Origin of the sequence: Flavobacterium olei (genome assembly GCF_039749035.1) — a bacterium.
Classification (GTDB): Bacteria; Bacteroidota; Bacteroidia; order Flavobacteriales; family Flavobacteriaceae; genus Flavobacterium; species Flavobacterium olei.
The window spans coordinates 346,028-461,370 of the sequence record NZ_JBDKWC010000004.1; the positions used below are offsets into that span (position 1 = coordinate 346,028).

Genomic DNA, 115,343 nt, shown 5'->3' on the forward strand with positions numbered 1-115,343 from the left:
TTTTGCTGAGGTTTGAAAATCTTCTAAACCATATTGTTCGATATAATCTGCAAAAAATATAAACGCTAAATTGCTGTCTGTAAAATTATTTTTTCTGAGGTTTTTAATGATTTTGTCAATTAAAGAAACGGCTTCAGGAAAATTTTGCGGCATAAACTGATGAAAAACAACGGTTGTATGTTTCATTCTTTCCTTCCATTCTTTTTGCTCAAAATCTCCGTTGTAAATGGCTTCAATAAATTTTTGTTTATCGAAGGTCGGATGGACTTCCTCGACTGCAAGACCAAATTTTTCGTAGAAAGCAACGGAGTAAATATCTTTAATTAATCCCATGTTTTGGTTTGTATAAAACTCAAAGATATTTAATGTTCTTCTATTTATGCCAATGCGATAGTAAGTTTATGAAGATCTGTACTCCAATTATGACACGACGGTTCTGGTGTGCCGTTTGCGTGAGGGATAGGAGTGAAAAGCCCGCAGCCTGACGAAGGAAGAGCGAGGACTTGGAGTGGATAGCCCTGCCCGTAGGGACACGCCCATATTATTTTAAAGTAATTTGCCGGAATATCTGGATGGTTAAAAATCAAATTTTAAATGTTCGATCTGTTTTTTCATGTTGTTTAAACTTTTAATTCCATAAAATATGTTCTAATTTAGCATTTCATAAAATATAGAAAATATGATTAGCGACGCACAATTTGAAGCCGAATTACAACTAATGATTACCAATGCGATTCGCGAAGATGTAGGCCCGGGCGATTACAGTTCGCTGGCTTGTATTCCGGATTCAGCTTACGGACAAGCTAAATTATTGGTAAAAGATCAGGGAATTATTGCCGGTGTGGAGCTCGCTAAGATGATTTTTGAGCATGTAGATCCTCAATTAAAAGTAAAAACCTATATAGAAGACGGTACTCATGTAGAATACGGTGAGGTTGTTTTTGAGGTTTCGGGAAGTTCACAGTCTATTTTGAAAGCCGAAAGAGTGGTTTTAAATACGATGCAGCGAATGTCTGCCATTGCTACAAAAACCAATCAGTATGTGCAATTGTTAGAAGGTACGGGCGCTAAAATATTAGATACAAGAAAAACGACTCCCAATTTTAGAGCTGCTGAAAAATGGGCGGTAAAAATTGGAGGAGGCCAGAACCACCGTTTTGCGCTTTATGATATGGTGATGTTAAAAGACAATCATATAGATTTTGCAGGAGGAATTACGCTAGCAATCAAAAAAACCAAAGAATTTTTGAAAGAAAATAATCTGGATTTAAAAATAATTGTAGAAGCCAGAGATTTAGACGAAATTCGTGAAATCCTTTTAAGCGACGGCGTTCATAGAATTCTGATCGATAACTTTAATTATGAAGATACCAAAACTGCTGTGCAATTAATTGGAACTAAATGCCAGACAGAATCTTCGGGAAATATAAATGAAAAAACAATCCGCGAATATGCTTTGTGCGGTGTAAATTATATTTCGTCCGGAGCGTTAACGCATTCGGTCTATAATATGGATTTGAGTCTGAAAGCTTTTTAAATTGCAAACTATCAATTTGATTGAAATCTAAAAAGTCTAACGATCTAAAAAGTCTAAAAATCTAAAAAAAATATGTCTAAAGAGATAGAAGACCGGATTGAGAAAATTCCTGTGATTCGTTCTGCAGCCCGATTTTTAAAAAGAATAAAACTGCCGTGGCTGGAGGGTTTTTCGCTGTATGATTTAATGGAAATGTATACTTTGGGTATTCTTGAAGGTGCATTCTCGTATCATGCCAGCGCGGTTTCTTTTAGTTTTTTTATGGCATTATTTCCTTTTACTTTATTTATTTTAAACCTGATTCCGTTTATGCCGATAGACAATTTTCAGGAAGATTTTTTGCAATTCGTGCAGCAGGGTGTTCCGCCAAATACCTACGATGCAATTAGTAAGATTATCAGCGATATCTTAAATAATAGTCATTCCGGGTTATTATCGTCGGGATTTTTACTTTCTATTTTTTTAATGGCCAACGGAATTAACGGTATTCTAAGCGGTTTTGAATCTTCTAAACATGTATTTGACAAGCGCGGTTTTTTTAGTCAGTATCTGGTTGCGCTGGCTATTTCGCTGGTTATGACAATTATACTGTTTGTAACAGTTGCGACGATTGTTGTTTTTGAGGTTTTTATTCAGAAGACAATTATTCAGGATGTGTTGAGCGACAGAATTCCGCTGATTATTTTGGGCCGATATTTGTTTGTTATTTTAATGATCCTGATAACATCTTCGATATTATTACGTTATGGAACAAAACAGTACAATAAAGTACCTTTTATAAGTATCGGTTCTGTTTTTACGACCATCTTAATTGTTATATCTTCGTTCTTTTTTGGGATTTGGGTTATAAAATTTTCAAAATATAACGAACTTTATGGTTCTATTGGAACATTATTAATTCTAATGTTTTATATTTGGATAAACTGTATGATTCTGCTTTTAGGGTTCGAACTGAATGCTTCTATCAGAAAATTAAAACAAAAAAAAAATAAATAGTATGAAAAACTGGATGCTAACTATCGGCGTTTTCTTTATTGCACTAACCATGCAAAGTCAAAGTGTTATTGGAAAATGGAAGACAATTGATGACGAAACAGGAGAGGCAAAATCTATTGTGGAGATTTACGAAAAATCAGGAAAAGTATATGGTAAAGTAATAGAGATATTGCGCGCAGATCATAAAAAAGATCTTTGTGTAAAATGCGAAGGTGCCGAAAAAAATAAACCTATTTTAGGAATGGTTATTATAACTAATCTTAAAAAAGACGGTTCAGAATATAATGGAGGAACAATTCTCGATCCTACAAGCGGTAAAAAATACAAATGTTATATTACTTTAGAATCTGCAGATAAATTAAAACTTAGAGGTTATGTGGGCGTTTCAATTATGGGAAGAACACAATACTGGTCAAGAGTAAAATAGGTTTAAATGCGAAAAACAGTTTTCTTATTTTTATTGTTCTTTATGGCTTTACACAGCTTTGGACAATCTAAAAATTTGCCATTACAAATAAGTCATCTTACGGGTGACTTTTATATTTACAGGACTTTTAACGATTATAAAGGTGCAAAAATTTCTGCCAATGCCATGTATCTTGTCACAGAGAAAGGTGTTGTGTTGTTTGATGCTCCATGGGATAAAAGTCAGTTTCAGCCATTATTGGACAGCATAAAAATAAAGCACAACAAAAATGTTATTATGGTTTTTGCGACACATTCGCACGATGATCGCGCCGGTGGATTAGATTTCTACAGAAAAAAAGGAATTAAAACCTATTCCTGTAAACTGACAGATGAGATTCTAAAAAAGAAAAACGAAAAAAGAGCCGAATTTATCCTCCCAAACGACACAATCTTTAATGTCGGGAAATATAAATTTGAAGCGTATTATCCGGGTAAAGGTCATGCGCCTGATAATATTGTGGTTTGGTTTGAGAAAGAAAAGATTCTTTACGGAGGCTGTTTTGTAAAAAGTACCGAGGCAAAAGACCTGGGTTATTTAGGAGATTCTGATGTTAAGGAATGGGCGCAATCAATTAAAAAAGTACAGGCGAAATTTAAGAATCCGCAGTATATTATTCCCGGACACGATGGCTGGACAAATATAAAATCTCTGGATCATACTATGAAAATGGTTTATGATTATAATCTTTCCAGTACAACCTCTCAAAAATCCGGTCAGAAGTAATAATTTTACTGGCTTATAAAAACATTGCATGTATTTCATTGAAGTTATTTTACCACTTTCTTTAGCCAAGACATTTACTTATAAAATTTCTGAAGCTGAATACGATTTCATTAAAAAAGGAATGCGTGTCGCCGTACCTTTTGGTAAAAGCAAAATATATACTGCGCTTGTGCTGGATGTGCATGAAAATGCTCCCACATTGTATGAGGCAAAAGAAATTCATCAGATATTAGATGAACAGCCAATTGCCACCGAAATCCAGATTAAACACTGGCTTTGGGTTGCCAATTATTATATGTGTGCTATTGGAGATGTTTATCGCGGTGCATTTCCAAGCGGATTGTTATTGGAAAGCGAAACTATAATTTCGCATAAAGCAGATGTTATTGTAAACGACAGCGAACTTTCTGATGATGAATTTTTAATTTATGAAGCTTTACATCATCAAAGCTCTTTGAAGGTTCAGGAAATTGCTTCCATATTGAATAAAAAAAATATTCTTCCAATTCTGCAAAAATTAATCGCGAAAGATATTATTTTTCTGGATGAGGAAATAAAAGAAACCTATAAACCCAAATTAGTTCGATATGTAAAATTACATTCGAAATATGAGTCTGATAATGGTTTGGCAGAACTGCTGAATGTCTTAAAAAATGCCAATAAACAAAAGGAAATTGTTTTAATGTATTTTCAGCTTAGTGCTTCTGAGAAAAAACCAATTACAGTAAAAAAGCTGACAGAAGTAGCAAATGCTAGTGCAACAGCGGTTAAATCTTTGGTTGAAAAAGAAATTTTTGAAGAGTACTTCCTGCAGCAGGATCGTGTTTCTTATGAAGGAGAAAAAACAGAAAAAGAACTTCAGTTAAGTGAAGCGCAGCAAAAAGCTTTTTTAGCGATTAAAGATAGTTTTACAGAAAAAGAAGTTTCACTCCTTCATGGCGTCACTTCGAGTGGAAAAACAGAAATATACATCAAGTTAATTGAAGAATATCTACAAACAGGGAAACAGGTTTTGTATCTGCTTCCGGAAATAGCGCTGACTACACAATTGGTTTCTCGTCTGCGTCTTCATTTTGGAGATAGAGTGGCTGTATTTCACTCCAAATACAGTAACAATGAAAGAGTTGAGGTTTGGAGACAAACACTCGAAAATTCTGAAAAAGCCCAAATTGTAATAGGAGCAAGGTCGGCTTTGTTTTTACCATTTAATGATTTAGGATTGTTAATTGTAGACGAAGAACATGAGCAGACTTTTAAGCAAACCGATCCTGCGCCACGTTATCATGCAAGGGATGCCGCGATTGTCTTGGCCAATTTTCATAATGCGAAGGTTTTGCTGGGCTCTGCCACCCCAAGTATTGAAACGTATTTTAATACCCAAAACAATAAATACGGATTAGTAACTCTTGCAGAGCGTTATAAAAATGTTCGTTTACCGGAAGTGGTTTTGGTTGATCTGAAAGACAAGCATTTCAGAAAAAAAATGACAGGACACTTTAGTGATGTTTTGATTGATGAAATTGCCGAAGCATTATCGCTTGGAGAACAAATTATACTTTTTCAAAACAGAAGAGGCTATTCTCCTATAATAGAATGTCTTACTTGTGGACATGTACCACATTGCCAACAGTGCGATGTGAGTCTGACTTATCACAAGAACAAAAATCAGCTTCGGTGTCATTACTGTGGCTATTCCATTGCCAAACCGACCAATTGCCATAGCTGTTCGAGTATCGACCTGACTACAAAAGGTTTTGGTACAGAACAGATAGAGCAGGAGTTGGTCTCGCTTTTTCCAAAGGCAAAAACAGGAAGAATGGATCAGGACACTACGCGTGGTAAATTTGGTTTTGAAAAAATAATTGACACTTTTAAAAATCGTGAAATCGATATTTTGGTCGGAACACAGATGCTGGCCAAAGGGTTGGACTTTGATAATGTAAGTCTGGTTGGAATTATGAATGCCGATAATATGCTGCATCATCCTGATTTTAGAGCTTTTGAGCGCAGTTTTCAAATGATGACCCAGGTAGCAGGAAGAGCCGGGAGAGCAGAGAAACAGGGTAAAGTCGTTATTCAGACTTATAATCCAAGTCACAATACCATTCAGCAGGTTACAGACCATAATTATATAGGTATGTATAAGGAACAATTGTATGATAGACAGATTTATAAATATCCGCCTTACTTCAGAATCATAAAGCTGACTTTAAAACATAAGGATTTTGATAAATTGAAAGAAGGATCTATGTGGCTGTATCAGGTTCTGAGTCAAAATCTCGGAATGCCTGTTTTGGGACCTGAAGAACCGGCAATTAGCAGAATAAGAAATGAATATATAAGGACTATCGTGATTAAGATTCCGCAAAATCTGCATTTGGGTAATACAAAAAAAACTATTCAGAAAATGCTAAATAGTTTTGAAGCTGTTGCTCAGTACAGAGCTATAAAAGTTGTCGTTAATGTAGATTTTTATTGAAAATTAAGAAGAAGTTGAAAGAGCTTTTACGAGATCTTCTTTCTTGTTTCTGCTCAAAGGGATTTTAGTAATTCCGATTTCGGCAAATTTACTGTTAAAACGCTCGACCTTATCTATATTTATAATGTATGATTTGTGGACACGAATAAATTTATCTTTAGATAAATCATTTTCAAAAGATTTCATTGTAGAAAGAACCAGATTACTGTCATCTTCGGTTACTACCCGTACATAATCTCCAAAAGCCTCAATCCATTTAATTTTAGAAGTAAAAATTTTAAGTTTTTTAAGATTACTTTTGATGAATATATGTTCGCCTTCTTCTTCTTTGACATCCTTTTTTAACAAATGCATATCAATCGCTCTTTTTACGGAAGCATTAAAACGGTCTACGGCAATTGGTTTCTGCAGATAATCAGTAGCATCGTAATCAAATGCTTTTAAAGCGTATTCAGCTTTAGAAGTAATAAAAATAATCTGAGGTTTGGATTTAAGTCCGTCCAGAAAATCAAAACCATTAATAACCGGCATTTCGATGTCCAGAAAGATAAGATCTATATTATTTAATGAAATACAGCTTTTTGCCTCAATTGCATTCGAAAAGTCGCCAATTAAATGCAAGCCTGGGTGATTATTTACCAGTTTGGCAATAATTGTCCTTTGTATAGAACTATCATCAACAACAACACAGTTTAGTTTCATAACTTTCAAATTTAGAATAAATTCAGGATAGCAGTAGTAAATGTATTATTTTTTATAGAAATAAACTAAAATGAACCAATAATTTTTGCATTATGACGAATAAGAGGAAAAAAATGTTGCAGATATAAATTTAATCATTACTTTTGCACCCAATTTTAACAAATAAATTTTATTATTTATGAATCATTATGAAACTGTTTTCATTTTAAATCCCGTTTTGTCTGAAGTTCAGGTGAAGGAAACAGTAACGAAATTTGAAGAATTTCTTACTAGTAGAGGAGCTGAAATGGTATCGAAAGAGGATTGGGGTCTTAAAAAAATGGCTTACGAAATCCAAAACAAAAAAAGTGGTTTTTATCACTTATTCGAATTCAAAGTACCTGGAGAAGTTCTAATTGCTTTTGAAACTGAATTTAGACGTGACGAAAGAGTTATGCGTTTCTTAACTGTAAGTTTAGATAAACATGCTATTTCATGGGCGGAGAGAAGAAGAGCTAAATTAAAATCTACTAAAGCGTAATTATTATGTCTACAATTGAGCAATCTGCAAAAGGAAAAAAAGACGGAGATATCAGATATTTAACGCCTTTAAACATTGAAACTAACAAAACTAAAAAGTATTGCCGTTTCAAAAAATCAGGAATCAAATACATCGATTATAAAGATGCTGATTTCTTATTGAAATTCGTAAATGAGCAAGGAAAAATTCTTCCTCGTCGTTTAACAGGAACTTCATTAAAATACCAAAGAAAAGTTTCTGTAGCTGTAAAAAGAGCTCGTCACTTAGCTTTAATGCCATACGTGGCCGATTTATTAAAATAATTAAAAACTCTAGTCGCTGGTTTCTATTGAATGTAGAACCTAACTTCTAAAATATATAAGGACAACAACATGGAACTTATTTTAAAACAAGACGTACAAAACCTGGGATTTAAAGATGATGTAGTATCTGTAAAACCTGGTTACGGTCGTAACTTTTTGATTCCTCAGGGATTTGCTTCTTTAGCAACTCCTTCTGCTAAAAAAGTTTTAGCTGAAAACTTAAAACAAAGAGCTCACAAAGAAGCTAAAGTTGTTGCTGATGCAAAAGCAACTGCTGAAACTTTAAAAGCTCTTGAGATTAAAATTACTGCTAAAGCTGGTGGAGAGAAACTTTTTGGTTCTGTTACTAATATCGATATTGCTGAAGCATTAGAGAAATCAGGTAACGCTATCGATAGAAAATTCATCACAAGCGGAATCGTAAAACGTACAGGAAAATACAACGCAAGCATCCGTTTACATAGAGATGTTATTGTTGACTTACCATACGAAATTGTTGCTGAAAAGTAATAGTTTAAATTACAATATTAAAATCCCGATGTAAATCGGGATTTTTTTTTATAATAAATAGTTTAGATTTTAGGTTATTTGTCATAACAGATTTATAACTTAAAATGTAAATAGTAAAGCTTAAAATAAATGAAATACGCAAGATTAACAAAGGAACAGTTTGATGAATTACATGCTGAATTTGCAAATTTTTTGGCAACACAAACCATTGACAGAAAAGAATGGGAAGAACTTAAAATTAACAAACCAGAAGTGGCAGAGCAGGAGCTTGATGTTTTTTCAGATCTAATTTGGGAAGGGGTTTTAAGCAGAGCAGAATATTTAGAACACTTTTCTAAAAATCATATTTTTTTATTTCACTGTCTCGACACAGAAGTGAAGTCAATCGTATTAAAATCTTTATCTCCTGAAACTGATTTTTTAACTAAAGAAGGGCTTCAATGGTTAAGTGATAATATGTTTACGGACAATATTGAGATGAAAATTGGCAAAAAAGTATTTACTGAGGAAAGAAATTCTTCCCTCTTCGAACTGATCAAACAAGGTGCTTTTTTAAGCGATGGTCAATTATTTAATCAAATTAATCAAATTATAGAGTCATAATTCGAATTTTTGAAAGATTAAAGGGCAAACAATTAAATGTTAATTGTTTGCCCTTTTTTAGTTTATTTTAACTTTTGTTTAAATATATTCAAAAATAATCTACGTATATCTACTTGTTTTGCTAAAATTAATTTAAATAAATGGCTTTCGGTCATATAGTTTTTATTTTAGACTGTATTTGGTCTGAATAACGGATAGTTTTGTCGATACTACTAAAAATAATATAAGTTTTTACTTACTTATTCTCTATTTAACATATTTTAATCATTATTTTGTTTAAGAAATTATTTAGTTTATAAATTTGTTAAAACTACCGTTTTTTCTGATGTTTTAGCGCCTTAGAAATCTTATATTGATTTTTTAAGATTAAATTATAAGAATTTTATGTTTGTTTTGTGTTTTAGTTTTTTTTAATTTTATAATACAAAGGTTAAACAAAGTTTTGCTTTTAAAAAATTTTAAATTTCTAATAACATAATAGTCTGTGTATGGAATTGACAATTACTTTCTTAATCCAGTTTACTTTAACTTTTTCTATTATTTTAGTTATAGTTTCAATTCTGTCCAACTTTATTCTTCCTTCTAAACAAAAATCTGATCGTTTTAAACTATATAAATTCAACTGTCTTCATTCTAAATGGATGTTTTTTAATTTTCCTTTTCTAAAGATGAATTACGAGAAGTATCTTTTTTATGATGATATAATTTAAATCACGAGAAAGTTTTTTCTCCTTGTTTTAAAAAAGATTAATCAACTTTTTTAGAATATTAAATCGAGTAATTAAAAATAGAATCCCCATTCTACTCCAACTAAAATTTTCTAATATGAAAATTGGATCTACTGCAAATCACTCCTTTCTGGAAAATGATTTAATTCATTTTTCATCGCAAAAAGAACAACTTTTTTTATCTGATTAAGATAGAATTGTTCTCTGGTACATGCAGATGTACCAAACTCAACATATATTTTTTTTGTAAAAGCTAGTTTAAGAGCTTAGTTATAAGTTTTTAAATTTTGCTTTAAGTATTTGATTTTTAATTGATTATTTAATTGCGTAAGTACTTGTACTTATTGCGAGAGTTGTTTTATTGTCCATTTTCTAATCTTCCAAATTATGAAAAAAAAATTTACTTTTTGTAGTCTCCAATTTCAAAAGAGATTATTAGGGCTTTTATTTTTATTCTTACTAGGTAGTAATGCATTTTCGCAGACGATTTGCAGACCAGTGTCTCAAACCAACAGCCAAGGTGGATTACTATGTGTGGGACTAAATGTAGATAGCCCTGCTAACGCTTACGACAGCGCTGGCTTAACAACCTTTGCAACTTTAACCAATTCGGTTGGAGTAGGATGTTTTGTTGAAGAAACGTTGACTCTGAATCAGACAGCGAGAGCTGGAGATCAGATTGCGATTTATTTTGGTACCGGAAACGGTTTGCTGGACGTTGGATTATTATCAAACGCCTCTTTACAGGCAAAACTTTCAGGTGATAATGTGGGTTCGAGTGTGGCTTTAAATAGTCCACTTTTGAATTTAAATCTGCTCAATGGGAATACGGTCGCAGTTGCAAAATTTAATGTGACGGGTGACACCAACCAAATTCAGATTCAGGTAGGAGGTCTTCTAAGCCTGCTGGTAAGTTTGCGTATTTATGATGTTCGATTAGAATTTGCACAGCCTACTGTAACAGGCGGTTTGACTCAAACTGTTTGTGCAGGATCTGCAACTACTTTAACTGCAGCTCCGGCTACTGGTACTACACTTGCCTGGTATAGTTCAGCCTCTTCTACTACCGCATTGGCCACAGGAAATACTTTCACAACTCCGGTGTTAACTAACAATACGACTTATTATATCGGAATTTCCAGAGCAGCCGGCTGCGAAGGGAATGTTCGTGTTCCTGTTGTTTTAAACGTTTTAAATCCGGTTGCACCGGCAGTTAGCAATGTGGGAACTTCTGTATGTTCTACAGGCGCGCCTCAGCAAACTACTTTATCTGTTATAAATGCTGTACCGGGAACAACTTACAATTGGTATTCTGATCCTGCAGGTGGTACACTATTGGCATCTGGAAATACATATGCGCCAACTGTTCCCACAGGAAGTACAACTTTCCATGTTGGAGCTGTAATAGGAGCTTGTTCAAGTCCTACACGTACTCCGGTAACCGTGAATTCTACTCCGGTTCCGGCAACGCCAACTGTTTTGACACAAAGTGTAACGATCCAGTCTGGTCAAAACGCAACTTTGAATGCAACAACTTCAGAGACCGGAGCGCAGCTTAATTGGTTCGATGTGGCAACAGGCGGAACACCAGTAGCGACCAATACTCAATCGTTTACGACGTCTATACTTACGGCAACAAAAACATATTATGTTGAAGCAGAAAGTGCAAATGGCAATTGTGTAAGTGCAGCGCGAGTACCGGTAACTGTTACTGTTATACCGGCAGCTTTAGGCGGCTGTCTTGAAGCCAGCAGTCAGCAGACTTTGCAAAATGGAATATGTTTATTGTGTAGCTCTACAAATGCGAATAATTCGGTAGATGGAAATCCTGCTACTGCTGCAAGACTTACCGTGCCGGTTGGTTTGATTAATGGATATGTTCAGCAGACTTTACAATTTACGAATCCTGGAAAAGCGGGTGACAGAGTAGATGTTGAGTTAGAATTACCAGGAGGTTTGGCAGATGTCGCATTATTAGGTGCTGTTAGTCTGGCAACTTATAATGGGGCAACTTATAATAACGACAGAATTCAGATTAATAATCCGTTAATCACTTTGCAATTATTATCAGGAAATCGTTTTAGAGCTAGTGTTGTTGCTGGTGCTAATTTTGATCGTGTTGAAATTCGATTAGGAGGTTTGGCATCGGTTTTAACTAGTTTAGATATTTACCAGGCAACTTATAAATACAAGGCTCCTGCTATTTCAGGAAACGCAAGTATTTGTAGCGGACAAACAACAACTTTAACTGCTGCTCTTGCAGTAGGAGAAACTATAAATTGGTATAGTACAGCGACAGGCGGAGCATCTTTGGCTAATACCGCAGCGTTTACAACTCCAACTTTAACTGCCGATACTGCTTATTATACCGAAATAACCAGAAATGGTTGCGTTAATGGAGAGAGAGCTGCGGTTCAGGTTTCTATTGTTAATCCAGTTGCTCCAGCTTTAAGTGCTACTCCGGTTAATTTATGCGCAGGAGGTACTTCTACAATTACAGTTCAAACTCCTGTTGCAGGAACAACTTATAATTGGTACGATGCTGCAACTGCAGGTAATTTAGTATTTACAGGAACTTCATTTACAACTGCGCCTTTATCTTCTACTACAACATATTATGTTGAGGCTGTAATTGGGGATTGTGCATCAACCAGAAATTCTATAACATTAAATATCACTCCGACACCAGCTGCACCAGTTGCATTGTCTTCGACAGTGATTATTCAGTCAGGACAAAATGTAACATTGCAGGTAAGTCCGGTTGCAGGTATCAATCATGATTGGTTTGATGTACCAACCGGCGGAACAGCAATTGCTGTAGCTACAGATAATTTTACGCCAACACCAGCTTTAACTGCTAATAAAACCTATTACGTTCGGGCAAGAAATACTGCGGGAGATTGTTTAAGCAGTACTAGAACGGCTATAAATGTGGTGGTGATAAATACTGTAAGTACTTGTTTGCAACCAAGTTCGCAATCTGTTGCTCAGTCAACTCTTGTTGCTTGTGTTTTATGCGGTAATAATAATCCTCAATTTGCAGTTGATGGAGATATAAATACGGCCTCAAGACTTACACTTGGTGTCTCATTAGCCGGAGGTTATATTCAGCAAACATTAATTTTCGGTACTCCGGGACAGGCAGGTGATATTATTGATGTTGAATTGAATTTACCAGGAGGAATTGCTGATGTTAATTTATTAGGTTCCGTGAGTTTAGCAACATTAAATGGTACAGTGGAAAATGGAGACAGAACATTAATTAATGGAGGTTTAATAAATCTTCAATTATTATCAGGTACCAGATTTAAAGCCAGTATAAAAGCTGCAGCCACTTTTGACAGAGTTGAAGTGAGACTCTCAGGAGGCTTGCTTACCGCTTTAACAAATTTAGATATATACGGTGCATCTTATAGATTTCCAGACGCTGTGATTACAGGCAATGCTGCCCCAATTTGTACGGGACGGAATGCTTTACTTTCAGCTTCATCAACAGGTTCTGAAACATTTGCATGGTACGCTACTCCAACAGGAGGCGCAGCACTTCCAACTACTCTGGTAAATGGTGTACAGACATTAGATACAGGAAATTTAACATCTACAACAACTTATTATTTAGAAGCTTCAAGAGGAGCTTGTGTTAATGTGGCCCGTCAATTGGTTACTGTAAATGTAAATCCGTTTGCTCTGGCATCTAATATTGTCGCTACAAGTCCTTTAGAAGCATCTTGTGCAGGAGTTGAGGTAATTTCACCCAGCTCTGCTTTGCCAGGCGCCCAATTCAGATATTATACAGATCAAAATAGGAGTACTGAAATTGTAAACGGAACCACAATAGGTTCAGTTTCTTTTGCTAAGAATGCTGCAACCGGAGCTCTTACAGTATCTGGTTTAAATGCTGGAAATTCTCCTTATACTTATTTTGTATCCGTTTCCAGTCCGACAACTTGTGAAAATGCTAACGGAACACTGCTTCCAATTAGTATAACTTTCCCAACAACTACGACTTTGACGGTAAATCCTTCTCCGGCACCAGGCTGTGGTAGTTTCAATTTAAGAAATGCAATTACTAATTTTGACACGACAGGAAGTACAACTTATACTTTTTATGATGCTTCAAACAATGTAATTACTGCAGATGCTGCAGCAAATTTAACAACGGGAGGAGTCTATTATATCGAAGCTCACGGAACAACTGAAACTTGTCCATCTGCGAGACAATCTGTAACAGTAACTATAAATGCCTTACCAAGTTTAGTCATTACAAATCCTTCAGAGTCAGTTGCTGTTGGTACAAATGTTACTTTAACTGCAACTTCAACAGGAACAATAACCTGGTTTGGTCCGCAAGGAAATGCATTGGCCGGACCGCCGTTTACTACGGGGCCATTAAGCACGCCTGGTGTTTACACCTATACTGCTGTTGCAAATAACGGAACTTGTACTTCAACTGCAACCAAAGTGATAAATGTAATTGATTTAAGCAGCTGCCAGACATTAAATGAGAGAGTCTATGCTACTGCACAATCATCTGGGTTTATCCTTACTGGAGGTGTCAGTAACAATGGAAATGCTGTTGATGCAAATCCACAGACTTATTCGACTATAACTACAGGTTTAGGACTTTTAGGAGTTGGAACAACCTGGCAAAATCTGACTTGGCCGGCTCCTATTGCAAAAGGTACTCCTGTTACCGTTAAATTAGGTTCTAAATACAGTTTATTGGCTGTAGGACATAATTTGTCAGTAATTGGAACTATTGGTGGAACTGATATAGGAACCATGCAGCCTGTTTCCGGGTCATTATTAAATTTAATTTCCGGAGACAATACATATGAATTTACTTTTGTCCCTTCAGATGCTTCTGGTCCGCAAAATTATGACGGAATTAGAATTCAGTCAGCTTCAGTAGTTAGTGTTGCTCAAAACACAAAAGTATTCGATGCTCATTATAACAGATCGGTTACAAGTGTAGCTTGTACGCCTGGCGATATACAGGATGTTTTTTATGGAGCAACAGATTTAGGACTTCCTGTTGGTGCAGCAACTGCTTTGGTTGGAGTTAGTGACGCTTTCAATGTTGCAGATAGTGATGTCAGTACATTTGCCACAATGTACAGCGGCGCAGGTGTTTTGGCTGCGTCTGATTTAACTGTTCAGTTTAAAACACCATCTGTGATTAGTGATAGTTTACGAATTATAATCTCAAAACCGGGAGCGCTTTTAGATGTTAATCTTCTTACCGGTTTGACTATTCAAAGATATCTTGGAAATGTTGCCGTAGGAGCACCAATTCAAAATACAAGCAACTTATTAAGCTTAAGATTATTACCAGGAAATTCTCTCGCAGTAGTATTAGTGTCTTCCCCAACAGAAATTTACGATAGAGTTAGAATTCGTTTTGGTGGGGTTGCAGGAGTACTTGAATTCTTAAGAGTTCACACTGTAGAAAGAACAGCAAATACAACGATAGTAGGAGCCGACCCTACAAATAAAATAGCGATTTGTCCGGGTGAAACTCTGACACTTCAGATTCCGGAGCAGGCGTGCTCTACTTATATCTGGTATGATGCCGAAACAGGAGGAAATGTGGTAGCAAGTGGTCTGACATTTACATTGCCAGCAAGCCTTACTGCGGGAATTTATAAATATTATGTACAACCGGTACGTTACGGTTGCGAAACATTTGCAAGAGGAGAGGTTACTGTAGAGGTAAAAGCTACTGCTCCTGTAAATGCTATAACAAATATTACATTAAATGGTGGTACTACAACTTCAGTTTGTTCACAGTCAGGAACAGTAACTCTAGCCACAAGCTTAAGTGGAACACCTGCCTTAACTAATCCGATTTACACATGGTATACTTTTGCTGGTACTACACTTCAGGCGGTTCCGGGAGCAACAACAGCAGAATTAACAATTAACGGATTAACTCCGGGAACCTACACGTATTATGTTGGAGTGAGCTCAGATGAGTTTTGTGAAACTGCAGCAGCAGACAGAAGACAAATTACGTTTACTATTCTGCCTCCTTCAACGGTAAATGATATTTTGGTTGATGATGTAAAAGTTTGTCATAGTGTACCAGCTTCGCTAACCCCAACTGCACCAACATTGACTACGCCAGTGTTCACCTGGTATTTAGATGCCAATAAGACGCAGGTAATTTCAAATGGTTTAATCCGTAATGGAGTAACGTATACAATTGATGCTAATGGAGTATTAACAGCAGTTGGATTAACTAAAGCCATAAGTCCAATTACCTATTATGTAGCGGTGTCAAGTACCACTACTTGCGAAAATCTTGCAGGTACGTTACAAGAGGCTGTAATTATGGTTAGTGATCCAAATACATCGACAACTACAGATGATACTCAGGATTTCTGTTTATCTACAGTTGCGACAGTAGCCAATATTCAGGTAAATGAAAGTAATATAATATGGTATGATGCAGCAACTGGTGGAAATCTAATTGCTTCAACAACTCCATTAACCAGCAGTATATACTATGCTGCATCTACAGATGCTATAACAGGATGCGAAAGTTCAGTAAGACTGGCGGTGACTGTTACAGTAACTGACCCAGGAACCCCAACATTGGTAACAGCAGGAACGCAAAACTTCTGTACAGTAAATGTACCGACTTTTGCAAGTGTTCAGTTTACTCAATCTAATATCGTTTGGTATACAACAGCAACAGGCGGAACTATTATTCCATCTACAACATCTTTAACAAGCGGAACTTATTTTGCAGCGATTTCAGATCCGGCAACAGGTTGCGAAAGTGCTTCAAGATTAAGTGTTGATGTAATTATCAGCGATCCGGGAACACCGACATTGGCAACAGCTGGAACACAAAACTTCTGTACAGTAAATGCACCCACTTTTGCAAGTATTCAGATCAATCAGCCAAATATAGTTTGGTATACGGCTTTAACTGGCGGAACTTTGATTCCTTCAACGACAGCTTTAACTACAGGACAATATTTCGCAGCGATTTCAGATCCAACAACGAGTTGTGAAAGCGCTTTAAGATTAGCAGTTGATGTAATTGTAAACGATCCGGGTACACCGACACTGGTGACAGCAGGAACACAAAACTTCTGTACAGTAAATGCACCAACCTTTGCGAGCGTTCAGTTTAATCAGACCAATATTGTTTGGTATGATGCGCCAACAGCAGGAAACGTAATTGCTCCGACTACAGCCTTAACAAGCGGAACCTATTATGCAGCTTTAACAGATGCTGGAACAGGTTGTGAAAGTGCTTCAAGATTAGCAGTTACTGTAATTGTAACTGATCCTGGAACACCGACATTGGTGACAGCAGGAACACAAAACTTCTGTACAGTAAATGCACCGACTTTTGCGAGCGTTCAGTTTACTCAATCTAATATCGTTTGGTACACAGCAGCAACAGGCGGAACTGTTATTCCATCAACAACAGCTTTAACAAGCGGAACTTATTTTGCAGCGATTTCAGATCCGGCAACAGGTTGCGAAAGTGCGTCAAGATTAAGTGTTGATGTAATTGTCAGCGATCCGGGAACACCGACATTAGTAACAGCGGGAACACAAAACTTCTGTACAGTAAATGCACCCACTTTTGCAAGTATTCAGATCAATCAGCCAAATATAGTTTGGTATACGGCTTTAACTGGAGGAACTTTAATTCCTGCTACGACAGCTTTAACTACAGGACAATATTTCGCAGCGATTTCAGATCCAACAACAAATTGTGAAAGCGCTTTAAGATTAGCAGTTGATGTAATTGTAAACGATCCGGGTTCACCAACATTAGTAACTGCAGGAACACAAAACTTCTGTACAGTAAATGCACCAACCTTTGCGAGCGTTCAGTTTAATCAGACCAATATTGTTTGGTATGATGCGCCAACAGCAGGAAACGTAATTGCTCCGGCTACAGCTTTAACAAGCGGAACCTATTATGCAGCTTTAACAGATGCTGGAACAGGTTGTGAAAGTGCTTCAAGATTAGCAGTTACTGTTATTGTAAATGACCCTGGAACACCAACATTAGTGACAGCGGGTACACAAAACTTCTGTACAGTAAATGCACCGACCTTTGCAAGTGTTCAGTTTACTCAATCTAATATCGTGTGGTATACAGCAGCAACAGGCGGAACTGTTATTCCATCTACAACAGCTTTAACAAGTGGAACTTATTTTGCAGCGATTTCAGATCCGACAACAGGTTGTGAAAGTGCTGTAAGATTAAGTGTCAATGTAAGTGTAAGCAATCCTGCTACACCAACAACTACAGCTGCTTCTCAAACTTTCTGTACTGGTACAAATCCAACGGTAGCCAATATCCAGGTGAATGAACCTAATGTAGTATGGTACACAGCAGCAACTGGCGGAACTGCATTAGCTTCTATGGCAGTACTAACAACAGGAACTTATTTTGGTGCCATAAAAGATCCGGCAACAGGATGCGAAAGCAGCGTGAGACTGCAGGTAGCAATTACAGTTGGTAACACAGTAAATCCGACAACAAATAATGCTTCTCAAACTTTCTGTTCAACAAATTCGCCAACAGTGGCAAATATTCAGGTTAATCAAACCAATGTAACATGGTTTGCAACAGCGACAGGAGGAACAGCTATTCCAACAGGAACAGCACTTACTTCAGGCGTATATTATGGTAATATTCTTGATCCTGTATCGGGTTGTGAAAGCGCATTCCGTTTAGCAGTTTCAGTTACAGTCGTTGCACCTGCGGCGACTCCGACAACTGCTAATACAACACAAAATTACTGTACATTGAATAATCCAACGATTGCCAATATTAAGGTAAACGAAGCCAATGTTGTGTGGTATAATACAGCGACAGGAGGAACTGCACTTCCTTCAACAACAGCCCTTGTAACACGAACTTATTACGGAGCAATTGCCAGTGCAGTTGGTTGTGAAAATCCGGTAAGACTAGCCGTTACAGTAAATGTAAATACGCCAGGTGTGGTAACAACGCCAAGAACATCACAAACGTTCTGTTTAAGTGCATTGCCAACATTAGCTAATATTTTAGTAAATGAGACCAATGTTGTTTTCTACACTACGCCAACTGGCGGAACAGCGTTAGCAGCAAATACACCATTAACTGCTACTACTTATTACGCAGCTGCTTTAAACAACACAACGAATGGTTGTGATAATGGTCCAAGATTAGGAATTACAATTTCATTTGAAGATGATGCTGCAGTTCAAATAGCAACTACAGATGATACTCCATGTGTTTTCAAAGGAGTAACGTATTCGATCGCAAACGGAAAATCCAATTATGTGTGGACGATCACTGGTGGAACAATTATCTCTGGAGGTTCAACAGCTGATGGGTCTGTAACAGTTTCCTGGTCAGATGTAGGTCCCGGAACAGTAACTGTTTCTTATTTAAATAATTGTAATGAGAGAACAGTTAAAACATTAAATGTTAGTGTAGCAAGCTGTTCAGACTTAACAATTACACATACTGTAGATAATCCGACACCAAATTTTGGTGATCAGGTAACATTTACTATCACGGTAAATAATGTGGGTGAAGGCGATTTCATAAATACAATTGTCAGCGATTTACTTCCTAGCGGATTAGAATTAATTAGTTCATCTGCATCTTTAGGAATATACGATCCTGCCACACAACTTTGGACAATACCTGTCTTAAATGCAGGTCAGAGTGTAACACTGACTATTGTTGCAGAAGTACTTTCAAGCGGTAATTATACAACTGTAGCTTCTGTAGAAATTTCAACACCTTTAGATGTTGATACAACAAACAATTCAGCATCAGTTACTTTAGAACCAATTTGTTTGACTGTCTACAATGAGTTTACGCCAAATAATGATGGTAAAAATGATTTGTTCCGAATTGATTGCATCGAATCTTATCCGAACAATGAGCTGAAAGTATTTAACAGATACGGTGCCTTAGTTTACAATAAAGCAAATTATGAAAATGATTGGAACGGAACAGCTAATGTTTCCGGAGTAGTTAATAGAGGAGATATGTTGCCAACAGGTACTTATTTTTATGTGATAACCATTGGAGATGGAACGGTTAAAAAAGGCTGGTTATCTATAATGAGATAAACCACTCTATTAATCATCTAATTAATTAAACTAAATAAGTATCGTTATGAAACTATATATAAAATCATTAGAAACGTATTTCATTGCAATATGTTCTTTTATCACAGTGTGTGCCACAGCACAACAGGAACCACAATATACCCAGTATATGTACAATACTATGTCGGTAAATCCAGCGTATGCCGGATCTGCCGGTACAGTAGAAGCAGCTCTTTTATACCGTTCTCAATGGATTGGAATAGACGGAGCACCCGAGACACAGTCTTTCTCTCTTCAGTCGCCACTTAGAAATGAAAATTTAGGATTAGGTCTAAGTATTGTAAACGACAAAATTGGCCCTTCAAACGAGCTATATGTTGATGGAAACTTCGCGTATTCGGTGCCGTTGGGGTATGAAAAAAGGCTGGCTTTTGGTTTAAAAGCCGGTATGAGAATGTTAAACGTCGACTGGTCTAAAGGGAGATATTATGATAATGATGATGTTTTGCTGAATCAGAATATCAACAATCAAATGAAATTAGCGGTCGGAGCCGGAATTTACTACTATACTGATAGATGGTATGTAGGACTTTCTGTTCCAAGTTTTATTCAGAATAATTACTATGACGACGTTCAGGAATCTATAGATTACGATCGTATGCATTATTATTTAATGGGAGGTTATGTTTTTGATTTGAATCCAAATTTAAAATTCAAACCTGCATTTTTAGTAAAAGCTGTAAGTGGAGCACCCATTACAGCAGATGTATCTGCGAATTTTATGATTATGGAAAAGTTTGTTATAGGAGGAGCGTATCGTACAGATGATTCTGTTAGTATACTGGCAGGTTTTCAAATCTCACCAAGTTTTTATCTTGGATATGCGTTTGATTACACAGTAAGCGAGTTGAACAAATACAATGATGGATCGCATGAAATTATCCTGCGTTATCAGTTTGTAAAAGGCAAAAGCAAAATTAAATCTCCTCGATTCTTCTAAAAATAAAACTTATGAGAAAGCTATATATCCTATGTTTAATTTTGAGCGTTACGTTTAGTTTCGCTCAAAAAACAAATCTGAAAAAAGCAGATGCTCTGTTTAAAAACTATTCGTATCTCGATGCTTCCAAAGCTTACGAAGAAATTTTGCAAAACATCAAAAATCCTTCAGCACAAACCCTTAAAAATGCTGCAGATTCGTACTATTTTATTTCTGATTCCAGAAATGCGCTTAAATGGTATAAAAAATTGTACCAGGTTCAGGGCAACAATCTGACTGATATTTATTATCTGCGTTATATTCAATCCATGAAAGCAGTCATGGATTACGACGAAGCAGATAAAATCACAAGAGAATATCTGGAGAAAAAAGGAGATAAAAAAGAGGTTAGTCGCTATGTTGCCCAAAAGAAATATATGGACAGCGTTGCAAAAGCAAAACCACTTTATACGATTAAAAATCTGGATATAAATACCAGTAAGTCAGATTTTGGAGCCACATTTTTCAAAGATAATATTGTCTTTACCTCTGCGCGCGATACCACCAGTTTCAGTGATAAATTGTACACCTGGAACAATCAGCCGTTTCTTAACTTGTATTTTGCAGAAAGAAACCCCGCAGACGGAAGTTTATTCAACGAAACGGTGTTTCTTCCAAATGTAATGACAAAATATCACGAAGCAACGGCGAGCTTTGACAGTCAGGGAAAAATCATTTATTATTCAACAAATATTGTCAAGAAAAATAAGTTGGTTGTGGATGAAGCAAAAGTTAATAATTTTCAGATTATCAAGGGATCGATTGTAGATAATAAATTAGAAAATCCGCAGAAGGTATTCTTTGACAGTGATGAATATTCGGTAGGACATCCTGCTTTAAGCGATGACGGACAATGGCTATTCTTTGCATCAGATATGCCTGGTGGATATGGAGAAACAGATTTGTATGTGGTTAAAATTGCCGCTGACGGAACAATGAGTTCTCCAAAGAATTTGGGTCCAAATATTAATACCATAGGCAATGAAGTATTCCCGTTTTTTCAGAATGGCATTTTATACTTTTCTTCTGATGGACATTATGGCTGGGGAGATTTAGACGTTTACGAAAGTAAATTTCTCGCAGATGGAAATTTTTCATCTCCCAAAAATCTCGGAGCTCCGATTAACAGTAATAAAGACGATTTTTCTTTTATTATTGATAAAGCAAATACAAACGGATATTTTTCTTCTAACGGAGCAGGAGGAAAGGGAGACGATGATATTTATTCTTTTGTGAAAGGAAAACCGGTTTGTAACCAAAGTATTTCGGGAATTGCAATTGATCATAAAACTAAAAAACCATTACCAGAGGTAACTATTATGGCGTACAATTCTTTTAGTGAAGTTTTGGGCGAAACCAAAACCAATTTTGAAGGGAAATATGCCATTGAAGTGCCGTGTAATAAAGTAGTAAAAATGATTGCGGCCAAAATCAATTACAGCAGCGACGATAAAACAGTAGAAACTACCAAAGAAAACGGAGGAGAGGTTAGAGATGTCAACTTCGAATTAAGCAATTATGACGATTTGGTTGTGAAGAAAAAAGGCGTGGAAAAAGTGGATGTTAATCCAATTTATTTCGATTACGACAAATACGATATTACGCCAAAAGCAATTGAAGAATTGTCAAAAGTAGTTTTCATTATGCAGAAATTTCCAAACATCAGAATCAAAATCGAAGCTCATACAGATTCGCGCGGAAAAGATGCGTACAACCTGAAACTTTCAGACAATAGGGCCAAATCTACAAGAGATTATGTTCTTTCTCAGGGTATCGACGCTTCACGAATTGAGAGTGCAATTGGTTATGGAGAAACACGACTAATTAACAAATGCAAAAACGGTGTAAAATGTACCGACGAAGAGCATGTACTAAATAGACGTTCAGACTTTATCATTATTCAAAAATAATTTTATATTTGCGCTGTAAATTTTTGATTATCAGTTGAAAATATAAAACGGCGAAACCATTTGGAAGTTGGTTTTATTAATTCTTTTTTTAAGAATAATGGACAAGGAGGAAATCAGACTGCATGAATGTGCAGTCTGATTTTTGATTTTATAAAACTTTCAATTTTGATTCTTTTGAACAAAAAAAATCCTAATTTTGGTATTACGTTATTCACAATTATAATCTGCAATATTTAGAAATTTATGAGCATTCAGGAGACCATTCAAACTTTACGAGATGAACTTAATCAGCACAATTACAATTATTATGTGTTAGACAATGCTACAATTTCAGATTATGATTTTGATATAAAACTAAAAGAACTTCAGGATCTGGAAACGAAACATCCTGAATTCTTCGATGAAAATTCTCCAACACAACGAGTAGGAGGTTCGGTGACCAAAAACTTTAAAACTATTGCGCACCAATACCGAATGTATTCTCTCGACAATTCGTATTCTAAAGAAGATCTTCTGGATTGGGAAAACCGCATCCAGAGAATTCTCGGAAACGTTAATTTGCAATATACCTGCGAACTGAAATACGACGGCGCATCAATTAGTATTACTTACGAAAACGGAAAATTAGTTCAGGCGCTCACACGTGGCGACGGTTTTCAGGGCGATGAGGTTACCAATAATATTAAAACGATAAAATCGATCCCGCTTCATCTCAAAGGAAATTTTCCGGATAAATTTGATATTCGCGGAGAAATAATTCTTCCCTACGCCGGATTCGAAAAAATGAATCAGGAATTAATTGAAATTGGAGAAACTCCTTACTCAAATCCAAGAAATACAGCTTCAGGAAGTTTAAAATTACAGGACAGCGCTTTGGTTGCCAAACGTCCGTTAGAATGTTTATTGTATTTCGTTGCAGGAAATAATTTGCCCTTTAAATCTCAATTTGAAGGTTTAGAGTCAGCAAGAAGCTGGGGTTTTAAAGTGCCAAAAGAAGCGAAGCTGGTAAATAACATGCACGAAGTTTTTGACTTTATAGATTATTGGGATACGCATAGACATAATTTACCTTACGAAACCGATGGTGTTGTTATAAAAGTAAACAGTATTCAACATCAGGAAGAATTAGGTTATACGGCAAAATCTCCACGTTGGGCAATTGCTTATAAATTCAAGTCAGAGCAGGTTTCTACAAAATTAAAATCGATTTCCTATCAGGTCGGCAGAACCGGAGCCATTACGCCAGTTGCTAATCTGGAGCCTGTTCAGCTTGCGGGAACAATTGTAAAAAGAGCTTCGTTACACAATGCAGATCAAATCGAAAAATTAGATATTCGTGTAAATGATACTGTTTTTGTTGAAAAAGGTGGAGAGATTATTCCAAAAATTATTGCTGTAGATCTGGAAAAACGTCCGGAAAACTCAGAAAAGACACATTATATATCTTATTGCCCGGAATGCCATACCGAATTGGTGAGAAATGTGGGAGAAGCCAATCATTATTGTCCTAATTTTTACGGATGTCCACCTCAAATTATAGGACGAGTGCAGCATTATATTTCCAGAAAGGCAATGGATATTGAAGGTCTTGGCGGAGAAACGGTTGCATTACTTTTCAAAAACGGATTAGTTCATAATTACGCAGACTTATATGAACTTAAAGTAGAAGATATTCTGCATTTGGAAAGAATGGCGAAAAAATCTGCTGAAAATCTGGTAAACGGCGTAGAGAAATCAAAAGAAATTCCATTTGAAAGTGTCCTATTCGCGCTCGGGATTCGTTTTGTCGGAGAAACTGTAGCCAAAAAATTAGCGAAGCATTATAAGAATATCGATGCTTTGAGCCAGGCTTCTTTAATGGATTTGATTTTAGTGGATGAAATCGGAGAAAGAATAGCAAAAAGCGTTATTGAATTTTTTGAAAACGAAGAAAACAGAAGAATTATCGAACGTTTAAAAAGCTACGGAATTAAGTTTGAAATTGAAGAAAAGATTAATCCGGATGCAACAGATAAATTTGCCGGAAAAACATTTGTCGTTTCCGGGGTTTTCAGTCAGTTTTCAAGAGACGAATTAAAGAAAGTCATTGAAGATAACGGAGGAAAGAATGGAAGTTCGATCTCTGCAAAAACCGATTTTGTAGTTGCCGGCGACAATATGGGACCAGCAAAATTAGAAAAAGCCACCAAATTAAATATACCTATATTATCGGAAGAAGATTTTATAAAAAAATTGAATGAAACTGAATAAGCCGTCATTAATTTTATTCTTTATGGCATTGTTGTGCACTATTATTTTAGATTGGGCACAACAGGATTTGCTTGCAACTTATTCAAAGTCAGTAGTTCTGCCTGCTATTTTTATTTATTTTCTGATAAGCTCTGAATTCAGAATTAGTATAACAGAAGGTTTGATCTTTCTCTTTTGTTTCATTGGTCAGGTTTATATTTTGATGGATATAGAAAGCTCTGAAATTGCCGGAGTTGTTTGTTTCTTAATAGTTTACAGTTTATTGATCGCCATATTTCTAAAAGAGCATGATGGAATAAAACTGAAAAGACGAGATGTTCTGCCAGTCTCTATAGTAATCATTTCTCTGGCATATCTATTGATTTCTGTATTAAGCCTCGAATTGGAAAACATGAAGAAATTCAATTTTCTGTTCACTTTTTACGGAATTGTTTTGAGCGTGTTAAGCTATTTTGCGTTTGTAAGTTATATTACAAAAGGAACATACGTAAGTTTATTAATGTCGCTGATGACCATTAGCTACATTTTCTCTGATATTTTCTATATTTTTAATCAATACTTTTCGTATCCGGTTGTGCTGGTTTTGATACGGGATACAACTCAAATTCTGGCTTATTTCTTTATGGTACAATACTTCTTAGAAAAAGCCAGAATTCAAAAAAGGGCTACACAACAATAGTTCTTCCCAGATTGGTATGCGCTTTGTCTTTATCAAAGTAAAAATCAATTCGGCCCAGGTTAATTCCATAACAGCCCACCTGATTAACCAAAACATCTATTCCGGCCTTATTTTTTACAACTGTTGGTTTGTCTAAAAAAGTATGAGTATGACCGCCAATAATCAAATCGATATCCTGAGTTTGTTCTGCAAATTTCAGATCACTGATTTTTGTTTCGTCATCCTTGTATTTATACCCTAAATGCGAAAGACAAATTACCAGATCACATTTTTGTTCTTTTTTCAAAAGCTGTGTCATATCCTGTGCGACTTCAACGGGATTATTATAGACAGTTTCCTTATATAATTGTTTGTCTACTAAACCCTGCAATTCAATTCCAACACCAAAGACGCCTACTTTAATTCCGTTTTTATTAAAAATCTTGTACGGTTTAACGTGCCCGTCCATGATGGTATTTTTAAAATCGTAGTTGGAGTTGATAAAATCGAAAGTTGCGTGAGGAAGTTGTGCATATAATCCGTCAAGACCGTTGTCAAAATCGTGATTTCCAATTGTTGAGGCATCGTATTTCATCATGCTCATCAATTTAAATTCCAATTCGCCACCATAATAATTAAAGTACGGAGTTCCCTGAAAGATATCTCCGGCATCTAATAACAGCACATTGGGATTTTCTCTGCGGATAGTTTCTATAAGTGCAGCACGACGCGAAACTCCTCCTTTATTAGGATTACGGGGATCATCAGCAGGAAAAGGATCGATATGACTGTGCACATCGTTAGTATGTAGAATTGTTAAATGTTTATTATCGTTTGTTTCAAAACTGCTCAAAGACAATCCTAAACTTAATAGGGCAGTACTTGCTGCTGTTTTTTCGATAAACTCTCTTCTTTTCATTTTATATTTTTTTTGCAGTAATGCTAGTATACTTTGTAAATTTTATTCTTCTGTAATTCTGGTATTTTTCGGAGCAGCAACGGTGTCTACTTCCTTAAAATAATCAATCAGAACATTTCTCAGCTTATAATTAAGATCAAATTTCTGAGTGCTTTTTGCAAAGAAACTGATGCTGTCACCGCCGTTTGCCAGATAATCATTTGTAGCAACATAATAGGTTTTGTTTAAATCAAGAGGTTTTCCCTGGATCATGATATTTTTTGCAGTATTGTCTTTTACAATTGTAAAAGTCATTCCCGACAAAGGCTGAGGTTTTTTCTCCTTTATAATATAAGCAGCAATTTCTAAGATCTGATTTCCTTTTAGAGCCAGGACAACCAGATTATTTTCAAAAGGCATAATTTCAAAAGCCGTTCTCGTAGTTACATTTCCTTTGGGAAGTATCGCACGAATACCACCATGATTTAAAAGACACATATCAATATCTTTTTTTTCTCTCGCATTAAAAACAAGGTTTCCTCTCTGCAAACAAACATCCGCTAATAAACTTCCAATACTGGTTTGCCATTTTCCAGTACTCTTATCTAAAGTTTCAGGAGCATATGCCAGAATATTGTCCAGATCTGCATTAATGTGATCGCGATAAGGCTTAATAAATTTTTCAATTTCAGGAGTTTCAGCAGACTTTTCGGTGACCGGAAGCTGTTTCCCCTCAATTTTGGTTAAATTATAGTTTTTTTGACTGCAAGAAACTATAAAAAAAAGTGTTAAGAATATAACAAAAAGTTTTAAAAATCCGTTATACTTTTTTAGTTTTACCATTTTAAATGCAACTTAAATAATTAATTTTGTAATCTGGTAAAAGTACTATGTTTTTAAATTACATAAAGGAATTTTTTGTAAAAAAATCATTAAAAAATAACTTGCAGCAGGACAAAAGCAAAGTGTTTTCCAGAGACGTTCAAACAATTGGTTTATTGATAGATGAAAGTAATTTTGGGCATTCTGAAGCTCTGATTAATGAATTAACACTTCACAAAATTGCTCCGGAAAACATAAAAGTCATTGCTTACACCGGAAAATTCAAAGAAAAAGAAACGTATTTAAGGCCTTCTTTTGGTAAAAAACACATCAATTGGAAAGGTGAAATTACCGAGGATTTTATAAATGAATTTTTGAATAAAGAATTTGATATTCTACTGAGTTATTATGACGTTGAAAATATCTTTTTAATGCTTGTAACAAGTAAATCAAAAGCTAAATTTAAAGTGGGATTTTCTGCAGCGGGTCAAAATTTAAACCGTTTGATGATACATACAGAATTAGCAAACTATAAACTATTCGTTTCGGAACTGTTTAGGTATTTAAAAAATATAAAATAATTTAATTAAAATATGCAATCATTGATAGGAACTGGTGTTGCACTTGTAACACCATTTAAAAAAGATTTTTCAGTTGACATTGAAGCTTTACAACGAATTGTAAACTTTTCTATAGATGGAGGAGTAGAGTATCTTGTTGTGATGGGTACAACTGCAGAAAATGCAACACTTACAACAGAAGAGAAAGAATTGGTTATAAAGACTGTAGTCGATGTAAACAAAGGAAGATTGCCTCTGGTTTTAGGAGTTGGAGGAAATAATACTATGCAGATTGTAGAAGAACTAAAGACAAGGGATTTTTCTGCTTTTGAAGCCATTTTGTCTGTTTCTCCCTATTATAATAAACCGACTCAGGAAGGAATTTACCAGCACTTTAAAGCAATTGCAGAAGCTTCTCCAATACCGGTAATTTTATACAACGTACCGGGTAGGACTGCAAGCAATATGCTTCCTTCAACTGTGGTGCGTCTGGCAAATGATTTTGAAAATGTTGTCGCAATTAAAGAAGCAGCCGGCGATATGGCCCAGGCGATGCAGATTATTAAAAATGCTCCAAAAGATTTTCTGGTAATTTCCGGAGACGATATGTTGGCACTGCCAATAGTTTTAGCGGGCGGAGCAGGAGTAATTTCTGTGATTGGACAAGGTTTTCCTAAAGAATTTTCAGAAATGATACGTTTAGGACTCAATAAAAAAGCAGCTGATGCGTTTAAAACACATTATTTCCTGTCAGACAGTATAGACATGATTTTTGAGCAGGGAAATCCAGCCGGAATCAAACAAGTCTTTCAGGCGCTTGGAATTGCTGACAATACCGTGCGTTTACCGTTGGTAACTGTGGACGAATCTTTGGCTTCGAGACTGAATGAATTTGTAAAAAATAGTATTAAATAATCTCAAATTTCACTGAAATTTATCGATACTAAAAAATATTTTGTAGTAGCTAAATTAATAACTAAATTTGCCACCGAAACTTCGGTGTGATTTTGCTTTGGCATAATTGTCTGAGCGATCATAATAAAAGTAAGAAAATGAAAAAAATAGTATCGCTATTAATTGTTGTTGTCCTTTTTTGTTCTTGTAGTGAGTATCAAAAAGCTTTAAAAAATGAAGATGTTGCAGCAAAGTTTGACATGGCAACAAAAATGTATGATGCTGGTAAATACAATAAGGCAATTCGTCTTTTTGAACAGTTATCTGCTTCTTACCGTGGAAAACCTCAGGCAGAAAAGCTATTTTATATGTTTTCGCAATCGTACTATAAAACGAAACAATATTATCTGGCAGGATATCAGTTTGAATCATTTGTTTCTGGATATCCAAGAAGTGAAAAAGTTCAGGAAGCCGCTTTTTTAGGCGCTTACAGTTATTCAAAATTATCTCCTTCTTACAGCTTAGATCAGGCGGATACTATAAAAGCGTTAGAAAAATTACAGGCTTTTATTGATAATTATCCAAATTCAGAATATGTTGCGCAGGCAAACGAAGCGGTGCAGGTTCTTAATGGTAAATTGGAGAAGAAAGCATTTGAAAATGCGAAACAATACAATACAATTTCAGAATACAAACCGGCTTTAATAGCTTTTGATAATTTTATTGCTGATTATCCCGGAACTCCATTTAAGGAAGATGCGTTGTTTTATAAATACGATTCAGCGTATAAACTTGCGATCAATAGTGTTCCTTCTAAGATGGAAGAACGTCTTAATATAGCAAAAGTTGCTTATAACAATCTGATGAAGTTTAAAAGCGACACAAAATATAAGAAACAGGCAGACGAAATGTATGCCAGAGTTGAAACAGATTTACAAAAATTTACTAAATAAATAAAGTCATGGATTTAAAAAAGACGAATGCTCCTGTTAACACAATAACTTACAATAAAACAGTTATTGAAGAGCCAACAGGAAATGTGTATGAAGCAATTACCATTATGGCTAAAAGAGCAAATCAAATTAATTCTGAAATTAAAAAAGAATTAACTGAGAAATTAGAAGAGTTTGCTACTTACAATGATAGTCTTGAAGAAGTTTTTGAAAATAAAGAACAAATTGAAGTTTCTAAATTTTACGAAAAATTACCAAAACCACATGCTTTAGCAGTTCAGGAATGGTTAGATGGTAAAACTTACCACAGAGGTTCAAACAAATAATAGTACAATGTCAGTTTTAAACGGGAAAAAGATTTTACTGGGTGTTTCCGGTGGGATCGCAGCGTATAAAACAGCCAATTTAGTACGACTTTTTATAAAAGCAGGTGCACATGTCCAAGTGATAATGACACCTGCTTCTAAGGATTTTGTAACCCCGCTTACATTATCGACGTTATCAAAAAATCCCGTACATTCCAGTTTTTTTAATCAGGATGATGAAGATGAAGTATGGAACAATCACGTAGAATTGGCACTTTGGGCCGATTTAATGCTGGTTGCGCCTGCAACTGCCAATACATTATCTAAAATGGCTACGGGCAATTGTGACAATCTTTTAATTGCCACTTATTTATCTGCCAAATGTCCGGTGTATTTTGCACCTGCAATGGATCTGGATATGTATAAGCATCCTTCTACACTGTCAAGTTTTTCAGCATTAAAGCAATACGGAAATACAATGATTCCTGCTGAAAGCGGAGAATTGGCAAGTGGCTTATCTGGCGAAGGCAGAATGGCTGAACCTGAGAATATTATTGCTTTTTTAGAGGCGGATCTCGAAAGTAAATTACCTTTAAAAGGAAAAAAAATACTGGTTACTGCCGGACCAACATACGAAGCGATAGATCCTGTGCGTTTTATAGGAAATCATTCTTCGGGCAAAATGGGGTTCGATATTGCCAACGAGGCGGCAAATTTGGGCGCCGAAGTTTTTCTCATTGCGGGACCAACACATTTTAAATCTAAAAATAATTTAGTAAAAGTGGTAGATGTTGTATCGGCCCAGGAAATGTATGATGCCTGTCATTTGTATTTTGATGAAGTAGATGCAGCTATCGCGGCCGCTGCTGTTGCAGATTACAGACCAAAAGTTGTTGCAGAACAGAAAATTAAAAAAACAACAGACGAATTTTCGATAGAACTTGAAAAGACAAAAGATATTTTGTCTTCTTTGGGTGCTGTCAAAAAAAATCAGTTTTTAATTGGCTTTGCTTTAGAAACTGAAAATGAAATTGAAAATGCTAAGTTGAAAATTCAGAAAAAAAACTTAGATTTGATTGTTTTAAATTCCTTACAGGATAAAGGTGCAGGTTTTAAAAAAGAAACCAATAAAGTAACATTTATTGATAAAAATTTTGAAATAGAACCTATGGAATTAAAGTCAAAAGAATCTGTAGCGGCTGATATTTTGAATAAAGTTATTATTCATTTTTCGAAATAATATATTACACTATAAGCCGGAAAACATAAGTCTGAAATGACGTGTGTTATAAAATTAAATGTTAGATGATTATGAATAAGATAGTTACACTGTTAATATTTTTAAGCTTTGGTTTTGTACATGCTCAACAGCTAAATTGTACAGTAACTATTAACACCGATCGTCTTACAAATCCAAATAATCAGGTTTTTAAAACGCTTCAGACTTCCTTATCGGAGTTTGTCAATAAAACAGACTGGACTGGTTCAGCTTTAAAGCAAAACGAAAGAATCAACTGTTCGATGTATATTACTTTGTCGTCAAACAGTTCAGATCAATTTACCGGAACCATTCAGGTGCAGTCTTCGAGATTGATTTTTAATTCTACTTATTCTTCTCCGATTTTAAATTACAACGATAAGGATTTTAATTTTAGATATACGGAGTACGAGCCTTTGTTGTTTAATCCAAGTGTCTACGAGTCGAATCTGGTTTCGGTAGTATCTTTCTATGCTTATGTAATATTAGGTATGGATGCTGATACTTTTCAAATGGGAGCGGGAAATCAATATCTTCAAACCGCGCAAAATATTGCCAATGTTGCACAGCAAGGCGGATTTAAAGGCTGGAACCAATCGGACGGACTTCAGAATCGGTATTATTTAATTAATGATATGATTGCTCCTACATACAGTGATTTACGTCAGACCAGTTATTTGTACCACAATGGTTTAGACGGAATGACTGTGGATTTAAAGGCATCCAAAGAAAAAATAAAAACGGCGTTGATGCTTATTGGAAAGCTGAATTCGGTTAAACCAAATGCTTTTATTACCCGAGTCTTTTTTGATGCAAAATCTGATGAAATTGTTTCTGTTTTTTCAGGTGGACCCAGCATCACTATTACTGATTTAACAGACGTACTGAATAAAGTATCGCCGTTAAATTCTACTAAATGGTCGCAAATCAAATATTGATTTGTTACTTTTAAATATCTAAACTATCTTCTTTAACTCTTATTTTTATAAAATTGCCCTATGATTACGTCACTGTCAATTAAAAATTATGCTCTTATTGAAAAGCTTGCAATAGATTTTTCTAAAGGTTTTTCTATAATTACAGGTGAGACAGGTGCTGGAAAATCTATTATTTTAGGAGCTATTGGTCTTGTTTTAGGAAAAAGAGCCGATCTTTCTTCTTTAAAAAATAAAGAAGAAAAATGTATCATTGAAGCGCAGTTCGAAATTGGAAAATACAATTTGAAAGAATTTTTTGAAGCCAATGATCTGGATTATGAGGATGAGACAATTATCAGAAGAGAAATTCTTCCTTCGGGGAAATCGCGCGCCTTTATAAATGACAGTCCTGTTAACCTTCAGGAATTGCAGGATTTGAGCCTTTATTTAATTGATATTCATTCCCAACAGCAAACTCAGGAATTATCAGATGAAAATGTTCAGTTTAAGATCATTGATGCCATTGCTGACAATTCAGATGTAATTTCAGCGTATCAAAAACGGCTTAAAGCTTATAAAGCTGAGAAATCCAAATTGAATGCTTTACTGAAAAGGCAGAGTGATTCCGGAAAAGAACAGGAATATAATACTTTTTTGCTAAACGAATTAGTGGCTGCTCAATTGAAATCAGGAGAACAGCAGGAATTAGAAGAAGATTATGAAAAGCTGAACAACGTTGAAATCATTAAAGAAGCTTTAGATAAATCGTTGGCACTCGCTAACGAAGAGCAATTTGGTGTTTTTCACACCCTGAATGAAATTAAGGCATCCATACAAAAAGTCGCACCGTTTTCTGTTGAATATCAAAATTTATTTGAAAGAATTACAAGTCTCGCAATCGAGTTTGATGATGTTTCAAAAGAACTTGAAAATGCTACAGAGAAGCTGCTAAACGATCCGACGCAATTAGAGTTTGTGAGTCAAAAATTGCAGGTAATTTATAACTTACAGAAGAAACATCAGGTTGATTCTGTTGATGACTTGCTGCAAATTCAGGCAGATTTAGGAAATACGCTTCTTGATCTGGAAAATATCGAAGAAGAAATAACAGCTTTAACCAAAATAATTGAACAAAAAACAATTGAACTGGATGATTTTGCAGCAAAAATTCACGAGAACAGAATCAATGCTATTCCAAAATTATCAGAACAGTTAATTTCAATTTTAGAAACATTAGGGATGCCTAATGTCCGATTTAAAATGGAATTACAGCCATCAGAAACGTATTTTCAAAATGGTAAAGATGAATTGCAATTTTTATTCTCTGCTAATAAAGGAACCGATTTTGGTTTATTAAAAAAAGTAGCTTCAGGAGGAGAAATGTCTCGTATTATGTTGGCGGTAAAAGCCATTTTAGCAAGATATTCTAAACTCCCAACATTGATTTTTGACGAAATTGATACGGGTGTTTCAGGAGAAATTGCCATAAGAATGGGAGAAATTATGAAGGAAATGAGTAATACGATGCAGATCTTTGCAATTACGCATTTACCGCAGATTGCCGCAAAAGGAGATTCGCACTTTAAGGTTTCTAAATCGACTGTTGGAGATCATACGCAATCTGAATTGAAACTTTTATCACAGGAAAATAGAATTTTAGAAATTGCCCAGATGTTATCGGGAGCAAATATTACAGATTCGGCTTTAAATCACGCAAAAGAATTATTGAATTAAAATATGGAAATGGAAAATTTGAGTTTTTACGAAAATCAATTTATAAAAGCAGATTCATTAATCTCCGAAGGAAATTCTGCCGATGCAAAAGAATTGCTGGAAGAATTATTGTCCCAGTATCCTGACTTTGGTAAAGCCCACAATCATTTGGGGTGGATTTATTATAATAAGTTAAGTGATTACGAGAAAGGCGTTTACCACTACAAATTAGCCATGAAATTTGATCCTAAATATCCTGCGCCTTATCTGAATTATACTTATTTACTAATTGATCTTGGCCGCTATGCCGAAGCAAAAGAACATATTAGGGCTACAATGGCAAATTTAGAAAATGCTGATAATTCTTCTTATAATAGTGAATTAGGCAGAATGGCCGAATATGAAGGACAATATGCTGCCGCTTTTACTTATTATAAAGAGGCCCGAAAAAATGCATTAAACCCAAATTTTATCGACAATATGAATGCTAATATGAAAAGGGTTAAAGATAAAATGTCTATTTTTGAAAAATTAAAACTAAAACTGAAATAATACAAAAAAATATACACAAATGATTATAGAGCCTAGAATGAGAGGATTTATTTGTTTGACTGCCCACCCTGAGGGAGCCGGACAAAATGTAAAAAATCAAATCGAATATGTAAAATCAAAAGGAGAAATCGCAGGTCCTAAAAAAGTTTTAGTGATTGGTGCTTCTACTGGTTTTGGATTAGCTTCAAGAATTACTAGTGCTTTTGGTTCTGATGCAGCAACAATTGGAGTGTTTTTTGAAAAACCGCCTGTTGAAGGAAAAACGGCATCTCCTGGATGGTATAACTCTGCTGCATTTGAGAAAGAAGCTCATAAAGCAGGATTATATGCAAAAAGCATCAACGGTGATGCATTTTCAAACGAAATAAAAAGAGAAACTCTTGATTTAATCAAAGCAGATTTAGGACAGATTGATCTTGTAATCTATAGTTTAGCTTCTCCTGTACGTACAAATCCAAATACAGGTGTTACGCATCGTTCAGTTTTAAAACCAATCGGACAAACGTTTACAAATAAAACAGTTGATTTTCATACAGGAAAAGTTTCTGAAGTTTCTATCGCTCCTGCTAATGAAGAAGATATTGAAAATACAGTTGCTGTAATGGGAGGTGAAGACTGGGCAATGTGGATTGATGCTTTGAAAAACGAAAATTTACTGGCTGAGGGCTTTACAACAGTGGCGTATTCCTATATCGGACCATCTTTGACAGAGGCAGTTTACCGTAAAGGGACAATCGGCCGTGCAAAAGATCATTTAGAAGCTACTGCATTTACGATTGAGGATTCTTTAAAATCAATTGGAGGAAAAGCCTATGTTTCTGTAAATAAAGCTTTGGTTACTCAGGCAAGTTCTGCAATTCCTGTAATTCCGTTATACATCTCTCTTTTGTACAAAATTATGAAAGAAGAAGGTATTCATGAAGGATGTATCGAGCAGATTCAGCGTTTGTTCCAGGACAGATTGTATAATGGTTCTGAAGTTCCTGTTGACGAAAAAGGAAGAATTAGAATTGATGACTGGGAAATGCGTGAAGACGTTCAGGCAAAAGTGGCGAAATTATGGCTGGAAGCTACGACAGAAACTTTACCTGAAATTGGTGACTTAGCAGGTTATAAAAATGATTTTTTAAATTTATTCGGTTTTGAAGTTCCTGCTGTTGACTACAATGCAGATACAAATGAAGTCGTTGAAATTGAGAGTATAAAATAATACTACTTTACTTATTATAAAACAAAAACCATCAATCGAAAGTTGATGGTTTTTTGTTAATATACGCTATCTTTGCTGAAATTTTAAAACTAAAAATACACCTTTAATAACGCGCATTCTGCTATGATTTTCTCTTTAATTATACCCGTGTATAATCGTCCGGACGAAGTAGATGAACTTTTGGAAAGTCTCTCTAAATCTGATTATAATGAAGCTTTTGAAATTGTTCTTGTTGAAGATGGATCTTCAATACCTTGTCGTGATGTGGTGCTGAATTATCAGGGTAAATTAAATATATCCTATTATTTTAAGGACAATTCAGGTCCCGGGGATTCAAGAAATTTCGGGATGCAGCGGGCCAGAGGTGACTATTTTATCATTTTTGATTCCGATTGTATTATTCCGTCACAATATTTAGACGAAGTCCGAAAAGAATTAGAGATAAATTATGTAGACTGCTTCGGAGGACCAGATAAGGCATTAGACAGCTTTTCTGATATTCAGAAAGCAATCAATTTTGCCATGACATCTTTTTTAACAACAGGAGGAATTCGTGGCGGTTCTGAAAAGATTAACAAATTTCAGCCGCGTAGTTTTAATATGGGGATTTCTAAGAAAGCTTTTGAAGCTTCAAAAGGATTTGGAAACATACATCCGGGAGAAGATCCTGATTTATCCATACGTTTATGGAACCTGGGCTTTGAAACAAGACTGTTTAAAGAGGCTTACGTTTATCATAAACGAAGAATTGACTGGGAAAAATTCTCTGTTCAGGTAAATAAATTTGGCATTGCCAGACCTATTTTAAATAGTTGGTATCCAGAACATAATAAGCTTACTTTTTTCTTCCCGAGCTTATTTATACTAGGGTTATTATTAGCTTTTTTATTGTTAATTTTCAATTTTGATATTTTATTACAATTATATTTCGTATATTTCGTTATAATTTTTCTTACAGCAAGTATTCAAAATAAAAGTATCAAAATTGGATACTTATCTGTAATAGCAGTTTGGAAACAGTTTTATGGTTACGGTACGGGATTTTTAAAATCGTACGTAAAAGTGATTTTATTAAAGAAAAAACCACAAGAAGCTTTTCCTCGTATGTTTTTTAAATTGTAAGAATGACAAAAGTAATTGGCCTTACAGGAGGAATTGGCAGTGGCAAAACAACAGTCGCAGCGTACTTTGAAAAAATGGGAGTTCCTGTTTACATTGCAGACGATGGTGCAAAAAGAGTGATGCAGTCACCCATTATCGTGGAGCAGGTAAAATCTGTTTTTGGTTCTGATATTTTTGAAAATGAAATTTTAAATCGTACAAAACTGGCACAGATTGTGTTTGGTAATAAAGAACGTTTAGAACAATTAAATGGAATAGTGCATCCGGCTGTAAAACAGGATTTTGAATCCTGGAAAGAAAATCATAGGGATTATGATTTTGTGATTTACGAAGCGGCAATTCTATTTGAGAGCGGAAGCTACAAAAACTGTGATGTGATCATAACAATTACGGCGCCGGAAGAACTAAGAATTGAAAGGGTTATAAAGAGAGATAAAACAACAAGAGAGCAAGTTTTAAGCCGGATGAAAATGCAGTGGAATGACGAAAAACGAATTTCTATGAGTAATTTCGTGATTAATAACGTTAATCTTAAAATTGCTCAAGAAGAAGTTGTTAAAATTCTTAAAATTTTGAAGATAAAACAAAATCAGTCTTAAATGTTAATATTTGGTTAATGTATTATTTAGTATATTGTTAAAATATTAATTTTGTTTCGATGAATAAATTATTTTTTAGAATACTTGTTTTATTAATGAGTTTGTCCTTAATCGGGATAATTCTGGTTCAAGTATTTTGGTTCAATTCTTCGTTCAAAAATAATGAAGAGCAGTTTAAATACCACGTTACTCAAGTAATTGGAAATGTTGCAGATAAACTGGAACAACAAGAAGAGTACAGTTTCTACGACAAATACAACCGTATAAAGGACAGTACCGGAAAAATTCCCAAAAAAGAAGATTTACTCGAAGTACTTTATGTACAAAGAAATCCAAAAACAAACAAAACAATTGTTTACTCGAGTACATTGACTTCGGAAGATTACGATATCAGCGGCTCTCTTTTTAATAAAAAGTTCAGTAACGAACGTTTTAAGAATTTTAGCGCCAAAAGAACCACTGAAGTTTACAATGGTAATACGGGTATTGACAATAACAGCGTCAATTTAGGGGGAAATATAATTCCTGATCTTAAAATTGAAAAATCGGGAAGTCTTGATGTTTTAAATAAGGTTCAACAGCAAATTCAATATAAAGATATAGCTTCGTTAACTCCAATTGAAGGCAGAATAACTAAAGACAAGCTTTATAAGTTGTTAAAAAAAGAGTTGGAAGAATATCAGGTTAAAACAAAATTTGAATTCGGTATATATAGTAATGGCGTTCCAACAAAAATAAAATCAGATGGATTTCATTACAACAAAGAGGCAACTTATGATATTCCGATTTATACCGACAATGAAGGAAATAGTAAATATCAGTTATCTGTTACATTTCCGCACAAAAAAAAGTTCTTATTATCTGAATTACTGAGTATTACTATTTTATCAATAGTTTTTACATTGATTATAATTGTTGCCTACACAAGTGCATTAAATCAGTTATTGCGTCAAAAACATATTTCTGAAATCAAGACCGATTTTATTAATAATATGACGCATGAGTTTAAAACGCCAATTGCAACTATAAATTTAGCACTGGATGCTATTAGAAATCCCAGAATTATTGAAGATAAAGAAAAAGTTTTTCGCTATCTTCAGATGATTCGAGATGAAAACAAAAGAATGCATGCACAGGTTGAGAATGTTCTTCGTATTTCTAAATTAGAAAAAAGAGAACTCGATATAACCAAAGAGCCAACAGTCGTTCATGATATTATCGAAGATGCTATAGAGCATGTAAATCTTATCTTAGAAGACAGAAAAGGTACAGTTGTAAAGCATTTTAATGCCGCGAGAACAACTTGTCTTATTAACGAAGTTCACTTTACAAATGTATTGGTCAATATTTTAGAAAATGCTATTAAATATTCGCCTGATATACCAGAAATCGAAATCTTTACAGAAAACATTAAAGATATGATTTTGATAAAAGTGAGAGATCATGGCTTAGGAATGAGTAAGATAGCTCAGAAACGAGTATTTGAGAAGTTCTATAGGGAACACACAGGTGATCTTCATAATGTTAAAGGACATGGGTTAGGACTTGCTTACGTAAAGAGAATTGTTGAGGACCATAATGGTCAAGTATATGTAGAAAGTGAAAAGGGAAAGGGTAGCACCTTTATAATAAAAATACCATTAATAAATTAAAATATGGAAAATACTAACAAAAGAATACTTTTAGTAGAAGATGACCTAAATTTTGGGGCAGTTCTTAAAGATTATCTAATGTTAAATGACTTTGAAGTTACTTTAGCTAAAAACGGTATGGAAGGTTTCGAAAAATTCAAGAAAGATGTATATGATTTATGTATACTTGACGTAATGATGCCTTATAAAGATGGATATACTTTGGCAAAAGAAATTAGAGAGAAAAATAGTGAAGTGCCAATTATATTTTTGACAGCAAAATCTATGAAAGAGGATGTGTTGAAAGGGTATAAAGCTGGTGCAGATGATTATCTAAATAAACCTTTTGATTCTGAGGTACTTTTAATGAAAATTAAAGCTATCATTCAAAGAAAATCTGCTGATACGAAAGCAGAACAAGTACAATTTGAATTTAATATTGGTAAGTTCCACCTAAATTCAAAATTAAGATTTTTGACTTTCCAGGATGAAGAGCCAATTAAATTATCTCCAAAAGAGAATGAATTGCTTAAAATGCTTATTCTTCATGAAAACGACTTAATGCCAAGAGAACTAGCATTGACAAAAATCTGGAGAGATGATAACTACTTTACTTCAAGAAGTATGGACGTTTACATCGCGAAGCTTAGAAAATATCTAAAATCTGATGAGGATGTGGAAATCTTAAACATTCACGGAGAAGGATTCAGATTGGTTGTAAAAAGCAAAGTTTCTGAATAAAAAATCACCTTTACAATATAAGCCCTGAGAAATCAGGGCTTTTTTTTATGTCATTTTTTTAAATATTTTATTTCCTTTTATTTTGAAATATTTTTATGTAATCGCTTGTTTTCGATGTGTTTAAATTAGTTGTAGAGGTTTTGATTTTGGAATGTGCATTTAATTTTGATGAATTTTCTTTAAAATTATTTGGAAAATCAAAAAACAATTTACAATATTTGCAGACGAAAAAAAATAATAACCTTTTAAAACGAAGAAAAAATGTTTGTACTTACATTGACATCTCAGAGCTTTACATCAAATGTATTTGGTGAAGCAATTCTTCGTGGCTTATTTCAATCTTAGAAATACATTTCAGATATAAAAAAAAGCCCGAAGACATTTAGTTTCGGGCTTTTTTTTATTCTAGACACTTCAAAATTTTCCCGAAAATCGATTTTTAGTTTTTATCCACAGGGATAAATTAGTTAGCCTAATGGCTTTAATTTAATGCACGATAATTTTTTATGGAAAATTATACGTTAGACGAGTATGCATTATGCACTCGTTTTAAAAGTAAAAAAAGAAAGAAACGACTAGTAAAAGAAGATTTTGAGAAACAATTAATTCAGTTAAGAAAGCTTGAGGTTTCCCTTTGGAAGAAACGCAGAGATTTACCTTTAGTCCCTTTAGAAAATCCTTATCAAAAAGGCTGGCAGCGTAATTTTAAATTAAGGGATGATATTGCAAAATCAAGTGAAGCTCCATTTTACATAGAATTATTGGAAAAAATTAATACATGGCAGTTTTCTCCGGAAAAATATTTTAAGGAAAAAAAGAAACGAAAGAGAAGGCGTGTTTATATTGAAAAAATCCAGACTGTAAAAGAATTTTCAGAATGGGAATGGAGAAGTCCCAAACTAGAATTGACTGAAAAAGAAAAAACACATTTTTATAAAAGGGAACGCTGGTGCAGCAATTTTAAACGCTACAAAATTCATTATGTGTTTGATGAACCCTGGAGATATGTGTTGCGTGTGAGTCCGTATATGATCACACATACAAAAATGGTAGATTCTGATTTAGAAAGTCAAATTAAGCTTATTGACAATTATATTGTTAATCATAATTTAAGAAATAAAATAAACAGATTAGTAGATGGTTTTTCTCGTAGTTGGAATTATTATGAAAAAGAAAATCCAAAAGAGATCAACCCGATTAAAAATAAAAGTCTGCACCTGTTGTATCAGGAATATGCAGACGAAATGATAGAAAATCATGGGAAATAAATTATCCGGAAAAGACCTGATTAAGTTAGGATTTCCAAAAAATAATTCAATAAACATTGCCTTGGGGCAGATAAACCGATATAGAAAGAGAGAAAAAAAGGAGTCCATTTTAACAGAAGCTAAAGACGTTTTGCTGCATCCTGAAAAATACGAAGGAAACGGAACCTGGGGAAAATTGGCAGAAGGTTTAATTAAACCTGTACAGGTGAGAATGCATCAGCTTAAAACGACAAGAGTGCCTTTTAGTATTTTTGGTGAAAATGAAATTGATGATCAGGCGAAGTTTCAATTGTACGATTCATTAAAACTTCCAATTTCGGTTGCAGGGGCTTTAATGCCAGACGCACATTCAGGATATGGCTTGCCAATTGGCGGGGTTTTAGCGACGGATAATGCAGTGATTCCGTATGGTGTCGGAGTGGATATTGGCTGCAGAATGAGTTTGTCGATTTTCGATATTCCAGCGTCCTATTTTAAAGGAAAAGAGCATCAGCTGCAAGCTATATTGAAAGACAATACCAAATTCGGGATGAATGAAACGCATGCTAACAGAGCAGATCATGATGTTTTTTATAAAAGCGAGTTTCAGGATATACCATTGTTAAAGAACCTTTTGCCAAAAGCGTACAAACAGTTGGGAAGTTCAGGTGGAGGAAATCATTTTGTAGAATTTGGAATCGCTACAATTGACAATCCGGAAAACGATTGGAAATTAGGGGCAGGTGAATATTTTGCGGTACTTTCTCACAGTGGTTCACGCGGATTAGGTGCCAACATTGCAAAACATTATACGTATCTGGCAACAAAACAATGTCCGTTACCAAAAAACGCACAGCATTTGGCCTGGCTCGATTTGAATACTCACGACGGTCAGGAATATTGGCTGGCTATGAATTTAGCAGGAGAGTATGCCAAAGCCTGTCATGATGATATTCACAGGCGAATTGCAAAAGCGATTGGAAAAAGAGTAGTGGTAACTATAGAAAATCATCACAATTTTGCATGGAAAGAACTGGTAAACGGAGAGGAATGTATTGTGCACAGAAAAGGTGCGACGCCTGCCGCAGAAGGTCAGTTAGGAATTATTCCGGGATCTATGACGGCGCCGGGTTACATTGTAAAAGGAAAAGGCAATGCCGAAAGCTTAAACTCGGCTTCGCATGGTGCCGGCCGTTTGTTTTCGAGAGCGAAATGCAAAAGTACTTTTACGCAAAGTGAAATCAAAAGGGTTTTGAAAGCTAACGATGTAAGCCTGATTGGCGGTAATATCGACGAAGCACCAATGGCGTACAAAGACATTAAGAAAGTAATGGCCAACCAAACAGATTTAGTAGAAGTTTTAGGAACATTTACGCCTAAGATTGTTAGAATGGATCGCTAAATTGAAGATTATGAAAAGATTTCAAGATGAAAATAAATGGCTGGGAAGCTTTTATAATGAGATTTGGGTAAGATGCCCAAAATGTGACTCTAAAGCAGCCATTAAAGAAGAGTTAAAAGAAGACTGTAAGTGTGGGAGATGTCACAATATGGTTTTTGAATGCAAGAATTGTTTTTATAAAATAACAGAACCCGTCTATCTATATATAGCTTACGGAAAAGAGTATTGTAATAATTGCTTTGAAAAATTTGAATATCAGTCTCAACCACTAAAAGAAAAGCCGTTAACGTATAAGACTAAATGTCCTCATTGTGATTTTCAGGAAGAATGGAAAACAAAGAGTTACAGGCTTAAAGAAGAATCAAAATTAGATAACGGATTAGTAAAGGAAATGTGGTACGACTTACCATTATGGTTTCAAAAAGAAGTCAGCGGAGATATCTTCTGGGCTTACAATCAGGATCATATTAATTATCTGGAAAGATATATCGCTGCAGATTTGAGAGAACGAAATGCGAAAGGAAGTTACAGTTCGACATTAGTTGCAAGACTTCCGCAATTTGTAAAAGCAGCAAAAAACAGGGAGAAACTCCTCAAAATTTTAAAGAAATGGAAAGAATAATTCAGATAACAGCGGGTCGCGGACCTGCAGAATGTACCTGGGTGGTTGCCCAGGTGCTAAAAAAAGTTTTGGATGAAGCGCGGGAACAGCAGCTCGAAACCGTTTTACTTCAGAGAGAAGCTGGTGAAGAAAACGGAACTGTAGCCACAGCTTCTATTTCCATAAAGGGAAAGAACGCCAATCAGTTTGCGAATTCCTGGATTGGAACAATTCAATGGATTGGTCAGAGTCAGTTTAGGAAAATGCACAAACGTAAAAACTGGTTTATTGGTATTTTTGAAATTGAAGCACAGAAAAATATGTCAGTATCAGAAAATGATATTCAGTATCAGGCTATGCGGAGTTCGGGTGCGGGCGGACAGCACGTCAACAAAGTAAGTTCTGCTATTCGGGCAACTCATATGCCAACTGGAATTGCGGTAGTTTCTATGGATAGCCGTTCGCAGCATCAAAACAAAAAACTGGCAACAGAACGATTAATTAAAAAATTAGAAGACGAGAAACTCAGTCAGCTTAAAGATCATGTTGGAAAACAATGGGAAAATCAGCTTAATATTGAGCGCGGAAACCCAATACGTGTTTTTACAGGAAGTGATTTCAAGAAAGATAAAACGGAGAAAAGTTACAAAGGGACTCGTCAGAAATTAAAAAACGATTTACGAAATGAAAACAATTGATAAATACCTTTTTCAGGCTTTGGATAATTATCCGTATTCGCTTGAAGAAACTATAGAATCTTTGGATTATGCTTTTTCTTATGATTCTAAAAACACAATGGTTTTATGTTTGTACGGAAGAATTCAGGCGGAGCAGCTGATGAATTACGAAGAAGCTAAAACTTATTTTCAGGAAGCTTTGGCAATCAATATTTATGCTTTGGAAGTATATCCGTACTATCTACAGACTTTGATTTTGAACGAAGATTATGAGGAAGCTCACAAATTAATTGAATTTGCCCTGACCATAAAGGGAATTAATAAATCTGAAATTTATGTAAAGAAAGCATTCTTGTTTGAAACTCAGCAAAAATTTCAAGATGCTTTAAAAGAAATTAAATATGCTAAACTTTATTCTGTTCAGCATGATTATGACTCTGGAATTTCTGATTTAGAGAAAAGAATAAAAGGTAAAATGGATGTCCTAAAAGACAAAAAGAAACCACAAAAAGCAAAGAAAACTCCTAAAAAAATCAAGTAAAAAATAAATAATTAAATTGCAAGTTTCAGGTTTAAAGTTTCAGCTTTTGCGAACTGAAATTTAAGACCTGAAACTTTTTTTATTTCCAGTGCAGTTCCAGAGCGAAACAGGTTTTGTCACCTTTTGCAATGCTGAATGTCGTTTCAGTAAGAGATTCATTATCACTTTCGTGAATGATAACCTGATCGTTTAAAGAAAGCTCTTTTAGGAAATTCATTTCAAAACTTTTTATTTCCTGGTTTAAAATTCTTTTCGGATTTACATGATCCAGACACCATTCCAGATATTTTACATTATTGGCGTGATTAACAATGTCCAAATCAGATAAATATACTGTTTTTTCGAAAACGGATTCTTTTTCAGAATTGATATTAATTTTAGAAAAGCCTTCTGTTGTTGCTCTCTTTTCGGGAAAAAGTTCAAAGTGTTCGTAAGGTAATGCAAGAGCTTCGGGGCGACGTGCTTTTGTATTAAAAACAGCCCAAAAAGTTTCACTTCCTACTATTTTTTCTCCGTTTACATACATCTCGAGAGCACGGACAGAACGGGAGTTTTCAAGACTATTTATCCATGTTTTTACTGTGACAACATCCTGCCATTTTGGTAAAGCGGTTATCTCTACACGCATGCGGCTCAAAACCCAAGCCTGATTAAATTCCTGCATGTCTGTAAAACTGATTCCTCCAACTTCAGAATGTGCTGCTGCCGTTAATTGCAGTAAGTTACACAAATCGGTATATTTTAAATATCCCGTTGGTGTGCATTGGGTGAAATTGATTTCCCAGTCTTTGCTTAATACTGATGTGAAATTGGGTGCTATTGGCATTTTGGGATTTTATTTTTAAATAAACGAATAAAGAAGATGGAAAAAGATTATTTTATTTGTTCTTCGATATAATTAATGATTTCTTTTTTGTCTTTTGCATAATCAAACCATTTGGTATTTTGGTTTCGTCTGAACCACGTTAATTGTCTTTTTGAAAATCTTCTTGTATTTTTTTTGATTTCTTCTATGGCAAATGGTAAAGAAAAATCTCCATCAAAATAACTAAATAATTCTCTATACCCCACGGTTTGCAGCGCATTTAACGCTTTGTTAGGATACAATGCTTCTGCTTCCTCCAATAGTCCTTCGCTCATCATAATATCAACACGCTGATTTATCCGCTTGTAAATGATTTCGCGATCGGCTTCTAAACCAATTAACACAGGAGTGAAGTTTCTGTTGTTTTTCTTTTGATTTAAAAAGGAGGAATACGGTTTTTGAGTTCCAACACAAACTTCTACAAAACGCATCATTCGCTGTGGATTTTGTAAGGTCTGCGGATTTTCGGCTGTTATTTTTTGATAATATTCAGGATCCATATGTTTCAATTGTTCCTGAAGATATTCAAGTCCGAGTTTTTCATAGTTTGAATTTACTTCGGAGCGAACTTGTGAATCGATTTCCGGAAATTCGTCAAACCCTTTTAAAACGGCATCAACATATAAGCCTGAACCACCAATAAGAATGGCAAAATCATTGTTTTTATAAAGTTCTTCTAATTTTAAAAGTGCTTCTTTTTCGTAATCACCAACAGTATAATTTTCAAAAATGGATTTATTCTGAATGAAATGATGTTTTGCTGCATTCAGTTCTTCCTGATTTGGAACTGCTGTTCCGATGGTCATTTCTTTAAAAAACTGACGGCTGTCGCAGGAGATAATCTCGCATTTAAAATGTTGTGCTAAAGCAATACTAAGGGCTGTTTTGCCTATTGCTGTTGGTCCGACGATGGTTATTAGATATTTCATGTTTTTAGCCCGGATGGAAATGGAAACCCCGGACTTATATTTGTCCGTTTTTTTTGGAATAAAAAAGCGACTGAAAGAAGCTCTTTTTATGACTTAAAAAAACACAAATATAAGGAGGAGTTGCAATGTACAGCCGGATTAACTTCTAAAATTAATTATTTTGGTAATTCAGTTCCACATTTATAACAATACTCGGCATTGTCAAAATGGACTTGCGAATTACATTTCTTACATGTTTTGCCGGTATTTACAGCGTTGTTATTTAAAGTCTTTTTTGCAAATTCAGCCGTTACGATTCCTGTTGGAACAGCAATAATTCCGTATCCTAAAATCATAACCAGAGAAGCAATAAATTGTCCCAAAGGCGATTGCGGAGAAATGTCTCCATAGCCAACTGTTGTTAGGGTTACAATAGTCCAGTAAATGGATATCGGGATGCTTGTAAATCCTGAAGATCTGCCTTCTACCAGATACATTACCGAACCAATGATAATGGTACTGATTAAAACAAAATAAATAAAAACCAGGATTTTTTCTTTACTGGCATCAATGGCTTCTTTTAATTGATATGATTGATGTGAGATCTGCGGAATATGTAAAATTTTGAATAATCTAAGGAAACGCAACGCCCTAACGATTGATAAGATACTAGCGCCAGGAAAAAATATCGATAAATACATGGGTAAAACGGCCAGAAGATCGATGATTCCGTAAAAACTGAAAATATATTTAACAGGTTTTTGAATTGAAATTATTCTTAGAATATATTCTATTGTAAAGAAAATGGTAATAATCCATTCGCAAATCCATAGATAATTATGATATCTGGAACTGATGCCTTGCACAGTATCCAGCATAATTAACAGCACACTTAGTAAAATAAGTCCGAGGAGAACTAAATCGAACATGCGGCCGGCTAAAGTATTGGTCCCGTAGAGAACGATTTTTATTTTTTCTCTGAAGATTTCGTATTGCGATTTGTGTCTTTTCATACCAATTGGATACGTTTTGCGTTAAAAATGAAGTATTTTTATCGATTTGGTTTTACGGACATAACTTTGAATAATATTTTTGACATCACGATTATGTTCCATTGGTATAAGAATATTTTTGAGGATTTCAATATTAGTAATCTGGTAATTCAGATCATAATACGCGTACCCTTTGTAGATACCGTTTTCTATCAGAATTGCACTTCTCTCATTTATAGTTCGGCCTCTGTCAATGAGAACCATATTTTTGTTTTCGAAACTGTTTTCTGAAATGAATTGCTGAACTCTTAAATTATAAATTTCGGTTGTTATTTCTCCTATGCAGGCACCATCACATTCTTGTATTGCATATTGAAAACATTCTTTTTTGGAATGATACAAACCGGTTAATTTTTGGCACAGCTGGTATTTTGCCGTAAATTTAAAAAGGGCATTTTTTCCTTCCTGCAGGGAAACGAACGAAGTAATTTCTTTTTTTCTGCCGTCTGCTTTTTCCAATTTTAGATTAATATAGCCATTCGAATCTTTTTCTGGATATAAAGCAAATGGAAAATACGCTTTTTTCTGAGAACGATTATGTTTTGGTTTGTTAACCTTTACTTCCTGACTTTCTTTTAAAAGTGCGATTAATTCGCTTCCTGTTTCGTCATACGTAATGGTAAAAACTTCAGCCTGAATTCTTTTGCTTTTGGTTGTAATTCCTGTAAAATGCTGATTAACCCTCTTTTTTATATTCTGGCTTTTGCCGATGTAAATTAAAGTTCCGGCTTCGTTGTAAATATAATATACGCCTGTTTTTGTTGGCATTTGATTTAGCAGATCCAAAAATTTTGGTGCAATTCCTTTTTCAACTTCAAGTTTTATAAAATCTTTTACGATTGTTTTTTCGACATCTTTTTCTAAAAGCATTTTAAAAAGCTTTGTTGTTGCCATGGCGTCTCCGCTGGCGCGATGTCTGTCTGCCATAGGAATACCCAGTGCACGCACCAATTTACCCAAACTGTAAGAAGGTTGTTCGGGAATTAACTTTTTGGCCAATTCGACAGTACAAAGTGTTCTGGCTTCAAAATCATAACCTAAACGTCTGAATTCGGTTCGTAATATTCGATAGTCAAAAGAAGCATTGTGAGCCACAATTACGCTGTCGGATGTGATTTCTATAATGCGTTTTGCTACTTCATAAAACTTTGGTGCAGAACGCAACATAGCATTATTTATCCCGGTCAGTTTTACAACGAATGGCTGAATCGGAATTTCAGGATTAACAAGACTAATGAATTGGTCTATTACTTCATGACCATCAAATTTGTAAATGGCGATTTCGGTAATTCCCTCCTCATTAAATTGTCCTCCAGTGGTTTCTATGTCAAGTATTGCGTACAAATTCAGTGTTAATATCAAAAATCAATATCAAAAATCAATTCAATCTCAAAATTCAATTTCAACATCAATATCAATGGTATAAAATTGAAATTGTTTTCTGAAATTAAAATTGTAATTGCAATTATATAATTGTTACTGAAAAAATTATTTTTTATTAATTATCATTTTTGATGAAATTGCGATAAGCTGTTCAACTTCGGTTAGAAGTTTATTTCTTTTTTCGTTATCACCTTCTTTTATGTAATCTAAGATTTTTAACGAATTTCTAGATTCTTTTAGCTCTTTTACAACTAATGAAACTTTGAAAATAAAATCTTTATCAGTTATTGTTCCTTGTGCTTCCCCAAAATTTAAAGAGGCACTGCCTGATGATCTAATTAACTGATTTTTATAATATTCATTTTCGAATAATTTTGTTAATTGTCGTGTAAAGAAAATTGATTCTCCGGCAAAGCGAACTAATCGATCTTCAAAATTGAAAATTTTTTCCATTATCTCTTTTGTTTCAATTGCAATTGATTTTTTATATTGCAATTGATATTGAAAATTATCGCCCTCCAAAAATACTGCTTCCAATTCTAACCATTGTGCTGCCGCATTCAATCGCTAATTTATAATCGCCGGACATTCCCATTGATATTGTATTAAACTGGCAGTTTGCAGTTTCTAATTTTTGAATGGAATCAAAAGTAGATTTTAGATTTCTAAATTCTTTTTTTATCTGGTTTTGATCGTCTGTAAAAGTTGCCATTCCCATCAATCCTAAGATACGAATATTTTTCAACTGTTTGAACTCCAAAGAAGTTAAAAGTTCGTTTAATTCACTTTCATCCAAACCAAATTTAGATTCTTCTTCTGCAATATATATTTGCAGCAGACAATCTATAATTCTATTGTTTTTAAGGGCTTGTTTGTCTATTTCCTGTAACAATTTTAAACTGTCTACACCATGAATCAACGTTACGTAAGGCGCCATGAATTTTACTTTATTCGACTGAACATGACCGATCATATGCCATTGAATGTCTTTGGGCATTTCTTCCCATTTATCGGTCATTTCCTGAATTTTGTTTTCCCCAAAAATACGTTGCCCCGCGTTATACGCTTCCATTAAATCTGAAACAGGTTTTGTTTTGGAAACCGCCACAAGAGTTACATTTTCGGGCAAACTTTTTTTAATTGTATCTATGTTCGATGCTATTGACATTTTTTTATTTTTTTAAAAGCTGAATATGCAATCTTCCGTTTCTTTCTGATGGAACGTAAAAATCGATCTTTTTATTTTCTATTTTTAATTTACTGTCAAATCCGGGTCCTTTTGCATCATCTTCTAAATAAGTGTAGAACGAGCCCATATCACTTTGAAACAGGCTGCCAAATACCTTATCATAGCAATTAACAGAGCCACAGAAGTAACCTGTTGCTTTTTTATCAATATCAACAGCAATTATTTCAAAAGGCGGTTTAATTTCTAAATCTCTTAAATATAAAATTAAAAGATTGTGTTTTCGTTTTTTATCAAAACTCTCTGTGCTTTTAAAAACACAATTTTCGTATCTTTTATTATTGATATATAATTGATAACCGTTTTCAGGTTCTAAAACTCGTGTTATTCCAAAAAAGTAATTAATTGTTACAGGTTTGTAATAATAAAGAGCAGCTAAACTACAAATTATTAAAATGATTAAAAAGAGTACTTTCTTCATCGAAATAACCAAATGCTATAAAAACTGTTTCGAGATTTTCTCTGCTTTTTTACTTTCGCTGTAATCATAAAAACCTTCTCCCGATTTCACTCCCAATTTTCCTGCCCGAACCATATTCACCAATAATGGGCAAGGAGCATATTTCGGGTTTTTGAAGCCGTCGTACATTACGTTTAAAATCGCGAGACAAACATCAAGACCAATAAAATCAGCTAATTGGAGAGGTCCCATTGGGTGTCCCATTCCCAGTTTCATTACGGTATCAATTTCGTAAACACCGGCTACTTTATTATATAACGTTTCTATTGCCTCATTTAGCATTGGCATCAGGATTCTGTTTGCCACAAAACCAGGATAATCATTTACTTCAACCGGAACTTTACCTAGTTTTTCAGATAATTCCATTACGATTTTGGTCACTTCATCGCTTGTGTTATAACCACGAATGATCTCAACTAGTTTCATAATGGGCACCGGATTCATAAAATGCATTCCGATAACACGTTCAGGATGTGCAACAACGGCTCCGATTTGGGTAATCGAAATAGATGAAGTATTGGTTGCTAAAATCGTATTGTGCGCACAATATTCGTTTAATTGTTTGAATATATTCAGTTTTAATTCTACATTTTCGGTAGCGGCTTCCACAACCAAATCTACACCAACAACACCATCTTTTATATCCGTATAAGTGATAATATTAGTAATGGTTTTGGCTACTTCTTCTTGCGTAATAGTTCCTTTAGACAGCATTCGGTCCAGATTGGCAGCAATAGTTGCCATTCCTTTATCCAGTGATTTTTCAGAAACATCAATTAATTTTACGGTAAATCCGCTTTGCGCAAAAGTATGTGCAATTCCGTTACCCATTGTTCCTGCTCCAATTACAGCTATTGTTTTCATTTAATTTGGCGTATTATATTTTACGATTTAGCCACGAATTCACCATTTTAAAGTGAATTTCGTGGCTAACTTTTATTTTAAAATTCTATAAATTACTTATTGAAACAATCAATAATTTGATACGCCACCCGTAATGCATCTGTAGCTTGTTCAAGAGTTACAACAGGAGTAGTGTCTGTTTTGATTGCATTGGCAAACGATTCCAGTTCGTCAAGAATTGCATTGTTTGCTTCTACGTCGGGATTGGTAAAGTAGATTTGTTTTTTTACGCCTTCAGCATTTTGAAGAATCATATCAAAATCTCCGGGAACTTCCGGTGCATCTTTCATACGGACAACTTCACATTTTTTCTCCAGAAAGTCAACTGAAATGTAAGCATCTTTTTGAAAGAAACGTGATTTACGCATATTTTTTAACGAAATTCTGCTTGCCGTTAAATTGGCAACACAGCCGTTTTCGAACTCGATTCTGGCGTTTGCAATATCTGGCGTATCGCTGATAACCGAAACACCACTTGCATTTATATTTTTAACTTTTGATTTGACAACACTCAAAATGGCATCAATATCATGAATCATCAAATCTAAAACCACAGGAACGTCAGTACCACGTGGATTAAACTCGGCCAAACGATGTGTTTCAATGAACATCGGATTTTCGATCATGTTTTTGGTTGCGATAAAAGCAGGATTAAAACGCTCAACGTGACCCACCTGTCCTTTTACATTGTATTCATTCGCTAAAGCGATGATCTCCTCAGCTTCTTCTACAGTGTTGGCAATTGGTTTTTCTATAAAGATGTGTTTTCCGGATTTAATGGCCACCTTAGCACATTTGTAATGCGAAAGGGTAGGAGTTACAATATCAATCACGTCGACAGCGTGAATAAGTTTTGCAATTGTACTGAAGTTTTTATAGCCAAACTCTTTTGAGATTCTTTCGGCATTTTCCTGATTTTCGTCGTAAAATCCAACTAATTCGTATTGGTCAGATTGTTGTAATAAGCGTAAATGTATTTTACCAAGATGACCAGCACCTAAAACTCCTACTTTTAACATGAGAATGTATTTTAAACAAAAATATAATTTATTTGTTTAACGTGAAAAAGAATTTAGGTAATTGTGAGTTCTGGGTTGCGAATTGCCGTTTATAGCTTTAGACCTTTGACTTTCGGTTTTATTAATTTAATAATTAAAAATCAATATTTGAAATCCTGTTTTGTTTCTTATTTTTGCGAAAATAAATTCTACCCATTTTGAAAGACACTGCCAAACATCAAGGACTTCGTAATCAATTAGTAACAACTTTAGAACAAAAAGGAATTACAGACAGAGCGGTTCTGGAAGCGATTAAAAAAATTCCAAGACACCTTTTTCTGAATTCAAGTTTTGAAGATTTTGCTTATCAGGACAAAGCATTTCCTATTGGTGCCGGTCAGACTATTTCGCAGCCTTATACAGTTGCATTTCAATCGCAGTTACTTGAAGTTCAGAAAGAACACAAAATTCTGGAAATTGGTACAGGATCCGGTTACCAGACAGCTGTTTTATGTATGCTTGGCGCGAAAGTGTATAGTGTAGAAAGACAAAAGGAATTGTTTAAAACAACATCGATTTTATTTCCCAAATTAAATATCAGGCCAAAGCATCTTTCGTTTGGTGATGGTTATAAAGGATTGCCAAATTTTGCTCCGTTTGACAGTATTATAGTTACTGCCGGTGCGCCGTTTATACCGCAGCCGCTCATGGCCCAGCTAAAAATAGGAGGAAGACTTGTTATTCCGTTAGGAGAAGATGTTCAGATTATGACGTTACTGATTCGTAAAAACGAAACTCAATTTGAAAAACATGAGTTTGGAGAATTTAGATTTGTTCCTTTATTAGAAGATAAAAATTAATGACAAAGCCCGATTAACGGGCTTTTTTATTGTGTTAGAATTTCAATGTAACGTTCGAGGCTTTGTTTTTCGATCTGCGCTATAAAAAGTAAAAAATCTTCTTTGTTATTTTTGGTCTGAGCGGTTTCTAAAGTTTGATAATACTGCATTCGGTTTTCATAATCTCCTTTTATATTGGCAATTAAATATCCTTTCTGTAATAAAATTAAGTTCATGATTAAGCGGGAAGTCCGGCCGTTTCCATCAATAAAAGGATGAATTTTAACCAGTCTTTCATGCATTTTTGCAGCTAAAACAACAGCATGAAGTCTGTTTTTGTTAATTTCATACCAAAGAAAATAATCTTCCATTTCTTTGGCGATCATATAAGGTTGTGGTGGCATATGCGTACTTCCTTTTATCATCACCTGAACTTTTCTGTAGCGTCCTGCATCTTCCGGAATAATTCCTCTTAAAATTAGATTATGTATGGATAAAAAATCCCGCTCGTTTAAAGGAACATTTCGTTGTATTAAATCTTTAATAAAGCCAATAGCTTCCTGATGATTGATAGCTTCAAGATGTTCGCGCATGCTTTTTCCGGAAATTGTCAAGCCTTCATTAACAACCATATCGGTTTCGCGAAGTGTCATGGTATTGCCTTCAATACGGTTACTTTCAAAAGTATATTCGAGTTCTAATGCCTGCCTGATTCTATGACTGTCATATTGATGATAACTATCTAATTTGGCTTTTAAAATATCAATCTCTTTAAGAATTTTTTCTAAAGTCGTTGAGATTTTTAGTTTTGAAACTGTTTTATTGTACCTAATTTCCTGTTCGGCCAGAGAAATAGCTTTTAAGGCAAATTCATCGTCGCCAATTTCATATAAAATTTTCTCCTTAAGCCAGGCAACTATTAAGGTTTCATAATCAATCTCTAAAAACTGAGCTAACCTTATAATTTGCTCTTTGGTAGGTTTACGTGCACCCGACTCAAATTTACTAATAAGTGCCTGATCGATACCAAGTTCCTGAGACACCTCTCGGGTTTTTAAGCCTTTTTGTTCTCTTGCTGCTTTTAAAAGTGATTTCATAATTTGATTTATGACTAATATTGTCTTGACAAATTTAGTCTTTTTTATAAAGTAACTTTAATTTGCAGAAAAGCTCTATTATTTTGAAGGAAGCGAACCGTCTTTTTTCATTTCTTTAACCACCGCCTGCATTATGGCGTCTACCGTTTGTCCCAGATCTGTAACATATTGTGATTCTGTTGTTCCGGTCCAGATTAATTTGTTTTGTTTTAATGAAAAAATATTGGTTTCAACCATATATGATGTGGTTTCCTGATAATAACCGGGATCATAGAAGGCAGGCGAATACATTCCGTACCAATTACCAAAACCATAGCCGTACATGCCGGTATACATTCCGTCAAAGCCGCCATAGTACATTCCGGTATAAGTTCCAGGTACATAATTTACTTCCTTTTCCTTACTAACCAATCGCATGGTAATCACGCCATCGAAGTTTTCATCCTGCAGCACTTTTAATTTTTGCTCTTGTGTTAGTGTAGTAGTTGCATTCAAATATTGATAAGAAGTTTTAAAAATAGGACTGCCCGAAGCTATTCTGTTCTCGGTAATTCTTCTGGAAGCTTCGTCTTTTACCAAAGCGACCACTAAAACCTTTTTGAATTGCTCCTGTGCAACGGTAATATCAGGATCTCTCCAGCTGTTTACAATAGAAGTGTTGCTCCCACAACTCATTAAGCAAAATGCAGAAATCAAAGAAAGTAAATACTTTTTCATATTTTTACGGTTAATTGGTTACCAGTAAAAATAAGTATAAAATATTAATTAACAGGTGTTTAGTTAATTAAAAGTTTTAATTAATTGTAAGCTTTTTTTATACGGTCCAAATCTCGTTTGGTATCCTGCTCTTTGAGAGATTCACGTTTATCGTAATTTTTCTTTCCTTTGCAAAGACCAATCTGCAACTTTGCCAAGCCTTTTTCGTTGGTAAATAACTTTAGGGGAACAATAGTTAATCCTTTGGCCTGCACATTTTTATGAAGCGTTTTTAATTCTTTTTTATTCAAAAGCAATTTTCGTTCACTTCTGGATTTATGATTGAACTGATTTCCAAAAGAATATTCTTCTATATAGGTATTAATTGCAAAAAGCTCCATACCGCTAAACTCGCAAAAGCTTTCTGTAATATTGGCTTTTCCTAAACGTATAGATTTAATTTCGGTGCCTGTCAGAACTACTCCGGCAGTATATGTATCGATTACCTCGTAATCAAAACGGGCTCTCTTATTTAATATATTGACTGATTTTAACATAGATGCAAATGTAAGACAAAATTGAAAATTTTCTGTATTACCAAAGATAATTAAAGATTTTTTTTAATCTATGATTTTCGTCATCCCGATTAGAAAAGCTTAGTACTAAGTTTGCTTCATAATTTTAAGGAAGAATTTTTAAAAATTTTGCTTGGCTCAAACTCGCAATTGGGCCAGCACATAAATGAAGTTTTCTACTCGGCAGTTCAGGCACAGACTTCTTCATTTCGGTGGGATTTTAAATTCTTGTTCTAATTTATTCTTTATTTGATTATCGTAAAATTCTATTTTAGTAATTTTACAAAAAAGAAAGACCGTACAAAAAAGTACGGTCTTTTGATATCATAAAAAGAAATAAAATGCAAAACCAGTCAAAAGATCCTTTACACGGAATCACACTTCAAAAAATTATTGAAACTTTAGTCGCTCATTATGGTTTTGACACTTTAAGAGAGCTAATCCCGATTAAATGTTTTCAATCTAATCCGAGTGTGAAATCAAGTCTTACTTTTTTGAGAAAGACAGATTGGGCCCGCAAAAAAACAGAGGAACTATATATTAAAACACTTCCTAAATTAGACTAGCTTTATAATTTATAAGAAATCATTACGCCGCCGCGATACGGAAGCCATTCACCGCTTTTATTCCAGTTTTGGGCTTTTTCATATCTTCCCGGCGTTCCATCATTATAATAACCGTGATAAAATCCCTGATGCCAGCCGGCGCCAACAAAAAAATCAAGTAAAAATTTGTCACTTAGTTTTAGATTATATCCTACTGTAGCACCAAGTCTGTAACCAAAGCCATCTTCGTAATGATTACTGTTCCAGTAATTCCATTTTTGTAATTGGTATTTATCGACACCAATATGTCCTCCAACGTAAAAACCGTCAAATTTTTCTTTGAAATGATAGCGGATTTCAGGTGTCGCCGTGATAAATTTCATTGGATGCTTATTGTCAAATGATTCCCAAAAAGAAGCCATTACATCAAAACTGAAAGTTGTTTTTTCTCCAATACTTGTTTCGATTCCAATGTTTGGGACTAAAACTAGTGCGGTTGCTCCATTAAATTTCACAAAAGTCTGACTTTGTAATTGAACGCAAAATAAAAGAACAATTAGGGCTGGTATTTTTTTCATAAAAATGTTTTTGAACTCAAACAGCTATTTTTGCCGATTTTGAGCGCAAATATAACGGATAATGACAGATAAGTATTGTATTATATTTTAAATTAATAACAATAAAATCTATTTCTCTAGTAATGAATAAATTACCTTGTCGACGAATTTTCCTTCCCAAAAATCTGCTTCTTTTAAATGTGCTTCCTTAACAAAACCACATTTTTGCAGTACTTTTTCTGATGCATAGTTGTCAGGATCAATAACCGCTTCGATAGAGTGCAGTTTTAGCTCTTCAAATCCAAACTGTATAAGTCTTTTAACAGCTTCCGGAACAATTCCCTGCCCGTGAAATTCCGGTAAAATCATATAACCAATTTCTGCGCGGTAATTTTCAGGCTGCAATCTGTAATAACCAATAATTCCAAGAAGCTTTGGATTGTTTTTTAATCTGATGCCCCAGTTAATGCCCGTATTGTCTTCAATTTTGGCGTCGATCATCTTGAAGTGCTCCAAAGCCTCTTCGTGATTTTTTACCAGAGGCCTTGGGATATATTTCATCGTTTCAGGATTAGAACGCAATTCAAAAATTTCTGTTAGATCGTTCTCTGTAATCCGGTCTAAAATTAATCGCTCTGTCTCTACATTAGGAAATGGAGTAAAATTAAAATTCAGCATATTGAGTTGTTTATAAAATAGTTATGGTAAATTTTGCAGTAAAAGATTCATTTTCCGGCAGAGTGAGAATCCCTTCCTTTTCATATAAATCGCCCGAATTTTCATCTGTATCCGAATATCCCAGCCAAGGCTCTATGCATACAAAGGGAGCATTTTCTTTGGTCCAGATTCCTAAACTTGGAAAATCATTAAAAGAGACTTTTACGTATGGTGTTGAATCTTTCAAAATTGTGAGTTCTTTTGATTCCAATGTTTTAAAAATCAGCGCATCGTTCTTGAACAATTCATATTTTAAAGGAACAGTATTGTTTTTTGTTTCTAAAATTTTTGTTTTAGAAGAAATCAAATCATTTTCAAGAAGATAATATTTTAAATTTTCCTGCTTTTCAAACTGAAAGGCATAAGTTTCAAAATTACCCGGAAGAGCAATTGCAGGATGTGCTCCTACAGAGAAAGGCATTTGGAATTTTCCATGATTAATTATTTTGTATTCCAGATTTAGTGAACTTTCGTTAAGGGTATAAATAAGATGTAATTCAAATTCAAATGGATATTTTTGCAGTGTTTCTTCAGACGATTTTAAAGAAAAAACAGCTTTGTTATCTGTTTTTTCGATCAGATCAAATTCCATATCACGGGCGAAACCGTGACGCGGTAATTGGTATTCTTTTCCGTCAATTTTATAAGTATTGTTTTTTAAAGTACCAACAATCGGAAAAAGAACAGGAGAGTGCTTCCCCCAAAAATCTGGATTGCCTTCCCAGATATATTCCTGGTTTTGATTGTCTTTAATTGAAAATAATTCTGCTCCCGCGTGATTTATAGAAGCTTTTATCGTTGAATTTGAGATCGTTGTAGTCAAAATAATATGTCTAAAGTGGATATTGTTTATATAGATGTAAATATATTTTATAAAATTTAGTTTTCTAAGAAAATAGCTTAAATTATTTTATGGATATAATTTTGCAAAAAATAAATTTATGTTCTGAAATTTCTCTGCAAATAGCTTTTTTTTTCATTAATTTGCTACATAAACAGCTAAAAAAATATGAAAAAGCAATCTGCAAAAGCCATTTTAACTGCGGCTTTATTTTTTGGGATTTCTTCTGTCTGGGCGCAGCAAACTCCGTCAGCAACAGCAAATAATCCGGTAAACAACTACAATTATCATGATGCCTTTGGTCCTCATTTTTACACCAAAAACGGAACGGCAACCCGCACTGCAAGTGGACAACCGGGTACAGAATACTGGCAAAACAGAGCCGATTATCAAATCACGGCTAAACTGAACAGTACTACAAATGAAATTGTAGGAACAGATGAAATTACCTATACCAATAACAGCCCGGATAAACTTTCTTTTTTATGGCTGAATTTAGATCAGAATTTATTTAAAGAAGATTCAAGAGGAAATGCTGTTGTGCCTTTGTCAGGAAGTCGTAACGGTGCTCAGGGTCAGGTTTTTGATGGGGGAAATAAAATTAAATCGGTAAAAGTAATTGCTGTTGGGAAAAAGAAAGTAGAAGCCGATGCAAAATATATTGTAACAGATACCAGAATGCAAATTTTTCTTCCGGAAGAATTGGCGGCAAAAGGAGCATCTGTAAAAATCAGAATAGAATTCTCTTTTATTGCTCCATTCGAAGGATCGGACAGAATGGGAGTTTTAGAAACTAAAAACGGTAAAATATTTACAATCGCGCAGTGGTATCCGCGTATGTGTGTGTATGATGATGTAAGAGGCTGGAATACGGCACCATATCTGGGAGCTTCTGAGTTTTATTTAGAATACGGCGATTTTGATGTAAAACTTACCGTTCCAGGAAATCATTATGTCGTAGCTTCGGGAGAATTATTGAACGGTCAGGAAGTGTTTTCTGCAGATCAGTTAAAAAAATACAAAGAAGCAGAGCAAAGCGATAAGACAGTTATAATTCGAAGTGCTTCAGATGTTGCTGCAACTGCAAATACGAATGCTGCAACAGAAAAAACATGGCATTATAAGATTAAAAATGCACGTGATTTTTCATGGGCTTCTTCACCGGCTTTCATTTTAGATGGTGCAAAAATTAACCTTCCAAGCGGTAAAAAATCTTTAGCTTTATCTGCTTATCCTGTTGAAAGTGATGGAAAAGATGGTTACGGACGTTCTACAGAGTACGTAAAAGCATCCATCGAACATTATTCTAAACAATGGTTTGAATATCCTTATCCAGCGGCTACAAACGTAGCAGGAAATGAAGGAGGAATGGAATATCCTGGAATTGTTTTCTGCGGATGGAAATCGAAAGGACAGGATTTATGGGGAGTAACTGATCACGAATTTGGTCATATATGGTTTCCAATGATTGTGGGGTCAAACGAAAGATTATTTGCATGGATGGATGAAGGATTTAATACTTTTATTAATTCCTTAAGTACTGCAGCATTTAATAACGGAGAGTATAAAGAAGAGCCAACAGATTTGCACAGACAGGCAGAGCCGTTTACACGTCCTGATTTAGAAACTATAATGAGTTCTCCGGATAATATGAAAGAAGCCAATATTGGGATGTTATGTTACTTTAAACCTAGTGCAGGTCTTGTGATTCTGAGAGAACAAATTCTTGGAAAAGAACGTTTCGATACCGCTTTTAGAACTTATATTGAGCGCTGGGCATACAAACATCCGCAGCCGGATGACTTTTTCAGATCTATGGAAAATGTAGCAGGTGAAGACTTAAGCTGGTTCTGGAGAAGCTGGTATGTTAATAACTGGAGATTTGATCAGGGTGTAAATTCAATTAAATATGTAAAAAATGATCCGGCAAAAGGAGCTATTATTACAGTTGAAAATTTTGATAAAATGCCAATGCCTATCGTATTAGATGTGAAAACGAAAAGCGGAAAGGTAACAAGAGTTAATTTGCCGGTAGAAATTTGGCAAAAGAATAATTCATGGTCTTTCAAACATAATTCTACGGAAGAAATTGAGAGCATTACTTTAGATCCGGATCATGTATTCCCTGATAACAACGGAGCAAATAACGTGTGGACAGCAGGAAAAAGCAAAATAGAAAAGGATGTAATTTTAGATAGTTATCTAGGGGTTTTTGCTACCAAAATGGCGCCATTAACATTAGATTTTACAGAGAAAGCAAGTACTTTATACGTTGAAATTACAAATTATCCTAAATTTTCGCTTAAGCCTGTGGCTAACGAAAAAGATGTATTTCAATCTGATGCGGCTGGTTTAAAGTTTAAATTTAATGAATCTAAAACTACTGTAGATATGACTGTTTTAGGAAATGGACAGGTAATTCCGTTTACTAAAAAGTAACATTTAAATATAAAACACTAGAAAGCCCGATAATTAGAAATAATTATCGGGCTTTCTTTTTTAGTGATTTTGCTAAAATCACACATACAAAACGTAGATACTTAAAGCCTTATCTTAAAGCAAAAAAAAACAACATTTCATTAAAAAAATGTTAGAATTTGTTTTTTTTGTTTTGTAAATAAAAAAATAGTGTACTTTTGCACCGATGAATAAAACAAGTTTACATATAACTTCTTTGTCACGGACAAACTCACCGATTACTTCTCCCGAAGTACGGACACTATCTCTATAGTATCCACTGAGTTTTTCAACCGTATATTTATTCATATCCATTTTTCATTTTGAAATCAACCCATTTGTCCATTGGACAATCATATCCTGAAAATAGTTATTTTTTTGTAGATTTTCTTAATCAAGTTTTTGATTTTGAGAATGTTACTTCTATTAGGACTCTTTTTATCGGATTGATTTCAGAATTTCAGGCTAAACAACAAGTTTTTATTTTTAACTCTAACTTCAATTATTGAAATGAAGATCTCTATTGTTGTAACTCAGGAAGAACACTTCAAATTCGCGCAGGAAATTTGCGATACGATAGAATCATCTGCCTTATTAAGAGGTACGGGGATTGCTAAAAGAACTCCTGAATACATTCAAAAAAAAATGGCAAACGGTGATGCAATGATTGCACTGGCTGATGGAAAGTTTGCAGGTTTTTGTTATATAGAAAGCTGGCAGCACGGAAAATTTGTAGCCCATTCCGGATTAATTGTTCATCCGGATTACAGAAGTTTAGGTTTGGCTAAAAAGATAAAATCAAAAGTTTTTGATTATTCGTTGGAACGATTTCCGGATGCTAAAATATTTGGTATTACAACGGGATTAGCGGTTATGAAAATTAACTCAGAACTTGGATATAAACCTGTTCCTTTCTCTGAATTAACTACAGATCCAAGTTTTTGGGCGGGTTGTAAAACCTGTACCAATTTTCAGATCCTGCAGAGTAAAGAAAACAAAATGTGTCTTTGTACCGGAATGTTATATGACCCTAAAGAAAAGCAAAAAGTTCCGCCAAGGCATCCTTTTAATGAGGCTGTTTTAAAAAGGCTGAAAAAAATCAAACAAGCTTTATTTTTAAATAAAATACTGGCATTATTTGTTTAATGCATTAAATATAAAAAATCTCAAACTGCTATATACGAAAGTATTAGCCTAAATTATAAAAAATGAAAAAAGTAGTATTAGCTTATAGCGGAGGGTTGGATACCTCGTATTGTTTGAAATATTTAAAAAATGAAAAAGGATACGAACTTCACACCGTTCTTGTAGACACAGGTGGATTTTCTGCCGATGAATTAACCGCTATTGAAAAAAGGGCTTACGAATTAGGAAGCGCACAGCATGCGAACTTAACAATTGTAGATAAATATTACGATAAAGCCATAAAATATTTGATTTTCGGTAATGTCTTAAAAAACAATACATACCCATTATCTGTGAGTGCAGAACGCGTTTTCCAGGCAATTGAAGCTATAAAATACGCTAAAAAAGTAGGAGCAAGCGCAATCGCACACGGCAGTACAGGTGCAGGAAACGATCAGATACGTTTCGATCTGATTTTCCAGACCATCGCTCCGGAAATCGAAATCATTACGCCAATTAGAGATTTAAAATTATCAAGACAAGAAGAAGTAGATTATCTGTCTAAAAACGGAGTTCATTATTCTTGGGAAAAAGCGCAATATTCTATCAATAAAGGACTTTGGGGAACAAGCGTTGGAGGAAAAGAAACATTGACTTCAAGCCAGCCTTTACCAAGCGATGCTTATCCTTCGCAATTGCAAAAAGAAGGAGAAGAAAAAGTAAGATTACATTTTGAGCAGGGAGAATTGGTTGGAATAAACGGTCAGTTAGACAAACCTTCAAATAATATCGTAGCGTTAGAAAAATTAGCAAACGCTTACGCAATTGGAAGAGATATTCACGTAGGTGATACCATTATCGGAATTAAAGGAAGAGTTGGTTTTGAAGCTGCTGCGCCATTAATTATCATCAAAGCGCACCATTTATTAGAGAAACATACTCTGGGTAAATGGCAGCAATACTGGAAAGAGCAACTAGGAAACTGGTACGGAATGTTGTTTCACGAAGGTCAGTTTTTGGATCCGGTAATGAGAAACATCGAAACTTTCCTGCAGGACACACAAAAAACGGTAAACGGAGTTGTAACGGTGTCGTTAAAACCATATCATTTTTCGCTTGACGGAATAGAATCAGATAATGATTTAATGAATACAGGTTTTGGACAATACGGCGAAATGAACAATGCCTGGACGTCTGACGATGCAAAAGGATTTATCAAGATTTTAGGAAATGCACAAAACATATTTTCATCTGTAAATCATTTAGATCATGATTAATTTTATAGAGCAATAATGACAGCTGTAATTCTGGTTTTGGTATTTATAATACTAATAATGTTGGGACTTGCGTTGTTTTTTCAAGACAATTTAGGTGATGTATTTCTAACGAATAGAAATTTTGTTGCAGCTATTATCTCTGTAGCAATAATAGCTATAAGTTATGTTATTTTGCTTTATCCAACCCCATTCGAGCCTTTAAATCAGTTATTTTCATTATTTAGCACTGCACCTTTTATATTGGCACTAGTTGGAGGTGGATTTATGATGTTTTTTGGATTTCTAATGGAAACAATAGTTCTCTTTTTTGTGATTAGAGCATTTTTGAACACGAAAAAGGATTTAAATAAAAAAAATTTTAGTTAAAAAATTAGAAACTATGATTAATGTCGGAATTATTGGTGGTTCAGGCTATACAGCCGGAGAACTCATCAGAATTTTAATGTATCATCCAAAAGTAAACATTGATTTTGTTTACAGCACAACAAACGCTGGAAAGCCACTTTCTGTAGCACACCACGATTTAATGGGCGATATCGAAATGAACTTTACTGATGAAATCAATCCAAATGTAAATGTGGTATTCTTGTGTTTAGGACACGGAAAATCGATTTCATTTTTGAAAGAAAATCAATTTGCTGGTCATACCAAAATCATCGATTTAGGAAACGATTTCAGATTGAACAAAGATGCGCATTTTGAAGGAAAAGATTTTGTTTACGGCTTACCTGAAATCAACAAAGCCGAAATTAAAAAAGCAGACTATATCGCAAATCCGGGTTGTTTTGCAACGGCTATTCAGTTGGCTTTATTGCCTTTAGCAAAAGACGGATTGTTGAATAATGATGTTCATATTAATGCGACAACTGGAAGCACAGGCGCTGGAGTCGGACTTTCTGAAACTTCTCATTTCAGCTGGAGAAATAATAATTTTTCCCATTACAAAGCTTTTGAACACCAGCATTTAGGTGAAATTGGAGAAAGTTTGGTACAGCTTCAGGATGATTTTGACAGCGAATTGCTTTTTATTCCGAACAGAGGAGATTTTTCAAGAGGAATTTTCGCCACGCTGTATACATTATGCGATGATAGTTTGGAGCAATTAGTTGCAAAATATGAAGAGTTCTATAAAAATGAACCTTTCGTAACCGTTACAACAACCAACATCAACATGAAACAAGTTGTACAAACGAACAAATGTATCATTAGTTTATTGAAAAAAGGAAACCGGGTTCTCATAACATCAATTATAGATAACTTAACAAAAGGTGCTTCAGGACAAGCGATTCAGAACATGAATTTAATGTTCGGATTAGAAGAAACCACAGGTTTACATTTGAAACCAAGCGGATTTTAGAAGAAATTTGTTTCAGGTTTTAAGTTTCAAGTTTCACGTTCTGTACGTGACTTAAAATGAATAAAAAGAAACATAACAAGTTTTAGTTTTAAAGTCTCAGTTTTCACAATTAGTGAGGAACTTGAAACTTGAAACCTGAAACAAAACAAACAAAAAAATGAACTTATTCAACGTTTACCCATTATACGACATCACTCCGATAAAAGCAACAGATTGTACAATCATTGACGACAAAGGAGTAGAATATTTAGATTTATACAGCGGACACGGTGTGATTTCTATCGGACACACACAGCCGGATTATGTGGCTAAATTGAAAAACCAAATTGACAATTTAGGATTTTATTCGAATGCCATTCAGAATCCTTTACAAGTTGAATTGGCGCAAAAATTAGGAAAACTTTCCGGATTAGAAGATTACGAATTGTTTTTATGCAGTTCCGGAGCCGAAGCAAATGAAAATGCTTTGAAATTAGCTTCTTTTCATAACGGAAAATCAAGAGTAGTGGCTTTTCATAATTCTTTCCACGGGAGAACTTCTGCAGCCGTTGCTGTTACGGATAACAAAAAGATTGTTGCGCCAATCAATGCACAACAAGAAGTTACTTTTTTACCTTTAAATCAAATCGAATTAGTTGAAGCTGAATTGGCAAAAGGAGATGTTACTGCTGTAATTATCGAAGGAATTCAGGGAGTTGGTGGTTTAGATCAAGGAACAACAGAATTTTTTCAGGCTTTAGAAAAAGCATGTAAAAAACACGATGTAGTTTTGATTTTAGACGAAGTGCAATCCGGATACGGAAGAAGCGGAAAATTCTTCGCGTTCCAACATCACGGAATCAACGCTGATATTATTTCAGTAGCGAAAGGAATGGGGAACGGTTTCCCGGTTGGAGCGATTTTAATTTCGCCAAAATTTGAAGCCAGTTTTGGATTATTAGGAACAACTTTTGGCGGAAGCCATTTGTCTTGTGCAGCTTCAATCGCAGTTCTTGATGTAATGGAGAAATTGGATTTACAGAAAAATGTAAATGAAGTTTACGAATATTTCTTAGAAAAAATTAAAGAAGTTGAAGGAATCAAACAAGTAAAAGGAAAAGGATTAATGCTTGGAGTAGAGTTTGATTTTGATGTTGCAGCTTTAAGAAAGAAATTAATCATCGAAAAACACATTTTTACAGGAAGCGCAAACAACAAAAATCTGTTGAGAATTTTGCCACCATTAACGGTGAAAAAGGCTGATATTGATACGTTTGTAAAAGCTTTAAAAGAAAGTTTAGAAGAACTTAAAAACTAAGTTTGCCTATAACTGTTAATTCGTTTAATCGTTTAACTGGTTAATCGATTAAACGAATTAACGATTAACCAACTAAACCAAAAAAAATGAAACCATTATCAATTGAAATGCGCAATGCTGTTTTACGGACCATGGCAAAACTGGTCGAACAGGAGCGGAATCAGATAATCTTGACCAATCAGGAAGATCTTGCTGCTTATGATGGTTCAGACTTAGCAATGGAAGAACGGCTGAAAGTTGATGAAAAGAAAGTTGACGAAATGATTCTGTCCTTAAATCAATTAGCATCTCAGGAAGATCCCGTTGGAGTCGAGCGTTTTCATTTTACACACGATAATGGAATCAAAGTCATTAATAAAACTGCCGCTTTCGGAACAATTCTAATTATTTACGAATCACGTCCAGACGTTACAATCGAGGCTGGAGGAATCGCTTTTAAATCCGGAAATAAGATTTTATTAAAAGGCGGAAAAGAAGCTTTAAAATCAAATCTAAAAATTGTTGATTTATGGCATCAGGCACTTCAAGAAAACGGAATTTCGAAAGACTGGGTTGAATATCTAAATTATAACAGAACCGAAACGCAGGCTTTTTTAGAAAAACCAACACAAAAAGTAGATTTAATTGTGCCTCGCGGCGGTGAAAAACTAATTGAGTTTGTAAAAGAACACGCAACCTGCCCGGTAATCGTAAGCGGACGCGGTAATAATTTTGTTTACGTTCATGAAAATGCAGATACAGATTTGGCTTTAAAAGTAATTTTAAACGCTAAAACAGCTAAAATTTCAGCTTGTAATGCAGTCGATAAAGTTTTAATAGATTCTAAACTTCCAAATTTTGAAGGTTTTACAGCAATTCTAATCGAAGCATTAAAAAAACATAATGTTGAGGTTATTGTGGATAAATCTTTAGAAAATTTTGAAGATACAGAAACACTTCAAAATGAAGATATTTGGTACGAAGAGTTTTTAGATTATAAAATCGTAATCGGAACCATTGATTCTGAAGAAAATGCAATCGACAAAATAAACAAATATTGTGGAGGACATTCAGCAGTAATTATTACAAAAGACGATAAAGCTGCTAAAGAATTTATGGAATCAATTGATGCAGCAGCTGTTTATCAAAATGCTTCTTCAAGATTTACAGATGGCGGACAATTTGGCTTGGGCGGAGAATTAGCGATAAGCACGGATAAACTTCATCAACGGGGACCTATTGGTTTGCAACATCTTGTAACGAATAAATGGTACGTTTATGGAGAAGGACAGATTAGGTAATTGAGATAATTAGATAATTTGTCAATTAGATAATTGGAATTTAAGAATTGGTTTGCCACAAATTACACTAATTCTCACGAATTATATTTAAATAAATTAGCCGTAATTAGTGTAATTCGTGGCAAAAAAAAAACTTAGTGCCTTAGCGCCTTCGCGGCAAAAACAAAAGACATGGCAAAAAAAAGGATTTTATTAAAAATAGGAAGTAATACTTTAACCAAAGAAACCAATCATATTTCGCGGGGAAAGATTGAAGACCTTGGAATACAGATTGCAGCTTTAAACGACGAATATGAATTTATCATCGTAAGTTCCGGAGCAATTGCGGCGGCAAAGCAATTTGTGAAGCTGGATAATCAGGATAAAGATGTTTTTGTAAAGCAGGCTTTGGCATCTATTGGACAGCCTCATTTAATGCGGATTTACAATGAAAACTTTAAGGATCTAGGATTAAATACTTCGCAGTGTTTACTTTCTTATTCTGATTTTGAAAAAGAGCAGACCAAAAAGAACATTGTAAATACGATTAATGTATTAGTTAAAAATAATTACATTCCGATTATCAATGAAAATGATACTGTAGCGACAGATGAAATTCGGTTTGGAGATAATGATAAATTAGCAGCATTAACAGCAGTTCTTTTAAATGTTGATATTCTGATAATTGCAACCAATACAAACGGGATTTATACGAAAGAATCAATTGATAATGAAAATCCGGAGACAATTAAATTAGTTGAAGATTTAAAATTATTAGAAAAAGAAATCGGAGAATCAAAATCCTCACACGGAACAGGAGGAATGCAGTCAAAAATAGAAGCCGCCGGAATAGCAAAAGCAGCCCATATAGAAACCTGGATTGTCAACGGATTAAATGATAATTTTATTTTGAAAGCATTAAAGAACGAAATTCCATTTACAAAAATAATATAATGAGTCAATTAGAAAATTAGATAGTGTCACAATTATCTAATTACCAAATTATCACATTTTCTAATTAAAAAAAACATGAACTATATCTCAATAAATGACATCAACTCATTATCAAAATGGGTAAACCAAGCGATTAAAATCAAAAAAAATCCGCTTAAAAATCAAAGCTTAGGTAAGAATAAAACCTTAGGAATGTTATTCTTTAATCCAAGTTTAAGAACGCGTTTGAGTACGCAGAAAGCGGCTTTGAATTTAGGAATGAACGTTATGGTAATGAACTTTACCAACGAAGGCTGGACTCTTGAATTTGAAGACGGAGCTGTAATGAATTCGGGTGCTTCAGAACATATTAAAGAAGCAGCAGAAGTAGTTTCGCAATATTGTGATATTATTGCCATTCGTGCTTTTGCGGGTTTAGACGATAAAGAAAAAGACTATTCAGAAACCGTTATTTCAGGATTTTTAAAACATGCCACAGTACCAATTGTAAATATGGAAAGTGCTGTGCGTCACCCGCTTCAATCTTTGGCAGATGCAATTACGATGGAAGAATTCAAAACGAAACACAAACCAAAAGTAGTGCTTTCGTGGGCACCGCATCCAAAAGCTTTGCCACAGGCGGTTGCCAATTCATTTGTAGAAATGATGCAATTACAAAAAGATATGGACTTTGTAATCACACATCCGGAAGGTTATGAGTTAAGTCCGGAAATTACAAAAGACTGCCAAATCGAATACGATCAAAACAAAGCTTTTGAAAATGCCGATTTTGTGTACGTAAAAAACTGGAGTAATTTCAACGATTACGGAAAAGTAACCAATTCAGATCCATCTTGGACGGTTACAGCTGAAAAAATGGCTTTAACCAACAACGGAAAATTCATGCATTGTCTTCCGGTTCGTCGTAATGTTATTGTAAGCGATGAGGTTTTGGACAGCGAGAATTCAATCGTAATTCAGCAAGCAAATAATAGAACGTATTCTGCGCAATTGGTGTTGCAGAAGATTTTGAAGAAATTGTAAATTAAGGTTCAAAGCTACAAAGGCTCAAAGGCCCAAAGGTTTAAAAGCCTTAGAAAACCTTTGTTCCTTTGCACCTATGAACCTCCGAACCTTAAAAGTATGAACGTATCCGTAATAAAAATTGGTGGAAACATCATCGATAATCCAACAGAATTAGAACAATTTTTAACTGATTTTTCTAAAATAGAAGGATACAAAGTATTAGTTCACGGAGGTGGAAAATCGGCTACTAAAATGGCTGAAAGTATTGGTTTGATTCCCCAAATGATTGACGGACGACGCATTACAGATGCTCCCATGCTTGATGTTGTGGTAATGATTTATGCGGGACAAATCAACAAACATATTGTAGCGCAACTGCAGGCAAAAGACAATAATGCAATTGGATTTTCGGGAGCTGACGGAAATTTAATTCAGTCCACAAAAAGAAATCATCCAACAATTGATTACGGATTTGTAGGCGATGTAAAACAAGTCAATACCAAATTACTGGCTACATTATTAGAAACCGGAATTGTTCCTGTTTTCTGTGCGATCACACACGACAAAAACGGTCAATTGTTAAACACAAATGCTGATACAATTGCAAGCGAATTGGCAATTGCATTATCAGAAGTTTTTGATGTAACGCTTACTTATTGTTTTGAAAAACAAGGAGTTTTGCAGGATTCAGAAGACGATTCATCGGTAATTACAGAAATAAACGAAGAATTATATAACAAACTAAAAGCAGAAAAAGTTATCCATTCCGGAATGATTCCAAAATTAGATAATTGCTTTAATAGTTTGTCACGCGGAGTTCAGAAAATCAAAATAGGGCATCACAAAATGCTTCAAAATCCTGATGTTCTGCATACGACGATTACATTATAAAAGATGTTGTCGTTAATTACACAAATTGACACTAATTTTATCAGTTAAAAGAGAAAATAATTTTAGTTGCATATTAAAAAAAATATTTTGATTTTAAATCTGTTACAAAAAAACAATTTGTGGAAATCCGTGTAATTCGTGGCAAAAAAATAGAGCGCACAAGGTATTTTAAATAAATTTGCGCCAATTAAAAATGTTACAGATTTAATTAAAACTTTGTGACTTCGAGCCTTCGCGGCAAAGAAACCATACTATGAAAAACATTGCAACGCTTACCAAAGAAGCAATTGATTTATTAAGAAACCTGATTGAGACTCCTTCATTTTCAAGTGAAGAAGATCAAACAGCACTATTAATAGAAAATTGGTTCCATCAAAATGAGATTCCATTTAAGAGAGAAAACAATAATGTGTGGGCTTTCAACAAATATTTTGACGAAAATAAACCAACACTTTTACTAAATTCTCATCATGATACGGTAAAACCAAATCAGGCATACACCAACGATCCGTTTAAAGCAATCGAAAAAGACGGTAAATTATTCGGATTAGGAAGCAATGATGCCGGAGGATGTTTAGTTTCTTTACTGGCAACATTTGTTCATTTCTATGAAAATGAAAACCTGTCTCACAACATTGTTATTGTGGCTTCCGCCGAAGAAGAAAGCAGCGGAAAAAACGGTCTAAACAGCGTTTTAAAACATTTACCAGAATTAGATTGCGCGATTGTAGGCGAGCCGACTTTAATGCAATTAGCAGTTGCAGAAAAAGGTTTGTTAGTTCTTGACGTGAAGGTAAAAGGAACGGCTAGCCACGCGGCGCATCAAAACGACGATAACGCATTATACAAATCAATTCCGGTAATGGAATGGTTTAAAAACTATAAATTCGATAAAATCTCTGAGGTTTTAGGTCCAGTAAAAATGACAGTAACGCAGATCAGTGCCGGAAAACAGCACAACGTTGTGCCATCAGAATGTGATTTGGTTGTTGATATCCGCGTAACGGATTGTTATTCGAATACTGAAATTCTCGAAGTCGTAAAAGCAAATGTAAACGCCGAAGTTACACCAAGATCAATGCATTTAAACGCTTCGTCTATTCCAATTTCACACGGTTTAGTTCAGGCCGGAATTGCTTTAGGAAGAACAACTTATGGCTCGCCAACACTTTCAGATCAATCGGTTTTAAGCTGTCAGTCTTTAAAATTAGGACCTGGAGAAACACTGCGTTCTCATTCGGCAGACGAATTTATTTTTGTTAATGAAATAGAAGAGGGAGTCGATCTTTATATTAAAATATTGACTGGTTTCTTTAAATTATAAAAAAGAAAACCGCCACGAATTCACAAATTGTTTTTTTTACTATCTAAACGAAATATTAATTCGAATTAATTCGAAAAGGATAATCGCAAAGATTTGAAAAAACAATTTGTGAATTCGTGGCGAAAAAAAAACACAACCTATGAAACTTTGGGAAAAAGGAATACCAACCGATAAACAAATCGAACAATTCACCGTTGGAAACGACCGCGAATTGGATTTAGTTTTAGCAAAATACGATGTATTAGGCTCAATCGCGCACGCCAAAATGTTGGGACAAATTGGATTATTAACTGCAGAAGAAACAACTTCTTTGGTTGATGCATTAAACGATATTATTGCAGATATCGTAGTTGGAAATTTCGAAATCGAGGACAGTTTTGAAGATGTACATTCGAAAATAGAATATTTACTTACTGTAAAATTAGGCGATGCCGGAAAGAAAATCCATACCGCGCGTTCTCGTAATGATCAGGTTTTAGTAGATGTTCATTTATATCTAAAAGACGAAGTAAAAGCTTTAAAAGAACAGGTAAAAACACTTTTTGATTTGTTGATGGAATCAGCAGAAAAACATCAAAATGTACTATTGCCGGGTTATACGCATTTGCAAATCGCGATGCCGTCTTCATTCGGGATGTGGTTTTCTGCTTACGCCGAAAGTCTGATTGATGATATTACCATGCTGAATGCTGCCGGAAAAGTTGTAGATCAGAATCCGTTAGGTTCTGCAGCAGGTTACGGAAGTTCATTCCCAATCAACAGAACATTTACGACTCAGGAATTAGGTTTTGAAACCTTAAAGTTTAATGCTGTTGCGGCACAAATGAGCCGTGGAAAAGCAGAGAAAACGGTTGCTTTTGCGATGAGCAGTGTTGCTGCAACCTTATCCAAATTTGCAATGGACGTTTGTTTGTATATGAGCCAGAATTTTGATTTTATTGGTCTTCCTGCACATCTTACGACAGGTTCAAGTATTATGCCCCACAAGAAAAATCCGGATGTTTTTGAGCTAATCAGAGGGAAATGCAATAAGATTCAGGCGCTTCCATACGAAATTACTTTGATTACCAATAACCTTCCAAGTGGTTATCACAGAGATTTACAGTTATTGAAAGAAGGTTTATTTCCAGCAATTCAAAATTTAAAAGCATGTTTAGATATTGCTATATTTTCTATAAAAGACATTACCGTAAAAGACCATATTTTAGAAGATAAAAAATACGATTACTTGTTTACAGTTGATACTTTAAACGAAATGGTTGTTGCCGGAATGCCCTTTAGAGATGCGTACAAAGCTGTTGCAGAACAATTGGAAGCCGGAACATATAAGTCTCCAAAGGAAACCAGACATACACACGAAGGAAGTATAAATAATTTGTGTCTAGAGAATATAAAAGAAAAAATGAAAGCCGCTTATTAGCCGTTTTTACTCAAATAAAAGCCGATTTGCATTTCGATGTAAATCGGCTTTATTGTTTTTCTCTTTTAGCTTTTATGACCGAAAACTTATTACACCCATAGAACTAACCTGAAGCGTTGCGCCGGCGCCAGATGTTTTATTAGATACAGAATTTCTAACTTTATCCAGCGAAATTTTGCTGTAATTATAATTAGGTTTTATAACTTCTTCACCAAAATTTGAAGCACCATTGTGACAATTATCAAAAGCGATTCCTACTTTACCGCCATCTGTGCTTATGTATTCTTTAAATACTTTTTCTACTTCTTCAAAATCAGTTGCCTCCACGTAACAAGTGGCATTTTTCTGCCCGCCTCCAAGACCAATGGCAACCGAACCGGATTCTGATGTTTTATAAAGACAATTTAAAACGTGAATTTCTGCATTTCTTGCGCGTGGCATTCTCTGTGTGCAACCCTGTGCCCAATAACAATTTTTAAAAGTAATGCTGTAATGCCCGTCAGCCGGGAAATCATTTTTGCCGGAACCAATTAAATTACTAAATCGATGATCATCTGCTCCACCAGTTCCATTAGCTTTTGGAGTTTTTAGATATGTAAATTTTGTCCAGGAAACCGTCACATTATCTGCGGCACCTTTATTATCAAAATTCCCATCCATACCGTCCTGGAATTCGCAATGATCGACCCATAAATTAGTCGCTTCAGAGGTAAGATTATCATGTCCGTCAACATCATACGCTCCAGGTCCTTCAAAAATCAGATTTCGAATGATAATATTATCTGATCCTGCTTTTAAATTCAAAATTCCGGAACCCGCAGTGGTTTGATCCGTATTTACCAAACGAGCGCCGGGAAGTCCGATGAGTGTTTTGTTTTTTACAAGTACACTAGTATAAGAGCCTTGTATAATTCCGGAAACTAAGATTACCTTTGGAGAGGCAGATTTTAATTGTGCGGTCAATTCTCCCCAGGAAGATACTGTTACAGAAGGAGTGTCTCCACCTCCGGTCGCAGCAGCGCCAAATCCTTCTGGTTTATTCATATTATAATTTTGAGAAAAAAGACAGGAGAGTGGAACGAGCCATGTAATTAATAATAATTTAATTTTCATTTAAACATTTTTTGGGTTTGATAGTTAATGTAATCGATTGCACAAATTTATAATAATATAAATAATTTCAAATTAATATTTTGATTTATGATCTACAGTTTTGAAAAACAAGTGTTTTTAGTATTTCTTCTGAACTACTTTAATTTTATTTTTCAATTCCTCTTTTTAAAAGAATAAAATAGAAATTAGAAAACACTAAGAATGTATTTTGATCATAAAACACTTATATTTGAATACACCAATTTATGTGCCAATGAAAAAATTTAGCGAGCAGGCTAGTAAAGATCTTTTTGAAAAAGGTTTGATCACAGAAAATCAGTTTAACGAAATTCAGACTTACAAAAGTCTTCAGATATTTTCGTTAAATGCCGAATTAAAGCTCTTTTTGTACCTTTCTGTCATTCTTTTTACATCGGGAATTGGAATTTTAATCTATGATAATATCGATACAATTGGGCATATAGCCATTCTTTCTCTGTTACTAATTGTCATTGCGGTTTGCTTTTTTTATTGCTTTAAACATTCTAAAGGTTTCGAGAAAGAAGAAACAAAATTCGAACATCCTGTTATAGAATATCTGGTTTTGGCCGGTAATATATTAACCTGTATTTTTATTGGTTATCTTCAGTTTCAATACAAGCCTTTTGGAGAACATTATGGTTTGGCAACACTGGTTCCCACAATCGTCAGTTTCTTTTGTGCGTATTATTTTGACAATAAGAGTGTGTTGACTATTGCAATTACGGGACTGGCAGCGTACGTCGGACTCTCTGTTACGCCACAAACCTTATTAGGAAATAATGATTTTTATGCCAGTCAGAGCCTGAGTTATTCAGCCGTAATCCTGGGCGTTCTGTTAATTTTGTGGACTATTTATTCTCGTAAAATTTCGCTTAAGACACACTTTGGATTAATTTTCCTCACTTTTGCACTGCATATTATTAGTATTGCCGCCATAAGCAACCTTCTCAATTATGATATTTTTATCGGGATGATTTTTGCAGTTGTTTTAGGAGCTTCGACCTATTATTTTTATAAGGCAAGTTATGATTATAAGGCAATGTCATTGTATGTATTCATGATTATATATGCTTACGTTGGGGGAAATATATTGGTGTTTAGAATTTTTGAAAATATTGATTTTTCAGAGTTATTTACACTGATTATACTAGGACTTCCGATTTACTTCGTCGGATCCATTATATTATTTATTAAACTGATTAAAAACTTCCATAAGGAAATTGCAATATGATTGTATTCAATAAACAATTACTAGATAATGAAGCTTTAAATGACGAAGCAGATACTCTATATAAAGGCGGATTTATTAGCAAGGAGCAAAAAAAATTAATTGAAAAAGAATTGCCTGTTTTAAAAAGTCAACATAATATTTTAGTTAGACTGGGGTTCTTTTTGTTAGGATCTTTTCTGTATTCCTCAATTTGTGGTACTATTTCCTTGCTGGGATTAAGTGGTGAAAATGTATTCTTTGAAATCTGTTGCTATCTTTTTGCAATAGTGGGCTTTGTCGGAGCTGAATTACTTGCTAAGCAGAATTATCACAACCACGGGTTAGATGATGCTTTTATCTTGGGAGCACTTTTAAATCTTGGTGTTGCTGTCGGCATTACAACTGACGGCTATGAAATTGTGATCGCCTTGTTTCTTGCAGCCGGATCAATGTTTATGTTTTTAAGATATCTCTATTTATGGGCCATGTTGGTTTTTTGTCTGGCAGTTTCGGCTTTGCTGTTTTTTGGAATGTTCGAATTTGGTCAGATTGGGAAAGCAATTTTACCATTTGTAACAATGATTTTTGCAGCGGTTTTTTATTTTTTCACAAAAGAAAAAATAAAGCATTTAAGGGTAATCTATTATTACAACGGACTGCTTTTAGCCAATAGTTTTTGTTTAATTCTGTTTTATTTTTCCTGTAATTATTTAATTGTACGGGAACTTTCTGTAGAACTTTTAGGAACAGATGTTAAACCCGGAAGCGATATACCTTTTGCATATTTCTTTTATATATTTACATTCATCGTTCCCTTAATTTATCTGTTTCAGGCTTTAAAAACCAAAGACAGAATCATGCTTTGGATCAGTTTTTTAGCAATAGCATTTTCAATTTATACCATACGTTTTTATTATTCCGTATTACCAATTGAAGTCGCTTTAACTTTTGGTGGTATTATTTTATTTGGAATAGCTTATTTTTCAATAAAAAATTTAAAAGAAAAAGAAAGTGGTTTGACATTCAGGCCAGACCGAATCAATCACTCAGAAGCTCTTTTAAATGCCGAAGCCCTAATTGTGGCTTCAGCCTTTGGAATGAAACCAGAAGTAAAACCCGAAACTTCGCCAATGGAATTTGGAGGAGGCGGTTTTAGTGGGGGAGGATCCGAAGGAAATTTTTAAGCATTATGAGTTATGAACGCTGTCGAAATTGCTTATAGTTCATAACCCATAATTCCATAACTTTTAAACTTTACTTTTCAATGCATGTGCATCGATTTCACTGTGCGATGCATTGTAAACTGCTTTTCCATTTTTGATTAAAATCAATTGTGGCGATTCGTGATACACACCAAATCTGCTTGCAATTTCATTAGAAACATCACGATGTGCAATTAAATCCAGGAAATAGGCATCTACAACATCTGTAAGATCATATTCTCTTTCAAATTGTTTCAAAGCCATTCGGCTGATGCTGCATCTTGTACTGTGCTTAAATATAACAACAGGTTTTTCAGCGGAAATGGCCTGTATTTCTGCTAGTTGAAGTACATCTGTTAATTCTGTCCAGTTTACATTACTTTTTGGGGTTTCTGAATTTTCAGAACTTCCAAATATTGAATTAAAAAAACTCATATTGTCTTGATTTATGACTTTTTGACATTTTTAAAGTGTATGAAAACAACTTTAAATGCCATTTTGTCTGTTTTATTAGTGTGGAATATCTTTTGTCTATTGGTACAAAGTTAGAATAATTGACGAAAAAATGTAGCTCAATAAATTGTAACTTTAATCTAATAAGTAATTAAAGATAATCAATCATAAATCAAAAAGATATGAATATAAATAAGTTTACCATTAAATCGCAGGAAGCCATACAGTTGTCGCAGCAATTAGCACAGCGAAATGGTCAGCAGCAAATTGAAAATGAACATATTTTCAAGGCAATTTTTGAAGTTGATGAAAACGTTGCGCCTTTTATATTAAAAAAATTAAATGTGAATGTGCCGTTGTTTTTGCAACTTCTCGATGCAACAATTCAGAGCTTTCCAAAAGTTTCGGGCGGTGATATTTTACTTTCAAGAGATGCAAATAAAGCATTGAATGAAGCAGAGATTATTGCGCAAAAAATGAACGACGAATACGTTTCTATCGAACATTTGATCCTGGCAATTTTTGACTCAAAAAGTAAAGTTTCTCAAATCTTAAAAGATCAGGGAGTTACAGGAAAAGGGCTGAAAGCTGCCATTGAAGAATTAAGAAAAGGTGAAAGAGTAACTTCGGCTTCAGCAGAAGAAACGTATAATTCGCTAAATAAATATGCTAAAAACTTAAACGAATTAGCCAGAACAGGAAAATTAGATCCGGTTATTGGCCGTGACGAGGAAATTCGTCGTGTTTTACAGATTTTAACCCGAAGAACCAAAAACAACCCAATGTTAATTGGTGAGCCTGGTGTTGGTAAAACAGCAATCGCAGAAGGTTTGGCGCATAGAATTGTAGACGGCGACGTTCCTGAAAACTTAAAGGATAAAATCGTTTTCTCACTGGATATGGGAGCTTTGATCGCCGGAGCAAAGTTTAAAGGAGAATTTGAAGAGCGTTTAAAATCGGTTGTAAAAGAAGTTACCGCGGCAGAAGGTGATATTGTTCTTTTTATTGATGAAATTCATACGCTTGTTGGTGCAGGTGGAGGAGAAGGAGCCATGGATGCGGCTAACATCTTAAAACCAGCTCTGGCACGTGGAGAGTTACGAGCTATTGGGGCAACGACTTTAGATGAATATCAAAAATATTTTGAAAAAGACAAAGCGCTGGAAAGACGTTTTCAAAAAGTTCTGATTGACGAACCGGATACTGAAAGTGCTGTGTCGATTTTGCGTGGAATTAAAGAGAAATACGAAACACACCACAAAGTTCAGATTAAAGATGAGGCCATTATTGCCGCAGTGGAACTTTCTCAAAGATATATTACCAATCGTTTTTTACCGGACAAGGCAATCGACTTAATGGATGAGGCAGCTTCTAAATTGCGAATGGAAATCAATTCTAAACCAGAGGAACTGGATGTTCTGGATCGTAAGATTATGCAGTTGGAAATTGAGATTGAAGCCATAAAACGTGAAAAAGAAGAAAGTAAATTAAAAATTCTTCACATGGATCTGGCAAATCTTAAAGAAGAACGCAATGAGATCTATGCCAAATGGAAATCTGAAAAAGATATTGTGGACGGAATCCAGGCTGTAAAACACGAAATTGAAGATTTTAAATATGAAGCAGAGCGTGCAGAACGCGATGGTGATTACGGAAAAGTAGCTGAGATTCGTTACGGAAAAATAAAGGAAGCGCAGGAACGTCAGGAAGGGTTACAAAAACAATTGCAGGAATTTCAACAAGGTAATTCCTTAATTAAAGAAGAAGTTACCCGTGAGGATATTGCAGAAGTTGTAGCCAAATGGACCGGAATTCCGGTAACAAAAATGCTTCAGACAGAAAGAGAAAAACTGCTGCATTTAGAAGATGAGTTGCACAAACGTGTTGTAGGTCAGGAAGAAGCTATCGAAGCGGTAAGTGATGCCGTTAGAAGAAGCCGCGCAGGTTTACAGGATATGAAAAAACCTGTTGGAACATTTTTATTTTTAGGAACAACCGGAGTGGGTAAAACTGAATTAGCAAAAGCATTGGCCGAATACCTTTTTGATGATGAAAATGCCATGACCCGTATCGATATGAGTGAATATCAGGAACGTCACAGCGTGAGCCGTCTGGTTGGTGCGCCTCCAGGGTATGTAGGTTATGATGAAGGTGGACAATTGACGGAAGCAGTTCGAAGAAAACCTTATTCTGTGATTTTACTGGATGAGATCGAAAAAGCACATCCTGATACTTTTAATATTTTATTGCAGGTTTTGGATGAAGGCCGATTGACAGATAACAAAGGACGTCTTGCCGATTTTAAAAATACAATTATTATTATGACCTCTAATATGGGAAGTCAGATCATACAGGAAAAATTTGAAAACCTGAAGGGCGGAGTAGAAGCAGCCACAGAAGCAGCTAAAAACGAAGTTTTAGGATTGTTGAAACAAACTGTTCGTCCGGAATTCATAAACCGTATCGATGAAATTGTAATGTTTACACCTCTTACGGTAGATAATATTTCAAGAATTGTAAGCTTACAACTCAAAAGCGTTACGAAAATGCTGGCACTGCAGGGCATTACAATGGATGCAACTCCGGAAGCTATTGCTTACTTGTCAGACAAAGGTTATGATCCTCAATTTGGAGCAAGACCTGTAAAACGAGTTGTGCAGAGAGAAGTACTAAATCAATTGTCAAAAGAGATTCTGGCAGGAAATATTACGACAGAAAGTATCATTTTATTAGATGCTTTTGATGGCAAACTGGTTTTTAGAAACCAGACTGCACACTAATTATTTTTTATGTTAATCCTGAAAAGCATCAGTTGTAAAACTGATGCTTTTTTTTTTTGCCGTAAATTCTGAAACTTTTGCTGTGATTCATATAACGCACTATTTTTAAAAAATAGGCAACTTTAAATTTATAAAAATCAGCAAATTATTAATTAAAATTAAAAATCATGAACAATTTATTTAGAGGATTACTTGCAGGATACGGTGCTAAAAAATTAGGCGGAGGATGCTTCGGAACCATTATCGTTTTTATTATATTATGGGTTTTATTAGGACAGTGTAACTAGAAACCAAATAGCGGAATTAAAAGTTTAAAAGGTAATTTTGATGTGATATTATTGGGAAGATTAAGCCAAATTGTATAGATTCGCATCATTAAAATAAATTAAAAATGGCTTCAGGTTTTTTCGTTCTATTAGATGATATCGCAGCAATTATGGATGATGTTGCAGTAATGAGTAAAATTGCAGCAAAAAAAACAGCCGGGATTCTTGGCGATGATCTTGCAGTAAATGCCGAAAAAGCTTCGGGTTTTGCATCATCCAGGGAACTTCCCGTTTTGTGGGCAATCAGCAAGGGTTCTTTGCTTAATAAAATCATTATTTTGCCAATTGCATTTTTACTTAGTGCTTTTCTGCCGGTTGCAATTATTGTTATTCTTGTTTTAGGCGGACTTTTTCTGGCTTACGAAGGAGCTGAGAAAATTTACGAATTTATTTTTCCCCATAAACATGATGAATCAGAAGGAATAACTCAGGAAAATTTTACTGAGGAACAAATTCTTGAAATGGAGAAAGGAAAGATAAAATCGGCCATTATAACTGATTTTATTTTGTCTGTTGAGATTGTCATCATTGCACTTGGAACCGTAATTGAAGAACCGCTTACACAGCAGATTATCGTTACTTCTATAATTGCCTTAATTGCTACAATTGGGGTTTATGGTATAGTGGCTCTAATTGTTAGAATGGATGAAGCTGGCTATAAACTGATTAAATTCAGTAAAAACGAAAAAAGCATTTCCAGATTTATTGGAAATATTTTAGTAAAAGCGCTTCCGTTGGTTATAAAAGGTCTAACTGTTGTGGGTACAATTGCTTTGTTGCTTGTTGCGGGAGGAATTTTTGTACACTACATCCCGTTTTTCCACCATTATGTTCCAAGTATTAAGCTGCCTTCCATTCTCAAAGAATTTGTAATTGGTCTCGTATTAGGTTGTATCGTTTTGGGTTTTGTAAATCTTTTCAAGAAAATCTTCAAAAAGAAAACGGTTTAAAAGTCAATCAAAATATACTTTCAATTTAAAACATCAGTTTACAGCTGATGTTTTTTTTTTTTTGTTTAGATGTTGCCTGAGATAAACCAGAAACTTAATTTTAAAAGAAATAATGGTAATAAATATTTTTTTTAAATAAATAAGTTCTTGATTTATAATTCCTTAAATATTAAATGTAATTTTTTAACATTTTATTTAAGCAACCATTGCAACGAAACTGCATCTTCATAGTAATTAACAATTAATTATTATTTTATATGAAAAGTTTTAGATTAAAATCGGTTTTGGTAGTATTATTTTTATCAATTGCATTTGTTTCATGCAGTAATGATGATGACGAAAAAACTGCTCCACAAACTGAAAAGCCAGCATTAGTAACAGAAGTTAAAGGACCAGCGACGGGGAAAGTAAATGACGAATTAAGCTACGAAGTTACATTTGTCCTGGATAATGCTTGCGGAGAATTTGAGAAAATCTCTGAGGTAACTATTGGTGCTGTAAAAGGATTGCAGGTAATTGCAAAATATCCAACCGGCGTTTGCACACAACAGGTTCCGGAACCAAAAAAGACAATTTATAAATTTAAATCTGCCGCAAAAGGAACTTTTGAAATCAAATTCAAAAAATCAGAAACAGAATTTATAACTCAGAAAGTTGTAATAGAATAACAGCTTTTTTCTTTGATATTTTTAAGGTTGAAAGCTATTTTACAGAGTTTTAGTTTTAAAGCTGATGGAAAATATTTTTAAAAATTAATGCAAGAAATGTCATTAGTTAAATAGTTCGAATTCGTTAAAATACTTTTTGTAAGTTTTTTTTCTTACATTTGCATACCAATCAAAAACAATATGCAGAAGACAATAATCATAAAGCCAAATTCAAAAACAATTTCTGTTTTAAAAAAAATGGTTGATTTAAAAGAAGAACATCGAAAAGAGGTTTTAGCTAGAGCAATGAAAAAATAAAAAGTCATTTCTTAATGTATCAGTATATTTCAGAAGAGGGTTTATGCCCTCTTTTTTATTTTACAACAAAATATAATTTAAAGTATTTTGTTAGTTTTAGAAAGATAGATTTTGAAAATGAATATTTTCGAAATTTATTTTTTGTTGATTTTTATGAGGCAGACAATCAAAAATTTTTTAATGATCCAAATATTGAGATTACAATAATTAATATCATAAACAAATACTTTGATGCAAATCCGAATATAATATTAAATTATGTTTGTGATGTAGTCGATTATAAACAAGATTTTAGAAAAAGACTATTTGATAAGTGGTATTTGAATTCTAAAACAAATATGTTTTCCAAGATAAATTTTCAATATAAGATTCCGGAAGATTGTATTAGTTATCATTTAGGTTTTATTTTTAATAGTAAATTTTATAAGGAAGAAGAATTAATTGAGAATGTTACTTCTCAATTGGACGAATTTACTAACCTAAAATAATGTCTGTTGACTTTTTTGCGAAAATGTAAAACTTTGACATTCCTTCAAAATTTACTATTTTTGCACTCTAAATTTTATGTCATGCCGAAAAGAAAATATAAAATATCTGTTATTCAGTTAAATCTGAATGACAATGCCGAAAATAATCTTAAAAAATGTATCAGCTGGGTAAAAGACGCTGCAAATCAGGGCGCAGAGGTAATCCTGCTTCCGGAATTATATAGCAGTCATTATTTCTGTCAGAGTGAAGATGTAGATAACTTTGCATTAGCGGAGCCATTGTACAGTACTTCATTTATAGCATTTAGTGCACTGGCAAAAGAACTGGGTGTTGTAATTATTGTTCCTTTCTTTGAAAAAAGAATGGCTGGAATTTATCACAACAGTGCGTATATTATAGATGCAGACGGAACAGAAGCTGGTTTGTACAGAAAAATGCATATTCCGGATGATCCTCATTTTTATGAGAAATTCTATTTTACGCCGGGTGATTTAGGTTTTAAGGCTATTGAAACTAAAAAAGGAACTGTAGGAACTTTAATCTGTTGGGATCAATGGTATCCTGAAGCAGCTCGTATTACAGCGCTTAAAGGTGCAGAAGTTTTATTTTATCCAACAGCAATTGGTTGGCATCCGAAGGAAAAAGAGCAATACGGCGAAAATCAATATGGTGCCTGGATGAATGTAATGAAAGGTCACGCTGTTGCAAACGGAGTTTTTGTGGCTGCCGCAAACAGAATTGGTTTAGAAAAATACATTGAAGGAACAGAAGGAATTCAGTTCTGGGGAGCTTCTTTTATAGCAGGACCGCAAGGAGAAATTTTAGCTCAGGCTTCTCACGATAAAGAAGAAATATTAATTGCAGAAGTTGATTTGGATTTACAGGAAAATGTTCGTCAAAACTGGCCATTTTTCAGAGACAGAAGAATTGATGCTTTTGAAGATATTACCAAAAGAGCAATCGATAAATAATTTATCAATAATAAATATAGAAAAGGACAAAATGCAAATTTTGTCCTTTTTTGTTTGGAAAGTTTTATAAAAAAAAGGGCGGATTCAATTTCTGAATCCGCCCTTCTATATATTTGTATTAGAATTATTTCACCTGGAAAGTAACTCTTCTTACGATTTGACGTGCTTCTTTAGAATTCTTGTTAACAGAAGTATCTTCTCCATTAGCAATTACATTCAGTCTTGATGCATCAATTCCAGCATTAACTGCTACAGCTTTAACAGCTTCAGCTCTTTTTCTGGATAAAGTTGTGTTGTATTCAGAACTTCCAATTTCATCAGAATAACCAATAATATCAGCAGATTTACCAGGATTATTTTTTAGGTATTTCACTAAGAAATCAACTCCGGATAAGGAAGCATTTGTAGGTTTAGACGAATTGAAATCGAAATAAACATTTACATATCCTCCGTTAATTAATTGCTCAACAGTACCGTTACTTGCAACCTGACTACCTTGTTTAACATAAGTTTTGTCTAAGTAGCTTTCTAACTCATCAGGAACACCATTTTGATTTGTATCAATAGATTGTCCTTTTGTATTAACAGCAACTCCAGAAACTGTATTTGGTTCTAAATCGTATAAATCAGCAACTCCGTCTTTATCTGTATCTAAAAGACCAGTTTCAACTAAGTCCACTCTTTTTTCCAATTCAGTAATTCTGTCTTCTTCACCAACCCAGTCAGCATGTTTTTCGTTTTTACCTAAGTAGAAGGTTAAACCAACAGAAGCGTTTAATAATACACCGTCAAAGGCTCCTGTAGAGGTATTACCCATTCCGTCAAAGTTCCAGTTTTGTCTTCCGTTAACGATTCCTGTAAGGTCACCAGTTAACGCAACTCTGTTACTTAATCTAATTTGTCCAGTTAAACCAGCAATTCCGTGTGCAACATAATCTTGTCCTCCAAAACCAGTTTCAGTACTAATTTGACCAACCCCAAAACCACCATGAGCTAAAATTCCAATTGTGTTTGTCCAGGTTTCAAAATTTAAAGCACGACCTACGTTTATTACCCCTTGCAAACTTGCTCTAACATATCTGCTTTCAAAATCAGGAGTATTTTTTTTCTCTTTAAACTGATCGTAACCAACGTCTAATTTTAAACCAAATTTTGGACTAAACATATATCTTACACCTAAATCTCCGTGAAAGAAGTTTGCAGTTTCTGTAGCGTAACCAGGAGTCATTGTTCTTGTTGGTTTATTTACACCACCATTAAGTTCAATAGACCATTTGTTGAATTCCTGGCTTGTACTAGGTGTAGTAGACACTGTAGACGTGGTAGCCATATTTTGTGCGCCTGCGGCAAATGATAGTAATAATAAGGATACTGATACTAATTTCTTTTTCATGTTATCAAAAATTAAATTGTTTTTTATTTTAACTGAGAACAAAATTAGACGTCGAATTCCAGAATGTGTTGTATATGCCGTTACATAATTTCCATCTTTTGGCTTTTAATTGTGTAAATACGTTAAAATAAGCACAATAGAAAGCAAAAAAAAAAGGACAAATTCACATTTTGTCCCATTTTGTAATTTTTATAGTTTATTATTTCAGGTCTGGCTGAAAGATTTTAACAGTTCCGTCACCCTCACTGCTTACAACTAGCAAGCTTCTCTTAGTCGGACTTTTTGAGGCTGGAATAAATAATAGTCCTTCTGGTGCATCGCCTGTTTTTACCGTTTGCAGGTATTGCGGCGCTGCAGGATTTGTCACATCATACGTCATAAAGGCATCAGATCTTTCAAGTCCGACAAATAAAATGTTCTGATTTCCCATTTTTGTAACATATACAGCTTCAGGTTCAGATCCTTTGTCATCACTTCTTTTATCGTCATAAGTACCTAATTCATTTGTTTTTTTATCTATGTCATTTTTACTGTCATAAACAATTTTTCCGGTATTGCCGTTCCATATAGAAAATGATCGTGCCCCAAAACTTACCAGTTCGTCAAGATCTCCGTCTCCGTCAGTATCTCCCATATCGGTAACCAGATTAAGCCTTCCCAAATTAGCATCCAATTTTAAAGTAGCAGCATCCGGAAAAGCAATGGCGTCCAATTGCATGCTTTTCATACGTTTAACGTCAGAGTAGGCATTGTATTCTCTTGCATCTCCTTCATTTGCAGTTACAAAATAAGGAACATTATTCATAGAAAAATGACTTATTGCATCTGGCATATAAAGACCCTTTACTTTCCATGGATTAAAAGCAATTTTATTATCACTGTCACTTACATCAATTGCGTTTTCGGCATTATTGTAATCTTTTAAACCTAAAGGATATATAGCAGTTATGGTTTTAGAAGCAATATCAACTTTTGCTACCCCATTGTTTTCCTGTAAAGTAACCCAGGCGGTTTTAGAATCGTCAGAAATTGTAATGTATTCCGGTTCAATATCCTGAGCAAAACTCTTGGCAAATTTCGAAATTCTGAATCCGTCTTTTGCCAATGCGGCTGCCTGTCCGCTGAAGGAAGCGAAATCTAAAGTCGTTACAGAGAAAGTAGCAGTATCAATAATCGAAATAGTACCGTTTGGATCTAGTAAATAGTCGGTACTTGGTTCTCCTTCATTAGCGGTCATAATATATTTGCCATCCGGAGAAAAGGTTACCATATCAGGTAAAGCACCAACTGTAACCTGTTTAATTAAAGTGTAATCAGAAGTATTAAAAACGACTACTTTCCCATTTCCTTGTTTGTTTACAGTTGATTCTAAAGCCACAGCGAGTTTACCATCAAAAACAGATACGCTGTTTGCAGCTCCTTCGTAGGCAGCTAAATCAATTTTTCCAATTTTAACCGGTTTTGTCGGATCGCTAATATCAATAACATCAATTTGGTTTACACCACTATTATTTACAGTAAAAAGTCGCTTTGTTTTTTCGCAGTACGCAGAAATTTCTGCAGCAGCTTCTCCGCCAATTGTGATAGAGCCAATTTCTTTAAATGTGGCAGGATTCTCGTTTGCAACTACTTCAGGTTGCGTGTTTGAGTTGTCTTCATTATTACAGCCAGCCAAAATAGAAAGCAGTGCCAATAATGAGATTGATATTTTTTTCATGTGTTAGTTTTTAGTTGTGCCAAAAATAGTGGGAGGTTTTATGTTGAACATTAAGGATTCATTATTTAATCTTTAACTTAATTTCTAAAAGATACATCTGCTGAAGTTTTGAATTGCTTTATAAATTTTCATAGTCCTTGCGAATGTTTATCTTTGCATTCTCTAAATAAGAACATATTTATGTCAACAAATAATAGAAGGTTTCCGGCAGAATGGGAAAAACAACAGGGAATTGTATTGTGTTTTCCGCATAACGGAAATGATTGGCCGGGAAAATACGAAGCCGTGCAATGGGCTTTTGTAGAATTTATAAAAAAAGTAGCCACTTTTGAAACTGTTTTTTTGCTTGTAGCAGACGATAAACTTAAAGACAAAGTTGCCACGATGCTGGAAATGGCGCGGGTTAATATGCCAAATATTTCTTTTATTATTCATAAAACAAATAGGAGCTGGATGCGCGATTCGGGACCCATTATCGTAAAAAATGGTTCAAAAAGAGAAGCTTTAAATTTTAATTTTAATGGCTGGGCGAAATACAAAAACTATCAGTTAGACAAATTTGTTCCGGGAAAAGTGGCCGATTTTATAGATATTCCCCTGACGCAGGTTATGTATAAGGGAAAGCCTGTAATTGTAGAAGGAGGAGCAATTGATGTCAATGGAAAAGGGACTTTGCTAACTTCTGAAGAATGTTTGATGCATCCTACCACGCAGGTTAGAAATCCCGGTTTTACGAAAGAAGATTATGAAGCTGTTTTTAAAGAATATCTCGGAGTAACGAATGTAATCTGGCTCGGAGACGGAATTGAAGGCGATGACACTCATGGACATATTGATGATTTGTGCCGATTTGTAAATGAAGATACGATTGTAACAATTGTAGAGACAGATAAAAACGACTCGAACTACAAACCTTTACAGGATAATTTGAAACGTCTTCAAAATGCAAAGTTAGAAAATGGAAAATCTCCCGTAATTGTAGCCTTGCCAATGCCAAAACGTGTCGATTTTGAGGATTTACGCTTACCGGCAAGTTATGCTAACTTTTTAATACTTAATAATTGCGTTTTAGTACCAACATTCAATGACAGTAACGACCGGGTGGCTTTGAATATTTTATCAGAATGTTTCCCTGATCGTGAAGTGATTGGTATAAGCTGTATCGATTTTATTTGGGGATTCGGAACATTGCATTGTTTAAGCCAGCAGATTCCGGCGTAATTATTGCAACGAAGACACAAAGTCACAAAGTTTGTTTATTGTTTCGCGGCGATTTGAGCGTATTTAATGATCTCAGTATTTGCTCAAATCTTTTTAAATCTGTGTGAAATAATTCAAATATTATGAAAAAATAAAAAGCTTGTTAGAACATTACTAACAAGCTTTTTTTATGGTTATAAATAACAATTAATCAATTTTATTCGTTCTTCACGGTCTGATATAGGGAGGTAACAATTGACTGCATACTTCTCCAAATCCAATTCTTACTTCTGCATTTTCGCAGAAACCGCGAATAATTACCGTGTCATTATCTTCAATAAATTTACGTTCGCTTCCGTCATTTAATTTTAACGGATTTTTCCCGCCCCATGTTAATTCTAACATCGAACCAAAACTATCGGGAGTTGGACCAGAAATGGTCCCTGAACCCATCATATCACCAGAATTTACACGACACCCGTTAGATGTATGGTGTGCCAATTGCTGACTCATTGACCAGTATAAATATTTAAAATTAGATTTAGAAATTACAGTTTCTTCCTGATCTTCCGGTTTTATTGAAACTTCTAAATGAATATCAAAAGCCTTCTTTCCTTTTGTCTGTAAATACGGAAGTGGAGTAGGATCTTGTTTTGGACCTTTTGTTCTAAACGGCTCTAACGCATCCATAGTAACAATCCATGGAGAAATAGAAGTAGCGAAGTTTTTGGCTAAGAATGGTCCCAGTGGCACATATTCCCATTTCTGGATATCACGTGCGCTCCAGTCATTCAGTAAAACCATACCAAAAATATATTCTTCTGCTTCATAAGTTGGGATATTTTCTCCCATAACGTTTACATCTGTAGTAATAAAAGCAGTTTCCAATTCAAAGTCTACTAATCTTGAGGCACCAAAAACGGGCGTTTCGTGACCAGCAGGCAACGTTTGTCCCATTGGTCTGTGTACCGGAATACCAGAAGGTACAATGGTAGAGCTTCTGCCATGATAGCCAACCGGCACATGAAGCCAGTTTGGTAACAGCGCATTTTCCGGATCACGGAACATTTTGCCAACATTAGTAGCATGTTCTTTACTGGAATAAAAGTCGGTATAATCGCCAATTAGAACCGGCAATTGCATTTCTATATCTTCGATATTAAATATAACAATATCTCTGTCTTTTGTTGAATCCCTAAGCTGCGGATTGTTTTCGTCAAAAATATCGGCAATACGATTACGAACAAGGCGCCATGTTTTTTTTCCGTCAGAAATAAAATCATTTAGCGTATCCTGCATAAACATATCGTCTGTTAATTCTATTCCTTCAAAATAGTTTAATTGTTGTAAAGCCCCTAAATCTATAGCATAATCGCCAATTCGGGTTCCTACCGTAACGACATTTTCTTTAGTAAGAAACACGCCGAAAGGGATATTCTGAATGGGGAAGTCACTATTATGAGGCACTTCTAACCATGATTTTCTACTTGTATCGTTGGCGGTTATAGGCATGTTGAATGTTAATTGTTTGTTGAAAAATTACATGTCAAATATATCATAATCTAGCAGTTTGACAAACGTTTTTTTGTATTTTTGCGTGAAATTAACGAAAAACAAAAAAATGCAACGCGACGAACAAATTTTTAATCTTATCCAAGAGGAGAAAGAAAGACAAATTCACGGACTAGAACTTATTGCTTCTGAGAATTTTGTAAGTGATGAAGTAATGCAGGCAGCTGGGTCTGTTTTGACTAATAAATATGCCGAGGGTTATCCGGGCAAAAGATACTACGGCGGTTGCGAAGTAGTTGACGTTATCGAGCAAATTGCAATTGACAGAGCTAAAGAATTATTTGGTGCTGAATATGCAAACGTACAGCCTCACTCTGGTTCTCAGGCCAATACAGCAGTTTATCATGCTTGTTTAAATCCTGGTGATACTATTTTAGGCTTCGATTTATCTCACGGTGGCCACCTGACTCACGGTTCTCCTGTAAATTTCTCAGGTCGTTTATACCGTCCGGTTTTTTATGGTGTAGATGCAGAAACAGGTCGTCTAGATTATGATAAAATTCAGGAAATTGCAACAAAAGAGCAGCCTAAATTAATTATCGCAGGAGCATCTGCTTATTCCCGCGATATGGATTTTGCACGTTTCAGACAAATCGCAGATAGTGTAGGAGCAATCTTATTTGCTGATATTTCGCACCCGGCAGGTTTAATTGCAAAAGGTTTAATGAATGATCCAATTCCACATTGCCATATTGTTTCTACAACAACTCACAAAACATTAAGAGGACCGCGTGGAGGTTTGATTCTTATGGGTAAGGATTTTGAAAACCCACAAGGTTTAAAAACGCCAAAAGGGGAAATCAGAATGATGTCTTCTTTATTAGATTTAGCTGTTTTTCCAGGAAATCAAGGTGGACCGTTAATGCACATTATCGCTGCTAAGGCAGTTGCATTTGGAGAAGCGCTTAAAGATGAATTCTTTGCATATGCAATGCAATTACAGAAAAATGCGAACGCAATGGCAGATGCCTTTGTAAAAAGAGATTATAAAATTATTTCTGGCGGAACAGATAATCACATGATGCTTATTGACTTAAGAAATAAAAATATTTCTGGTAAAGAAGCAGAAAATGCATTAGTAAAAGCAGAAATTACAGTAAATAAAAACATGGTTCCTTTTGATGACAAATCACCATTTATCACTTCCGGTATTCGTGTAGGAACAGCTGCAATCACAACGCGTGGATTAGTTGAAGCCGATATGGAAACTATCGTAGCCTTAATTGATAAAGTGCTTTCGGATCATACAAACGAAGATGTTATCGAAGAAGTAGCAAACGAAGTAAATGAAATGATGAGCGAAAGACCGATTTTCAAATACTAATTAAGTTTCAGGTTTAAAGTTTCAAGTTTAAAGTTTTGTGACGCGTAAAAAACGTAGAACAAAACTTTAAACTTTTTTAGTTTCGGATCGAACCTGAAACTTGAAACAAAGAAAACCTGAAACAAATAATACTAAAAAAAAAATGGGCGTATTAAGATTACAATTGCCAACCGACCCAAGATGGGTCAATATTGTGGAGAAAAACATAGAAGAAATCCTCACAGATCACGCCTGGTGTGAGCAAAAGGCTGCCACCAATGCGATTACAATTATTACAAACAATTCTGAGCATCAGGATCTAGTGAAGGATTTATTAGCTTTAGCTAAGGAAGAAATCGACCATTTTGAGCAGGTTCATAATATCATTATCAAACGCGGACTAAAATTAGGTCGCGAACGTAAAGACGATTATGTAAACGAACTTTATCAATACATGAAAAAAAGTGGGGACGGGAGCCGTGTGTCAGGTCTTGTAGAAAGATTACTTTTCTCTGCCATGATCGAAGCCAGAAGCTGCGAACGTTTTAAAGTGCTTTCTGAAAATATTCAGGATGAAGAACTGGCTGTTTTTTACAGAGAATTAATGGAAAGCGAGGCTGGTCATTACACTACATTTATTACATACGCGAGAAAATACGGAACGGGAATTGACGTGGAAAAACGCTGGAGAGAATGGCTCGCTTTTGAAGAATCGATTATTACGAATTACGGAAAAGGAGAAACCATTCACGGATAGTTATTTAGTTTCAGGTTCTTTTTGTTTCAGGTTGGCTTCAACTTCGCTCACGTTGAGCGAAGTCGAAACGCGCTCTAGCTAGAAAATACTGGTTTTCAATTTCTAATTTCAAGCCGCTAAACTTTGCGAATTTCTTTGAAATCTTTGCGCATCTATGTGGAAAAAAAATCTAAACTCTAAATCTAAAATCCCTATATTTGAGAGTAACCAATATTCAGCACAATGAGAATAGAAATGGACTTAAAATTAGGGTTTAAAGATGTAATGTTCAGACCCAAAAGATCAACGCTTAAAAGCAGGTCTGAGGTTAATCTGGAACAAAATTTTAAGTTTTTGCACAGCACAGCAAATTGGACAGGAATTCCCATCATGGCGGCAAATATGGATACGGTAGGAACGTTTGAAATGGCTGAGGTTTTGGCAAAAGAAAAACTCTTCACAGCTATTCATAAACATTACACTTTAAAAGAATGGAATAATTTCCTAAAAAAGGTAACGCCGGATTTCTATGATCATATTGCAGTAAGCACGGGAACCGGTAAGGAAGATTTTGAGAAAATCGGAAAAATAATAACGGCAAATCCGTTATTAAAATTCATTTGTATTGATGTGGCAAACGGATATTCAGAACATTTTGTTCAGTTTTTACAACAAACAAGACAACAATATCCCGATAAAATAATAATTGCCGGAAATGTAGTAACAGGAGAAATGACCGAAGAACTTCTTCTGGCGGGAGCAGATATCGTAAAAGTTGGAATTGGCCCTGGTTCGGTGTGCACAACTCGCGTAAAAACAGGTGTTGGATATCCTCAATTATCTGCCATTATAGAATGTGCGGATGCAGCTCACGGATTAGGCGGACATATTATAAGCGATGGCGGCTGCAGCACACCTGGCGACGTAGCCAAAGCTTTTGGAGCCGGAGCCGATTTTGTTATGTTAGGCGGGATGCTTGCCGGACATGCCGAAAGCGGCGGCGAATTGATCGAAATTAACGGTCAAAAATTCAGGCAATTTTATGGAATGAGTTCGAAAACTGCCATGGATAAACATGCAGGAGGAGTGGCTGAATATCGAGCAAGCGAAGGAAAAACGGTTCAGGTTCCTTTTAAAGGAAATGTACTAGAAACTGTTTTAGATATTTTAGGCGGAATTCGAAGCACTTGCACTTATGTAGGAGCTTCCAGATTAAAAGAATTAACTAAACGTACGACTTTCATCCGCGTAAGCGAACAGGAAAATCAGGTTTTTACAAAATAAAAAATACTTTTTTAAATAGAATATGATTACAATTTCAGAAGCAGGTTTAAGTGATATTAAAACAATTCAAAAAATCACTAATATTACCTGGCCACTTACTTACGGCGAAATCTTGACTAAAGAACAGTTAGATTATATGTTAGATTTATTTTATTCTGAAGAAGCTTTAGCAAAGCAAATTGAGAATAAAGAACAATTATTTTATCTAATTTCAGATTCAGAATCTACAATTGGCTTTATCGGAATCGAACATAATTATAAAAATGAAGCTATAACCAAAATCCATAAAATCTATCTTCTGCCGGAAACACAAGGAAAAGGTTACGGAAAAATAGTTTTTAAATCGATTGAAAAATTAGCTTTAGAAAACAATTCGAAAGCTCTTTTATTAAATGTAAACCGTTTTAATACGGCATTAAATTTCTATAAAAAGCTTGGTTTCGAAATTAAGGAAACAGTTGATATAGAAATTGGCAATGGGTATTTAATGGAGGATTATGTGATGGAGAAGAAAATACAAGATTAAATTTATAAGTAGTCTTGTCATTTCGACGACGGAGAAATCTTCGTAAGAAACTCTACAAAGATTGGACAGCTTTTCTATGCGGAGTTACTTGTGGAGAATTTTCCTTCGTCGAAATGACAAACTGTGTGTTGAACCATTTTATTGGTGATTAAAATAAAAAAATGCCAGTTTTTTAACTGGCATTTTTTTTATTCAATCAAACAATATTATTTCAAATCATATTCTTCATCAATCTGTTTAATAATAACTTCTCCAGATTTAATCAAATTATTGTAACGCTCGTAAATCTGATTCCACGGAATAAGATTTTTTGCCAGTTTTTTACCTTTTGGCGTTGTTAAAACCCTGAAATTATCTGTGGTACTTTCAGGATCAATTAGATTTTCATCTAAATAAGTTTGCAATTTTCTTTGATTTGAAAGCCATCCAGATTCAGATGAATTAACTTCAGAAAGTGTTTCCTGATAAAATTTCAGGATATTTAAAGAAAGAGAATCATTCTCTATATTTCCAATTCGGCCTGAAGAAACAAAACCATTAAATCTGTAAATTTTAGGTCTTAAATAAACATTTGTATTAATATATGCCAGTTGCTTTTTTAAAACTTCCTGATCGTAAGGATTGTTTTTATCTAAATTACTAAGTGAAGTGTATACTTTTCCAAAGTCTTGATATTGTTTAATGATCGTTTTGCTGTCATCAACATCACTTTGAATATCAGATTTTAATCCAAGCAAAAACTTTTTAACCTGTTCTTGTTCGTGTCTGTGTTCGCTCCATCCGTGAAGCCAGATCGATAAAGAAACAGCAAAAACAATAATGAAAATTTCTAAACCAATCTCTTTGATTTTTTCTACAAAAGTATGTTTTTTGTCTGTTGCTATTTCGTGCATTTTTTTGGTATGTTTAATTACTTCTAGTTCTGCCATTTTTATTGTTAAATATGGTTTAGTCGTGTCAAAAATATATTAAATGAATTTAAAACCGTGAAATATATTTAAATTAATTATTAAAAGATATTAAAAAGGGTATATGAAATATTTGTTAATCTGATAAAAAATGGCTTTAAAAATAATTCAAAACAACTTCTGGGAAAAAGCTATGACAGAACAGAATGCGGATGACACCGATTTGCTTTGTTAAAGCGCAGATGAAACTGATTTTTTATCATAATTTGAAAAAATTAAATCCGTTTAGATCCGTGTCTTGCAAAGCAAATCGGTGTCATCCGCGTCTATTTATTAGAACCTACGTTACAATTACATCATGCTTAAACAATAACCCTTTTACTTCATTCAGAGAAAAAACAGCTTTCTTAAGTTTCGTTTTCGATGGATCAATTGTATAATTATAACTCGTTTTAAAATCGGCTTTATTGGCAATTGCTTTATTAAACTCTGAACGGTACAGATCGCAACTATCGAAAAGCACGTTTGTTAGATCTGCTTGCCATAAAATCTACAGCTATAAGACTGCAGCTGTTAAAAGTTGTTCCTTTTAGTTTTAAAGTATAGAATTTAGAAAAGTCGAGAACACAATCGTAAAAGTGGACTTCAAAAATCAATTTATCACACATCGCAAAATTAACTTCTTTTATTTCACAGTGATAAAAAGTGACACCTCTGAAAGCGACATAATTAATTTTGGCTTCGCTAAAAATACAATCGTTAAAAGTACAATCGATAAAAGTTACGGCTAAAAAAGTGCAGGCAGAAAAGTTACAGTTATTAAAAACGCAGCATTCGAATTCTTTAAAATTAAGATCATCTTGGGCGTAAATAATCGCATTATATTCTTTATCAAGAAAATATTCTGATTGTTTTTTCAATTGGTGTTTAAAAAATTTAGCTTTAAATTGCTGTATAGGTTGTATCAGCAAATGTAATTTATTTTAAAAACAACAGAAAATAAAAATACCTCTCAGGAATTTTCTGAGAGGTAATTAATTAGTGAATTAAATTATATATAAAACCAATAGCAAAAAAATATAAAAGGCAACATAAAATATTTACACCCAGTACTTTTATGTATTTATTCGCCACAGGAGCTTCTTCTCTAAATATGGTATAATTAAGTACAGTTGCTACGCCGCCTGCAGCTCCGCCAATTAATCCTCCTCCGAAAATAAGTACAATTGGTAATCCTCCAAATACATATTCGTACCATTTAAGAGACTCTGTCATTTTATACTTTTTGTCGTTTATTTTCAGGACCGGAGCAGAAAAATCAGGGAAACTTGCTTTTGGAAACGCCTTGACAATTTCATCATTTTCTGTTTTAATCAAAAAGGGTTTTCCCTTCTCCTTGCTTTGTTCAACAAAAGCACCGTTTTGTTTTAATGTAGATTTGCCGGAAAAGATATTACTTTCAAATTCAAAACTGTTATTTGAATATTCAGGAAGTGTAAATTTAAAATTTGTTTTCATTTGATTGTTTTTACAGTCTCATAATGAGATGGAAAGATTTTTTATTTTTTCGCGAAATTACGTTTATTTGATTTTTTATATGACTTTTTAAAGCCACAAAAATATCATAATAAGTCAAAAAAAAACCTTTTACAGTATTTAATTTTGTATCCATATTTTTGATTTAATTTCTTTTTTCATCCTGTTTATTTAATGTAGATTTACACTGATTTTAAGCTAATAATTATGGGATCAACAAGAAAAGAACATGATTTTCTGGGAGAATTAGAAATCCCCGATCATTTATATTACGGAATTCAGACTTTTAGAGCCGTAGAAAATTTTAATATTACAGGTATTCCAATTTCAAAAGAACCTTTGTTTATAAAAGCGTTGGGTTATGTAAAGAAAGCTGCAGCTTTGGCTAATAAAGACTGTGGCGCCTTAGATCCAAAACTAACTGAGGCAATTTGTTACGGAAGCGATCAGGTAATCGCGGGTAAATTTGATCAGGAATTCGTTAGTGACCTGATTCAGGGAGGTGCCGGAACCTCTGTAAATATGAATGCCAATGAAGTAATTGCCAATATAGGCCTGGAATATTTAGGTTATAAAAAAGGAGAATACCAATTTTTGCACCCAAACAATCATGTAAATTGTTCGCAGTCTACAAACGATGCTTATCCGTCGGCTTTTAGAATTGCACTTTATTTAAAGATGGAAACTTTTATTAAAACCCTGGCTGGTCTTGAAACCGCTTTTGCTAAAAAAGGGGAGGAGTTTAAAGAAGTGCTGAAGATGGGAAGAACGCAGCTTCAAGATGCGGTTCCGATGACTTTAGGACAGGAGTTTAAAGCGTATGCGACAACGATAGGCGAAGATATTCAGCGTTTAAAAAATGCGCAGGAATTGTTATTGGAAATCAATATGGGAGCAACAGCAATTGGCACAAAAGTCAATGCACCTAAAGGTTATCCTGAATTGTGTGTAAAATATCTTGCGGATGAGGTTGGAATTCCATTAACACTTTCGCCAGATTTGATTGAAGCAACGGTAGATACAGGAGCTTACGTACAAATTATGGGAACATTAAAACGTTCTGCGGTTAAGATTTCTAAAATTTGCAACGACTTACGTTTATTAAGTTCGGGGCCAAGAACAGGTTTAAATGAAATTAATCTGCCTGCGCGTCAGCCGGGATCTTCAATCATGCCGGGGAAAGTAAATCCGGTAATCCCAGAAGTAGTAAATCAGACTTGTTTTTATGTTATTGGTCAGGATTTGACGGTTACTATGGCAGCAGAAGCAGGTCAGTTACAATTGAATGTAATGGAACCGGTTATTGCTTTTGCTATGTTTACGTCGCTGGATTATCTTTCAAATGCGATTCAGACTTTAATTGACAAATGTATTAACGGCATTACAGCAAATGTTGATCACTGTTATAATCTGGTTATGAACAGTATAGGCATCGTCACGCAACTAAACCCAATTATTGGTTATGAAGAAAGCGCAAGTATTGCGGGAGAGGCATTAAAAACCAATAAGAGTGTGCATCAGATTGCCGTTATAGAACGAAAGTTGATTACACAGGAGAAATGGGACGAAATTTATTCGCTGGAGAATTTAATCCATCCAAAGTTTATCACAAAATAAAATTGAAAAAGCTGTCACTAAAACGACAGCTTTTTTATTAGAGAAAAAAACGTAAAATATTGAAAATAAGGACTATATTTACATGAGTATTGGAGATTTTACAGCAATATAAACTTCGTAAATGATAAAATTTTTAAAAAATAATGTCGTTATCCGTAAGTATAAGATCTTAGGATTATTATTTTTTATTGCATCTCCCATAATTGCACAGGAAGAAATTTCGAATCCTGAAATTTGTCCGCCTAAAACTATACTGGAAATTTTCAAGAAGAAGGAAGACCTTTTGGTTGTTAAGCCTACAAAAAATAATTTCTTTCTTATTATTCCCGCGATTGGATCGCAACCCGCCACCGGATTTTTCTTTGGTGCTGTGGCACAATATACTTTTAAGGGCAAAGAAGAGAAAGCAAAATATTCTATTGCCAACGTCGGAATTACCTATACTTTAAAAAATCAGTGGCTAGTTAATATCAAAAACAATATTTTATTAAAGAACAATAAAATCTTTCTGAGTGGCGACTATAGATTATATCTGTTTTCGCAACCTAATTACGGATTGGGAACAGATATAATTCCGCCCAGGCGCGATCGCGATCCGGGTTTTAGTATAGATTCCCTTGCACAGCCCATGGATTATAATTACTTAAAATTTCATCAGACCGTGTCTTTTGAAGTTAAAAAGAATTATTATGTTGGTGGAGGTATTAATATCGATTGGTATTCGAGTATTCAGGATAAAGAACTGGATGTTGAAAAGGGCAATTTTACACATCATTACAATTATAGTCAAAAATATGGTTTCGATGATTTCGAATATTTCCTGAATGGAGTAAGTCTTAATTTAGTTCACGATTCCCGTGATAATCAGGTGAATGCTTCGCACGGATGGTTTGCCAATATCAATTACAGATTTAATCCGGTCTTATTTAACAATCAGGAATATAGTAATGTTTTGTTTGCCGAATACAAACATTTTATTCCGGTTTCTTCAAAAAATCCGCATTACGTTTTAGGATTTTGGACTTACGGGCAATTCGTAACCCGCGGAAAAGTTCCATATTTAAATTTGCCGGCAATTGGCTGGGATCAGCGCAGCAGGAGTGGAGAAGGTTATACGCAGGGACTTTTTCGGGGCAACGGATTGATTTACATGTCAGCCGAATTCAGATTTCCCATTACCTGCAATCAGTTGTTGAGCGGCACGGTATTTACCAATTTTGTCACAGCCAGCAATTCAGATAATAATCTCAGACTGTTTCATTCTGTTCAGCCGGCGGCAGGTATTGGCCTAAGGATCCTCATTGATAAAGCAACAAAAACCAATTTAATTTTAGATTACGCCTGGGGCCATAGTTCAAAAGCTTTTTATTTGAATGCCGGTGAAACTTTCTGATTTGTATGACAGTTATTTTTAATTATATGCTAAAGATTGCAGTCTTTATAAGGTCATAAATAACAAAAAGCGGGCAATCCGGGATGCTTTTTTGTTTCTTCACAATAAAATCATAATTTGTAAAAATGTACTGAATTATATTAATTTCTATTCTTATTTTTGTTGTATATACAAACTTCTTAAGATGAAATTACTGATAGTTGAAGATGAACCAAATCTCTTATCGATTCTGCGCAAAGGATTTGCAGAAAATAATAATGAGGTAAGCGTTGCTATGGATGGTACAACTGCCTTAGAGATGATTCATAATTACACTTTTGATGTTGTAATTTTAGATGTGATGCTGCCGGATATCAACGGGATTGAAATCTGCCGAAGACTTCGGGCCAGCAAAAATTTTGTGCCCATTTTACTTCTCACGGCTTTGGGAACTTCAGAAAATATTGTAACAGGACTTAACGCCGGCGCTGATGATTATCTGGTTAAGCCTTTTAAATTTGGTGAGTTAGATGCCAGAGTCAATGCTTTGTACAGAAGATCACATCAGGAAACTGAAAAAATTGATACCATTACTATTGGCGATTTGGAAATAAACGGACGTGCTAAAACAGTTAAAAGAGGTGCCGAAAATATCATTTTAACAGCCAAAGAATTTAAGCTTTTATATTATCTGGCAAAAAATACAGGCCGAATCGTTTCCCGTGATCAAATTCTGGATAATGTCTGGGATATTAATTTTGATATGAATACCAATGTTGTAGATGTCTATATTACCTACTTAAGAAGAAAAATCGATAAGCCTTTTTCAACCAAACTCATTCATACAATGAAAGGTTTGGGCTATGTGATAAAAACATAATATGGATATTAGAAAAAAAATTACTTTTAACTACGTTGCCCTTTCTACATTTAGTACGTCGCTTTTGTGTATTATTGTCTTTTTCTTATTTAGAGAAAACAATCGATACCACTTTTTAAAGCGTCTGGATGACCGTGCAAAAATTGTTTCTTCTATTCATTTTCAAAAAGATCCGGAAAAGATAAAGTACTATCAAAACCTTAAAAAAAATGGTCTCGAAGAATTGATTGAGGAAGAAGAATATGTTTTAAAAATTAATAGTAAAAATAGTTTTGATTACAATATCAATCTTAATCTTCCCAATACTTTTTACAGCAATATTTTAAGTACAGGAAGAGACTCTTATGAAAGGGACAATAAATATTATCTGGGACAAATTTTTCAGGAAAATAATCAAAAATACATTGTTATTGTAGGTGCAAGAGACCGTAAAGGAAAAGATACCACGATTTATATTGTAAAAATTATGCTTTTTGGCGGAATCGGTTTTGTGATTCTGGCTTTCCTTCTCGGAAGATTTTTGGCTAAACGTGTGATCAATCCCGTGGCGCGAATTACCAAAGAAGTTAAAAGAATTAGCGCATCAAATCTTCATAATCGTCTTCCGGAAGTTAAAAATTCTGATGAAATATCAGATCTTACCAATACATTCAATAATATGCTGGATCGATTGGAAACGTCTTTTGAGATTCAGGCCAATTTTATTAATAATGCTTCTCACGAACTAAAAACGCCAATCACTACCATTATTGCCGAAGCAGAAATTATGCTGCTCAAAGAAAGACAAGTTCATGAATATGTAGAATCTTTAGAAAATATTTACAGTCAGGCTTCCAGATTAGGAAACTTAACGGAAAGTCTGCTTAAATTAACACAAACAGGTTATGACGGTCAAAAGCAGGTATCTGATGTGGCACGAATTGACGAATTGTTAATGGATGTCAAATCTGACCTGAATAAAATTTATCCGGATAACCGCGTTAGTATTAAACTTAATTTTGCTCCCGAAGATTCTAATTTATTATTGCTTCCGTGCAACAAACCGCTGTTAGAACTGGCAATAAATAATATTATTACCAACGGAGTTAAATATTCTGATAACAATGAAGTCTTTGTAAATCTTTCGGCTAACCGGGAAATGATCAAAATTACAATCAACGATATCGGAATCGGAATTCCGCCGGAAGATATTCCGCACTTGTATGAACCTTTCTTCAGAGGTAAAATTGCTGCGAAATATATCGGATACGGTTTAGGACTTCCTCTGGCTTCTAAAATAATCCGAATGCACGATGGCGAACTTCAGGTGCAATCTGAGCAAAACAAGGGAACCATAGTGACCATCATCTTTAAAAAACTGAACATTAAAAAATCTAATGTTTAATTTTAGGAAATTCTAATTTTAGATTAATAACAGTCTAATCTGTCATTGGTTATTTTGTAAGTATAAACTAAACGATTATACTTATGAAAAATTTTCTTATACCTACGACTTTAAAAGATGATACAATCTCGGCTGTTAAATCGGCGGTGAATCAGTCGAAAGATACTGAATCAGAAATTATTTTAGTATTAGTTTCAGAGGTTCCGGACACCTTTTCGTCTTCCAGTTTTTTGAGGGAAATGCGATCCGGACTTTCCAGAAGTCAGGAAGATGTACTGGAAACCTGTCGTTATATTATTGATCATACTCCAAACGTAAAATTAAAAGTCCACAACCAATACGGACTTTCAGCACCGATTTTCAAACGACTGATTGAAGCTTTTTCTGTTAAGTTGGTCATTCTTACGCATTCTTATAAACAGGAAACCAAGAAAATCTATCAGTATTTGATACAATTAGCTGGAAATCAAAAATGTCCAATCCTGCATTTAAGTACAGAAATTAATAAAGAGGTCTTTAATAAAGCACTTTATATAGAAAATTCAAGTCGGAATATCCATGTAAAAGATGTTCAGGAGTTTCTGAGTGCTAATTTTTCCTTCGAAATTGTAAGTCAGACGGCCAGTTTTGAAGATAACTACGAAAATGTAGCACCACTTTTATCAGAAGCCATTTCAAAACATAATATCGATATGTTGGTAGAAACCAGAAAAGGCGAAAAGATCAAATTCAATAAAAGAAAAAAAGAAAATGTCAATGAAAAACTGGGACTTCCTGTTCTTTCATTGTATGAAGAGATGGTGTGAGATCTGAGTTACTAAGATTCTCGGGCTCTAAGTTTCTTTAATTTTTAGTTCTCAGAACCTTAGCATCTAACACCCTTATGCCTTTAAAAAATAATTTAAAACCGAAAATATGTTATTAAAGAAAAGAATACCAATGAAGTACGTTCTCGGGAAAATTAAAGTAGAAATTGCTCTTGTATTGGCTTACACTATTATATTTGAAATTTTTCATCACTATTTTGTAACGCTTCCCGTAGATATTCCAATTGCAATTCCGACCATGATCGGAACTATTATTTCACTTTTATTAGCTTTTAAGTCCAATCAGGCATATGACAGATGGTGGGAGGCCCGAATTGTCTGGGGCGCAGTTGTAAATGATTCCAGAACCTTAATCCGCCAGGTACTTACATTTTATAAAGATCCTGATTTTTCTGTCGAAGCCAGCGAATTCAAAGAGAATTTTGCCAAAAGACAAATTGCCTGGTGTTATAGTTTAGGGGAATCTCTGAGAAATAAAGATGCTATAAAACCGCTTAGAGGTTTAATGAGCGAAGAGGAAATCAATTATATCAGGAATCACCAAAATGTTCCTAATGCTATTTTAATGCTGCATGCACGAGATTTAAAAAACGCAAAAAACGAGAAAAAAATCAATATGTACCAGCAGGTCGAGATTGACAATACCTTATCAAGGCTTTGTGATGAAATGGGAAAATGTGAGCGAATTAAAAACACCATTTTTCCAACTACATACAGTATGTATATTCGATTAACGCTGTGTCTGTTTATTTTGCTGCTTCCTTTCGGATTAACCAGCGTTTTGAGCTGGTTTGCAATTCCGTTGATTACTGCAATTGGAGGGGTTTTCTTTTTGATTGAAAGAATGGCCATACATTTACAGGATCCTTTTGAAAACAGGGCAACAGATACTCCGGTAACAACGATTGCCAATACAATTGAGAAAAACATCAAACAAATGCTGAATGAATACCAAAGTGAATTTGATATTCTAAATGAATTCCACTTAAAAGACGAGCCTAAAAAAGTCGAAAAAGGCGTTTATTATGTCTTATAAAAAATTAATTAGGTTATGTTAATTGTTGACCGGACAGTGAGTAGTTGCGCTGTCCGGTTTTTTTGTTCTAAAGTGAAGGTTTCTTAGCTAAGCTAAACTATGTTGTCTATTTAAATAAATGACAATATTAGCTTGTTAGCTGTTTATGTGCCAATTGACCCAAAGTCTGAATTGCAGCACGAAGCTCATTAGACCATGGTAATCCAAAACTCAATCGCATACAATTTGAAAATTGATTCTGGAACGAAAAAATCCTTCCAGGCGCAATACTAATAGTATGCTGCATCGCTAAATGATACAAAGCGGCTGTATCGATTTTCTTATCCAATTCGACCCATAGGAAAAATCCACCCTGAGGCTGACTCACCTTTGTTCCCGCGGGAAAAGATTCTAAAACGGTATTGATGTAGTTGATGCAGTTTCGATTCAAAATCTGACGAATTTTTCTAAGATGATTTTCATAACGTCCGTTTTTTAGAAAATCGCCAACCACTTCATGAGTAATAGTAGGAGAGGATATTGTATGGTATAATTTTGTTCTCAGAATTTCCTTTTTAAATTTCCCCGGCGACACCCAACCCACGCGGTAACCGGGCGCCAGTGTTTTAGAAACAGAGCTGCAGCAAAGTACAATTCCGCTTTCGTCATACGTTTTGCAATTGGTAGGCCGGCTGGAGCCAAAATACAAATCACCGTGAATATCGTCTTCAATTAAGGGAATATTATAAAAGTCCATTAAACGAACAATTTCCTTTTTATGCTCCACTGGCATGCTGCTTCCCGACGGATTACTAAAATTACTCATCAAAACACAGGCTTTTATTTTATTGGATGAAAGCGTTTTTTTAACGGCTTCCAGTTCTATTCCCGTTGTCATATTGGTAGGAAGTTCCATCACGTATAAACCTAAAGATCTGGCCAATTGCAAAATACCAAAATACACAGGACTTTCGGTAATTATGGTATCTCCGGGTTTTGTCAAAGTCAGTAAACAATCAGAAATAGCAGATATGCAACCGGGAGTTGTAATAATATCATCTTCAGTAAGTGAACCGCCCCATGAAAAAGACCATCGCGCAATTTCTTTTCGTAAATTACTATTACCCTGAATTTCTTCATAACTCGTACCGCTGTTGGGCAGCTGGCGCATTGCCTGAACCATTCCTTTGTTTAGTTTTGCAATCGGAAGCAATTCATTAGAAGGAAAACCAAGTGAAAGCATGGTAACATCTTTGGCCCGCATATCGCCATACACAAGATCGATTAAATCTTCCCGTTCGATATTTTCCAGACTCAAAACAGGTTTACTGGAAGAAGGTTCTGCAATTATCCTTGCCGAAATATTACTAACATAATAACCCGATTGTGGACGCGCCTCGATTAGCGAACGGCTTTCAATTTCGTAATACGCCTTACTAACCGTACTCATACTGTAACCCGTTTCGGCACAGACTTCACGTATTGAAGGCAATTTGTCACCCACATTCAAAACGCCCGATTTAATTTGTTTTTCGATTCGGTCGGCGAACTGTAAATATAAATAGCTGGAATTTTTCATAAAATGAAACTGTTATGCTGCAATTTACAAAAACTGTATCTGTATTGCTGTTTTATTTTTTAGAAATTTGCTGCATCAAAGAAATAAATTCAAAAATCGATTTTGTGAAAACAACAAAATATTACATAACAGCCATTTCCGCCTTTAGTATTTGGGGACTTTTTAGTTTGGTTTTGAGACCAATACACGATTATCCGTCATTAGATATTCTGTTTTATCGTGTTTTTAGCTGCGCTGTTTTAATGGTTTTAATTGCTCTTTTGTTCAAAAGACAAAAAATAAAAGAAACGATCGCGATTTTTAAAGCTTTACCAAAATCAGAACAGAGAAAATCAATTTTGCTGAATATCGGCGGAAGCGCTTTCCTGATGGCCAACTGGTTTACTTTTATTTATGTAATGAATCATATTAGTGTAAAAGCCACTTCACTGGCGTATTTGGTTTGCCCGATTTTAACCACTTTGCTTGCTTATTTTATACTTCACGAAAAGCTTTCCAGAATCCAGTGGATTGCTGTCGGATTAAGTATTTCCGGATGTTTACTCCTGTCTTACAGCGCTATAATGGACATGGTATTTAGTATTATTATTGGTCTGACATACGCTTCTTATTTAGTAAGTCAGCGCGCCAATAAAGGCTTTGATAAATTTGTTGTGCTTACATTTCATATCACATTAGCCGCTTTGGTTTTGCTTCCTTTTTTTCCGGTTTATGCAGGACCGGTTCCCACAGAATTGAAGTTTTATTTTTGTATCGAAACCATTGCGGTCTTATTTACAATAGTGCCGCTTTTCTTAAACCTGTACGCGCTTTCGGGAATCAATTCGTCAACCGTGGGGATGTTGCTGAATATAAATCCGATGATTGCTTTTGGATTGGCGGCCTTTGTTTTTAAAGAACATATCAGCCCTTTGCAAATTACGGCATACGCCATTATTTTTATTGCGGTGTTAGTTTTTAATTCACATCATATTTTTGCAATAAAGCAAAAAATGACTTCCATATCCAAAGATTCTTAACTCGTAGTTTTCATATTTTTTATTGGTTTAAAATCGAAAATTATAAGAACCTTAACAGGATATGTAAGCAGGAATGATTATTTTTCATTCCTGCTTTTTTATGCAAAAAAGTGAAAAAGGTTGCCACTAATTCACGATTAAATTATCAGAATAAAAATTGATGTTATTCGTGAAATTCGTGGCGAAAAAACTATTACAAACCGAATCCCGTTTATATGAAAAGTTCTAAACTTCAAGCTTTTACTCCATTATTTTATTTAGTCTGGTCAGATGATTTATTAACCCCAAAAGAATTTGCAACTTTAAAGGAGTTTATAAATTCCTTGACCGTTTTATCTCCAGACGACAAAGAATATCTCATTTCAAAAGCTGATATTTCAAATCCGCCTTCGCGAAATGAACTTACACAATGGAAATCTGATATCGAGAAAAGTATACAGGATACATCGTCCATCAAATCGATTTTTGATATTGCAAAAGCACTTTCTGCAGGAGATTTGGATTTAACGCCAATTGAATCTGATTTCATAAAACTCGAAAATGATTTAGGTATTTTAGGCGAAGAAGCTCTTCAGAATTTTAAAACAAAAGCAGGTACCTATACAGCAGATTCCCAAACCAATGCCAGTTTTGATATTCAGAATATAACAAAAATTCTGGACGGAAAAGAGGCTGCAATAATTGCGAAAGTAAAATCGGTTATTTCAAGACCCGAATTTGCGTATGAAACTTCTACAGATATCCATGTTTTCAGGGAGACTGTTTACAGATGGTGCAAAATTCTGGCAGATGAAAATCTGGGAAATATGGCCTATCCAAAACGTTATGGCGGAGGTGAAAATATTGCCGATTATTTTGCGATCATGGAAACACTGAGTTATCATGATTTAAGTCTGGTAATAAAATTCGGAGTCCAGTTTGGACTTTGGGGAATGAGCGTTCAGTCTCTGGGAACAGAAAAACATTATGCAAAATATTTAAAAGATATCGGTTCGCTGCAGCTTCCGGGTTGTTTTGCCATGACCGAAACACATCACGGATCTAACGTAAAAGGTCTGGAAACTACCGCGACTTACAATCACACAGAGAAAACGTTTACGATTCACACACCCAACAAATACGCTCAGAAAGAATATATAGGAAACGCAGCGGTTCATGGACAGGCGGCTACAGTTTTTGCCAAATTGATTATAGACGGTCACGATTATGGTGTAAATGCCTTTATAGTTCCATTGCGCGATTCTCACGGAAATGTGGCAGCTGGCGTAACTATCGGAGACTGCGGACATAAAATGGGTTTAAACGGTGTAGATAATGGCACGATTAGTTTCGACAATGTGGTTATTCCGAAAGATAATATGCTGGATCGTTTTGCTTCTGTAAATGAAAAAGGCGAATTCGAAAGTCCGATTCCTAGTGATAACAGACGTTTTTTTACAATGTTGGGAACTTTGGTTGGCGGCAGGATCGGAATTCCTCGCTCGGCTCTGGCTGCTGCGAAATCAGGTTTAACAATTGCCATTCGCTACAGCGATCAAAGAAAACAATTTGGTCCGGAAGGCGGATCTGAAGTACCAATTTTAAATTACAGAATGCATCAACGCAGACTTTTGCCTCATTTGGCCAAAACGTACGCTGTTCATTTCGCACTTCAATATCTGACGAACCGTTTCCTAAACAGGACAGAAACAGAAATGCAGGAAATTGAAGCTTTGGCCGCGGGAATGAAATCGTACTCGACCTGGAGTACCAGAGATATTTTGCAGGAATGCAGGGAAGCGTGCGGTGGAAAAGGATATTTATCTGAAAACCGAATAGATGCCTTAAAAAATGATACAGAAATCTATACCACTTTTGAGGGCGATAATACCGTTTTAATGCAGTTGGTTGCCAAAAATCGTCTGGCAGAATTCAGAAAATCGTTCGGAGAAATGGGTTCGCTGGGCATTATAAATTATGTTTATGAAAATGCTAAAACAGTAATTGCAGAGAAAAATCCAATTGCAACGCGCCGAACCGATGACGAGCATTTATTAGATCCCGAATTTCATTTACAGGCATTTGTTCATAGAGAAAAAACAATTCTGGCTTCGGCAGCAAGACGTATCAAGAAATTAATTGACGGAGGATTGGAACCTTATGATGCTTTTAATGTTGTTCAGCATCAAATGATAGATGTGGCGCAGGCGTATTTAGAAAGAATTGTGCTGGAACAATTTCAAATTGCCGTCAACAAGATAGAAGACGAGAATTCGAAAGCAATTCTAACCAAATTAAATCAGCTCTATGCACTTTCGCAAATAGAAAAAAATAAAGGCTGGTATCTGGAAGACGGTTACATGGAAGCAGTTAAAACAAAAGCAGTGCGCAAAATTGTAAATCAGCTTTGTTGGGATATTCGTCCGGATGCCGTTGCTCTGGTAAATGCCTTTGATATTCCAGAAAGCTGTTTAGCTGCGCCAATCGCCGCTAATCTTTAAATTCACACTCAATCTTAAATGATTTCAAGATGTTTCTCTGAATAAAAGCAACATCCTGAAATCATTTTTATGTATAACAAAGTTCTGTTGTGATTTTATTTATTATATATAAAAACTAAAATCACCCCAAAATTAGCACATCCTGACCCTTTGTAAATATTTCGGTTTTTATATTTTTCACTTTGTTATATTTGTAAATCCTTATATTAAATCCATTGAAAAATTATCGCTTATTTCTGTTCCTTTTTATTATTAGCTTTCCGGTTTTTGCTGTCGAAAGTACTGATGTTATTATAAAAGAATTAAATGATGCTTTAAAAAATAAACAGCATTATGTAAAAATTAAGGAAGAGCGTATTTTAAATTTCAAGAAGATAAAATCTGAAAACCTGACTAAAGAGCAGGAGTATAATTATAACAAAACACTCTATATTGAATATCAGAAACTAAACTCAGATTCGGCCATTCAATACGTAAAAAAGAATCTCAAAATTGCGGATGAACTTCAGAATAAAGAGCTTTATAACCTCGCACAATTGCAATTGGTGACACTTTATTCTTCATCTGGAAAATATCGGGAGTCTGAAGCTATTCTGAAAAGCATCAATAAAAAAAATTTAGCAGTTTCCTTAATTCCCGCTTACTATATTGCGAATCGCGAATTTTTTGAGCATTATGCTGCAAATAGTTACAGTCCGGAATACAGGAAACAAATCGGAAAATACAGGGATTCGTTATTAGGCGTTTTGAATCCCAATACGCTGGAATTTCAGATAAACAGAATTCAGCAGGATATTTTCAACAGAAAATTCGATAAACCAAGAAAGCAATTGCTTGATTTGCTGAATAAAACAAAAGAAGAAAGTCCGCAATATGCCATGATTACCTATTTGCTGGGCAAAATTGCAGAGGCAACACATCAGTTAGAATTGCGTAAAAAATATTATGCACTTTCGGCCACATCAGATCTTAAAAATGCGAATAAGGACAATGCATCGTTGCAGGAACTGGCCTTGGTTTTTTATGAGATCGGCGATGTAGACATGGCCTATAAATTAACGCAGTCCGCAATTGAAGATGCTCTGTATTGCAATGTGCAATTTAGAACATTATTAATGTCAGAGGTTTATTCGATTATAAATACGGTTTATCTCGAGCGTGAAGCCCAGAGAAAAAGCGATTTACAAATTTATCTTCTTTGTATAAGTTTACTTTCCCTGTTTTTATTGATTGCCATTATTTACGTGTATAAACAAATGAAAAAGGTTTCCAGAATTCGAACAGAATTATATGAAACCAGTCAGAAATTGGCTGAATTAAACAAAGATATTACAGAAACCAATGGTCAGTTACAGGAGAGTAATCTGCAATTGTCTGAGTCTAATTTAGTTAAAGAAGAATACATAGCGCATTTTTTTAATCTGTGTTCTACTTATATTAATAAGCTGGAAAACTACCGCATCATTTTAAATAAGAAAGCCACAGCAAAGCAGTTTGACGAAATTTATAAAATATTAAAGTCCACCACTTTAGTCGACAATGAATTGGAAGAGTTGTATAAAAACTTTGATATCATTTTTCTCAATTTATATCCCACATTCGTTAAGGATTTCAATGCCTTATTAATTCCCGAGGAACAAATTGTCCTTAAACAAAACGAACTATTAAATACAGAACTTCGCATTTTTGCACTCATCAGACTGGGAATTACAGACAGTGTTAAAATAGCAGCATTTCTTCGTTATTCTTTAAGTACGATTTACAACTACAGAACCCGTGCCCGAAATAAGGCTGCAGTTTCCCGAAATGATTTCGAAGAAATGGTCTCAAAAATAGGTATATTGTCTTTGAAACTGTAAATATTTATTTTAAAATCACTACTTTTTTTGCTGTTTTATTTTGCTTAATAGTTTGTTTATCAGGTAATTAATTTTTTAATTTACTACTTTTTTTAGTCTAAAAATCTAAGTTGTACGATAACGTTTTAGTTTTACAATATCATAAAAGTTCTTTTACAAAAGAATCACTTTATAATAACCTAATGCTTTAATAAATACTGTTATGTTAAAAAACGTAAAAACAATTGTTGTTTTACTTTTACTAAGTTCTTTGGGAATAAATGCTCAAAGCAAAGTTCCGGTCTATCTGGACGACAAAAAACCGATTAGCGAGAGAGTAGAAGATGCGCTTTCGCGGATGACAACTGCAGAGAAAATCGCGATGATTCACGCACAGTCTAAATTTAGTTCGCCAGGTGTGCAGCGTCTTGGAATTCCGGAAAACTGGATGACAGACGGACCACATGGTATTCGTACAGAAGTAAAATGGGACGAATGGGATCAGGCGGGATGGACAAACGACTCCTGTATTGCTTTTCCTGCGTTAACGGCACTTTCTGCAACCTGGAACAAAGAATTGGCTTCTTTATATGGTAAATCTATTGGGGAAGAAGCACGTTATCGTAACAAAAATGTATTATTAGGACCCGGAGTTAATATATACAGAAGTCCGCTAAACGGCCGTAATTTCGAATATATGGGCGAGGATCCTTTTTTGGCTTCAAAAATGGTGGTTCCTTATATTAAAGGTGTTCAGTCAAACGGAGTTGCGGCCTGTGTAAAACACTTCGCTTTAAACAATCAGGAAACCAATCGTAATTCGGTAAATGTTGTTGTAGATGACCGTGCATTATACGAAATTTATCTTCCGGCTTTTAAAGCGGCGGTACAGGAAGGTGAAGTTTGGGCAATTATGGGTTCATATAATAAATATAAAGGACAGCAATGCTGCCACAACGAATATTTGTTAAACGATATTCTTCGCGGAGAATGGGGTTTCAAAGGGGTTGTAGTTTCTGACTGGGGTGGAGTAAATGACACTAAACAGGCAATACACAATGGTCTGGATATGGAATTTGGTTCCTGGACAAACGGACTTTCATGGGGAACCAGTAATGCTTATGATAATTATTATTTAGCAAAACCTTATTCTGAAATGATCAGAAAAGGTGAAATAGGAACCAAAGAACTGGACGAAAAAGTACGTCGTATCCTGCGTTTATCGTTCCTGACTACTATGGATAAAAATCGTCCTTTTGGATCTTTTGGAACAGAAGAACATGCCGTTGCAGGCCGTAAAATTGCAGAAGAAGGTATCGTATTGTTGCAGAACAATAATAACATCCTGCCAATCAATCTTTCTAAAACCAAAAAGATTGCAGTAATTGGTGAAAATGCTATTAAAATGATGACTGTTGGAGGCGGAAGTTCTTCGCTTAAAGCAAGATATGAAATTACGCCGTTAGAAGGTTTAAAGAAAAAAATTGGAAATAAGGCAGAGATCGCTTACGCAAGAGGTTATGTAGGAGATCCTACAAGTAATTATAATGGTGTAATTGCTAAAGTAAGTTTAGAAGAAAAACGCACTCAGGCAGAATTAACTGCAGAAGCGTTAAAAGTTGCCAAAGATGCAGATATTGTTCTTTTTATCGGAGGATTAAATAAAAGTCCAAATCAGGATGATGAAGGACACGATCGTAAAGAATTAGGATTGCCTTATGGTCAGGATAAATTGATCAGCGAACTGGCGAAGGTTAATAAAAACATTGTTTTTGTAAATATTTCAGGAAATGCTGTGGCAATGCCATGGAATAAGGAAGTTCCAGGTATTGTTCAAGGATGGTTTCTGGGAACAGAAGCGGGTAACGCACTGGCTAATGTTTTGGTTGGAGACGTAAATCCGTCAGGAAAATTATCTTTTACCTTCCCGGTAAAACTGGCTGATAACGGAGCTCACGCTTTAGGAGAATTTCCCGGGGGAGACGAAGTGAAGTACAACGAAGGTATTTTTGTTGGATACCGCTGGGCAGACAAGCAAAAAGTAAAACCTTTATTTGCTTTCGGTCACGGATTAAGCTACACTACTTTTGCATACGGAAAAGTAACTGCAGACAAAAAACAAATGAATGCGGGAGACAAAATTACATTTTCGGTTAATGTAAAAAATACCGGAAGCAGAGAAGGATCAGAAGTAGTGCAATTGTATATTACAGATGTTAAATCTTCATTGGTTCGTCCGATCAAAGAACTAAAAGGTTTTGAAAAAGTTTCGCTGAAAGCGGGAGAAGAAAAAACGGTAAGTATTACAATCGATAAAACGGCTTTAAGTTTCTTTGATGATAAAAAACACGACTGGGTTGCAGAACCTGGTGATTTTGAAGCTATTATTGGAGCTTCTTCTACAGATATAAAATCTAAAGTGAATTTCACACTTAAATAGTTTATTTCTAAACTTTGGTTGGTTGGTAGAGCTGCAATAGTAAAATGTTGCAGCTTTATTTTTAAAATTTAAATAACCTATTAATAGTAAAATGTAAAAAGTATATGAAAAGTATATTATTTTTTGCAGGAATTTTGTTTTCGATACAGAATCTTTCTGCACAAAGTCTGAATAAAATGCAGTGGTTTAATGAACCTGAAAAGTGGGAAATTAAAAACAATGCCTTAATTATGAATGTTACCGCAAACAGTGATTACTGGAGGATTTCTCATTACGGATTTACAGTCGATGATGCTCCTTTTTACTACGCTAATTACGGCGGCGAGTTTGAAGCAAAAGTTAAAATCACAGGAAATTATATTGCACGTTTTGACCAGATGGGATTAATGATTCGTGTCGATGAGAAAAATTACATCAAAACCGGAGTTGAATTTGTAGACGGAAAATTTAATATCAGTACAGTCGTAACACATGATAAAAGTGACTGGAGTGTAACAACGCTGGAAAAAGCACCTCCCTTTGTATGGATTAAAGCCGTTAGAAGATTAGATGCAATTGAAGTTTTTTATTCTTTCGATGATAAAAATTACATCATGACAAGAAATGCGCCTTTGCAGGATAATACACCGGTACAGGTTGGTTTGATGGCTGCCTCTCCCGACGGAAAAGGTTTTGAAGCTAAATTCGAAAATTTCTCTGTAAAACATTTACCAGATCAGAGAAGGGCAGAATGGCTAAAGAATCACCAATGATAATTGTCAATTATTAATTAAATAACCATTATAATTAACCATTTTATGAGTTCCATTTCTACAGATATTAAACCTAAAAAACATTACGAAATCTTAGATGGATTGCGTGGTGTTGCGGCAATTCTGGTAGTTGCTTTTCATATTTTTGAAGCCTTTGCCGGTGGAAACCGTTTTGTTCAGATTATAAATCACGGATATCTTGCAGTTGATTTCTTTTTTCTCTTATCGGGATTTGTTGTCGCTTACGCGTATGACGATCGTTGGGTAAAAATGAGCCAATGGGAATTTTACAAACGCCGTTTAATCCGCTTACAGCCCATGGTTATTTTAGGAATGATCATTGGTGCCATATTTTACTATTTTCAGGCATCCGACATTCTCTTTCCTATGATTGGAGGAATGGAGGTGTGGAAAGTTATCTTAACAATGGTAGTTGGTTTTACCTTATTGCCGATTCCGCCCTCTCTGGAAATCAGAGGCTGGGGAGAAATGCATCCTTTAAATGGTCCGGCGTGGTCACTGTTTTTCGAATATATTGCAAACATCCTGTACGCCCTTATTTTCCGTAAATTTTCGAATAAAGTACTGTCAGTTTTCGTACTGATATTCGCCGGACTGTTAATTAATTATACCGTTTTCGGACCAAAAGGAGACGTAATCGGCGGGTGGTCGCTCAATTTGGAGCAAATGAATGTTGGCTTTACGCGCTTGTTATATCCATTCTTTGCCGGCGTTTTATTATGCCGTTTAGGCAAATTAATCCATGTAAAAAATGCATTCTGGATCTGCAGTATCCTGATAACAATTGTTTTGGCTTTACCAAGATTCGGAAATGAAAACAGTCTTTGGATCAACGGTTTGTATGAATCTTTCTGTATTATTTTAATCTTTCCCATTATTGTTGCAATTGGAGCAGGAGGAGAGCTTAAAAATGAGTTTTCATTAAAAATATGCAAATTTCTGGGGGATATTTCTTATCCAATTTATATTACTCATTATCCATTAATTTATTGGTTTACAGCATGGGTTGTCGACAATAAAGTAACAATGGAAAACGGCTATATAGAAGGAATCGGAGTTTTGATTGCCAGTATTGTAATGGCTTTTGTCTGCCTGAAGTTGTATGACGAACCGGTTAGAAACTGGCTGCAAAGTAAATTTCAGAAAAGAGTTTCTTAAAGAGAGGAACAAACAGGGATAGGGACAAAGAAAGAAAGGTCACGAAAGTCCTGAACCTTAACCTTTCTAAATAAAAATCAAAAAGCCTCAAAGGAAAAACTTATTTCCCTTGAGGCTTTGTCACTTTGAACCTTTTTAAATATTTATTCTAAAACCAGCTGTCCTAAAGCTTCTTTGCTGAAACCTTTAAGCTCATCGGTTTTTCCGGCTTTAATTTTAGCGACCCAGTTAGGATCTGATAAAAGCGGTCTTCCAACAGCGACCAAATCAAAGTCACCTCTGTCGAAACGTCTGTTTAATTCTTCTAATGAAGTTGGTTGTGAACTTTCTCCTGCAAAAGCACCAAAGAAATCTCCCGAAAGTCCAACAGAACCAACCGTAATTGTTGGAACGCCTGTAACTTTTTTAGCCCATCCGGCAAAGTTTAAATCAGAATCTTCAAATTCCGGTTCCCAGAAACGTCTTTGAGAAGCGTGTATAATATCTACGCCGGCATCTACAAGCGGTGTAAGCCAGGCTTCTAATTCAGTTGGGTTTTTAGCCAGTTTATAATTGTAATCAGAAGGTTTAAACTGAGAGAAACGCATGATAACAGCAAAATCATTCCCCACTTGTTTTCTGATTTCTTTTATCACTTCAATAGCAAAACGGTTGCGTTCCGGTAATGTTTTTCCGCCGTAAATATCTTCACGAAGATTCGTTTCAGGATTAAAGAACTGGTCGATTAAGTACCCGTGTGCACCGTGAATTTCAATTGTATCAAAACCTAATCTTTTCGCATCAGCGGCAGCTTTACCAAAAGCAAGAATAGTTTCTTCGATATCTTTTTCGGTCATGGCAACACCATTTCTAAAATCAGGTCGGTTTAATCCCGACGGACCTTCAAAAGGAACTGGCGGCACCCATCCCGAATGATGGTTGTCCATAATTCCCATGTGCCAGATCTGCGGTCCCATTTTTCCGCCTGCAGCATGAACTTCGTTGATCACTTTTTTCCATCCTTCTAAAGCTAAATCACCATAAAAATGTGGTACGTTAGCATCGTTAGATGAGGAAGGTCTGTCAATAACAGTTCCTTCAGATAATATTAATCCAACTTCGCCCTCCGCTCTTTTTTGGTAGTAAGCGGCTACTTCGTCTGTTGGAACTCCGTTTGGAGAAAATGAGCGCGTCATTGGCGCCATTACGATTCGGTTTTTTAAATTTAACGTTTTTAAGTTAAATGGAGAAAACAGGTTGTTTGTACTCATAGTAATTTTACAAATTAGATTGAATTAAGTTACTGAGTGCTTCAAAGGCACCTTCGTTGCGTTTATAGTAAGTCCACTGACCAACGCGTTTCGATTCTATAAATCCCGCGCGCTGCAAAATGGACAGGTATTCGGATACTGTAGACTGCGTTAAACCCGCTTTTGCCTGAATTTGTCCCACACAAACTCCGTGCTCAAATCCGGCATGCTGTAACTGGTCCGGAAAGTTTATTTCGGGTTCTTTAAGCCATTCCAGCATCTGCAGTCTGGATTTATTCGATAATGCTTTAAATATTTCGATCGTTTCCATGCTGCAAATATATCGACTTTTCCCGATATACCAATTTCCCGATATTGCATTTGTGAAAATTTTATGATTGAGGGAGAGAAAGTTTTTTTCTGAAAGAGAATTTTGTCAAAGAAAAATTATATTTGTTTTTAATTTAATTGCAAACTCAAAAAGAAATTAAACCATAATTTATGTAATATAATTTAAGTCTTGCATGAACTTAAATACCTTACATGTATTGGAAAAAACTTTGCGCTATGGCGGTTTTGCGATATTAATATGCCCAAACCAATAAACTTAATCTATGAAAAAAATCTACCTACTTTTAATTTTTACATTTTTCAATTCAGTAATAGCAAACGCACAGGTGGTTGGAACTGAGATCGGAGATATTGCTCCGGAAATTGATCTTCCCAATACAAAAGGAGAAAACATCGCACTTACTTCTTTACGAGGTTCTTTAGTTTTAGTGGACTTCTGGGCATCCTGGTGCGGACCTTGTATTAAAGAGCAACCTTTGTTGTTAAAGCTGCACAATGCTTACCCTGAGAAATTATCAGTTTA

Annotated in this window: 100 protein-coding genes and 1 pseudogene (2 of these 101 running past the window's edge); 71 read left to right on the plus strand and 30 right to left on the minus strand. The window is 34.8% G+C overall.

Annotated elements, in window-relative coordinates:
- Nucleotides 1-333, minus strand: the beginning of a protein-coding gene (locus ABEB31_RS12400) for a DNA alkylation repair protein (protein WP_347051939.1). The gene continues 768 nt to the left of window position 1, outside the view; the window shows 333 of its 1,101 coding nt (coding positions 1-333); the start codon lies at nt 331-333; the stop codon falls past the left edge of the window.
- 346 nt (nt 334-679) lie between these two features.
- Between ABEB31_RS12400 and nadC the strand changes: the two genes are divergently transcribed.
- The 5 genes from nadC to priA all read left to right on the plus strand — a co-directional run bounded on the left by nadC (nt 680) and on the right by priA (nt 6,204).
- Complete coding sequence (gene nadC / locus ABEB31_RS12405; RefSeq protein ID WP_347051940.1) at nt 680-1,537, plus strand: carboxylating nicotinate-nucleotide diphosphorylase; 858 nt, start codon at nt 680-682, stop codon at nt 1,535-1,537.
- A gap of 72 nt (nt 1,538-1,609) precedes the next feature.
- Nucleotides 1,610-2,533, plus strand: a complete 924-nt coding sequence (locus ABEB31_RS12410) for a YihY/virulence factor BrkB family protein (protein WP_347051941.1) — start codon at nt 1,610-1,612, stop codon at nt 2,531-2,533.
- A gap of 1 nt (nt 2,534) precedes the next feature.
- Nucleotides 2,535-2,960: a DUF2147 domain-containing protein gene (locus ABEB31_RS12415; RefSeq protein WP_347051942.1), complete on the plus strand. Its 426-nt coding sequence runs from the start codon at nt 2,535-2,537 to the stop codon at nt 2,958-2,960.
- Nucleotides 2,961-2,966: 6 nt separating this feature from the next.
- On the plus strand, nt 2,967-3,725 hold the full coding sequence (bla-B1-FLAV, locus tag ABEB31_RS12420; RefSeq protein WP_347051943.1) for a subclass B1 metallo-beta-lactamase: 759 nt from the start codon (nt 2,967-2,969) through the stop codon (nt 3,723-3,725).
- A 28-nt stretch (nt 3,726-3,753) separates the two neighbouring features.
- Nucleotides 3,754-6,204, plus strand: a complete 2,451-nt coding sequence (priA, locus tag ABEB31_RS12425; protein WP_347051944.1) for a replication restart helicase PriA — start codon at nt 3,754-3,756, stop codon at nt 6,202-6,204.
- 3 nt (nt 6,205-6,207) lie between these two features.
- Here priA and ABEB31_RS12430 read toward each other — a convergent pair whose 3' ends face one another.
- The gene (locus ABEB31_RS12430) at nt 6,208-6,906 is read right to left on the minus strand and encodes a LytR/AlgR family response regulator transcription factor (protein WP_308068294.1); all 699 of its coding nucleotides are present in this window, start codon (nt 6,904-6,906) and stop codon (nt 6,208-6,210) included.
- Between the two features lie 178 nt (nt 6,907-7,084).
- Between ABEB31_RS12430 and rpsF the strand changes: the two genes are divergently transcribed.
- From rpsF to ABEB31_RS12475, 9 genes are all read left to right on the plus strand, one after another.
- Nucleotides 7,085-7,426 carry a 30S ribosomal protein S6 gene (gene rpsF / locus ABEB31_RS12435; RefSeq protein WP_347051945.1) on the plus strand — a complete coding sequence of 114 codons (342 nt, stop codon included), beginning with the start codon at nt 7,085-7,087 and terminating at the stop codon, nt 7,424-7,426.
- Nucleotides 7,427-7,431: 5 nt separating this feature from the next.
- Nucleotides 7,432-7,728, plus strand: a complete 297-nt coding sequence (gene rpsR, locus ABEB31_RS12440; protein ID WP_002987043.1) for a 30S ribosomal protein S18 — start codon at nt 7,432-7,434, stop codon at nt 7,726-7,728.
- 69 nt (nt 7,729-7,797) lie between these two features.
- Complete coding sequence (gene rplI / locus ABEB31_RS12445; protein WP_347051946.1) at nt 7,798-8,238, plus strand: 50S ribosomal protein L9; 441 nt, start codon at nt 7,798-7,800, stop codon at nt 8,236-8,238.
- Nucleotides 8,239-8,367: 129 nt separating this feature from the next.
- Nucleotides 8,368-8,841, plus strand: a complete 474-nt coding sequence (locus ABEB31_RS12450; protein ID WP_347051947.1) for a DUF6495 family protein — start codon at nt 8,368-8,370, stop codon at nt 8,839-8,841.
- 1,115 nt (nt 8,842-9,956) lie between these two features.
- Nucleotides 9,957-19,676: an Ig-like domain-containing protein gene (locus ABEB31_RS12455; protein ID WP_347051948.1), complete on the plus strand. Its 9,720-nt coding sequence runs from the start codon at nt 9,957-9,959 to the stop codon at nt 19,674-19,676.
- Nucleotides 19,677-19,722: 46 nt separating this feature from the next.
- Complete coding sequence (locus ABEB31_RS12460; RefSeq protein WP_347051949.1) at nt 19,723-20,655, plus strand: PorP/SprF family type IX secretion system membrane protein; 933 nt, start codon at nt 19,723-19,725, stop codon at nt 20,653-20,655.
- A gap of 11 nt (nt 20,656-20,666) precedes the next feature.
- A complete protein-coding gene (locus ABEB31_RS12465) occupies nt 20,667-22,604 on the plus strand; it encodes an OmpA family protein (RefSeq protein ID WP_347051950.1) in 1,938 nt (645 codons plus the stop codon).
- 243 nt (nt 22,605-22,847) lie between these two features.
- On the plus strand, nt 22,848-24,854 hold the full coding sequence (ligA, locus tag ABEB31_RS12470; RefSeq protein WP_347051951.1) for an NAD-dependent DNA ligase LigA: 2,007 nt from the start codon (nt 22,848-22,850) through the stop codon (nt 24,852-24,854).
- Nucleotides 24,841-25,533, plus strand: coding sequence for a lysoplasmalogenase family protein (locus tag ABEB31_RS12475; protein ID WP_347051952.1), 693 nt, complete (start codon nt 24,841-24,843; stop codon nt 25,531-25,533). The genes ligA and ABEB31_RS12475 overlap by 14 nt, the downstream gene beginning before the upstream one ends.
- On the opposite strand, the gene ABEB31_RS12480 is transcribed toward ABEB31_RS12475, so the two are convergent.
- Together ABEB31_RS12480 and ABEB31_RS12485 are read right to left on the minus strand one after the other, a co-directional pair.
- The gene (locus ABEB31_RS12480; RefSeq protein ID WP_347051953.1) at nt 25,520-26,431 is read right to left on the minus strand and encodes a bifunctional metallophosphatase/5'-nucleotidase; all 912 of its coding nucleotides are present in this window, start codon (nt 26,429-26,431) and stop codon (nt 25,520-25,522) included. The two genes, ABEB31_RS12475 and ABEB31_RS12480, sit on opposite strands and share 14 nt — an antisense overlap.
- Before the next feature lie 42 nt (nt 26,432-26,473).
- On the minus strand, nt 26,474-27,253 hold the full coding sequence (locus ABEB31_RS12485) for a 5'-nucleotidase C-terminal domain-containing protein (protein WP_347051954.1): 780 nt from the start codon (nt 27,251-27,253) through the stop codon (nt 26,474-26,476).
- A gap of 47 nt (nt 27,254-27,300) precedes the next feature.
- Here ABEB31_RS12485 and ABEB31_RS12490 point away from each other — a divergent pair, with 47 nt between their 5' ends.
- The 18 genes from ABEB31_RS12490 (at nt 27,301) to ABEB31_RS12575 (ending at nt 44,155) form a co-directional block, all read left to right on the plus strand.
- Entirely contained in the window at nt 27,301-27,813 is a 513-nt protein-coding gene (locus ABEB31_RS12490) for a DUF6913 domain-containing protein (RefSeq protein WP_347051955.1), read from the plus strand.
- A 12-nt stretch (nt 27,814-27,825) separates the two neighbouring features.
- The gene (gene dapA, locus ABEB31_RS12495) at nt 27,826-28,707 is read left to right on the plus strand and encodes a 4-hydroxy-tetrahydrodipicolinate synthase (RefSeq protein ID WP_347051956.1); all 882 of its coding nucleotides are present in this window, start codon (nt 27,826-27,828) and stop codon (nt 28,705-28,707) included.
- A 137-nt stretch (nt 28,708-28,844) separates the two neighbouring features.
- Nucleotides 28,845-29,639: an outer membrane protein assembly factor BamD gene (locus ABEB31_RS12500; RefSeq protein ID WP_347051957.1), complete on the plus strand. Its 795-nt coding sequence runs from the start codon at nt 28,845-28,847 to the stop codon at nt 29,637-29,639.
- 8 nt (nt 29,640-29,647) lie between these two features.
- Nucleotides 29,648-29,965 (plus strand): DNA-directed RNA polymerase subunit omega, encoded by a 318-nt coding sequence (locus ABEB31_RS12505; RefSeq protein ID WP_007807938.1) that lies wholly within the window; start codon nt 29,648-29,650, stop codon nt 29,963-29,965.
- 7 nt (nt 29,966-29,972) lie between these two features.
- On the plus strand, nt 29,973-31,184 hold the full coding sequence (gene coaBC, locus ABEB31_RS12510) for a bifunctional phosphopantothenoylcysteine decarboxylase/phosphopantothenate--cysteine ligase CoaBC (protein ID WP_347051958.1): 1,212 nt from the start codon (nt 29,973-29,975) through the stop codon (nt 31,182-31,184).
- 71 nt (nt 31,185-31,255) lie between these two features.
- Nucleotides 31,256-32,140: a type IX secretion system protein PorD gene (gene porD / locus ABEB31_RS12515; protein ID WP_347051959.1), complete on the plus strand. Its 885-nt coding sequence runs from the start codon at nt 31,256-31,258 to the stop codon at nt 32,138-32,140.
- A gap of 60 nt (nt 32,141-32,200) precedes the next feature.
- On the plus strand, nt 32,201-33,853 hold the full coding sequence (gene recN, locus ABEB31_RS12520; RefSeq protein WP_347051960.1) for a DNA repair protein RecN: 1,653 nt from the start codon (nt 32,201-32,203) through the stop codon (nt 33,851-33,853).
- Nucleotides 33,854-33,862: 9 nt separating this feature from the next.
- Complete coding sequence (locus tag ABEB31_RS12525) at nt 33,863-34,384, plus strand: tetratricopeptide repeat protein (RefSeq protein WP_347051961.1); 522 nt, start codon at nt 33,863-33,865, stop codon at nt 34,382-34,384.
- Nucleotides 34,385-34,403: 19 nt separating this feature from the next.
- Nucleotides 34,404-35,594 (plus strand): enoyl-ACP reductase FabV, encoded by a 1,191-nt coding sequence (gene fabV / locus ABEB31_RS12530; RefSeq protein ID WP_347051962.1) that lies wholly within the window; start codon nt 34,404-34,406, stop codon nt 35,592-35,594.
- 123 nt (nt 35,595-35,717) lie between these two features.
- Nucleotides 35,718-36,716: a glycosyltransferase family 2 protein gene (locus ABEB31_RS12535; protein WP_347051963.1), complete on the plus strand. Its 999-nt coding sequence runs from the start codon at nt 35,718-35,720 to the stop codon at nt 36,714-36,716.
- Nucleotides 36,717-36,718: 2 nt separating this feature from the next.
- Nucleotides 36,719-37,315: a dephospho-CoA kinase gene (gene coaE, locus ABEB31_RS12540; RefSeq protein WP_347051964.1), complete on the plus strand. Its 597-nt coding sequence runs from the start codon at nt 36,719-36,721 to the stop codon at nt 37,313-37,315.
- Nucleotides 37,316-37,374: 59 nt separating this feature from the next.
- Complete coding sequence (locus tag ABEB31_RS12545) at nt 37,375-38,967, plus strand: sensor histidine kinase (RefSeq protein ID WP_347051965.1); 1,593 nt, start codon at nt 37,375-37,377, stop codon at nt 38,965-38,967.
- A 3-nt stretch (nt 38,968-38,970) separates the two neighbouring features.
- Nucleotides 38,971-39,687 (plus strand): response regulator transcription factor, encoded by a 717-nt coding sequence (locus tag ABEB31_RS12550; RefSeq protein WP_012025443.1) that lies wholly within the window; start codon nt 38,971-38,973, stop codon nt 39,685-39,687.
- A 506-nt stretch (nt 39,688-40,193) separates the two neighbouring features.
- On the plus strand, nt 40,194-40,955 hold the full coding sequence (locus ABEB31_RS12555) for a hypothetical protein (RefSeq protein ID WP_347051966.1): 762 nt from the start codon (nt 40,194-40,196) through the stop codon (nt 40,953-40,955).
- Nucleotides 40,945-42,336: an RtcB family protein gene (locus tag ABEB31_RS12560; protein ID WP_347051967.1), complete on the plus strand. Its 1,392-nt coding sequence runs from the start codon at nt 40,945-40,947 to the stop codon at nt 42,334-42,336. The genes ABEB31_RS12555 and ABEB31_RS12560 overlap by 11 nt, the downstream gene beginning before the upstream one ends.
- A 10-nt stretch (nt 42,337-42,346) precedes the next feature.
- Entirely contained in the window at nt 42,347-42,958 is a 612-nt protein-coding gene (locus ABEB31_RS12565; protein WP_347051968.1) for a hypothetical protein, read from the plus strand.
- Nucleotides 42,946-43,635 carry a peptide chain release factor H gene (gene prfH / locus ABEB31_RS12570; RefSeq protein ID WP_347051969.1) on the plus strand — a complete coding sequence of 230 codons (690 nt, stop codon included), beginning with the start codon at nt 42,946-42,948 and terminating at the stop codon, nt 43,633-43,635. Before ABEB31_RS12565 ends, prfH begins: the two co-directional genes overlap by 13 nt.
- Nucleotides 43,622-44,155 (plus strand): hypothetical protein, encoded by a 534-nt coding sequence (locus ABEB31_RS12575; protein ID WP_347051970.1) that lies wholly within the window; start codon nt 43,622-43,624, stop codon nt 44,153-44,155. Before prfH ends, ABEB31_RS12575 begins: the two co-directional genes overlap by 14 nt.
- A 79-nt stretch (nt 44,156-44,234) precedes the next feature.
- Here the strand turns inward: ABEB31_RS12575 and ABEB31_RS12580 are convergent, their stop codons facing one another.
- The 9 genes from ABEB31_RS12580 to ABEB31_RS12620 all read right to left on the minus strand — a co-directional run bounded on the left by ABEB31_RS12580 (nt 44,235) and on the right by ABEB31_RS12620 (nt 51,991).
- Nucleotides 44,235-44,981, minus strand: coding sequence for an acyl-[acyl-carrier-protein] thioesterase (locus ABEB31_RS12580; RefSeq protein ID WP_347051971.1), 747 nt, complete (start codon nt 44,979-44,981; stop codon nt 44,235-44,237).
- 47 nt (nt 44,982-45,028) lie between these two features.
- Complete coding sequence (gene miaA, locus ABEB31_RS12585) at nt 45,029-45,949, minus strand: tRNA (adenosine(37)-N6)-dimethylallyltransferase MiaA (protein ID WP_347051972.1); 921 nt, start codon at nt 45,947-45,949, stop codon at nt 45,029-45,031.
- A gap of 155 nt (nt 45,950-46,104) precedes the next feature.
- On the minus strand, nt 46,105-46,941 hold the full coding sequence (locus tag ABEB31_RS12590; RefSeq protein WP_347051973.1) for an ion transporter: 837 nt from the start codon (nt 46,939-46,941) through the stop codon (nt 46,105-46,107).
- Nucleotides 46,942-46,962: 21 nt separating this feature from the next.
- The gene (locus ABEB31_RS12595) at nt 46,963-48,324 is read right to left on the minus strand and encodes an exonuclease domain-containing protein (RefSeq protein ID WP_347051974.1); all 1,362 of its coding nucleotides are present in this window, start codon (nt 48,322-48,324) and stop codon (nt 46,963-46,965) included.
- 144 nt (nt 48,325-48,468) lie between these two features.
- Nucleotides 48,469-48,816, minus strand: coding sequence for a four helix bundle protein (locus ABEB31_RS12600; RefSeq protein WP_347052243.1), 348 nt, complete (start codon nt 48,814-48,816; stop codon nt 48,469-48,471).
- 55 nt (nt 48,817-48,871) lie between these two features.
- Nucleotides 48,872-49,531, minus strand: a complete 660-nt coding sequence (locus ABEB31_RS12605) for a YggS family pyridoxal phosphate-dependent enzyme (protein ID WP_347051975.1) — start codon at nt 49,529-49,531, stop codon at nt 48,872-48,874.
- A gap of 4 nt (nt 49,532-49,535) precedes the next feature.
- The gene (locus tag ABEB31_RS12610) at nt 49,536-50,030 is read right to left on the minus strand and encodes a hypothetical protein (RefSeq protein WP_347051976.1); all 495 of its coding nucleotides are present in this window, start codon (nt 50,028-50,030) and stop codon (nt 49,536-49,538) included.
- A gap of 15 nt (nt 50,031-50,045) precedes the next feature.
- Nucleotides 50,046-50,933 carry a 3-hydroxyacyl-CoA dehydrogenase family protein gene (locus ABEB31_RS12615; RefSeq protein ID WP_347051977.1) on the minus strand — a complete coding sequence of 296 codons (888 nt, stop codon included), beginning with the start codon at nt 50,931-50,933 and terminating at the stop codon, nt 50,046-50,048.
- A 92-nt stretch (nt 50,934-51,025) separates the two neighbouring features.
- Entirely contained in the window at nt 51,026-51,991 is a 966-nt protein-coding gene (locus ABEB31_RS12620; RefSeq protein ID WP_347051978.1) for a Gfo/Idh/MocA family protein, read from the minus strand.
- A gap of 197 nt (nt 51,992-52,188) precedes the next feature.
- On the opposite strand from ABEB31_RS12620, the gene ABEB31_RS12625 reads away from it, so the two are divergent.
- Nucleotides 52,189-52,830: a protein-L-isoaspartate(D-aspartate) O-methyltransferase gene (locus ABEB31_RS12625; RefSeq protein ID WP_347051979.1), complete on the plus strand. Its 642-nt coding sequence runs from the start codon at nt 52,189-52,191 to the stop codon at nt 52,828-52,830.
- 26 nt (nt 52,831-52,856) lie between these two features.
- Here ABEB31_RS12625 and ABEB31_RS12630 read toward each other — a convergent pair whose 3' ends face one another.
- The 3 genes from ABEB31_RS12630 to smpB form a co-directional block, all read right to left on the minus strand.
- The gene (locus ABEB31_RS12630) at nt 52,857-53,906 is read right to left on the minus strand and encodes a Fic family protein (protein WP_347051980.1); all 1,050 of its coding nucleotides are present in this window, start codon (nt 53,904-53,906) and stop codon (nt 52,857-52,859) included.
- Between the two features lie 78 nt (nt 53,907-53,984).
- Entirely contained in the window at nt 53,985-54,623 is a 639-nt protein-coding gene (locus tag ABEB31_RS12635; protein ID WP_347051981.1) for a DUF4136 domain-containing protein, read from the minus strand.
- An 80-nt stretch (nt 54,624-54,703) separates the two neighbouring features.
- Nucleotides 54,704-55,159 carry an SsrA-binding protein SmpB gene (gene smpB / locus ABEB31_RS12640; protein WP_347051982.1) on the minus strand — a complete coding sequence of 152 codons (456 nt, stop codon included), beginning with the start codon at nt 55,157-55,159 and terminating at the stop codon, nt 54,704-54,706.
- 359 nt (nt 55,160-55,518) lie between these two features.
- On the opposite strand from smpB, the gene ABEB31_RS12645 reads away from it, so the two are divergent.
- Nucleotides 55,519-55,743: a VF530 family protein gene (locus tag ABEB31_RS12645; protein ID WP_347051983.1), complete on the plus strand. Its 225-nt coding sequence runs from the start codon at nt 55,519-55,521 to the stop codon at nt 55,741-55,743.
- Between the two features lie 2 nt (nt 55,744-55,745).
- Here the strand turns inward: ABEB31_RS12645 and ABEB31_RS12650 are convergent, their stop codons facing one another.
- The 3 genes from ABEB31_RS12650 to ABEB31_RS12660 form a co-directional block, all read right to left on the minus strand.
- A complete protein-coding gene (locus tag ABEB31_RS12650) occupies nt 55,746-56,300 on the minus strand; it encodes a DUF3575 domain-containing protein (RefSeq protein ID WP_347051984.1) in 555 nt (184 codons plus the stop codon).
- Nucleotides 56,301-56,408: 108 nt separating this feature from the next.
- Nucleotides 56,409-56,957 (minus strand): GNAT family N-acetyltransferase, encoded by a 549-nt coding sequence (locus tag ABEB31_RS12655; protein ID WP_347051985.1) that lies wholly within the window; start codon nt 56,955-56,957, stop codon nt 56,409-56,411.
- 10 nt (nt 56,958-56,967) lie between these two features.
- Entirely contained in the window at nt 56,968-57,819 is an 852-nt protein-coding gene (locus ABEB31_RS12660) for an aldose 1-epimerase family protein (RefSeq protein ID WP_347051986.1), read from the minus strand.
- A 186-nt stretch (nt 57,820-58,005) separates the two neighbouring features.
- Here ABEB31_RS12660 and ABEB31_RS12665 point away from each other — a divergent pair, with 186 nt between their 5' ends.
- The 12 genes from ABEB31_RS12665 to argH all read left to right on the plus strand — a co-directional run bounded on the left by ABEB31_RS12665 (nt 58,006) and on the right by argH (nt 72,203).
- Complete coding sequence (locus ABEB31_RS12665) at nt 58,006-60,276, plus strand: M1 family metallopeptidase (RefSeq protein ID WP_347051987.1); 2,271 nt, start codon at nt 58,006-58,008, stop codon at nt 60,274-60,276.
- A 528-nt stretch (nt 60,277-60,804) separates the two neighbouring features.
- Nucleotides 60,805-61,440 carry a GNAT family N-acetyltransferase gene (locus tag ABEB31_RS12670; RefSeq protein ID WP_347051988.1) on the plus strand — a complete coding sequence of 212 codons (636 nt, stop codon included), beginning with the start codon at nt 60,805-60,807 and terminating at the stop codon, nt 61,438-61,440.
- Between the two features lie 62 nt (nt 61,441-61,502).
- Complete coding sequence (locus ABEB31_RS12675; RefSeq protein WP_347051989.1) at nt 61,503-62,696, plus strand: argininosuccinate synthase; 1,194 nt, start codon at nt 61,503-61,505, stop codon at nt 62,694-62,696.
- Between the two features lie 15 nt (nt 62,697-62,711).
- The gene (locus ABEB31_RS12680; RefSeq protein ID WP_347051990.1) at nt 62,712-63,062 is read left to right on the plus strand and encodes a hypothetical protein; all 351 of its coding nucleotides are present in this window, start codon (nt 62,712-62,714) and stop codon (nt 63,060-63,062) included.
- 13 nt (nt 63,063-63,075) lie between these two features.
- A complete protein-coding gene (gene argC, locus ABEB31_RS12685) occupies nt 63,076-64,053 on the plus strand; it encodes an N-acetyl-gamma-glutamyl-phosphate reductase (RefSeq protein WP_347051991.1) in 978 nt (325 codons plus the stop codon).
- 157 nt (nt 64,054-64,210) lie between these two features.
- Nucleotides 64,211-65,350 (plus strand): aspartate aminotransferase family protein, encoded by a 1,140-nt coding sequence (locus tag ABEB31_RS12690; protein WP_347051992.1) that lies wholly within the window; start codon nt 64,211-64,213, stop codon nt 65,348-65,350.
- 86 nt (nt 65,351-65,436) lie between these two features.
- The gene (locus ABEB31_RS12695) at nt 65,437-66,630 is read left to right on the plus strand and encodes a glutamate-5-semialdehyde dehydrogenase (RefSeq protein WP_347051993.1); all 1,194 of its coding nucleotides are present in this window, start codon (nt 65,437-65,439) and stop codon (nt 66,628-66,630) included.
- 171 nt (nt 66,631-66,801) lie between these two features.
- Entirely contained in the window at nt 66,802-67,563 is a 762-nt protein-coding gene (gene proB / locus ABEB31_RS12700; protein WP_347051994.1) for a glutamate 5-kinase, read from the plus strand.
- A 75-nt stretch (nt 67,564-67,638) separates the two neighbouring features.
- Complete coding sequence (locus tag ABEB31_RS12705; protein ID WP_347051995.1) at nt 67,639-68,586, plus strand: N-acetylornithine carbamoyltransferase; 948 nt, start codon at nt 67,639-67,641, stop codon at nt 68,584-68,586.
- Between the two features lie 99 nt (nt 68,587-68,685).
- Nucleotides 68,686-69,459: an acetylglutamate kinase gene (gene argB, locus ABEB31_RS12710; RefSeq protein WP_347051996.1), complete on the plus strand. Its 774-nt coding sequence runs from the start codon at nt 68,686-68,688 to the stop codon at nt 69,457-69,459.
- 253 nt (nt 69,460-69,712) lie between these two features.
- A complete protein-coding gene (locus ABEB31_RS12715; protein ID WP_347051997.1) occupies nt 69,713-70,783 on the plus strand; it encodes a M20 family metallo-hydrolase in 1,071 nt (356 codons plus the stop codon).
- Nucleotides 70,784-70,922: 139 nt separating this feature from the next.
- A complete protein-coding gene (argH, locus tag ABEB31_RS12720; RefSeq protein WP_347051998.1) occupies nt 70,923-72,203 on the plus strand; it encodes an argininosuccinate lyase in 1,281 nt (426 codons plus the stop codon).
- Nucleotides 72,204-72,275: 72 nt separating this feature from the next.
- Here the strand turns inward: argH and ABEB31_RS12725 are convergent, their stop codons facing one another.
- Nucleotides 72,276-73,316, minus strand: coding sequence for a pectate lyase family protein (locus ABEB31_RS12725; protein WP_347051999.1), 1,041 nt, complete (start codon nt 73,314-73,316; stop codon nt 72,276-72,278).
- A gap of 253 nt (nt 73,317-73,569) precedes the next feature.
- On the opposite strand from ABEB31_RS12725, the gene ABEB31_RS12730 reads away from it, so the two are divergent.
- A complete protein-coding gene (locus ABEB31_RS12730; protein WP_347052000.1) occupies nt 73,570-74,568 on the plus strand; it encodes a DUF2157 domain-containing protein in 999 nt (332 codons plus the stop codon).
- Nucleotides 74,565-75,731: a hypothetical protein gene (locus ABEB31_RS12735; protein WP_347052001.1), complete on the plus strand. Its 1,167-nt coding sequence runs from the start codon at nt 74,565-74,567 to the stop codon at nt 75,729-75,731. The genes ABEB31_RS12730 and ABEB31_RS12735 overlap by 4 nt, the downstream gene beginning before the upstream one ends.
- Before the next feature lie 63 nt (nt 75,732-75,794).
- Here ABEB31_RS12735 and ytxJ read toward each other — a convergent pair whose 3' ends face one another.
- Nucleotides 75,795-76,184 carry a bacillithiol system redox-active protein YtxJ gene (ytxJ, locus tag ABEB31_RS12740; protein WP_347052002.1) on the minus strand — a complete coding sequence of 130 codons (390 nt, stop codon included), beginning with the start codon at nt 76,182-76,184 and terminating at the stop codon, nt 75,795-75,797.
- 200 nt (nt 76,185-76,384) lie between these two features.
- On the opposite strand from ytxJ, the gene clpB reads away from it, so the two are divergent.
- The 5 genes from clpB to ABEB31_RS12765 all read left to right on the plus strand — a co-directional run bounded on the left by clpB (nt 76,385) and on the right by ABEB31_RS12765 (nt 82,683).
- Nucleotides 76,385-78,982: an ATP-dependent chaperone ClpB gene (clpB, locus tag ABEB31_RS12745; protein ID WP_347052003.1), complete on the plus strand. Its 2,598-nt coding sequence runs from the start codon at nt 76,385-76,387 to the stop codon at nt 78,980-78,982.
- A gap of 391 nt (nt 78,983-79,373) precedes the next feature.
- Complete coding sequence (locus ABEB31_RS12750) at nt 79,374-80,258, plus strand: DUF808 domain-containing protein (RefSeq protein WP_347052004.1); 885 nt, start codon at nt 79,374-79,376, stop codon at nt 80,256-80,258.
- Nucleotides 80,259-80,515: 257 nt separating this feature from the next.
- Nucleotides 80,516-80,926 (plus strand): hypothetical protein, encoded by a 411-nt coding sequence (locus ABEB31_RS12755; protein WP_347052005.1) that lies wholly within the window; start codon nt 80,516-80,518, stop codon nt 80,924-80,926.
- Between the two features lie 311 nt (nt 80,927-81,237).
- Entirely contained in the window at nt 81,238-81,711 is a 474-nt protein-coding gene (locus tag ABEB31_RS12760; RefSeq protein ID WP_347052006.1) for a DUF6169 family protein, read from the plus strand.
- An 81-nt stretch (nt 81,712-81,792) separates the two neighbouring features.
- Nucleotides 81,793-82,683: a carbon-nitrogen hydrolase gene (locus tag ABEB31_RS12765; protein ID WP_347052007.1), complete on the plus strand. Its 891-nt coding sequence runs from the start codon at nt 81,793-81,795 to the stop codon at nt 82,681-82,683.
- 124 nt (nt 82,684-82,807) lie between these two features.
- On the opposite strand, the gene ABEB31_RS12770 is transcribed toward ABEB31_RS12765, so the two are convergent.
- Both ABEB31_RS12770 and ABEB31_RS12775 read right to left on the minus strand, forming a co-directional pair.
- Entirely contained in the window at nt 82,808-84,076 is a 1,269-nt protein-coding gene (locus ABEB31_RS12770; protein ID WP_347052008.1) for an OmpA family protein, read from the minus strand.
- Between the two features lie 199 nt (nt 84,077-84,275).
- Complete coding sequence (locus tag ABEB31_RS12775; RefSeq protein WP_347052009.1) at nt 84,276-85,793, minus strand: choice-of-anchor I family protein; 1,518 nt, start codon at nt 85,791-85,793, stop codon at nt 84,276-84,278.
- A 180-nt stretch (nt 85,794-85,973) separates the two neighbouring features.
- On the opposite strand from ABEB31_RS12775, the gene ABEB31_RS12780 reads away from it, so the two are divergent.
- Nucleotides 85,974-87,014, plus strand: coding sequence for an agmatine deiminase family protein (locus tag ABEB31_RS12780; protein ID WP_347052010.1), 1,041 nt, complete (start codon nt 85,974-85,976; stop codon nt 87,012-87,014).
- Nucleotides 87,015-87,221: 207 nt separating this feature from the next.
- Here ABEB31_RS12780 and fahA read toward each other — a convergent pair whose 3' ends face one another.
- Nucleotides 87,222-88,505 carry a fumarylacetoacetase gene (gene fahA / locus ABEB31_RS12785; protein WP_347052011.1) on the minus strand — a complete coding sequence of 428 codons (1,284 nt, stop codon included), beginning with the start codon at nt 88,503-88,505 and terminating at the stop codon, nt 87,222-87,224.
- 109 nt (nt 88,506-88,614) lie between these two features.
- On the opposite strand from fahA, the gene glyA reads away from it, so the two are divergent.
- From glyA to ABEB31_RS12805, 4 genes are all read left to right on the plus strand, one after another.
- Nucleotides 88,615-89,889, plus strand: a complete 1,275-nt coding sequence (gene glyA / locus ABEB31_RS12790; RefSeq protein WP_347052012.1) for a serine hydroxymethyltransferase — start codon at nt 88,615-88,617, stop codon at nt 89,887-89,889.
- A 142-nt stretch (nt 89,890-90,031) separates the two neighbouring features.
- On the plus strand, nt 90,032-90,625 hold the full coding sequence (locus ABEB31_RS12795; protein WP_142449243.1) for a MiaE family protein: 594 nt from the start codon (nt 90,032-90,034) through the stop codon (nt 90,623-90,625).
- A 222-nt stretch (nt 90,626-90,847) separates the two neighbouring features.
- Nucleotides 90,848-91,888, plus strand: coding sequence for a GMP reductase (locus ABEB31_RS12800; RefSeq protein ID WP_347052013.1), 1,041 nt, complete (start codon nt 90,848-90,850; stop codon nt 91,886-91,888).
- Nucleotides 91,889-91,910: 22 nt separating this feature from the next.
- On the plus strand, nt 91,911-92,414 hold the full coding sequence (locus tag ABEB31_RS12805) for a GNAT family N-acetyltransferase (RefSeq protein ID WP_347052014.1): 504 nt from the start codon (nt 91,911-91,913) through the stop codon (nt 92,412-92,414).
- A 206-nt stretch (nt 92,415-92,620) separates the two neighbouring features.
- Here ABEB31_RS12805 and ABEB31_RS12810 read toward each other — a convergent pair whose 3' ends face one another.
- From ABEB31_RS12810 to ABEB31_RS12820, 3 genes and pseudogenes are all read right to left on the minus strand, one after another.
- Complete coding sequence (locus tag ABEB31_RS12810; protein WP_347052015.1) at nt 92,621-93,343, minus strand: DUF6090 family protein; 723 nt, start codon at nt 93,341-93,343, stop codon at nt 92,621-92,623.
- Nucleotides 93,344-93,662: 319 nt separating this feature from the next.
- Nucleotides 93,663-94,242: pseudogene (locus tag ABEB31_RS12815) on the minus strand (pentapeptide repeat-containing protein).
- 118 nt (nt 94,243-94,360) lie between these two features.
- Complete coding sequence (locus tag ABEB31_RS12820) at nt 94,361-94,840, minus strand: hypothetical protein (RefSeq protein WP_347052016.1); 480 nt, start codon at nt 94,838-94,840, stop codon at nt 94,361-94,363.
- 225 nt (nt 94,841-95,065) lie between these two features.
- Between ABEB31_RS12820 and aspA the strand changes: the two genes are divergently transcribed.
- The 6 genes from aspA (at nt 95,066) to ABEB31_RS12850 (ending at nt 101,974) form a co-directional block, all read left to right on the plus strand.
- Nucleotides 95,066-96,475, plus strand: coding sequence for an aspartate ammonia-lyase (aspA, locus tag ABEB31_RS12825; protein WP_347052017.1), 1,410 nt, complete (start codon nt 95,066-95,068; stop codon nt 96,473-96,475).
- 121 nt (nt 96,476-96,596) lie between these two features.
- The gene (locus ABEB31_RS12830) at nt 96,597-97,868 is read left to right on the plus strand and encodes a BamA/TamA family outer membrane protein (RefSeq protein ID WP_347052018.1); all 1,272 of its coding nucleotides are present in this window, start codon (nt 96,597-96,599) and stop codon (nt 97,866-97,868) included.
- Between the two features lie 184 nt (nt 97,869-98,052).
- Entirely contained in the window at nt 98,053-98,727 is a 675-nt protein-coding gene (locus tag ABEB31_RS12835) for a response regulator transcription factor (RefSeq protein WP_347052019.1), read from the plus strand.
- A 1-nt stretch (nt 98,728) separates the two neighbouring features.
- A complete protein-coding gene (locus tag ABEB31_RS12840) occupies nt 98,729-100,111 on the plus strand; it encodes a HAMP domain-containing sensor histidine kinase (RefSeq protein ID WP_347052020.1) in 1,383 nt (460 codons plus the stop codon).
- Between the two features lie 83 nt (nt 100,112-100,194).
- A complete protein-coding gene (locus ABEB31_RS12845) occupies nt 100,195-100,917 on the plus strand; it encodes a hypothetical protein (RefSeq protein WP_347052021.1) in 723 nt (240 codons plus the stop codon).
- A gap of 109 nt (nt 100,918-101,026) precedes the next feature.
- The gene (locus ABEB31_RS12850) at nt 101,027-101,974 is read left to right on the plus strand and encodes a bestrophin family protein (RefSeq protein WP_347052022.1); all 948 of its coding nucleotides are present in this window, start codon (nt 101,027-101,029) and stop codon (nt 101,972-101,974) included.
- Between the two features lie 127 nt (nt 101,975-102,101).
- On the opposite strand, the gene ABEB31_RS12855 is transcribed toward ABEB31_RS12850, so the two are convergent.
- Complete coding sequence (locus tag ABEB31_RS12855) at nt 102,102-103,532, minus strand: aminotransferase-like domain-containing protein (RefSeq protein ID WP_347052023.1); 1,431 nt, start codon at nt 103,530-103,532, stop codon at nt 102,102-102,104.
- Between the two features lie 104 nt (nt 103,533-103,636).
- Here ABEB31_RS12855 and ABEB31_RS12860 point away from each other — a divergent pair, with 104 nt between their 5' ends.
- From ABEB31_RS12860 to ABEB31_RS12885, 6 genes are all read left to right on the plus strand, one after another.
- Nucleotides 103,637-104,551: an EamA family transporter gene (locus tag ABEB31_RS12860; protein WP_347052024.1), complete on the plus strand. Its 915-nt coding sequence runs from the start codon at nt 103,637-103,639 to the stop codon at nt 104,549-104,551.
- 215 nt (nt 104,552-104,766) lie between these two features.
- Nucleotides 104,767-107,031 (plus strand): acyl-CoA dehydrogenase family protein, encoded by a 2,265-nt coding sequence (locus ABEB31_RS12865; protein ID WP_347052025.1) that lies wholly within the window; start codon nt 104,767-104,769, stop codon nt 107,029-107,031.
- Nucleotides 107,032-107,246: 215 nt separating this feature from the next.
- Nucleotides 107,247-108,890 carry a SusR family glycan utilization regulator gene (gene susR, locus ABEB31_RS12870; protein ID WP_347052026.1) on the plus strand — a complete coding sequence of 548 codons (1,644 nt, stop codon included), beginning with the start codon at nt 107,247-107,249 and terminating at the stop codon, nt 108,888-108,890.
- Between the two features lie 202 nt (nt 108,891-109,092).
- A complete protein-coding gene (locus ABEB31_RS12875; RefSeq protein ID WP_347052027.1) occupies nt 109,093-111,309 on the plus strand; it encodes a glycoside hydrolase family 3 C-terminal domain-containing protein in 2,217 nt (738 codons plus the stop codon).
- 104 nt (nt 111,310-111,413) lie between these two features.
- Entirely contained in the window at nt 111,414-112,061 is a 648-nt protein-coding gene (locus tag ABEB31_RS12880; RefSeq protein ID WP_347052028.1) for a DUF1349 domain-containing protein, read from the plus strand.
- A gap of 45 nt (nt 112,062-112,106) precedes the next feature.
- Nucleotides 112,107-113,240, plus strand: a complete 1,134-nt coding sequence (locus ABEB31_RS12885; RefSeq protein ID WP_347052029.1) for an acyltransferase family protein — start codon at nt 112,107-112,109, stop codon at nt 113,238-113,240.
- 143 nt (nt 113,241-113,383) lie between these two features.
- Here the strand turns inward: ABEB31_RS12885 and ABEB31_RS12890 are convergent, their stop codons facing one another.
- Together ABEB31_RS12890 and ABEB31_RS12895 are read right to left on the minus strand one after the other, a co-directional pair.
- Nucleotides 113,384-114,490, minus strand: a complete 1,107-nt coding sequence (locus ABEB31_RS12890; protein WP_347052030.1) for an NADH:flavin oxidoreductase — start codon at nt 114,488-114,490, stop codon at nt 113,384-113,386.
- A gap of 7 nt (nt 114,491-114,497) precedes the next feature.
- Nucleotides 114,498-114,800, minus strand: coding sequence for an ArsR/SmtB family transcription factor (locus ABEB31_RS12895; protein ID WP_347052031.1), 303 nt, complete (start codon nt 114,798-114,800; stop codon nt 114,498-114,500).
- Nucleotides 114,801-115,083: 283 nt separating this feature from the next.
- Between ABEB31_RS12895 and ABEB31_RS12900 the strand changes: the two genes are divergently transcribed.
- Nucleotides 115,084-115,343 carry the 5' portion of a TlpA family protein disulfide reductase gene (locus tag ABEB31_RS12900; protein WP_347052032.1) on the plus strand. The gene runs 229 nt beyond the window's last position, so the window shows 260 of its 489 coding nt (coding positions 1-260); its start codon is at nt 115,084-115,086; its stop codon lies beyond the right edge, outside the window.

Bases quoted from the DNA above. Each gene is read 5' to 3' on its own strand.
- ABEB31_RS12650 (WP_347051984.1), bottom strand. From the start codon at position 56,300: ATGAAAAAAATACCAGCCCTAATTGTTCTTTTATTTTGCGTTCAATTA.
- argB (WP_347051996.1), top strand. From the start codon at position 68,686: ATGAACGTATCCGTAATAAAAATTGGTGGAAACATCATCGATAATCCA.
- smpB (WP_347051982.1), bottom strand. From the start codon at position 55,159: ATGTTAAAATCAGTCAATATATTAAATAAGAGAGCCCGTTTTGATTAC.
- ABEB31_RS12840 (WP_347052020.1), top strand. From the start codon at position 98,729: ATGGATATTAGAAAAAAAATTACTTTTAACTACGTTGCCCTTTCTACA.
- recN (WP_347051960.1), top strand. From the start codon at position 32,201: ATGATTACGTCACTGTCAATTAAAAATTATGCTCTTATTGAAAAGCTT.
- ABEB31_RS12480 (WP_347051953.1), bottom strand. From the start codon at position 26,431: ATGAAAAGAAGAGAGTTTATCGAAAAAACAGCAGCAAGTACTGCCCTA.
- miaA (WP_347051972.1), bottom strand. From the start codon at position 45,949: ATGAAATATCTAATAACCATCGTCGGACCAACAGCAATAGGCAAAACA.
- ABEB31_RS12850 (WP_347052022.1), top strand. From the start codon at position 101,027: ATGTTATTAAAGAAAAGAATACCAATGAAGTACGTTCTCGGGAAAATT.
- ABEB31_RS12460 (WP_347051949.1), top strand. From the start codon at position 19,723: ATGAAACTATATATAAAATCATTAGAAACGTATTTCATTGCAATATGT.
- ABEB31_RS12560 (WP_347051967.1), top strand. From the start codon at position 40,945: ATGGGAAATAAATTATCCGGAAAAGACCTGATTAAGTTAGGATTTCCA.
- ABEB31_RS12630 (WP_347051980.1), bottom strand. From the start codon at position 53,906: ATGAAATCACTTTTAAAAGCAGCAAGAGAACAAAAAGGCTTAAAAACC.
- ABEB31_RS12770 (WP_347052008.1), bottom strand. From the start codon at position 84,076: ATGAAAAAGAAATTAGTATCAGTATCCTTATTATTACTATCATTTGCC.
- ABEB31_RS12645 (WP_347051983.1), top strand. From the start codon at position 55,519: ATGCAAAACCAGTCAAAAGATCCTTTACACGGAATCACACTTCAAAAA.
- ABEB31_RS12830 (WP_347052018.1), top strand. From the start codon at position 96,597: ATGATAAAATTTTTAAAAAATAATGTCGTTATCCGTAAGTATAAGATC.
- ABEB31_RS12665 (WP_347051987.1), top strand. From the start codon at position 58,006: ATGAAAAAGCAATCTGCAAAAGCCATTTTAACTGCGGCTTTATTTTTT.
- ABEB31_RS12880 (WP_347052028.1), top strand. From the start codon at position 111,414: ATGAAAAGTATATTATTTTTTGCAGGAATTTTGTTTTCGATACAGAAT.
- ABEB31_RS12775 (WP_347052009.1), bottom strand. From the start codon at position 85,793: ATGAAAAAAATATCAATCTCATTATTGGCACTGCTTTCTATTTTGGCT.
- ABEB31_RS12610 (WP_347051976.1), bottom strand. From the start codon at position 50,030: ATGAAGAAAGTACTCTTTTTAATCATTTTAATAATTTGTAGTTTAGCT.
- ABEB31_RS12690 (WP_347051992.1), top strand. From the start codon at position 64,211: ATGAACTTATTCAACGTTTACCCATTATACGACATCACTCCGATAAAA.
- priA (WP_347051944.1), top strand. From the start codon at position 3,754: ATGTATTTCATTGAAGTTATTTTACCACTTTCTTTAGCCAAGACATTT.
- aspA (WP_347052017.1), top strand. From the start codon at position 95,066: ATGGGATCAACAAGAAAAGAACATGATTTTCTGGGAGAATTAGAAATC.
- coaE (WP_347051964.1), top strand. From the start codon at position 36,719: ATGACAAAAGTAATTGGCCTTACAGGAGGAATTGGCAGTGGCAAAACA.
- prfH (WP_347051969.1), top strand. From the start codon at position 42,946: ATGGAAAGAATAATTCAGATAACAGCGGGTCGCGGACCTGCAGAATGT.
- ytxJ (WP_347052002.1), bottom strand. From the start codon at position 76,184: ATGAGTTTTTTTAATTCAATATTTGGAAGTTCTGAAAATTCAGAAACC.
- ABEB31_RS12605 (WP_347051975.1), bottom strand. From the start codon at position 49,531: ATGTCAATAGCATCGAACATAGATACAATTAAAAAAAGTTTGCCCGAA.
- ABEB31_RS12795 (WP_142449243.1), top strand. From the start codon at position 90,032: ATGGGCGTATTAAGATTACAATTGCCAACCGACCCAAGATGGGTCAAT.
- ABEB31_RS12430 (WP_308068294.1), bottom strand. From the start codon at position 6,906: ATGAAACTAAACTGTGTTGTTGTTGATGATAGTTCTATACAAAGGACA.
- argH (WP_347051998.1), top strand. From the start codon at position 70,923: ATGAAACTTTGGGAAAAAGGAATACCAACCGATAAACAAATCGAACAA.
- ABEB31_RS12590 (WP_347051973.1), bottom strand. From the start codon at position 46,941: ATGAAAAGACACAAATCGCAATACGAAATCTTCAGAGAAAAAATAAAA.
- ABEB31_RS12805 (WP_347052014.1), top strand. From the start codon at position 91,911: ATGATTACAATTTCAGAAGCAGGTTTAAGTGATATTAAAACAATTCAA.
- nadC (WP_347051940.1), top strand. From the start codon at position 680: ATGATTAGCGACGCACAATTTGAAGCCGAATTACAACTAATGATTACC.
- ABEB31_RS12725 (WP_347051999.1), bottom strand. From the start codon at position 73,316: ATGAAAATTAAATTATTATTAATTACATGGCTCGTTCCACTCTCCTGT.
- bla-B1-FLAV (WP_347051943.1), top strand. From the start codon at position 2,967: ATGCGAAAAACAGTTTTCTTATTTTTATTGTTCTTTATGGCTTTACAC.
- ABEB31_RS12620 (WP_347051978.1), bottom strand. From the start codon at position 51,991: ATGTTAAAAGTAGGAGTTTTAGGTGCTGGTCATCTTGGTAAAATACAT.
- ABEB31_RS12615 (WP_347051977.1), bottom strand. From the start codon at position 50,933: ATGAAAACAATAGCTGTAATTGGAGCAGGAACAATGGGTAACGGAATT.
- ABEB31_RS12875 (WP_347052027.1), top strand. From the start codon at position 109,093: ATGTTAAAAAACGTAAAAACAATTGTTGTTTTACTTTTACTAAGTTCT.
- ABEB31_RS12730 (WP_347052000.1), top strand. From the start codon at position 73,570: ATGAAAAAATTTAGCGAGCAGGCTAGTAAAGATCTTTTTGAAAAAGGT.
- ABEB31_RS12655 (WP_347051985.1), bottom strand. From the start codon at position 56,957: ATGCTGAATTTTAATTTTACTCCATTTCCTAATGTAGAGACAGAGCGA.
- ABEB31_RS12765 (WP_347052007.1), top strand. From the start codon at position 81,793: ATGCCGAAAAGAAAATATAAAATATCTGTTATTCAGTTAAATCTGAAT.
- ABEB31_RS12550 (WP_012025443.1), top strand. From the start codon at position 38,971: ATGGAAAATACTAACAAAAGAATACTTTTAGTAGAAGATGACCTAAAT.
- fabV (WP_347051962.1), top strand. From the start codon at position 34,404: ATGATTATAGAGCCTAGAATGAGAGGATTTATTTGTTTGACTGCCCAC.
- ABEB31_RS12885 (WP_347052029.1), top strand. From the start codon at position 112,107: ATGAGTTCCATTTCTACAGATATTAAACCTAAAAAACATTACGAAATC.
- ABEB31_RS12890 (WP_347052030.1), bottom strand. From the start codon at position 114,490: ATGAGTACAAACAACCTGTTTTCTCCATTTAACTTAAAAACGTTAAAT.
- clpB (WP_347052003.1), top strand. From the start codon at position 76,385: ATGAATATAAATAAGTTTACCATTAAATCGCAGGAAGCCATACAGTTG.
- proB (WP_347051994.1), top strand. From the start codon at position 66,802: ATGGCAAAAAAAAGGATTTTATTAAAAATAGGAAGTAATACTTTAACC.
- ABEB31_RS12865 (WP_347052025.1), top strand. From the start codon at position 104,767: ATGAAAAGTTCTAAACTTCAAGCTTTTACTCCATTATTTTATTTAGTC.
- ABEB31_RS12845 (WP_347052021.1), top strand. From the start codon at position 100,195: ATGAAAAATTTTCTTATACCTACGACTTTAAAAGATGATACAATCTCG.
- ABEB31_RS12555 (WP_347051966.1), top strand. From the start codon at position 40,194: ATGGAAAATTATACGTTAGACGAGTATGCATTATGCACTCGTTTTAAA.
- fahA (WP_347052011.1), bottom strand. From the start codon at position 88,505: ATGCCTATAACCGCCAACGATACAAGTAGAAAATCATGGTTAGAAGTG.
- coaBC (WP_347051958.1), top strand. From the start codon at position 29,973: ATGTCAGTTTTAAACGGGAAAAAGATTTTACTGGGTGTTTCCGGTGGG.
- ABEB31_RS12735 (WP_347052001.1), top strand. From the start codon at position 74,565: ATGATTGTATTCAATAAACAATTACTAGATAATGAAGCTTTAAATGAC.
- ABEB31_RS12680 (WP_347051990.1), top strand. From the start codon at position 62,712: ATGACAGCTGTAATTCTGGTTTTGGTATTTATAATACTAATAATGTTG.
- ABEB31_RS12455 (WP_347051948.1), top strand. From the start codon at position 9,957: ATGAAAAAAAAATTTACTTTTTGTAGTCTCCAATTTCAAAAGAGATTA.
- ABEB31_RS12465 (WP_347051950.1), top strand. From the start codon at position 20,667: ATGAGAAAGCTATATATCCTATGTTTAATTTTGAGCGTTACGTTTAGT.
- ABEB31_RS12410 (WP_347051941.1), top strand. From the start codon at position 1,610: ATGTCTAAAGAGATAGAAGACCGGATTGAGAAAATTCCTGTGATTCGT.
- rplI (WP_347051946.1), top strand. From the start codon at position 7,798: ATGGAACTTATTTTAAAACAAGACGTACAAAACCTGGGATTTAAAGAT.
- ABEB31_RS12800 (WP_347052013.1), top strand. From the start codon at position 90,848: ATGAGAATAGAAATGGACTTAAAATTAGGGTTTAAAGATGTAATGTTC.
- ABEB31_RS12475 (WP_347051952.1), top strand. From the start codon at position 24,841: ATGAAACTGAATAAGCCGTCATTAATTTTATTCTTTATGGCATTGTTG.
- ABEB31_RS12535 (WP_347051963.1), top strand. From the start codon at position 35,718: ATGATTTTCTCTTTAATTATACCCGTGTATAATCGTCCGGACGAAGTA.
- ABEB31_RS12760 (WP_347052006.1), top strand. From the start codon at position 81,238: ATGTATCAGTATATTTCAGAAGAGGGTTTATGCCCTCTTTTTTATTTT.
- ABEB31_RS12600 (WP_347052243.1), bottom strand. From the start codon at position 48,816: ATGGAAAAAATTTTCAATTTTGAAGATCGATTAGTTCGCTTTGCCGGA.
- porD (WP_347051959.1), top strand. From the start codon at position 31,256: ATGAATAAGATAGTTACACTGTTAATATTTTTAAGCTTTGGTTTTGTA.
- ABEB31_RS12835 (WP_347052019.1), top strand. From the start codon at position 98,053: ATGAAATTACTGATAGTTGAAGATGAACCAAATCTCTTATCGATTCTG.
- rpsF (WP_347051945.1), top strand. From the start codon at position 7,085: ATGAATCATTATGAAACTGTTTTCATTTTAAATCCCGTTTTGTCTGAA.
- ABEB31_RS12545 (WP_347051965.1), top strand. From the start codon at position 37,375: ATGAATAAATTATTTTTTAGAATACTTGTTTTATTAATGAGTTTGTCC.
- ABEB31_RS12500 (WP_347051957.1), top strand. From the start codon at position 28,845: ATGAAAAAAATAGTATCGCTATTAATTGTTGTTGTCCTTTTTTGTTCT.
- ABEB31_RS12750 (WP_347052004.1), top strand. From the start codon at position 79,374: ATGGCTTCAGGTTTTTTCGTTCTATTAGATGATATCGCAGCAATTATG.
- argC (WP_347051991.1), top strand. From the start codon at position 63,076: ATGATTAATGTCGGAATTATTGGTGGTTCAGGCTATACAGCCGGAGAA.
- ABEB31_RS12450 (WP_347051947.1), top strand. From the start codon at position 8,368: ATGAAATACGCAAGATTAACAAAGGAACAGTTTGATGAATTACATGCT.
- ABEB31_RS12855 (WP_347052023.1), bottom strand. From the start codon at position 103,532: ATGAAAAATTCCAGCTATTTATATTTACAGTTCGCCGACCGAATCGAA.
- glyA (WP_347052012.1), top strand. From the start codon at position 88,615: ATGCAACGCGACGAACAAATTTTTAATCTTATCCAAGAGGAGAAAGAA.
- ABEB31_RS12780 (WP_347052010.1), top strand. From the start codon at position 85,974: ATGTCAACAAATAATAGAAGGTTTCCGGCAGAATGGGAAAAACAACAG.
- ABEB31_RS12635 (WP_347051981.1), bottom strand. From the start codon at position 54,623: ATGAAAAAGTATTTACTTTCTTTGATTTCTGCATTTTGCTTAATGAGT.
- dapA (WP_347051956.1), top strand. From the start codon at position 27,826: ATGCAATCATTGATAGGAACTGGTGTTGCACTTGTAACACCATTTAAA.
- ABEB31_RS12505 (WP_007807938.1), top strand. From the start codon at position 29,648: ATGGATTTAAAAAAGACGAATGCTCCTGTTAACACAATAACTTACAAT.
- ABEB31_RS12485 (WP_347051954.1), bottom strand. From the start codon at position 27,253: ATGGTAAAACTAAAAAAGTATAACGGATTTTTAAAACTTTTTGTTATA.
- ligA (WP_347051951.1), top strand. From the start codon at position 22,848: ATGAGCATTCAGGAGACCATTCAAACTTTACGAGATGAACTTAATCAG.
- ABEB31_RS12715 (WP_347051997.1), top strand. From the start codon at position 69,713: ATGAAAAACATTGCAACGCTTACCAAAGAAGCAATTGATTTATTAAGA.
- ABEB31_RS12755 (WP_347052005.1), top strand. From the start codon at position 80,516: ATGAAAAGTTTTAGATTAAAATCGGTTTTGGTAGTATTATTTTTATCA.
- ABEB31_RS12670 (WP_347051988.1), top strand. From the start codon at position 60,805: ATGAAGATCTCTATTGTTGTAACTCAGGAAGAACACTTCAAATTCGCG.
- ABEB31_RS12575 (WP_347051970.1), top strand. From the start codon at position 43,622: ATGAAAACAATTGATAAATACCTTTTTCAGGCTTTGGATAATTATCCG.
- ABEB31_RS12565 (WP_347051968.1), top strand. From the start codon at position 42,347: ATGAAAAGATTTCAAGATGAAAATAAATGGCTGGGAAGCTTTTATAAT.
- rpsR (WP_002987043.1), top strand. From the start codon at position 7,432: ATGTCTACAATTGAGCAATCTGCAAAAGGAAAAAAAGACGGAGATATC.
- ABEB31_RS12580 (WP_347051971.1), bottom strand. From the start codon at position 44,981: ATGCCAATAGCACCCAATTTCACATCAGTATTAAGCAAAGACTGGGAA.
- ABEB31_RS12415 (WP_347051942.1), top strand. From the start codon at position 2,535: ATGAAAAACTGGATGCTAACTATCGGCGTTTTCTTTATTGCACTAACC.
- ABEB31_RS12695 (WP_347051993.1), top strand. From the start codon at position 65,437: ATGAAACCATTATCAATTGAAATGCGCAATGCTGTTTTACGGACCATG.
- ABEB31_RS12525 (WP_347051961.1), top strand. From the start codon at position 33,863: ATGGAAAATTTGAGTTTTTACGAAAATCAATTTATAAAAGCAGATTCA.
- ABEB31_RS12675 (WP_347051989.1), top strand. From the start codon at position 61,503: ATGAAAAAAGTAGTATTAGCTTATAGCGGAGGGTTGGATACCTCGTAT.
- ABEB31_RS12820 (WP_347052016.1), bottom strand. From the start codon at position 94,840: ATGAAAACAAATTTTAAATTTACACTTCCTGAATATTCAAATAACAGT.
- ABEB31_RS12490 (WP_347051955.1), top strand. From the start codon at position 27,301: ATGTTTTTAAATTACATAAAGGAATTTTTTGTAAAAAAATCATTAAAA.
- ABEB31_RS12895 (WP_347052031.1), bottom strand. From the start codon at position 114,800: ATGGAAACGATCGAAATATTTAAAGCATTATCGAATAAATCCAGACTG.
- ABEB31_RS12705 (WP_347051995.1), top strand. From the start codon at position 67,639: ATGAACTATATCTCAATAAATGACATCAACTCATTATCAAAATGGGTA.
- ABEB31_RS12810 (WP_347052015.1), bottom strand. From the start codon at position 93,343: ATGGCAGAACTAGAAGTAATTAAACATACCAAAAAAATGCACGAAATA.